This is a genomic window from Phycisphaerales bacterium (assembly GCA_016716475.1).
In the GTDB taxonomy this organism is placed as follows: Bacteria; Planctomycetota; Phycisphaerae; order UBA1845; family Fen-1342; genus JADJWG01.
The window spans coordinates 1-115,343 of sequence record JADJWG010000004.1 but is presented as its reverse complement, the minus strand read 5'-3'; the positions used below and the strand labels follow the sequence as shown (position 1 = coordinate 115,343).

Sequence of the window (115,343 nt, the reverse complement as noted above, 5' to 3'; positions counted from 1 at the left end):
CCACGAAAGGGCTGGGCCATCAACTCGACGGCCATCGCCAACCCGGATGGATCCGCCAGCAGCGGAGTAATGTCGCGAAAGAGGATTCCCGGCTTCGGATAATCGGGAACATCCCGAATCAGCCGCTTCAGATCCGCTGCCGCCGTAACCGCGTGCCATGTATCCGATTGGGGGCTCATACCGCTGCCACGCCTCGCTACCTACCGGCGGGGAGCCGGGCGGACGTCGGCGGCCAGTGATCTGCAAGACCACGACGCCCGGGAGCCGCCCGGTGTCCGCGAGCGGCATGGTAGTCCGGGGCTTGGGGGCTCGCAACGGCCGCGCGGGCCAGAAATGCGAACCGTCGGAAGAGCCGTCGATCACAGGCGGCGATCCACCGGCTTTCACTCGGCCCCACCGGCCGCGACTGCCGATAAGCCCTTCAGCCGACCGGTCTACCACCGCCGGCTGGAGGAGCCGCCGTGTCGCCCTGGGTGTTGATGGTTCTCTGCACGGCCGCGGGGGGGGCGCTCGTGCTGTGGAACGCAGTCAGCAAGTCCAAGCACAGCAGTGACCAGATGCTCGACAGCTACGTGGAGATGCTCGCCAAGGCGCGCGCCCAGAAGATTGAGGAACTCGCAGCGGCTGCCAGAAGGGAAGAGGCCCAGCGCCAGAAGGATGCGCCGCCGCCCGGCTGATCAATCCTCCTCCACCTGGGGAATCCGCACGATGCGCGGGTCGGTAAAGATGTCCGATTCATCGCGGCTCGTGCTCGAGAATTCGGACACCACCGCGCCCTCGTCACCCGCCTGGAACCAGTGCAGCGTGTTCGGGGGGATGGTGAACTGGTCCCCGGGATTCAGCTCGATTTCCTGAAACACCGTGTAGTAGGGTTCGCTGCCTACGGGGACGCGCGCCCGGCGGTCGCGCACCGGTGTCGGCGTGCCGGCGATGTTCAGCCACACGCGCCCCCAGCGGCAGCGAAACGTCTCCATCTTGCCGGGTTGCCCGTCCACCGTGGGATGCCGATGCTCAGGGCAGGTCTGCCGCGGGAAGAGAATCAGCTCTTTCGCGCAGTAACGGTCATTGTTTTCATAGACCACCAGTTCGAGCCCGGTGCGCTCGAGGTCGTCGAGGCCGAACTCAGCGACCTCGATGTTTTCCGCCTCGGCCGGGGTGAGCACGAGTCCACACTTCTTCAGGTACTCGCGCGCCCGCGCCTGGGCCTGGCGTACGGCACTCCGCTTGATCATCGTTGTCCTCACTGTGTAGCGCGCGGCACTCCCACGCGTACTTACGACCTCCGGTGACGGCGCACCCCGATCAACGGGGCGGCCCCTGCGTATCGCCGGCAGCCGTGCGCTCACTCGGCACCAGCGAGAAATACACGCGGAACTCCGCCCCCCCATCGGGCGGATCGACCAGTTCGATCCGTCCACCGTGCTCTTCCATGATTTTACGCGCTACCGCCAGCCCCAGCCCGGTACCGCCATGTCCCTTCGAGGAGTGGAAGGCCTCGAAGATGTGACCGCGGTGCTCGGCCGGCACCCCGGGACCGTTATCCGCAATCGCCAGCAGCACCATGCGCCGGTCCGCCTCGTACCGCGTCCGCACGTTGATGATGCCCGTGTCCCGGGCGACGGCATCGATCGCGTTCGTCACGATGTTCAGCGCCACTTGGTGTACACCGTCGTAATCCGCCGGGATCGCGGGCACGTGCTCATCCAGGTCGGACAGCAACACTACCTGCTTCACGTCCGCCTGCTTCTGCACCAGTGCGATGACCTCCTCGATGATGCGGTTGATCTGTAGCATCTCCAGGCGCGGCTCGCGTTGCTTGCTGAACGCCAGCATGTTCAACATCAGGTTATACGAGCGGTCCAGATTACGCTCCACGATGCCCCAGCCCTGCGAAGCCGTGCCCAGATCCCGCCGCTCGAGTCCGCGCGTCACAATGTCCGCACCGCTGCGCATCCCTTGCAGAATGTTCTTAATGTAATGTGAGAGGTACGCGACCGTCTCCCCCGTCGCCGCCAGCCGCTCGCGCTGCAATGCCTGTTGTACAAGCCGAGCATTCTCGATCGCCAGTCCGGTCTGGTACCCCATGGCGGTGATCAGCCGCAACTCCTGCTCGTTGTACATGTGCCGCGTCACCGGGCAGTCGAGATGCATGACCCCCAGCACACGCTCCCGGGCCATGATGGGCGCACAAATCACCGAACGCATGCCCATGCTTTGCACACTGCGACCACTGCGAAAACGCTCATCTCCCACCACGTTTGAACACAGTACACCTTCGCGCGAACTGGTCACGTGATTGAGAATGGTGCGCGACGCGATGATGCCACCCGCATCACGGCCGGCCGAACCACTCCGGAACCGCACCACCTCGGGCAGGAGTTCTCCCGTGCTCTCATCGCATACGAAAATCACCCCGCGCTCGACTTCGACTTCCTCGAAGACAATATCGAGCACGCGGGCGAGCAACTGGTCCGTGGGCAGCAGACTGCCGATGACGTCCGACAGCTCGCGCATCACGTTCCACGCCTTCACCGCCGCCGCGGTTTCCGGCGCCGCCATGACGATGCTGTCGTCGTTCGACGGCACGCTCGCGACGACGGCCGCATCCGTCCCAAGACTACCCGCGTCGAGGGTGACGAGGTCGGTGGGGATACCGGCCCCGGCGAACTGCTGTACCGTTTCATCCCCGGCATACACCAGCAGAGTGCTGCCCACCCGCACCTGGTCGCCATGCCGCAGCCGCATCGGCTTCTGCAGCCGTACACCATTCAGATAAGTGCCATTTGCGCTGTTCAAATCCTTCAGAATCCAGCCGCCCTCCACCGCGTGCAGTTCGGCATGCCGACGACTCACCGTCTGATCCGAAAGCGGGATCTGCGGGCTCCCCCGACCGACGACTACCACGTCATCCACGGCCCGTAACGTACGGCCCTTATCGGGCCCCTGTAAGACGATCAGCGTTGCCACGCGGTTATCCTGTGAAAGGCACTTACACCGCTCTGCCTCGAACGGGTGCTGCCAGCAGCATAACCCGCCCGTGCTGGCCACAGACGGCGGCCAACCGCCTGTATGCAAACCGAAAGTGGGCGGAGAATCAACGGGTGCGCTCGGTTACAGCGCCCGGGACCCTCCCGTCAGGGGGGCGCGCGATAACCCCTCGGGCCACAGGACTACGTGCCCGGTTTCGATCACCTGTTCCGACGCACTCAGACCCGTCGGCTTCGGCCACTACACAGTGCGCTGCGCCATGACCTTGACGTGGCCGGCCTGCAGCCCCTTGTCGGTCCGCAGAAGTTCGTACTCGACCTGCTCTCCCTCGCGCAGCGAGCGAAAGCCGTCGCCGTCAATGCTCGTGTAGTGCACGAACACATCCTCGCCTTCAGGACCGATAATGAAGCCGTAACCCTTTTTGGAGTCGAACCACTTCACGTTGCCGTCGATCATGGCACAACCTCCGGGGGCTGCCCAGAAGTGCAAAAAGACAGCCCACTTTACGATCGTCCGCCTGCCACGGACTGTACAAACCCGGTGCGTTCCGTGATGGCCCTCCACACGGTTCGCAGAGCTTCCCATGGCATGCCGGCGCGGGGGCAGGTCCTGAGATGTGACCGACCCACGGGAAGCTCCCGGCTACTACTCACTCCATGTTCCTGAGCGGCTGCGCTCGACGCGCTCGAACTCAGGATTCAACCGTCGCTGCGCCCGCGGCTTCCGCCTCGGCTCGCATGGCCGCCTTCCGGGACAATTTTACCCGGCCCTGATCATCGATTGCAATAACCTTGACTTTGACCCGGTCGCCGATCTTCACCACGTCTGCGACTTGCTTGACGTAGTTCTCGTCCAGCTCACTGACATGGCAGAGGCCGTCCTGGCCCTCCTGGATCTCGATAAAGGCCCCGAAATCCTTGATGCTCATGACCCGGCCTTCGTAAATGCGACCGACCTGCACGTCTTCGGTGATGCGCTGTACGGCTGCCAGCGCGGCCTCCGCTCCGGCCGAGTTGAGACAGGAAATCACGACCGTGCCGTCGTCCTCGATGTCGATCTGGGCGCCGGTTTCGGCCTGGATCGCCTTGATCATCTTGCCGCCCGGGCCGATGACTTTGCCGATCTTCTCGGGGTTGATCTGGATGGTCAGCATGCGCGGGGCGTACTTGCTGACTTCCGGGCGCGGCTTGGCGAGGGCTTTGTCCATCTGGTCGAGGATCTGCATCCGCAGATCCTTGGCCAGCTTCAGGGCTTCCACCAGGATGGGATGCGGCAGGCCTTTCGACTTGATGTCGAGCTGCACACCGGTGATGCCGGTGCGTGTCCCCGCGACCTTGAAATCCATGTCACCGAAGTGGTCTTCCTCGCCGATGATGTCGGCCAGCAGCTTGTAGCGCCCGTCATCCTCCAGCACCATGCCGACCGATATGCCCGCAACCGCCGCCGAAATCGGCACGCCCGCGTCCATCAGTGCCAGCGAACCGCCGCAGACGGACGCCATCGAACTCGACCCATTGGACTCGAGGATGTCACTGGTCAGCCGGATCGTGTACGGGAAATCCTCCGGCCCCGGCAGCACCGCCTCCAGACTGCGCTCGGCCAGCGTACCGTGACCGATCTCACGCCGCCCCGGCCCCATCAGGCGTTTCACTTCACCCACCGAAAACGGCGGGAAGTTGTAATGGAGCAGGAACTTCTTGCTGTATTCTCCCATCATGTCGTCGATGATCTGCTCGTCGCGCGACGTGCCGAGCGTACAGACCGCCAGTGCCTGGGTCTCGCCCCGCTGAAACAGGGATGAGCCGTGCACGCGTGGCAGAATGCCGACCTCCGCCGAAATCGACCGCAGCACGTCGAGTTTCCGCCCGTCGGATCGCTTGCTGTCCTTGAGAATCAACTCGCGGACGATCGCTTCCTCTACCTGGTGGAGAATCGCCTTGACTTCGTCGGCCGGGTGCTCCGGCTCCACGGCCACCTTCTCTCCAAGCACGCGCGGGTCGTACTCGGCCATGATCTTCTCATAGACCGCCTTCACGGCCTCCTTGCGCTCGAGCTTGCCTTCCACGAGCCGGGCCGCCTTCATCGGGGCGAGTGCCTTCTTCCGCACCTCGTTGTAGAACTTCTCGTCCTTCTCCGGCGCCTCCCACGACTTGTCCGGTGCAACCTGACGCTCCAACTCGCGCAGCATTTCGCAGATCGGCTTGATCCCGCTGTCGTGCCCGAACTTCACCGCGTCCGCGATGACTTTTTCCGAAACCTCGCGCGATCCCACCTCGATCATCGTCACCGCTTCGAAGTGCCCCGCCACCACCATGTCGATGTCTGAATATTCCAGGTCCGCCTGGGTCGGGTTGATGATGAACTTGCCGTCCACCCGCCCAACCCGCACACCTGCGAACGGCCCGTGAAACGGAATCGGAGCTACCGCCAGCGCCGCGGCCGCCGATACGAGCCCGATCACGTCCGGGTCGTTCTCCATATCACTTGCCAGCACTTGCACCTGGATCTGCACTTCGTCCCGGAAACCCTCCGGAAACAGCGGCCGCATCGGCCGGTCGATCATCCGGCACGACAGCACTTCCTTGGTCGTCGGGCGTCCCTCACGCTTGAAGAACCCACCCGGAAACTTGCCCGCCGCCGACATCTTCTCCCGGTAGTCCACCGAGAGCGGGAAAAAATCGATCCCCGGCCGCGCCGGACCAGTCACTACCGTCCCCAGCACCACCGTCTCCCCGTAGCGCACCAGCGCCGACCCCGCGGCCTGCTTGGCCAGTTTCCCAGTTTCGATGGAGAGGACATTGCCCCCGATGGCGCGCTCTACCTTGAAGATCATTTCGTTCTTTCTGGTCTCTTTTACACTCTTGCCTGCCAACGACAACCTCTTTTCCGCCGACCGCAGTTCACCATATGCAGAAACACGCTCCGGTCGGCGCCAGCGCGCCCACCACGGGCACGCGCAGTCACTCGAGCGTCCACTGCCTTTCCCCCACAACAATCTCTGCCAATCGCAGCGTCACCGGCCCGTGCGGAGCTCCGGAACGCGGGCTCACCCCACCAGCTCTGCCACACTTATTTCCGCAAGCCCAGCTTCGCGATCGTCGCGAGGTACGAATCGCGCTCGGTTCGCATCAGGAATTTCAGCAATGCCGATCGCCGACCCACCATCTTGAGCAGCCCGCGCCGCGAGGAATGATCCTTCTTGTGCAGCTTGAGATGCTCAGTGAGTTGCTGAATGCGGGTAGTCAGCAGCGCGATCTGCACTTCCGCCGACCCCGTGTCACCCTCGTGCCGACGATGCGCGCCAACAACTTCCGTTTTCTTTTCTGCCGTCAATGCCATGCCCGTCATCCTTTCCACTGGGGTTCACGCCAGCCGCACGCCCTGGGCGGGACGCCGCCGTTGGTGACCTGCCGGAAATCCAATTCGGGAAGTATAAACACCCCGCCCACTCCTACGCAACCCGCCCGGCCCACCCCACCCGAACCGGGTCGGCGGCGCCCTCGGAGCCCCAGGATCCTGGCCGGATCACGAAAAACTGCCGGTCCGGGTACACTACACCGGTGCCGAACGATACGCGGGTAATGTCGCAAACCCGCAAGCAGCATAGATTCATAGATTCTCAGGCGCCCGACGCGGCGACCACAGGAGTACGACCCATGGCGGAGAACATCCGAAAGCTCCTAGGTGACCAAGCCGACCATCTGCTCAACCACAAGTGCAAGACCATTCCGGCTGAGTCGCTCCATCCGCCCGGACCGGATTTTCTCGACCGCGTCTTCGTGTCCTCGGACCGCAACAATCGCGTGCTCAACCGACTCGCATGGCTCTACCACCACGGCCGGCTGAGCGGCACGGGCTACCTTTCGATCCTGCCCGTGGACCAGGGTATCGAACACACCGCCGGATCTTCGTTTGCCCCCAATCCCGCCTACTTCGACCCCGAGAATATCGTGAAGCTGGCCATCGAGGGCGGCTGTAACGCTGTGGCGAGCACCTTCGGCGTGCTGGGCCTCGTCTCGCGGAAGTACGCCCACAAGATCCCCTTCCTCGTCAAGATCAACCACAACGAGCTGCTTACATTCCCCAACAAGTTTGACCAGCGTATGTTCGGCACCGTCCAGCAGGCCTGGGATATGGGGGCGGCTGGTATCGGCGCGACCATCTACTTCGGCTCGGAAGAGTCCTCCCGCCAGATCGAGGAAGTCTCCGAGGCCTTCGCCTACGCCCACGAACTCGGCATGTTCACCGTGCTGTGGTGCTACCTCCGGAACAACGGCTTTAAGAAGGACGGGACGGATTATCACACCGCCGCCGATATGAGTGCACAAGCCAATCACCTCGGCGTGACCATTCAGGCGGACATCATCAAGCAGAAACTCGCCACCAACAACGGCGGATTCAACGCACTCAACTTCTCCAAGACCCACAAGCTGGTCTACGAGAAACTCAGCAGTGATCACCCGATCGACCTGAACCGCCTGCAAGTCGCCGGCTGCTACCTCGGCCGCATCGGCCTCATCAACTCAGGCGGTGAGAGCAAGGGCGCCGGAGACCTGCAGGACGCGGTCGCTACCGCCGTCATCAACAAGCGCGCCGGCGGCCAGGGCCTGATTTCAGGCCGCAAGGCGTTTCAGCGACCCATGAACGAGGGCGTTGCACTGCTGCATGCGATCCAGGATGTCTACTTGTCCAAGGAAGTCACCCTCGCGTAATACCATGCCACCACATGGAATTACGGCGCGAACGCGATCCCGCCCGCACAGGGCATCCGTGTTCGTTGACCGTCGTAGCGGGCCTGGAAACCCCCTTGAGCCGGACCGAGCGCTCGGGTACACTCCCCGATTCCGGTTGCGGCCGTGGACCGGCCACGACTGCGACCCCGAAGGATAGGAGTGCAGCGTCGTGAAGCAGGGCATTCACCCCCAGTATCGCGAGGTCGTGTTCTACGACGCCTCAGCGGATTTCAAGTTCCTGACCCGCTCGACGATCGAGACGAAGGACAAAATCGTTTTTGAAGGCAAGGAATATCCCCTGGCCAAGGTGGATATCTCCAGTGCATCGCACCCGTTCTACACGGGCAAGCAGAAATTCGTCGATGCGGCCGGTCGAGTCGAGAAGTTCCAGAAGAAGTTCCAGGGCAACTACTTCGCGCGGGGTAACAAGAAGTAACTTCTGAGCTGAACCCGCCGGTTCGCTCTTCGCAGACGCCCGCAGCCCCTCGAGCCCCGCTCAGTTGGTTGCGGGCGTCTTCGCGCGCTGCGCACTCGCCCAATCGGGAGCGGTCACGGGCGACCACTCATCGCTCATGCTGCGGTTATGACTAAGATGATCTCGCGGAGAGGTCCCCACTTATGGGGCCGATCGGACCTCGCGGGCTGAAGGCCGCCTCCCCGTCGGACCGATCGGTTTGACGGGAACCGGGCGGCCGGAGAAGCTACGCGGCCCCATCCGGCGCTCGGCGGTGGCCCCCCGTTCCGCCGTGGTGTTCACGGGCGATGGTTTCGCAGAGAAGTGACAGCGGTGGCCAATGGCCGGATTGCTACCGGCCCCAGCCCCAGGAAGACGCAGGCACCCCTCATGGCCAAGGCATCCGGACAACAGAAGATCCTCGTGATCGTGGAGTCGCCGGCCAAAGCGCGGACGATCGGTAAGTACCTCGGCACTGGTTTCGAGGTCGAATCGTCGATCGGTCACATTCGTGACCTGCCCTCGACCGCGGCCGAGATCCCAGCCGAGTACAAGGACCAGCCGTGGGCACGCCTGGGGGTCAACGTCGATGAGCAGTTCCGCCCCATCTACATCGTGCCGGCCGACAAGAAGGCCCAGGTCGCCAAGCTCCGCAGCAAGCTCAAGGACTCATCCGAACTGTACCTCGCCACCGACGAGGACCGCGAAGGCGAAGCCATCGCCTGGCACCTCGCCGAAGTGCTCAAGCCGAAGTGTCCAGTCAAGCGCATGGTCTTCGACGAGATAACCCGCTCTGCCATCACGCGGGCCGTAGAGCAGACCCGCGCGATTGACGCCCGGCTCGTCAACGCGCAGGAAACGCGCCGAATTCTGGACCGGCTCTACGGCTACGAAGTTTCGCCCGTCCTGTGGCGCAAGGTGCGGCCGAAGTTGTCCGCCGGACGCGTCCAATCGGTCGCCACCCGCCTGGTCGTCGACCGCGAGCGGGCCCGCATGCGCTTCGTCTCGGCCGAGTACTGGGATCTCGTCGCCCAGTTGCTCGCGGAAGGGCCCGGCAAGCCGTTCGAGGCCCGCCTGCTCGAACTCGCCGGGCAGCGCATCGCCTCTGGAAAGGACTTCGACGAGACCACTGGCCGGCTCAAGGAAGGCGCCTCCGTACGTTGGCTCGCGGCCGACGTCGCCGAGGCCGTCACCGCGGCCCTCCACGGGGCCGACTTCCGTGTCACCGATGTCACCGAGAAGCCATTCACGAACCGCCCCTATGCGCCGTTCATCACCTCGACGCTCCAGCAGGAGGCCGGCCGAAAGCTCCGCTTCAGCGCTCAGCGCACCATGCGCCTCGCGCAACACCTGTATGAGAACGGCTACATCACCTACATGCGTACCGATTCCACGACGCTCTCGTCGCAGGCCATCAGCGCCGCCCGCAGCCAGGTGCGCGAACTCTATGGCAATGATTACCTGCCGGCCGAACCGCGCGTTTACAAAGGGAAGACGAAGAACGCCCAGGAAGCGCACGAAGCCATTCGGCCCGCTGGTGAGACGTTCCGCACGCCCCAGAGCGTCGCGCATGAACTCAACCAGGACGAGCTGCGCCTGTACGAGCTGATCTGGAAACGAACCGTCGCCTCCCAGATGAAGGACGCTCAAGGCCGGCGCACGATCGTGCGGATCGAAGCCGAAGCCGATACTCACGGCACGGCCACTTTTAGCACCTCGGGCCAGGTCATCACCTTCCCCGGCTACCTGCGGGCGTACGTGGAGGGTTCGGACGACCCGACCGCGGAACTGGAAGACCGCGAGCGCGTGCTGCCGGCACTCCAGACCGGCCAGGTGCTGCGAGCCGAAAAGCTCGAGCCACAACAGCATGTCACACAGCCGCCGGCGCGCTACACCGAAGCCAGTCTGATCAAAGAGCTCGAGGAGCGTGGCATCGGCCGCCCCTCGACCTATGCCACGATCCTGCAAACCATCCAGGATCGCGGTTACGTGTGGCGCAAGGGCACCGCGCTTGTGCCGACGTTCACCGCTTTCGCCGTCGTCAATCTTCTGGAGCAGCACCTGCGTGAACTGGTCGACTACGAGTTCACCGCCCGTATGGAGGACGAACTCGACGCCATCGCGAGTGGCCAGCGGGAATCCGGTCCATGGCTCAACGCGTTCTACTTCGGCGAAGAGGCCGGCCGAGCCAACGGCGCGCCACTGTCGGGCACCGGGCTGAAGCAGCTTGTAAACAGCAGCGGTGAGAGCATCGATGCCCGCGAGGTGTCGTGCATCCCGATCGGTCGCACAGCATCCGATGAGACCGTCGTCGTGCGGGTCGGGCGCTATGGTCCTTACGTGCAGATCGGTGACCGCGAGCAGCGCGCCACCGTGCCTGAAGATGTCGCACCCGACGAGCTGACCGTGGCTCGCTGCGAGGATCTCCTGCACCAGGCCGCCCAGGGTGATCGCGTGCTGGGGCATGATCCGGCCACCGGCAAGCCCATCTACCTGAAATCCGGACGATTCGGTCCGTACGTGCAACTCGGCGAGCCGGAATTGACCGAGAAAGGCACCGTCAAGCGTGGCAGCAAGCCGCGGATGGCAAGTTTGTGGCCATCGATGTCGCTGGACACGCTGACGATCGAACAAGCGCTGCTGCTGCTCTCCTTCCCACGCGAGGTGGGACAGCACCCCGAGACGGGTGAAGTCATCACCGCCCAGGATGGCCGCTTCGGACCGTATCTCAAGATGGGCACGGAGACGCGCAGTCTGGCCAACCATGAGCAACTGGCCGAGCTGACGCTCGCGCAGGCCGTGGAGATACTGAAACAGCCGAAGGGACGGCGAGGCACTTCGGGAGGCGGAGTGTTGGCGGATCTGGGGGCTCACCCGCAAACCGGAGCAGCGATTCAGGCCAAGAGCGGGCGGTACGGGGCGTACGTGACCGACGGTGTAGTCAACGCCACGATCCCGAAGGACCGCACCCCGGCTGAGGTCACGCTTGAAGAGGCCCTGGCACTGCTCGCAGCGCGTGAGCAGAAGATGCGGGACGCGGGGCAGGACCCCCGGGCGCCCAAACCGGCGCGGCGGGGGCGCAGTGGTCGCTCCGGTGGAGCCAAGCCGGCCAGCGGTGGCGCAAAACGCAAGACGGTACGCAAACGCGCTACGGCCGCCTCCCGCTAAACCGTGGGAACAGAACTCCGCAGCCGAAAGTCCGGGTCAACTCAAGCGGACGTGGTCTAGCAGACTCAGCACCCGGCGCTGTAGTACACGTCCGAGGGTGACGCCGGGAGCAGCAAACCGCACCGTGCCGGTCAACCCGTAGGGCACCGCCGGCAGTGCGTTTTCTTCCGCGCCGGCCACCATCGGAGTTGCCAGCCGGATCAAGACCTCGACATACGGTTCGGCTGCGTGCCCGGTGGTCGCATCAACCGTCACCGTACCCCCCGCAAGTTGCGTGAGGGCACGGTGCTCAATCGTGCGCGAGGCAGCCGGTCCGACCCGCGTGATCACTCCAGCGAGTACCGCGTGGGGTGCACACCGCGGACGAAACTCGACTGCAGCACCCACCGCCGGCTGCGCCGCGACGAACTCTGCGGTAGTCAGCAGCACATGCACCGACCAGCCCCCGTGCGCAATCAGCGCCACCGGCTCCCCGGGTTGGAGATAGCGGCCCAGATCACGGGCGGACACACCCGTCACGATCGCACCGGAGACCGGCGCCGCGATCGCGAGCTCCGCGAGGCGTGCCTGCGCCACCGTCAGGGCGGCTTCCGCGGCGCCCACCCGGGCGGCCTCCTGCTGCGCTTGGGCTGCATCCACCGCAGCGGCGGCCGAAGCACGCAAGTGCGCTGCGCGCAGCACGGCCTCCGCCTGGAGCACGGCTTCCACCCGGGTCGTATCCTGGAGCACGGCCAGTGGCGCCGCCGCGGCCACGGTCGTTCCGCTCACAAAGTGCAGGTCCTCCAGAAATCCGCCGCCGGCCACGCGTACCACGGCTTCCTCGGTGCCCCGCACCATGCCCGCAGCGCAGACTGTCCAGGGAATGGGAACGGTCAGGAGACCGGCGGGAACACCCACCAACAGCAGCACGCTGAGCGCCACAGCGCGCCCACGTACCGCCTGGGTCTGCGGATCCCACCACAAGTAAGCACACAACCGCCAGCCGGTCCCGTACAGCATCATGCCGATGAAGGCAGCCCCGATGGCAACACCCAGCAGCAGGAAACGCTGTGCGACGATGTAGCTGAGCCCGAGCACCACGGTGACACGATACAGTGTGGCCGCAACCCCGAAAGTGAACAGCGTCCCGGCCAGGCGCGGTCCGGGCGGTGGGTCCGTGCCGCGGAGGCCCAGGAAGATTCGGCGGAGCACACCGGTCACGTATTGCATCGCACGGCGGCGCAGATTCGGAATCTCCAGCAGGTCGCTTGCGATGTAGTAGCCGTCGTAGCGCATCAGAGGGTTGATGTTGAAGAGCAGCGTGGTCGCACTGGCGAGAAAGATCACGTTGCAGGCAATCGCGTTCAGCAGCGACGGTTCCGTCGCCGCCCAGACGAACACGGCGAGAGCGGCGATCGTCAGTTCGACGTAGACACCCGCCAGCGAGACGATCAGGCGGTCGCGCCGCCGTGTGAAGCCCCAGGCCGCCGTGGCATCGACATAGGCACACGGTGTCAACAGGATCAGGTAAACGCCCATCTCCGGGACGTGCCCCCCGAAATGCTTGCAGGCGTAGCCGTGCCCGAGTTCGTGTGCCACCTTCAACCCGATCAGGACCAGCCACAGCAATGGCAGGTTCTGCGTGAGCAGCAAGCCCTGCACGGGCTCAACAAGCGCGTTCCATGAGCGGAATGCGACGAAACCCGCCGCCCCAAGCAACAACAACCAGCACACGAAGAACCAGCGCGTGAACAGCCACCGGGCATACGGCAGCGTACGCGTGAGCATGGCATCCGGATTGCAAACCGGGATCTGCAGGGAAAAGAGGGCCATCCACCGCGACCGTACGCGCGCCTGCCGGCGCGACTGGTAGCGCCGGAACAGCAGCTTGTCATCCGAGACCGGCAGATTCAGGAAGCCCAGCCGGTGCAGCGTAAATACAAACCGATAAAACGTCTCTTCCTGGTCGGTCGCCAGTTCGCCGCGTTCCTGCAGCCGCGCACAAATCTCCCCGAGTGTATGGCGCGCGTCGATTGCCACAAACAGACGGTAATCTTCGGGGGTAAGCTGGTGGCTCTGAAAAGTGATCGGGTCGTGGACAATATACGCAGGTTCGCCGCGAAACACGTGCCGAGTCACATCAAGATCGGCGCGCAGCGCAACGTGGACATTGCGCAGGCGCTCGGCCAGTTCCGGAGGCGTAGTTGGATTCGGGGGCTTCATAACCAGTATGACAACCTCAGCCACTCGATGCCCCGGTGCAGCGCGACCCACCAGACAGGGCGGTGACCGACTTCGATACGGGCCGTGCCCTCGAGCCCGGGGCGCAGCCAACGTGCGGCATCGTGCAGTTCCGCCTCCGCGATCTGCACATTGGCCTGGTCGCCAATCATCGGGCGACCGGCGATCCGGCGCAGGGTGAAGGACTCGGGCTGGTCCGGCCGCGCCCGGGTCACGAAGGTGCCCCTCTGCCCGGCTGCCAGGTCCAGGACCCGCGCCTCGGGACTGCGCAGTTCAAGGGTCCAGTCGGTCAGCGGTGCGATTTCGAGCAGCACCGTGCCGCGAGCGATGACGTTGCCCCCCAGTGGCCGCAGATCCCCGCGCATCACGATACCGTCGAAAGGTGCCCGCAACTCCGCCTGGACAATGCGCTGCTCGACGATATCGAGTTCGGCCTGGGCGAGTGTCCACTGAGCTTCCGCGAGGCGCGCCTCGGCGCGGGCCCCGGCCGCCAGCGCGCGGAGTTGCTCCTGCGCGTAGATCGTGCGCTGGGCCGCCCAGCGCGCCCGTTCAAGCTCCAGGTCGCGCACATCGAACCGACCCAGAAGTTGACCGGCCTGCACCCGTTCTCCGGCGGCAATTGCGGCCATACCAAGCACCCCATCGAATGGCGCGGCAATGTGGCGCTGCTGGGTGGGCACAATGGTCGCAGGCACAATCACGGAATAGGGCAGCGTCCCGAACAGGAACCAGCCCAGCCCGGCCAGGAACGCCAGTGCCGCGGCCTTGCGCCCCCAGCAACCCGGCCGCAGCGCAGTGCGTGCCGCGCCAACGAACAACTCGCGGCCGTGCTGCCACCAGCCACGCCGGGCTTGCTGCAAAAGCAGCAGGGCCGGTGCGAAGGGGGCGACGAGCTTCTCTATTTCGGCCAGTGCCTCCGGCTTGAGCGCTTCCGCGTCCTGGTGGCGCAGACTCAGCACGGCGACGACGCGCTCCCCCGCGCGCAAGGGCAACGAGGCAACCGTCGCCCGGCCCACCGTGGCCTGCCATTGACGGTGCAGGCGGTGGCCGTGGCCGGGGCCGGACTGCGACCATTCCCCAGCGGCCGCGGCGATCAACACTTCGCCGGCATCGAGGCATTCTTCCATCGCAGCCACCACGTGACGAACACCTGGGCTGCGGCGTGGCACGTCGTCGTAGCCGGAGAGCGAAACGAGCCGGATGTGCTGGTTCGTCACCAGCCCAAGGGCCACCTGCTCACAGCCGTACTTGTTCCGCAGATTGTTGGTGAGCGCGAAGGCCAGTTCTTCAACCGAACCCATCGTCGCGGCCCGTGCCAGCGCCTGCGAAGGCAACTCCGGACGGGGGGAAGCCGCGGGGCGTCCAACCGTCGTTGCCGCGGCGGCGGCCACCGCCGCGAGCGTCTCGAGACGCTGCAGGGCCTGTGCCGCGCGCCGCTCGTCTGCCCGCATGACCAGCGCGACGGCACCACTGAGGCCCGTGTGCTCATCCACGAGCGGCGCGGACAGCAGCGCGATGCGCAGGCGGGCGGTGCGGGCCGTGAGCAGTTTGGCGCGCGGTTCCCCCTGTGCAAGGGAATCCGTCAGGAACTGCTGCAATGCAGGTCGCCAGAAGCGCGGATCACTGCGGCCGCTGTGATGCTCTTCCTCAATCACCGTCGAGCCGGTGCGGGCGTAGATCATGGCGCAGGGGCTGTGAAACTCCACCCCGATCCGCTGCAAGACCTGCGGCACGTATTCCGCGACCGAGTGCGCCGCACGCGCCAACGCCAGCACGTCACCGAAGGACAGCGCCTGCGGCCGTTCGGTGGGAGTCGGATTGGCTCGTGGCAGCGCAGCCGTGGCTTGCAGTGTCATGGCACATCCATCTCATGCCCCCCCACAAGTGACCCAGCGTCGCCTAGCCGTGCGGCGCAGACCCCGCGGCGGTCGTGGCCGGCAGCGCCAGCGGCGCGAAGAACATGAAACCGGCTTCGTAGGCATCTTCGCGCAGCAGCAGGCAGCGCACACAACGGGCGAACGTCAGGGGCAGATTGAGCTGCTTGCGCTCGAATTGCAGGCGGTAGATATCACCGACCGCAACCGGCAGCGGAAACAGGACGCGGCACCCGCCCTCGGAGATGTCCCCGGTCGTACCCTGCAACTTGAGCTTGAGCAGGTCGCTGGCGTTACCCGGCTGCAGTATCACCTGCGCACGCACCTCGAGCCGGAAGTGCACACGCTGTTGCCGCACCTGGTCCGGCGTGTTGCGCTCCAGCTCCTCCAGGAGCGCGACCGCTTCCTGCGAGGAATTCGCCGCACCGTTTTGAAAAAGGTCATCCAGCAGACTCATGGTTGTGACTCCCGAGCGCGGGTGACGGGCCGGGTGGCGGCATCATCCCCGAAGTGAACGTAGACCTTGAGCCCCGCGCGCCAAGCACCGGCTTCATTGGGTACATGCAGCTTCACCCGACAGGTCTGGCTGCCGGCGTCGATCACCGGGCTGATGAATGCGACGACGCCCACGGTCCCGGGCTGCGCATCGTGCTCCCACAGCACCTGCGCACTTTGCCCGAGCCGGAGACCGGCCGCGATGTTGATCGGGCAATCCACGATCACCAGTAACGGGTCGAGTTGCACAAGCTGGAGGATGCCCTCGCGTTCGGCCACCGTATCACCGATCTCGCGGAGATGGGCCGCCACGACACCGTCAAAGGGTGCCCGCAAGTTCAGTTCCGCCAGCAGGGCGCGCTGCAACTCGAGCTCGCGCTGCGCCTGGGCGTGCCGGAACTGCGCCTGCTGCAGACTGAGCTCCGCCGTGCGCAGCGCGTTGCGCACGTCGGCCAATTCCTTCGTCGTAGCGGCGCTGCCCCGCAGGGCCTCAAGTCGTTCGACCTCTTCCAGGACATGCGCCAAGGCGGTCTCCGCCAGCGCGATCTCATGGGTGCTCTCGGCCGCCGCCAGCGCGATCGATACGCGGCGCTCCTGCACGGTTTGGTGGAGCTGAACGAGCACATCCCCGGCGCGTACCTGCGCCCCTTCCTCCGCCGGCAGATCCGTAATGCGACCGACCGTCAGTGCGCCGAGTGTGGCCATACGGGCCGGCGCTGTGAAGCCCAGCACCGGGCCAGGTTCAATCGTTCCGGGTTTGCCAGGTGCTGCGCCCTGCCCGACCCCCACCAGCAGCAGGCCGCCAAACACGCCGGCGAGCAGGCCTGCCCGCCGGAGGCCCAGCCGGGTCCTGAATTGCTGTCGCAACAACTCGTACTCGGTCATCATCCCACCTCAATCACGCCGTCCCCGTTGCTGCGCTTCCGTCGAAGTCAGCTCCGCATCACGCTTGTTCGCTCCGCCCTGCCCACGCACCAGCGCCCAGAGCGCTGCCCAGAGGCCCTCGCGCCGTACTGCCGTGTCAACGGCCTCGGATTCGGCAGGTGGTCGCGCTGCTTCTGTTTCCGCCCGCGCACGTTCTGGGGACAGCGGGACGAAGCCGGACTCGACCGCCGGTGACTCGCCGTTCCGGCGAGCGGTCTCAGGTCCTGAGACCGCCGTTTCGGGTGTCAGACCGGCTGCGGTGTCCGCGAGTGTCAGTTCGCGCTCCAAAACGAACAGGTCCTCGAACCGCTGGCCCTGATCGAACGCCGTCAACTCCAGATCCGCTTCGGCCGCGGCTTCCGCTTGGCGCCCGGCTTCGGCCGCGGCGGCACGATCGTCCGCCTGCATGCTTTCCAATACGTGCGGTGCGAGCGTGACGACCGGTTGCGCCGCACCCGTGCCCGCGTCCGTATGCAACGCACTCATCGGATCCAGCACCGCCAAGCGCTCGTTGCCATCCCAACCTCCGGGACTCGTGGCGGACTGCGGTGAAACCGCAGCATCAACCGCTTGAACATGGGCAACGTCTGGCACCCGAGTCTGACCCCCTTCGGACGGCGCGACCGGAGCGACGGGCGACATGGCGGGTGGGTCTGTCGCCGGGACCGTGGGCGGGCCGGACGAAGGTGCGCCTGGCGGCACCTCTGCCGGCGCGACTGCATCGCGCGGGGGCGTGAGTGGCTCGATAGGAGTCTCATGCGCCGGCGGCACGGCCGGCTCATGGTCTTCATTTTCCGTAGCGGGCTCCACCTCCGTCGGCGGCATTGGATTGTCCGTCGGCAGTTCATCCACGGCCGGCGGAGTTACAGGCAAAGCGCGCACCGTCACCCTCACCGTGTCGATGCTCAGGTTGGTGCCATCGCTGACGCGCAATTCGAAGGTCAGCGCCGCATCCGGATAACCCTCCGGAGCAATGAAAGTCGGTTGCGCGGCGTGCGGGTCGCTGAGCTGCACATTCGGACCGCCGGTCTGAATCCACTCATACGTCAGCTCCACACCTTCGGGATCGCTGCCGTGGCCCAAGAGCTGCACAGGTTCCCGTTCGTGGACTACCAGATCGGGACCGGCATGCGCCGTGGGCGCATCGTTCTCGGCATGCACGGTAATGGTGACCGTGTCGCTGCTGACATGGGTGCCGTCGCTGATGCGCAGCTCGAAGGTGATCTCCGTGTTGGTGAGGCCCTCGGGCGCGGTGAATGTCGGATCGGGCGCGTGCGGATCACTGAGAGTCACTTCCGGTCCGCCGGTCTGCACCCACTCGTAGGTGAGCTCCTGCCCTTCGGGATCGTTACCCTGGCCATGAAGCCGAACGAGTTCACGCTCGTTGACCACGAGATCGGGGCCGGCATCGGCCGTCGGAGCGTCATTGTCGGCATGGATGAGGACGGTCACCGTATCGGTGAGGGTTTCCGAGCCATACGAGACGCGCACTTCGAATGTCACCGTGCTGTTGCTCAGTCCCTCGGGCGCCTGGAAGGTTGGATGAGCGGCGTGTGGATCGCTTAACTCGACGCGCGGACCACCGGTCTGCACCCATTCATAGGTAAGTTCCGCAGCATCGAATGGACCCGTGTTCGAGAAACCGACACCCGTAACCGAGACTCCCAGAGTGACTTCTTCCAGTTCCTCGGCTGCGAGGTCCTGGCCGGCATCGATGGACCAGCCGGGGGCCACCGGCTGCGTTTCGCCAGGCCCTGTGCCGGTGAACTCGTCGCCGTCGCTGCTCACGAGGGAGACGACCTGCCCATTCGCGAGCGTGACGGTCTGCACGTTCGTATAGTGAATCGTGAACGCTTCGCCGCCGGGGAGCTGCACGCGCAAAGTACCGGTGGCTCGATCGATCTCGACATCCGTCCGGGTGAACTGCGGCAGAGCGATGGTATTCACGCCACCGTTCCCATCGACATAATACTCCGCGTCAATGGTCGGTTCCGCAAAAGAGAAGGTGTCATCGTATGCGCTGCCGATGACCCGCTCGATGTCCAGCAGGGTATCGACACCCGCACTGATGGTGTCTTGCGGTCCAAGCAGCGTGAGATCAATCACGACACCGCCTGTAGCTTTGCTGTAGTCGGCCGTGTCGAAACCCGCACCGCCGTCGAGCAGATCATCTCCCGCACCGCCTCGCAGCAGGTCGTCGCCGTCGCCACCGACCAGCACATTCTTCCACGTGCCACCGAACAGCACATCGTTACCGGCGCCACCCTGAATGTTGTTGATGTTGGTATTGCCGGTCAGCACATCGTCTGCACCGCTGCCGATGAATGTGACCCCGGTGAGTTGCGAGCCCAGGGCCCTGATCTGGTCGTGCGTGAGCGCATCACGTTGCGCTACCGACAGGCGCGAGAACTCGTAGGAATTCGGGATCGTCGCGACCTGGGCTGGGGTCAGTTCCGGAATTCGGGCGGGGGTGACAAAACGGAAGTCACTCCAGCGTAGACTCTGAATCTGGTCCGTCGTCAGGTGCTCCACCTGTTCGCTCGTCAGGTACCCGATACTGACCTTGTCCACCTGCAACGCCTGCACCTGCTCCGGCGACAACGCCGCCCGCGCTTCCGCCGACATCCGGCTGAACTCGTAGGAGTTCGGGATCGTCGCGATCTGCTCCGGCGTGAGATCGTCAACCTCGTTCACGCTCAGAAAGCGGAAGTCGCTCCAGCGCAGGTCCTCGATCTGGTCCGTCGTCAGGTGCCCCACCTGCGCGCCCGTCAGGTACCCGATACTGACCTTGTCCACCTGCAACGCCTGCACCTGCTCCGGCGACAACGCCGCCCGCGCTTCCACCGACATCCGGCTGAACTCGTAGGAGTTCGGAATCGTCGCGATCTGCTCCGGCGTGAGATCGTCAACCTCGTTCACGCTCAGAAAGCGGAAGTCGCTCCAGCGCAGGTCCTCGATCTGGTCCGTCGTCAGGTGCCCCACCTGTTCGCTCGTCAGGTACCCGATGCTGACCTTGTCCACCTGCAACGCCTGCACCTGCTCCGGCGCCCAACGCCGCCCGCGCTCCACCGACATCCGGCTGAACTCGTAGGAGTTCGGAATCGTCGCGATCTGCTCCGGCGTGAGATCGTCAACCTCGTTCACGCTCAGAAAGCGGAAGTCGCTCCAGCGCGGGTCCTCGATCTGGTCCGTCGTCAGGTGCCCCCACCTGCGCCCGTCAGGTACCCGATACTGACCTTGTCCACCTGCAACGCCTGCACCTGCTCCGGCGACAACGCCGCCCGCGCTCCACCGACATCCGGCTGAACTCGTAGGAGTTCGGAATCGTCGCGATCTGCTCCGGCGTGAGATCGTCAACCTCGTTCACGCTCAGAAAGCGGAAGTCGCTCCAGCGCGCAGGTCCTCGATCTGGTCCGTCGTCAGGTGCCCCACCTGCGCCCGTCAGGTACCCGATGCTGACCTTGTCCACCTGCAACGCCTGCACCTGCTCCGGCGCCAACGCCGCCCGCGCTTCCACCGACATCCGGCTGAACTCGTAGGAGTTCGGAATCGTCGCGATCTGCTCCGGCGTGAGATCGTCAACCTCGTTCACGCTCAGAAAGCGGAAGTCGCTCCAGCGCAGGTCCTCGATCTGGTCCGTCGTCAGGTGCCCCACCTGCGCGCCCGTCAGGTACCCGATGCTGACCTTGTCCACCTGCAACGCCTGCACCTGCTCCGGCGCCAACGCCGCCCGCGCTTCCACCGACATCCGGCTGAACTCGTAGGAGTTCGGAATCGAGCCCACCTGCTGCGTTGTGAGGTACGGCGACTCCTCTGCCGTGAGTTGATTGAACTGCGAGTAGTTCAGCGAGTGAATCCATTCCACGCGCTCCGGCGGTAGGCCGGCGTCACTCCCGGCATCGTCCGGATCATCCGCATCCCCCTCGGCACCTTCCCCCTGTCCCGCTTCGTCAACGCCGTCATCGAAAAGCGGCGCCGAACCATCGTCGCCCAACACGGGCAGCTCGCCATCTGGTAAGTCGCTCCCCGTATCCCCATCATCGGTGGTGTCGTCGGCATCCGTTCCGATCCATGTCGCCGAAAGCAGAATCCGCGGCTCCAGAGCGTCGACCTGGCCACGCGGCTGGCTGGGTCTCGGTGAGCGCGGGGCATCCGGAGTCGGGGGCGGATTCTGAGAAACACTCGGTTCGGGCAGATCGGACTTCGGCATCGTACACTCGATCGGAAATGGCGGGCCGCCTGCAAGCAGCGCTGCCGCCGGCGCGAGTCGCGGCGCGTACTGCTGCCCTTGAGGCCTCCTGGTCACGTACGGCCAATCGGCACTGTGTCGCCCGGTGTTCAGTAGCCGTTTCGAGCCCTTCCTGCTCGGCAGCGGTTAGGCGTAGCTACTTACCCGCCGATTTCGCAGGACAAAGTATTATCGGGTTGAGCGGCGCGGCCGTTCCTGTGAGAGAGTCCGCGTCGGTGACTCGACGAAGCCCCTTCACAGGAGGTAAAAGGGTCGTGGTTGTCAGGTGCCCGGAGCGAGCATCCTCACGGGTTCCGCCAGCGTGTCGTGTCGCCAGACCCCCTTGTGGTGCGGGTATGTCCCCTGGAGCGGTTCAGGACTCCTATCCCGACGATCTCGCCCATTGCTACGGCTGCGGGCGGCTCAACGAGCACGGACTGCACGTTCGCAGCACCTGGGACGGCGACGAGACCGTCGCCTACCTGACGCCACGGCCAGATCACACGGCAGTTCCGGGCTACGTGTACGGCGGCCTGATCGCTTCGCTGGTGGATTGTCACGGTACCGGCAGCGCTGCACTGGCGGCGTATCGTGCCGCCGGACGCGAACCAGGCACGGCTCCACCGCTCCGTTACGTCACGGCAGCACTGCGGGTCGACTTTCTGCACCCGACTCCCATGGGCGTACCTTTGGAGGCCCGTGGGCACATCATCGAGATCAAGCCCCGCAAGGTGACCGTCGAGATCACCGTACTGGCCAGGACGGAGGTCTGTGCGCGCGGCCGCGTTGTCGCCGTACTGATGCCCACCCGCATGCTGCCACCGGGGGCGGACGCGCAGGGGGTGTGAGCACGTGGTGGTCCACGGGGTCCGCGCATGAAATGGAGCGGGCACATGACCCGCTCCATTCACACTGCCAGCACTTCACGACCCGCCGTTACGGGGTACGTTTGCGCACGGTATCAAGCGACTCCTTGACCGGCGGACGCGCGTCGTCCATCACCGGCGCGTCGAGCGCAGCCGGCGCGCTGGGGCGGCGCGGGGCCGGTGACGGCGGTGGCGGGGGGGGCGGCGGCGGGGGCGGCGCGCAGTTGGTGCAGTCGTGAGCCACCACCGTGCCGGTGATCTGCCAGAAAGTACCCGGAATCGACCAGCCGAGCGTGAAGAAGCGCGCGTCGAACCGGTCGAGCACAATATCACCGCAGAGCGGCAAAGCGTCGCGCGGCGCCAGGCCAGCCAGCGTCCAGGCCACACCCGTCGGATCCTCCAGCAGCAGCGTGAACGTCGGCGGCGGGCCCGCGGCCGACACGGGCAATAGCACGTTGTACACGTCGGCGGAGCCCGGGAAACTCAGATTCTCGATCATGGTGGCCCCCGGGGGCACCATCCCTCCGGCGGCACCCGGTCCGATTTGGAGCTGATAACCCACGATGGCCGGATAGTTGCCAAAGGAAGTGCTGGGATTCTGATCCGGGGTATTCCGGGCAAACCAATAGGTGATGGTCCAGGGGTCGCCAACCTGAACCGCATCCCACGGTGGCGGGATGAAGCTGTCCGTGTTGACCGACGTCACCTCACCGCTGAACCGGAAGCGTGCGAGCTCGGTCGGGCACGGCGGCTGGATGGCGCACTCGCAACGGAACAGATCGCCCTCCTGAACCAGCTCACACGGGAAGACCCCACCTCCGCCGATGCACTGTCCGGCGCACTGCGGCCCCGTCGCGGGGTCGAGCACGATGTAGCAGGTGGGATTGCACGCGCACTCCTCGACCGCCCAGGACGGGACGCAGTCGCTGCACGGGCAGTCGTCCGCCTCGTTACAGATGGCGCCAGTCTCCGGGCAGCGCAGCACGCGCCGCACCACGATCGGCTGGCAGCCGGGCTGGGCCGGATCGCAGCCGCCACCGAGGCAGCTCCAGGCATCCGGTGCCACGTAGCAGTTCGCGCGGTTGACGAAATTCCGCTGTACGAAGAGGTCGATACCCATCGCGCCGACGGTGACCGCGTAAGTCGCCGGGGCCGATACCTGCATGTAATCGTTCGGCACGGTCTGGGCCACGGTGTAACCGCCGACGGCGAGCCCGGCAATCCGGTAGTTGCCGTCCGCGTCGGTCACGGCGCTGGCCGTCCCCGCACTCACGGTGACGCCAGCGTGCGGGATGTCACCGACACCGTCGCCGTCGAGGTCGATGCGCACGGTGCCACGGATCTCGCCCCGCGCCGGCGGCGGGAGCGTCAGGCCCCCGCAGTTCTCGCGGTCCTTGCTGTCATTGCCACGCCCGCCAAAGAGCTTATCGGCATTGCTGCAGCCGAAGAGGGCATCATTGCCGCGATTGCCGAAGAGCCAGTCGCGGGTGCTGCCGTCGCTGCCACTGCGCACGGTGTCGTTGCCGCGATTGCCGAAGACATAATCACCGCCGCCTTCGCCGACGAGACTGTCGTTCCCGGCGTTGCCGAAGATGAAGTCCTTGCTGTCGCCACCGGCGATCAGGTCGTCGTGTGCGTTACCGAAGAGGAAGTCGACGACGGCACCGCCGCGGATCACGTCGTTGTCGCGATTGCCGAACGCGATGTTCATGCCGCCGCCGCCGAAGAACTGGTCGTTGCCCCGGTTGCCGAAGAGCAGGTTGACGCCCCCGCCGCCCACCAGAACATCGTCGCTGCCATTGCCGAACGCGACGAAGAGCCCGCTGCCGCCCGCCTCCAGGATGTCTTCATCGCCGTTGCCGAACAGCACGCTCACACCCGAGCCCGAACGCAGGCGATCCTGGCCGGCGTTGCCGAACTGCACCGCCAGCCCCGCACCCGCTGAAACCAGGTCGTGCCCGGAATTGCCGAATGCCACGCACAATCCGGGACCCCCGGCCACGTCATCCTCACCGGCGTTGCCGAACAGCACGGCCAGCCCGGGGCCACCCTGGACCACGTCATTGCCACGGTTGCCGAAGGCCACCGTCAGACCGATGCCGCCCAGCACGGTGTCATGACCCGTATTGCCGAACAGAATGCCGATTCCGTTTCCACCACTCACGAGGTCGTTACCGCGGTTGCCAAAAGCGACCGTCAGTCCGGTGCCGCCCGTCACGACGTCGTCACCCCGGTTGCCGAACATGACGTTGATGCCGTCACCACCGGTGAGCACGTCATCGTCCTGGTTGCCGAAAAGCACGTTCAAACTCAGTGCGGTGTCAGCCGCAATGGCGATAGTGTCCGCCCCGCGGTTGCCGAAGAGCAGGTTGATGCCATTGCCGGCCGTGATCGTGTCGTCGGCCCGGTTGCCGAAGACCAGGTTGAAGCCGTCGCCCGCGGAGATGACATCGTCGCATGGGCCGCCGAACAGGAGGTCGATTTCCATCGGTGGCACCGTGGGCAGCACCAGGCGTCCGAGACTCGTGAGGGCGTCCTCACCGTCACCCCCGAACATCAGGTTGCCGAATGCGATCGGCACCGGACCGCTGATGGGCACGATGAGAATGCCGCCGTGATCGGCACGCAGCACATCATCGCCGCTCGAGCCGAACACGAAATCGATCCCGTTGTACGCATCCACCGTATCGTCGCCGGCGCCCGCGAAGATGAGGTCGGCGGCGCCGCCGAGGTCGGTGATGCCGAGCAAATCGAGCAGATCATCCAGCTCATCATGGACCCCGGTGCAGGCCGACGTGCCGTCGGCACCCTGGATGACATCATCGCCGGGACCGCCGAACAGCAGGTTGCCGAACGCAATCACGATCGCCTGGCCGGCCGAGAGATCGCCGATGATGATCAGCGATCCGCCACCGCCCTGGAGCGTGTCGTGACCCGCGGCCCCGAAGATCAGATCGATGCCGCCCTGCGGCTCGGCCGGATCCCAGTTGCTGTAGTCACCACGGAGCAGATCGTCACCGGGACCACCGAACAGCAGATTGCCGAAGAGCAGGCAGAAGTTCTGATCCGGGAGTTCGATCTTGCCGCCCGCGCCGCCATAAATGGCGTCATCGCCCGGGCCACCGAAAATCAGGTCGATCCCGTCACCGTCTCCGTCGTCTGTCGGGGTCGCGGCGTCACCGTGCAGGGTGTCGTCACCGGCCTGCCCGAAGATCAGATCACCCAGTTCGATGGAGAAGTCATCGTCGATCTCCAGGGCGGCCCCCTGGCCGGCCGCGACCGTATCATCGTCCGCACCGGCAAAGATCAGGTCGATCCCGGCGAGCGTCTTGATGTTGTCCGCGCCCGCGCCGCCAAAGATCACGTTGCCGAGCCGCAGCTCGAAGTCGGGTTCGTCCTCAGCGCCAATGCTGAGCAGCCCGCCACCGTACCCGAAGATCGCATCATCGCCGTCGCCGCCGAAGATGACGTCGATGTCGTCGTCCGCGCGGTCGGCGCTCGGCTGATCCCCGTGCAGGGTGTCGTTGCCGTCACCACCGAAGAGCAGATCACCCAGCGCCAAGCGGAACTCGTCGTTGCCGCTGCCAATCGTCAGCAGCGCGCCCTTGCCCGCCGTGATCGTATCGTGGCCATCACCGCCGAATGCAATATCGATCCCGTCGAGTGCCACGATCGCATCATCGCCATCCCCGCCGAAGAGCAGGTTGCCAAGCCCAAGCTCGAAATTCGGATTCGTCACCGGTCCGATGCTGAGCAGCCCACCGCCGTACCCGAAGATCGCGTCGTTCCCGGCACCGCCGAACAGCAGGTCGATGTCGTCATCCGCGCGGTCGGCGTCCGGATCGTCACCGTGCAGCGTGTCGTTGCCACGGCCGCCGAACACCAGATCACCCAGCGCGAGCCGCACCGCATTGCTGCCGCTGCCAATGGTAAGCAGCGCCCCCTTCCCGGCCTTGATGACGTCGTTGCCGTTCTCACCGAAAAGCACGTCCACCCCATCGCCGGTGACGATATCGTCGTTGCCGTCGCCACCGAGCACCAGGTTCCCGAACTGGAAGCTGAACGAGCCCACCGTCAGAGTTCCGCCGTGGCTGACACGCACGCGGTCGTCGCCCGCCCCCGCAAAGACGACGTCGATCTCGGTGAGCTCGTCCTCCTCGCTGTCACCGCTCACAATCGTGTCGTTGCCGTCACCACCGAAGAACAGGTCACCCAACTCGACGGTCAACGACCCGCGCGTGATGGTCTGCCCGCCCCCGCCATACAGGCAGTCGTTTCCACCGTTGCCGATGATGAGATCGATGCCGGGGCCACCGAAGATCTCGTCATGCCCGCCGCCACCGAACAGCAGGTCGATCCCGCCCTGGCCACGGATGCGATCCGACCCGGGACCGCCGATGATCAGGTCGCTGGCACTGCCACCGATGATCAGGTCGTTGCCGGTCGTGCCGATCAGCACGTTGACACCCGGACCGCCCTGGATGGTGTGCGTCGTCGTGAACTGGCAATCTGCCGGCCCACCCCGTTCACCGCGGCCGTCCTGCAGCAGCGGTGCGGCCACGAGCATCAGTGCGTTCAAGTCCGCAAGGATCTGCTCCGCCTCCACGCGCAGCGCATCCGCGGCATCCTCGACGTTCACCTGGATCTGGGCGTGCAGGGCGTCGGCCGCGGCGAGTACCTCCGCCAGGCCGCGGTCGTGCATGAGCTCGCCGCGTCCCTCGAGGTCTGCTTCCGCCTGCGTCACCCACTGTTCCCAGTCCGCGTTGACGGCGTCGGCCGCAGCGCTGAAGGCGTCGGCCGTCAGATTCAGCGTCTCGGCTTCGGCCTCAATCTGCGCCGCAGATGAGTTGGAATTCTCATCATCCCCCAGCAGTTCGCCATCCTGCTCGAAGGCGTTGCCGTCGGCTTCGAAGAGGTCCCCCTGTGCCTCGACCTGGTCCACGCGGGTCTCGACCCCGTCCGTAATCGCCTCGAGCGCCTCGATGCGGCGCTCCAGTTCGGCGCACCAGAACGACAACCCGCTAGGGTCCTGAAGGTTCTCGTCGAATTCCGTTTCCGTCGGTTCCGGGTCCTCGGCGCAGAGCTCCGCCAGCTCGGTGATCGTCAGGATATGGCTCTCGATTGTCTGCGTGAAAACATTGATCGCGTCGCCACTCTGCGTAAACAGGCCCATGTTCGCGGCCTGGGCGTACAGCAGCTCGGCCCGCGCGAGCAGGTCGTAGGCCACCGGCAGCAGCAGCTCGAACTCATCGACCATCACCTCGACGTTCGCCGAAAAGGCCTGCGCATCCGCGGCCAGCCCGACCGCATCTCCCGCCATGAAGGTCTGCAGGTGGGTGGCAATACGCTCGTGGGCCTCACGCACCAGTGCGGCCGTGGGTTGCACGAGTTCACCCTCAATGTCGCGCACGTACTCCGCCGTTGGCCGCACGAGATTGTTGACGGCATCCTCCAGCGCCATCGCCGTGTTCGTGACCACACAGGGTACGGTGTTGCAACCGGACTGCGGCGTGTCGAGCAAGTCAAGGACCCGCTCGATTAGATCCTGCGCCTGCTGCAACGTGTCGATCATGTCCAGCGCATCGTTCAGCGGCACGACGCTCAGGTCGAGACCGCCGAAGACGATGTCGGCGCCATCCCCACCGTCGATCTCGATCGTCCATGTGTCGGATAGCGCGCCGTACGAGTCGTCGAAAACCACGAGATCATCGCCGTCCCCCGCCAGCAGACGAATCGTACTGAACGGAGTCACGCTCGAATCAAAGGTACAACCTGGTAACGCCGCCCCGACCGGGGTATAGATTTCCACTACCCCCGGGTCGCTGCTACTCACCACGACGCGCACGCTGTCCGCCCCGGCGGTACCGACAATCTCGAGCACTCCACTCACCACGTCGGCTTCCACCAAACCGCAGGGCGTCCCCGCCCGTGCCACGCCCGGCAGTGCCACCAGCAGGCCCACCGCCGCCAGCGTGCCGTGGATCGCGCTGGACACCCGGCGTCCGGCCGCGCGCGGCCGGCGGTTCAGCGACGCACCTCGCCACGCCCGCAGGCCGCACGCCCCCACCAGCAGCAGCAAGAGCCCGCCTGTGGGCTCCGGCACCAACCGGAACGCCACCGTGCCGTCCGGGAACGGGTTGCCATCCTCGTCAAGCGGGATATGGATGTTGCGCAGCGTCAGAGTGTGCGTGCCCGCCGGCAGCGAAAAAGATTGCTTGCTGAACTCCGGTCGCAACCAGGCCACATCCGGATCGTCGGTGTAGGGCGGATCGTCCAGCGGGCCGACGGCCGGAACCAGGGCCGACCAGTCCGGCATTGCCGGGGTGGCTCCGAGCAGGACACCGTTGAGGTAAACCTCGTTCTGGTCCGATACGACGAAAAGGTCGGTGATGTCCATTTGCACGGGCGTGGCGGAGGTATACGAGAAAATCGGGGCGTAAAAACTCCCCTCACTCATCAACTCGTCGAGGACGAACCAGGTGCCATCGACCGGCACGACGACACGGGCCGCCCCTGAGAACATTCCGGGGCCTTGGGTGAGGCCGATCGGATCAGCGAACACACCGAGCGGGCAGGCGCAAAGCGCCAGCAGGGTCGTCACGCGCGCCATCATCTCCAACCTCCTTATGTGTAGTCGTTTACATTCAATGACGAAATGCACAGCCCGGCGGCGGGCCAGCCGCGGTCAGGGGAACTGGGCCCGGTGATCCGCCCAGAAGTGGGCGCACCCGCGCTCCTTTCCCGAATTACTTCCGTAAGCTGTGGCCCAAATCTATAAGTTGCGTCGACCTGATCCGACAGTATTTCCTGCCGTACATACCCCCCCGTACACTATAGCACCTCAAAGGCGGCGGATGTGCTTCCCGCTTACGCTAGCGCTGGGCGACCCGCGCCGAACCCGGACGCTCTTCCGGCACCTGCGAGGCACAACCCGACATACCGCCCGCCCCACAGCGCTCTTGATCCACTTCGCGCGGGTACACCAGCGGGGTCACATAATCCTCGTGCGCCCGCCTTAGGGCCGCGTGCACCAGGCCCACGAAAAACGGCTGCGGTCGCAACGGCCGACTCGTCAATTCCGGATGTGCCTGCGTCCCGACATAGTACGGATGCAGGTCCGGCCGCAGTTCAAGGATGTTCATGATCTCCGCCCGCGGCGATTTTCCGGAGAAGATCATCCCGCCGGCCTCGAGCTGAGGCACGTAGCGTGGATCAACCTCGTAGCGGTGACGGAAACGCAGCCGCGTCCGGTCACCGAACATGCGCGCCGCCAGGGTATCCGGCCGCACGGCGATGTCGTGGCCACCGAGTCGCATCGTGCCGCCGAGGCCCTCGATCGCCTTCTGCTCGGGCAGGAGATTGATGACCGGGTAGCGGCACTCGGTATCGATCTCGGTTGTGTCGGCGTCGCCAAGGCCACAGACGTTGCGGGCGAACTCAATGACGGCCATCTGGAAGCCATAGCAGATTCCCAGCACCGGCACGCGCTGCTCGCGGGCGTGCTTCAGGCAGGCGATTTTTCCCTCGGCCCCGCGCGTCCCGAACGCACCCGGCACGATGATCCCATGGACTTCGCGCAGGGCCTCCGGCGCCGTCGCATCGGTCAGCTCTGACGTTTCCACCCAACGGACGTTGACCTTGGCCCCGACGTATGCGCCGGCGTGTTCCAGCGCCTTCAGGATGCTCGCGTAGGCGTCGCGAACGGCGGTGTACTTGCCGGTGATGCCGATCGAAACTTCGCGCGTGGCGGTTCGCATCCGGTTGAGGTAGCCGACCCACTGTTCGCGGTTGGCGCGCTCGGTGGCCTCATCGACGCGCGGCTCAAGCTGGAGCCACTCCATGACGGCCTTGTCGTAGCCGGCGCCTCGGAGCAGTTCGGGAATCAGGTACACGCTCTCACAGTCGTGCATGCTGAAGACCCGCTCGGGGGGGACATTGGAGAACAGCGCAATTTTCTCGCGCACCTTCCTGGTCACGGGGGAGTGCGCCCGGCAGGCGATGATGTGGGGTTGTACGCCGCATTCAAGCAGGCGACGGATGCCAAGCTGGGCGGCCTTGCTCTTCTGCTCGCCGAGGATGGCCGGTTCCAGGACATAGGTCAGAGCGACGAAGCAAACGCTGCGCTGGCCCTCCTCGAAGGCGAGCTGGCGCATGGCCTCGATGTAATGGGCATTTTCCACGTCGCCAACCGTGCCGCCGATTTCTACAAAGACGACATCGGCCTGGGTGGCAACGGCCAGTTCACGCAGGCGGTTCTTCACCTCGCCGGTGACATGGGGGATCATCTGAACATCGCGACCGAGATAGGCGCCGGTGCGTTCACGTTCGAGCACGCGGCGGTATAACTGGCCGTTGGTGGCGAAGTTGAGACGCGAAAGATCGATGTTGAGGGCGCGTTCGTAGGTTCCAAGATCCATATCGCACTCGGTTCCGTCGTCGAGTACGAACACTTCACCGTGGCGGAAGGGGTTCAGGGTGCCGGAGTCGATGTTGAGGTAACCTTCGAGCTTGATCGGAGTGACCTTGAGCCCCTTGTCCTGCACGCAACGGGCCAGGGAGGAGTTGAAAATGCCTTTGCCAAGTCCGCTCATGACGGTGCCGAAGACGACGACGTAGCGCGTGGAGCCGAGCTTGTAACCCGCCGGCAACGGCAGGTAGAACTCGGTGTCCCCGGATTGATCGCGGACCGATTCCAGCAGCCGATCGCCGTCTGTCATGATCTACACACCTGCGGATACCTTGGGTCGCATGGGACTAAGCACTCCTGTCGACACCGTGGCGCGCGGGAAGCCAGCGCTCCCCCGCGGTCAATCCGACACGCCGACGCGGGCGACGAAACGGGCGTAATCTTCCGGCGTATCGATTCCGGGGGTCGCCCGCGGCACAACTTCCACCGCCAGGCCCACGCCTTTCTCGAGCACGCGCAACTGTTCGAGTTTTTCGATTTGCTCGAGCACGCCCGGTTCCCAGGCGGCGAGCCGGAGCAGGAAACCGCGACGGTACGCATAGACCCCCAAGTGCAGAAGCCATGGCCCGGGGGCCGGCATACCACCGCCGTCTCGTGGATATGGTATCAGACTTCGTGAGAAATACAGCGCTTGTCCCCGCGAATTCCTGACAACTTTCACACAGTTGGGGTCACGCGGATCATGGTCGGGTGGAAACGGACACGCGAGCGTGGCGATCGGGCAGCCGCCGGCAGACTCGGACGGCTCCGCCGCCAACCGGCGCACCAACTGGTCGAGGTAGGCGGGCTCGACTTCAGGTTCATCGCCCTGCACGTTGAGAATGACCTGATCGTCCGGACCGGGGCGGGCTGCCAGCACTTCAGCAATACGATCCGTACCGCTGGGGTGGTCCGGGCGGGTGAGCACGGCCTCGCCGCCGAAGGACCGCACAGCGGCGGCGATACGATCGTCATCGGTAGCCACCAGCACCTGGGCGATCTCGCAGGCGGCGGCGGTGCGCTCGTAGACGTGCTGGATCAGGAATTTGCCGGTTTCTCGGAGAAGTGGCTTGCCGGGGTAGCGCGTGGAGCCGAAACGGGCGGGGATGACGGCGATGGCGGACATCGCGGGATGATCATGCCCGCGATCGGCCCCGGCGCCAAGCGCGCGGACCACAGCGCGCGGTCTTGACGGGTTTCGGGGCGCGGCGTACGATCCGTGATTCCCGAGTTCGGCTAGGCCGGACTGCGCCCGGGTGGCGGAATTGGCAGACGCGCCAGGTTGAGGGCCTGGTGAGGGTTAACCTCGTGCTGGTTCGAATCCAGTCCCGGGCACTGCGGCGGGCTACCCGTCCCGCCACGCCTGTTTTTGTCCGCGAGCGCCGCTAGCTCAACTGGATAGAGCATCGGTCTACGGAACCGAAGGTTTCAGGTTCGAATCCTGAGCGGCGCGATTCCCCCCCTGAAAGACAAGATCGGGTGCCGGAACGCAGTTCGTGCGCTGCCCGCCGTTCGCAGGTCGCACCCAGACGGTTGTACCGCTACACTGCCACCCAGCGCGTCCGACAGGACGGACGCCGCTTCACTGGCTGCGGGAGCTCGGTGCGCACCGGATGCGAATCAACCTCGCGAATCAACTCACGCTTACCCGCCTTGTACTGGCGCTCGTGCTGTTCGCCCTGCTCTCTTGGTTCGACGCCCGGCACCTCGACACCCAACGCTGGTTGCTGCACGTCTGCTTCTGGATTTTCCTCGTTGCGGTGCTGACCGACATCCTCGACGGTCTCGTGGCACGGCTGACACGCACCGTGACGACTTTCGGGCGGATCGTCGATCCAGTGGTCGATAAAGTGATCATCTGTGGGGTGTTCATCCTGTTCGCGAGCCACTCCTTTTGGGACGGCACGCGCAATATCACGGATGTGGCCCCGTGGATGGTCGTGGTCATTCTCACACGCGAGTTGCTGGTCTCGGCAGTCAGAGCGCACGCCGAGAGCGGTGGCGTCGAGTTCGCAGCCACCTGGAGCGGCAAGTTCAAGATGTTCGTTCAATCGGCAACGATCGCCATCATCCTTGGGCAACTGGCTTGGAACCTCGAAGGACTAAGCCCGCTGCGAACTGCAGCCGTATGGCTCACGGTAGCCATAACATTATTTTCTGCAATAACTTACGTTCATCGTGCCCGGGCCTTCCTGCTGACCGGCGCGGCCCTGTCCGGGGAGCAAAGGGGCAGTGAGCCGGGGGAACCATCATGACGGCAGGCCCGGGTGGCCGTGATACCCTACGCACTCTTTGTATTACGGTGCTTGGGAGCGGCTTTGCACCGATCGCCTCGGGGACTTGGGGCTCAGCGGTGGCGGTGGTCCTGTTCGCGCCGCTGTGGTTCATCTTCGCGGCGGGGAGCGTGTCACGGGCGGTCCTGGAGCTGTTCACACTCGGAGGGATCGCGGTCGCGTGTGTGCTGTCGATCCGATGGGGGGCCTGGGCGGTGGCACGGTTCGGACGCTCCGATCCGAAACCCTTCGTCCTGGACGAGTTCGCTGGCCAATGGGTAGCGCTGTTGGTTCTGCCCCTCGCGGCTGGCGCGGACGTGTACGCGTTGGCGGCAGTCGTGGGCGGTCAGTTTCTGCTGTTCCGAATATTCGATGTCCTCAAGCCGCCCCCGGCGCGCCAACTCGAAAGTCTGCCGCTTGGATGGGGCATCCTGTTGGATGATCTGGCCGCGGGGGTGTACGCCAATCTCGTCGGACAGGCACTCTGGCGACTGACACCGGCGGCGGGCTGGTTCGGGCTGCAGCAGATCGGCTGATAGGCGGGTTACCAGCGCGCAAGGAGCGTATTAGGTGCGCGATATCTTCAACGCGATCGTGCTCGGCATCATCGAAGGACTGACGGAGTTCGTGCCGGTGTCCAGCACCGGGCACCTTGTCATCGCCATGCCGCTGCTGGGAGTTGATGCCACGGCGAGACCGTGGAACGTGCTGCTCTGGGTGAGTCAGTTCGCGGCGATCATGGCGGTGATCGTGTACTTCTGGCGCGACCTCTGGCAGCGCACCTTCAGGCCGCTGACAACACGCTGGCAGGCCACGCCGGGATTGCAGGCGGGACCGCGCGCCTGGCACGTCATCCGGACCGAGTGGAAAAATCACATCCTGGTGAAGCTATTGGTCGCGATGGTGCCGACCACGATTCTCGCGCTGGCCTTCAAGGACTACCTCGATCCGCTCGAATCGCAGCCGGCGGCGGTGGCCGCGGCCCTGATCCTCGGTGCCGGTGTCATGGAATGGATCGACCGGCGGTGCCGCAAGGAGGTACCGCAGGAGTTAGAGCATATCACGCTCAAACAGGCCTTCTGGATCGGCGTGATCCAGTGCCTCAGCATGGTGCCAGGGGTCTCTCGCTCGGGCGCCACCATCATGGGGGGTATGACGCTGGGACTGACGCCGCGCGTCGCAACCGAGTTCTCATTCTACCTGGCAATTCCGGTGATGGTCGGCGCCGCGGCCAAGAAGTTGCTGGCACACGGAGCTGAACTGCGCGGGGACGATGTCCTCATTCTGCTGCTCGGGTGCGCCGTGTCCTTCCTGGTCGCACTGCTCGTCATTGCGGGTTTCATCGGATTCGTAAAGCGCTATCGCTTCACCGCGTTCGCGGTGTACCGCGTCGTGCTGGGGTTGATCGTGCTCGGCATGTGGTACGGCGGCTGGTTCGGCGGGCAAGGGTAACCGCGCCTCACAGCCACACGACTCAGTTCGGCCGAGGTGGTCCCGCGCCGTCTGCGGCAGTGATGCTCGGAGCAAAGGATGGGGACCGGATGGTGGTGAGCGTATCCAGGGGGTTCGGCGCCGGTCGGGCCCGGCGGCACAGGTGCAGCACACTGCGAATGGCCGCGCGGATTTCTTCCGCGGGGCGCTCAGCCGCGAGGGCCGCTTCGAGAAACGCGGCCTCTTCGCTGATGACTCCAAAACCGTATGAACCCGCCGTACCGCGCAGCTTCTGGGCCAGCGCAGCGGCGGCCACATGGTCGTCCTGGTCGTGTGCGAGGGCCAACTCGCGCACCCAGCCACGCAGTTGCACGATATAGTTATCCACGAGCGCCGCCATGGCCTGATCGTGTGCCACGGTGCTGACCACCGGTGCGGCGCGCAATGAACCCAGCAGCAACCGGAGGTCCTCCGCGACGATTGGTTTCGCGAGGTAGCCCGTCACCCCGGCCTCGGCACAACGCAAGGGGGTCTGCTCGCCGGCCTGGGCCGTCAATCCAACGATCGGTCCGAGGTAGCCATCCACCCGCAGGTGCTCGGCGACCGCGAGGGCATCCCGGTCCACATCATCCAGCTCGAGCAGTACGAGGTCCGGATCTCCCCCGAATGCCTCGAGCGCCTCGGAAACTGTGGTCGCGAAGTGCAGTTCAACATGTTCCCCGTCGAGGAGCCCTGCAAGAAGCCGCCGACCATCCGACGTGCTGTCCATGACCACCACCTTCAACCGCACGGCCTCATGCGTGAAGATGCTCACATCGATCGGGCGGGCGAAGCGTACGCCGACTTCGTGCAGACAGCCGGAACCCAGGATATATCGACAGCGGATCACGCGACCAGAGATCCGCTCCGTGTGTCCATGGGGGCCGCAAAGCCAGACTGCACAACTCGTGCCGGGGTACACGAAGTACTCGACGAGCAGTGCGATCCCGAACTTGCTGAGGTTGCGCGGCGTGGCCGTGACCAGTTGCGAACCCTCCGAATCTCGGAGTGTGCTCGACCCGGAAGGCGGCAATTCGATCGTGATCGCGGCTGCCCGGTAGCGAAAGCGGTCACCGCGGCGCTTCTCACCCAGCAGACCTTCACCGGACTCCCGGTCTAGCTGGTCGAGCCACTGACCGAGGCGCTTGGCGTCAATGCGCTGCGGTGGCCGGGGAGAGGATGCCGGAGTCATACCGTGTTCTCAAGCCAAGCACGGCGCGACCGCCGCGCCCCGTTCCGTGACTATCGGCAGGGAATCGGTCCCGTGTTTACCACGGGCACTCGGGCGCATCTGAGGCCGGCAGCCGGTGGGCGATCTCGCGCGAGGCGGGCTCGAGCGGTACCCCCGCCAACTGCTCCACGAACCACCACGCCAGATTGCCGCCGGCGAGCGGGAGTGCCGTGTCCGCCGCGACCTTCGCCACACACACAAGAATGACCCGGCGCCCCGCCGCGGTATCGCAGCGGAAACTACCTTCCTCAATCCATTCAGTGGGTGCCAGCCCGAGGGATTCCCGGCAGAGCCGGCTGGCGGCGTCAACCGGCAACAGTAATGGCTCAACCGGCCCACCGGGAAACTGCCAACCCCCCGTCTCCTGCTGAGCCGTGAGCAGTACCGCTCCGTCGCATCGGCGGAGTACGAGGCGCAGCTCGTGCGCGTGGGATGTGCGTTGACGGTTCACAAGCGCCCACGGTACAACCCGGCCGACGGTCGGTGCAAGGACCGGTTTCGGGCCGCCGCGGGCTGCCTGCCAGTCCCTGCCCACCTCGGCACTGGGAGTCAGCATGCGCGTTCTCATCACCGGTTCGAGTGGCCAGATCGGCACCAACCTCGGGCTGAAGCTTCAGGAGCGCGGTGACGAGGTGGTCGGGATCGACATTCGGCCGAACACGTGGACGGATCGCATTCCGACCGTGTTGGCCGATCTCCAGGCGCACCCGAAGGAGCCGCTGCCAGTCACGGGACCGTTTGACATCGTCGTGCACCTGGCAGCGCACGCCAAGGTGTTTGAGCTGGTCGAACAGCCCGATCGCGCCATGGAAAACGTGACGATGTGCTTCCGCGCACTGGAGTTCTGTCGTCGGAACAAAGTGCCGATCATCTTCGGCAGCTCGCGCGAAGTGTATGGCGACATCACCCGGCACGTAACCGAAGAGTCGCATGCCGATTTCGTCGTCGCCGAAAGTCCCTACAGTGCCTCGAAGATCGCGGGCGAGGCCTTCATCTACTCCTATGCGCAGTGCTATCAACTACCGTACCTCGTCTTCCGTTTCAGCAACGTTTACGGACGCTATGACTGCGACATCGATCGCATGGAACGCGTCATTCCACTCTTCATCCGGCGGATCGCGGCCGGCGAGCCGATCGTTGTCTTCGGCCGGAACAAAGTGCTCGACTTCACCTATGTTGATGACTGTGCCGCCGGCGTGATCAGCGGGATCGACGCGGTTGTGGCGGGTCGCGTGAACGAGGAGACGATCAACCTCGCCTGCGGACAGGGCGCGACGCTGGTCGATCTCGTCAATCTGATTGCGTTGGCGCTGCGCATCGAACCGAATGTGCGCTACGAGCCGGCCCGGGCCGGCGAAGTCACGCGCTACGTGGCTGACATCAGCAAGGCCCGCAACCTGCTCGGCTACGAACCGCAGACGCCGCTCTCCGCCGGCGTACCCCGGTCGATTGAATGGCAGCGCGAGCACGGCTACCTGAAGCTGGGTTGACCGGCCGCAGGTGTGGGCCGGCGGGAGGCGGGCTCTCTGCCGGCGGCACCCACCGAGGACTGAGTGCTGGACGACCGACCGTATCTCGGAGCGCCGGCGCTGGCGCCACTCGCGTGGGCCTACGGGCTGGCGGTCCGGTTGCGCAACCGCTGGTACGACGACCCGCGGCACGTGCACCGCGCCGGAGTACCGGTGATCAGCGTCGGCAACCTCACGACGGGCGGAACCGGCAAAACGCCTTTCGTAATCCTGCTTGTCCAGCAGCTCCGCGCACTTGGTCACCGGCCCGCGATCCTGACCCGCGGCTATGGCCGCACGACGTCCACGGAGGCCGACGAAGTGCTCGAGTTCCGCGCGGCGCTGCCGGAGATCCCCGTGGTGGTCAACGCAGACCGCGTGGTTGGCGCGCGGCAGGCGGTGATGAAATTCGCGGCCGACGTGCTGGTGCTTGACGATGGTTTCCAGCACCGCCGCCTCGCACGTGACCTGGACATCGTGCTGTGCGACGCATTGCGGCCCTTCGGCGGCGGCCGGCTGCTCCCCGCCGGGCGCCTGCGTGAACCACTGCCGGCCCTGCGCCGGGCGCAACTCCTCGTGCTCACGCGTGCGAACCAGCAGGATGCGACGGTCATCGAGACGCACATTCTCCCACTTCTGCGACGCCACACGGACGCCTTACTGCTCGTCGCGGAGGTCGCACCCGGCGCACTGGTAGCGCGGAACGGTCAGCGCCATCCGCTGGAGACGCTGCGTCGCCAGCCGGTGCTGGGGGTCTGCGGCGTCGGGAACCCGACGAGTTTTCGGGCCATGCTGGCGGAGCAGGCCGGCCAGCCGGTCGAAGTCCGCACCTTCGCGGATCATCATCCTTACACGGCCATGGATGTGCGCCACCTGCGCACGGCGGCGCAGCGCATAGCCGCCGGCGCCGTGATCACGACGCGCAAAGACTGGGGCAAGCTGGAGGCGCTTTGGCCTGTGGACGCGCCGCCGCTGTACTACCTGGAGGCGCACACCGTCTTGCGCGCGGGGAGCGATGCACTCAAGGTGCGCCTTTCCGCTGTCTGCGCCACCCAACTCAAGCCATAACGGCTACGGCTCGGCCACGGCATGCCCCGCCACCCAGCCACTCGACCAAGCCCATTGGAAGTTGAACCCCCCGATCCGGCCATCCACGTCGAGAAGCTCGCCCACGAGGTACAACCCCGGGCAGAGTCGCGAAGCCATCGTCGCCGCGTCGATCTCGGTCAGCGGGACCCCGCCGGCCGTAACTTCGGCATACTTGTAACCACGCGACCCAATGACCGGCAGCGGCCAGGCCGTCAGCGCGTGCGCCAAACGCCGCCGCATGTCGCGCGTGACCTGTGCCAGCGGAGACTGGCCGGGAAGCTGGAGTGCGGTGGGCAAAGCCGCCGCCAGGCGCGCCGGCAACCACTGCGCGAGGACGTTATGCAGGGCGGTCCGCGGCTGACCGCGACTACATTCCAGCAGGCGTTGTTCGGCCGCCTGGAAATCCGCGGTATCAAGAAAGCTCGCAGTCAGCGTAAATGGGTGGTCCGCGCTCCGGGCTCGATTGCAGAAGCGGGAGACGTTGAGTGCGGCCGGACCGCTGATGCCGAAGTGCGTCCAGAGCAGCGGACCGGCGATGCGCGTGGGTTTGCCATCCGCAGGCCGAAAGGTGAGTTCCACCTCATGGGCAATGCCGGAGAGTTCAGCGTGCAGGTCGCCCGCCAGCAGCAGGGGGTCGAGGGCCGGGGTGGTCGGTGTCACACTATGCCCCAGCGTGCGGGCGAAGCCGTAGCCGGCTCCGTCGCTGCCGGTCTTCGGCAGCGAGAGGCCGCCGGTTGCGAGTACAACCCGGCGGGCACTCAGCGTCTGTCGCTGCCACGCGGATGGACCGCCCACGTCAACCTCCAGCGCGAAACCCCGTGCCGCCGGCCGAACGCTGCGCACCCGGTGCCGCGTGAGAAGGATGACACCCAGGCGCTGCGCTTCGCGCAACAGGGCGTCGAGCACGGTGCGGGCGCGGTTGGAATGGGGGAAGAGCTTGCCGTATTCCTCCTCATGCAGACCCACCCCGAGTTCCTCGAAGAACGCGCGCGTGCGGTCCGCCGGAAACGCCGCAAGCACCCGCCGCAGCAGGTGGGGATTGCCGCCGTAGTAATCCTGCGGCGTCACGCACACGTTTGTGACATTGCACCGCCCGCCACCGGCGACGAGGATCTTCGCGCCGAGTTGTGCCGCACCATCGAGTGCCACGATGCGCAACCCGCGGCGCGCCCGCCCCGCGAAGATCGCAGTCGCGAGACCGGCGGCCCCAGCGCCTACGATGGCCACGTCGGCGGGTGTGGTGTGCGGGTCAAAGAACGGTGTCACGGGGCTGCTCAGGCCACGCCCAGGACCTTGCGAGCCAGGTCGTCCGGCATGCGCTCGTACCGCAGGGGTTCCATGGCATACGACGCGCGGCCCTGCGAGAGCGAACGGACCTGCGTCGCGTAGCCGAACATGCTCGACAGCGGCGCTTCCGCCGTCACGACGTGGTTCGGGCCGCGCATGCTGGTGGCCGTGATCACGGCGCGCCGCGCCATGAGGTCGCCATTGATCGCGCCGTAGTAGTCTTCGGGGGTGACGACTTCAACCTTCATGATCGGTTCGAGCAGGACAGGACCGGCCTTCTCGACGGCGTGCTGAAACGCAAGCGCAGCGGCGCTCTCGAAAGCGATCTCGGAGGAGTCGGTCGGATGCTCCTGCCCGTCGACGAGCGTCGCCTTCACATTGATGAGCGGGTAGCCGCCGAGGTTGCCGCTGCGCCCGGCGGCCCGCACACTCTGCTCAATCGCCGGCAGGTAGTGCGGCGCGATGCGCCCCTCCGGCAGTGCATTCACAAAGCGGAAGTGCTCCTCCCCCGGCCCGGGCTCGAACGGCTCAACCCGCAGCACCACGACGGCGAACTGCGCCCGCCCGCCGGCCTGGTGTACGAACCGCCCCTCACCCTGTGAGGCCAGCGTGATGGCCTCGCGATAGGCGACCCGCGGCCGGCCGACCCGGACTGCGATCTTGAAATCGCGCTCCAACCGGTGACACATCACCTCGAGGTGCAGTTCACCCATGCCGGAGATGAGCGTCTGCCCGGTTTCCTCGTTGTTGCGGTATTCGAAGGTGGGGTCGCTGCGGCAGAGCATGCCCAGGGCGTGCACAAGCTTGTCACGGTCGGCGGTCGACTGGGCCTCGATGGCCATGCTGATGACCGTTTCCGGAAACTCGATCCGCTCCAGGAGCACGGGCTCGCGATTCTCACAGAGCGTGTCCCCCGTCTGCGTCTCCCGCAGTCCGACAGCCGCCACAATGTCACCGCAGTGCGCCTCGGTCACTTTTTCGCGGCGCTTCGCGAAGACGCGAAAGAGCTGCGGGAGGTTCTCTTTCTTGCGGCGGCCGACGTTGAGAACACGCGAGCCGGCCTTGAGCACGCCGGAGTACACCCGGATGAAGTGCAGGTCGCTATGGCTCTCAGCAACAACCTTGAAGACCAGCGCGGCGAGCGGTTCCTTGGGATCGCACTTCCGTCGGATGATCCTCTCCGGCTTGTCGGGATCGTGCGCCTCGATCGGCGGCACATCGAGCGGCGCTGGCAGAAAATCGCAGACCGCGTCGAGAATCGCCTGCACCCCCATGTACTTCAGCGAGGAGCCGCACAGCACCGGCTGGCACTGCCGCGTGATCGTGCCACGGCGCAGGGCCGCCCGGAGCTCCGCCTCCGTCAACGGCTCGTTCTCGATGTACTTGAGCATCAGGGCTTCGTCGAGTTCGGCCACCTTCTCTTCCAGCAGGTGCCGAGCCGCTTCGGCCGCCGGTCGCAGGTCCGCCGGAATCGCACTCACCTGGTAGCGCCGGCCGTCTTCGCTGTCGGTGTAGTCACACACTTCCATGCGAAGCAGATCGATGTAGCCCCGGAAGGTGTTTTCCTGCCCGAGCGGCAGTTGAATGGGGATCGGGCGGCCGGCCAGTCGCCGCTCGATCGAGGCGACGGCGTGGGCGAAATCGGCCCCGACCTTGTCCATCTTGTTGATGAAGCAGATGCGCGGCACTTTGTACTTGTCGGCCTGGCGCCAGACGGTTTCCGACTGGGCCTCGACCCCTTCCTTCGCATCGAAGACCACCACGGCTCCATCCAGCACGCGCAGACTGCGCTCGACTTCGGCCGTGAAATCGACGTGGCCGGGGGTGTCGATCAGGTTGATGCGACAGTCCCGCCATTGCAGCGAGACCGCGGCACTGTAAATCGTAATGCCGCGCTGCTGCTCCTCGACGTCAAAATCGGTGATGGTCGTGCCGTCGTCCACGTCACCCATCTTGTGAATGACGCCGCTGTAATACAGCACCCGTTCCGTGGTGGTCGTCTTCCCCGCGTCGATATGAGCGGCGATACCGATATTCCGTATGTGGGCGAGTTCGTCCATCGGGGCACCACGACGGTTGCAGCCGCGGCGCACCCCGGCGGGCGGACGGCTGGAAAGACGGCGATTATATCCGCCGGACCACCGGCCGGAAACGCCACACCGAACCTTCGAACGATGCGCCGCTTAGCCCTTTTTACCGTGGCATTGTTTGAACTTCTTGCCCGAGCCACACGGACAGGGGTCGTTCCGGCCCACCTTCGGCGCCTCGCGGCGGATGGTCTGCGGCTGGGCGCCCTCGCCCTGCTGACGCATGGCGGCCTGCTGATCGGCCGACGCTCCCGCGAAGCCCGCGCCGGTCGCGTCCGCCTTGCTCGTGGTCAGCCCGCTCGGAGTCGGACCGGCCAGGGCCGCTGCGCCGGCATCACCATCGTCCCCGCCGTAGGCATCGCCACTCCAGCCCGAGATGCCGACCTTGAAGATCAGGTCGGTAACCCGTTCGCGCACGTTCTCGAGCATCTCGTTGAACATGCGCGTCCCCTCGCGCTTGTAGGCGATCTTGGGATCCTGCTCGGCGTACCCGCGCAACCCGATCGAGTGGCGCAGCAGGTCCATGCCGTACATGTGGTCCTTCCACGACTGGTCGAGGGTCTGCAAGAGCACGTAGCGCTCAATCTGCGTCAACTCGTAGCGCAGCATCTCGTAACCGCACTGTCGGAGTTGCTCCGCCAGGTCACCGGACAAGTCAAGCGGATGCGATTCGAGCACCGCGCCGAACCGCTTGACCGCCCACTCCTGTACGGCCGGCCCGCTGAAGTCGGCCAAAGCCCGGTTGATCTCCGCGTCGAGACGCCCATTTTTGAGGTAGTCCTCCTGCACGCTGCGCAGCTCGCGGAAGATGTCCTCCGGTCGCTTGCCTGCGAAGTGCTCGAAGTTCCACGCCAGGCCGTACTTGCGGTTCGCCCAGGTCGCGATGCGCTCGTACACCTCGTGCACGTTCTGTCCGCCGCGCTGCAGGGCGTAGTCAATCACCGCACCGACCGGGTACTCGATCTCCCGTTGCTGGTAGGCCGACCGCATCCGTGTACCGATGTGCTCACGGGCTTCATCGCGGTTCAGCAGGCGCAGCGCGTCGAGCGGGATCTCGACTGCGAACTTCTCCGCCGCCCAGCGTACGAGCCGTTCCTTGCCGAGCAGCGGGTTGCAGAACTGCTCCAGAGGGGCCAGGTCCGCCGTCTCGACGCGCTGCTGGGCGGCCGTCGCGATCTGGTCTTCGAGGTCGCCGGGATCGGCCTTGCGAATCTGGTTCTGCGTGAGACTCAGCCCGTACTGGGCTGCCCACGAGGCCAGGCCGCGGACGTCCCACTCTTCCGGATCGGTGGACGGGTCGACATACTCACCGAAGATGCGGCGGGCATGCTGCTGCACCTCGTTCACGACCTGATCGCGCGCCTGGTCCTGAAGCACCTTAGGGTCCAGGGCCTCGAGCTTGGTCGCCTCGATCTGCACGCCGAACTGCTGGTTCAGCCATTCCGCGGCACAGAGCGCCCCGTAACGCGCGTCAAAATAGCGCTCGATCGCATCGTCGAGCGTGGTGTCGATCATCTCCCAGACGAGGTCGCTCAGGGCGCGCCCCTCGACCACCCGCTGCCGCAGGCCGTAGAAGGTTTTGCGCTGGTAGTCCATGACTTCGTCGTACTCAAGCAGGTTCTTGCGAATGTCGAAGTTCCGCTGCTCGACACGCTTCTGGGCCCGCTCGATTCCCCGGCTGACGCGCTTGTCCTCGATCGACATGCCCTCTTCAAAGCCCAGCATCTGCAGCATCTTCAGGACCCACTCGCCCATGAAGAGCCGCAACAGATCATCGTCGAACGACAGGAAGAAGCGCGAACTGCCGGGATCACCCTGGCGACCGCAGCGACCGCGGAGCTGATTGTCGATCCGGCGGCTCTCGTGCCGCTCGGTGCCGACCACGTGCAGCCCGCCCATGGCGGCGACCCCGGGGCCGAGGCGGATGTCGGTGCCACGGCCGGCCATGTTGGTCGCGATGGTGACGTTGCCGACGACCATCTTCTTCTTGCCGCGCACGACCTCGTGCTGCTGTCCGGCCTTGGCGACGATCTCGGCCTCGCGCGCGTGGTTCTTGGCGTTGAGCACTTCGTGCTCGACACCGAAACGGCGGGTCAGGGCCTCGGACAACTCCTCGGAACTCTCGACGCTGACCGTGCCGACCAGAACCGGTCGCCCGGCGAGATCCGCACCCATCACCTCCGTGTAGGCCGCCACCAGGGGGGCCTTGTCGCCGTCGCCGCTCTTGAAGGCGGCCAGCGCGGTCTGGATGCGGCTGCGCTGCGCGGGCACGTCCGCGTCCGCCCGGCCCGCCTCCTCCGCCTCGGCGAGGAACCGGGTGGCCCGCTTGAGAATATCCTCCAGCGAGAACTCGTCGGCCGGATAGCCCTCGTGGCTGTAGGAGCGGATCTCTTCGACAATCGCGTCGAACTTGCTGGACTTCGTCTTGTAGATCTTGTCGTTGAAATCGACGCGGCGCACCGGCTTGTTCGTCGGGATGGCGATGACATCAAGTTTGTAAATCTTCATGAACTCTTCGGATTCGGTCATGGCCGTACCGGTCATGCCCGCGATCTGCTGGTAGAGTTTGAAGAAGTTCTGCAGCGTAATCGTCGCGAGGGTCTGGTTCTCCTGCTTGATGGTGACCCGTTCCTTGGCCTCGACCGCCTGGTGCAAGCCGTCCGACCATTGGCGGCCGTGCATCAATCGGCCGGTAAACTCGTCCACGATGATGATCGTGTCTTCCTGGACGACATATTCCTTGTCGCGCTGGTACACCATGTGAGCCCGCAGGGCATTGTCGATGTGGTGCGGCCAGTTCATGTTCTTGCTGTCGTAGAACGTGCCGATCGACAATTCCTGCTGGGCGGCCTTGGCGCCGTGCTCGGTCATATGGACGCTCTTGCGGTCCATCTCGACCACGAAATACTGTTTGTGACCAAGGGCCTCGGCCTCGTCGCTGGACAACCACAGCGGGTCGGCCTTGAACTTCTTGATGGCGTCCCGGTACTTCGCGTCGTTCGGGTCGAGACCGAAAGCCAGCGGGTCTCGCTCGATGTCCGCGAGACGACCGCGGGTCTCGGAGATGGCCTGTTCCTGCCGGCGGACCAGGGAGCGTGCCACATTGTCGGCGACGCGGTACTTGTTCACGTCATCGTGAGCCGGCCCCGAGATGATCAGCGGCGTGCGGGCCTCGTCGATCAGGATGCTGTCGACTTCGTCGACGACTACAAAGTGCAGCGGACCCTGCACCTGGTCGCGCGGCGAAAGCTTCATGTTGTCGCGCAGGTAGTCGAAGCCGAATTCACTGTTGGTGCCGTAGGTGATGTCGCAGCCGTAGGCCTGGCGGCGAACCTCGGCTTCGGGCCCCCAGGTCTGCATATCGGCGGTAATGAAGCCTACCGAAACCCCCAGCAGCTCGAAGATCGGACGGGCGAACTCCGCGTCGCGGCGCACGAGGTAGTCGTTCACCGTGACCATGTGGACGTGCAGCCCCTGCAGGATTTTCAGATAGTTGGCCGCGTAGCAAACGATTGTTTTGCCCTCGCCGGTCCGCATTTCCGCGACGTTGCAGTCCTCCAGCACCTTGCCGCCGATGAGCTGACATTCGAATTGGCGGTGATCCCGCGCCCGGCGCGACGCTTCACGCACGCAGGCATAGGCCTCCGGCCGGATTTCGTCGAGCGCGGCGCCGTCCGCCAGCCGCTGCCGGAACTCAGTCGTTTTGCCCTTCAGTTCGGCTTCCGAATACGCCCGCACGCGCTCTTCCAGCGGGTCAACGGTGCCGCGCACGAACGAACGCAGCCGGAGCACGACACGGTCGTTGCTGGAAGGCATGAAGTCATGGATCAGCCAGCCCGTGATGCCACCCCAGCAGACGAACACGAACGCCACCACGATCGAGAGCCACTCGCGCGAAAGCCACGAGACCCCGGTACCTTCCGGTCCGAGTACCAGCAAGGTCACGACGGCCGCGAGCAGCAGGGTCAACCCCAGCGAAAGCCAGACTCGCAGGCCGCCCCGCCGCGCCCGGTACCAGAAAACGGCGCCCGGCCGGGTCGCGTCGCGCAGAATGTCCGTATCCCCGATACTCAGCAGCCAGTTCATGGTTTGCGTGCCTCACGGCGGTGGATCCGCCGACCGGTAAATGGATCGCCCAGCCCGCCCGGGCACAATTGCTGTGACCCCGCCGGATTCCCGCTTGCCTGTCTCATCGCTGCTCGCTGTCCTGGCCGTACCCCCTGGGTACCGGCGACGCCGGATGCGCCCGCTTCTCAGCTCTTGGCGCGCTCCAGATACTCGCCGGTGCGCGTGTCGACCCGCACAAGCTCGCCATTCTCGATGAAGGGTGGCACCTTCACGACCAGGCCGGTCTCGAGCTGGGCATCCTTGTTCTGATTCGTAGCTGTTGCGCCCTTGATCGCGGGTGTCGTGTCGACGACCTGGAGTTCGACGACGTTCGGTAGCTCGACCGACACGATCTTGCCGTCGATGAACGAGACCGTCAGGATCTCCTGGCCGCGAAGGAAGTTCTCGCCGCCGGACATCAGCTCGAGATCAACCTCGATCTGGTCGTACGACTCCTGGTCCATCAGCACGAAGTTGTTGCCCTCCCGGTAAAGGAATTGGAACGGCTTCGTGTCCACGTACAGGATGTCGACCCGGTCATCGGGCGAATAACGTGCGTCCAGCACCCGGCCGTCCTTGAGCGACTTGAGCTTGACCTGCAGGTAGCTTCGCCAGTTACCCTTGGACACCCGCGTCACATCCGTGACCGTATAGTTGCCCCCCTCGTGCTGGACCACCTTGCCGCGTTTCAACTCGTTTGCCTTGGCCATGGGCCGTGCTCTCCTGTGGCGGACGCCGCGCCGGCAGCCGGCCGCATGCCGGGGGCGCTGTCGGGATTCTGCCTGCAAGCCGCGTAGTATACCCGCCAAGCCGGGATTGGCGACCGGGGGCGTTGCTCAGCGCCGGTATGCCACACACCATCGAGAACGCTCCCGGTCGTCACCCCCCCCACTGGTTTCACAGCGGCATTCCTCCCCCCCCCCGGCGAGTGGGCCAGCCCGCCCCTCTCATCCGGTTCACCAGCCCCACCCCCGGCAGAACTCAGCCACGCCCGTGCGCTGTCGATGAACCTCGACAAACAGACCGATATGCCCTGCTAGCGGTGCTCCGTGGAGCCGTGTGCGGCCGACTGCTTTCCGGCGGTCCGGGCATCGTTGTGCTGCGCTCCACATCGGAGCGGTCCGCACGTGGGAAGCTGCGCGGTTCTTTTCCGCCCATGACATGAAAGGGTGTCGTATGCAAAGGACAGGTATCAGAGGTTGGACGGGCATGCTCGGGCTGGGACTTCTGCTCGCCATCTCAACCGGTTGTACAATCCTGCATCCGATCACACCACAGCAGGTGTTGGCGGCCCAGGAAACCTGGGGACGCGGCGTTATCGCCATCGGCGCTGCATACCTCGCGGGTGATGACTACGCGCGGACTGCGGCCGACCACGTGGACAACCTCTATGCCTTCGAGCAGGGCGACGTGCTTTTCAAGCCGACCAAGGCCTCGACAGCCCAGTTCCGACTCACGCGCGACAGCGCCTTGTCCTACTTCGTCGGTGGCGACCAGGCCTACCCGGAGGACAAGGGTTTTGCGCTGCACCCGTGGATAAACGTGCGCTTCGAGAATGCTGGCATGTTCATTCACGGTAACTACGCCCTAGCGATGGGCAACTACTATTTTCAACAGCGCGACGGCACGGAGATCAAGGTCGAATATACCTTCGGCTACCTCCAACAGGCAGATGGCACCCTGCGCATCAACCTCCACCATTCTTCGCTGCCGTACGAACCACACTGAACCCAGGCACGTCGAAGCCGTACAGCCAGATGCAATTCCGGGCTGAGATCCGCCGTGGTCGAACGGCAGCCGGTCCGGAGAGCGGTGGGCGATCGCAACCGGCGCAGAGTTACGGCCGGATAGTTAAATTCACTGCGCCGCGCGTCCGGTCTCCGTCACCTACGGCACCTCGGGCTGCCACTTCCGGACAACCGTTTCGAACTTCCCCCCTTGGGTGCGCGGAATCGCATTCACGCGGGTCACCTCGATACGCATCTCACCACAGCGCTCGCGCAGTCGCGCCACGATCGTCGTCGCCGCGGCCGGCACAAAGTCGTGTGCTGGCACAATCAACACGCGCACCAGGTCGCGCTCCTCCTGTACGAACTGGCACTCCCGAATGCCCGCCAGGCCACTGAGCACCGGCCCCAGCCGCGCCACCTCGCGTCCGTCCGGCGTCAGGATGGCCTGGCCGATGCGCCCCTCCAGCCGGGCCAACCGCGGGAACGGTGGTCCGCCCGGCAGCGGTGGGAGAATCGCGCCACGATCCCCGAGCCGGTATCGCAAGAATAACTGCGCATCGTTGCACAAACTCGTACAGACCAGCTCGCCCGTCTCCCCCGGCGCGACCGGCTGCCCGGCTTCATCGAGCACTTCCAGAATCCCGTAGTCGGGGCTGATGTAGTACACCCCGTCCGCCTCCTGCGAGGCGAAGCACGCCTTCTCAGCGCAACCGTACTGATCAAAGACGCGCCCCTCGAAAGCCCGTTCGATATCCGCCCGCTGATGTTCGTAGAGCATTTCCGAACTGGTGCTGATGATCGGGATTCGCACGCGTTCGTCATGGGCAAGCATGTATTGAGCGAGGGCGTGCAAGCTGGAAGGAAAGCCCATCAGCGCATGGTAGGGCCGTTGCCGCAGGGCTTTGACATAGTGGCCAAGGTAGCGTTCCGCCAGGTGATAGCTCGATAGATAAAGCTGCTTGGAGGCGTAGTTGTATACCCAGAACGGTGGACGGGTGCGCGTCGCCGCGGTCACCGGCTGTGCTCCCAGCATGGCGTACGGCCGGCGGCCGAACTCCATCCCGATCACGCGGCGATGGCGGGCCTCAAAGAATGCATAGTTCCACTGGGCCACTTCGGACGTGTAGTACAAAGCGACCGGAGTTCCGGTCGTTCCACTGGTGCTGCTGCGGTGCAGCCGCGCGCGTGGCAGAGCCGTGTTGAGCAAGCGCTCGGGCGCGGCCCGCACGGTTTCCTTGGCGAGGAGCGGCAACCGCGCCAGATCGATCGCACCGCGGACATCCTCCGGACGTACGCCATGAGTGGCAAAGGCCTCCCGGTAGTGCGGGACGTGTTCCGCCGCGATCGCGACCATCGCCCGCAGACGCTCATCCACGTAGCGCTGCATCTGCTCCGGCGACCACGCGCGCCGGGCGCTGATTTCTTCGACCAGGGCCGCATACTGCGGACCGTAGCGGATGCGCTTGAGCTGCCAGCCGCGATAGGTGGCCGCCGCGTCGCCCAGAACCGGAAAACGCCACACCAGGCGCTGTACCCAGGTAGCCAATGCCCTGCTCCCATGCATTCAGTGGCGCCGTGACCAACCGAGGCGACGTGCCAGGGACTGTCGAATCAGTTGGAAGTGGTAGGGGCGGAGATTGCGCAGCTTCCGCCAGAGTACCCGCGGCCCGCCGCGCCGCAGTTCCTGCCACCAACTGCTGAGATACTGCGAGGCAAAGCGCTGGCTCGCGGTCGCGAAATGCAGTTCGTCGCTCCGCCCGTCCGTGAGGGTGGCGTCCAGTGCCGCGAGATGGGCGGCGATTTCGCTGCGCAGGGGTTCGCCGGGCAGTGTCGTCCGGTATTCCTCGGTGATGAAGCACGGCACGGCCTCGTGCGCAAGCACTTCGGAACCGGCCAGTCGGACGCGCAGAAAGAAGGTTCGACGACGCATTTCCTGCGGGGCCGGCGCCACGAAATCTCCGAGACTGTAGGCCGCCAGCCCCGTCCCGATGCGTTCACAACCCTGTGGCACATGCGGATGATGACCAAGAAACACGCTCGCCCCTGCCGCAAGCACCGCACGCGCCAGGGCCCGCGTTTCCGGGGCCGGATATGGGTTGAACTGTGCCCCGGTGTGACATGAGACCACGACGGCGGTCACTTCCGGGCGAATCCGCCGCACATCCGCAACCACCCGCTCGACGGCCGGAAAGCATGCCACATATTGGTTTGCCGGACGGACCGCATTGTGGGCGGTCGCGTAGCCGAGAAACGCCACGGGGCCGGCCGGCGACGAAACCACGACCGGCGTGGCCGCCTCGTCCGCATCGCAGCCGATTCCGATGGCAGGCAATCCCGCGGCTTGCAGTTCCGCCCGCGTAATCTCGACTCCTTCGGCACCGAAATCGTAGATGTGGTTGTGCGCCAGGTTCACCACGTCGAAGCCATACTCGGCCAGGGCCTGGCCCGTTCCCACGGGGCTGTAGTAGCGGTCGGGGGCGCCCGGCTCCGCCCGCCGGGCCTTCGTAATCGGCGTCTCGAAATTCCCGAAGAGCACGTCCCCCTGCAGGAGAACTTCACCGAGCGGACGCAGAGCCCAAAGCCAATCTGCGGCCGCGCGGCTCCGCTCCCCCACCGCGCCATGAAACATCAGGTCGCCGACGGCTGTCAGCGTCCAGGCCCCGCTCAAGGCCGATCCTCCGGCCGCGCTGCATCGGCACAGTCCCGCTCGTCCGGTGCCACTTCCTTGATGACGCGGGCAGGGACGCCACCGGCGATGACGAAGTCGGGCAGATCTTTCGTCACCACCGCGTTCGCGGCGACAAGCGTACCCCGTCCGACCGACACACCGGCGGTCACGGTTACATGAGCCGCCAGCCAACTGCCGCGACCGATCCGAATCGGCGCGCGCTGACCCTTCCCGTAGCGATAAGACCCGTTCGCGAGCCGGTGGTTGCCCGTGATGAGAACCACGTAGGGTGCGAGCTGCACCTCGTCTTCGAGCGTGACACCGCCGGCACAATGCAGCCAACTCCCGGGACCGAGGTAAACATGCGAGCCAAAACTCAGCATATTCGGGAAGTTGATCGTGACATTGTGGGCAATCTGGAGATCCCTTCCACAACGGGCGAACGCAGGTCGCGCCAGCCAACCGCGCAACTTGAGAATCGGCCGCACATCGGACATCCACGCCGTACAAGTCATGACCAGATGGAACCAGAGGTATTTCAGCAGTCTCATACCATGGCCCTCGCGTTTGTCGCGCCCGGCGCGGGCAGCTGATCGCCACGGGCCGCCTGCCGCAGCGCCAGCACCATCCGGTCGACGAAACGGTCCATGGTCAACTCACGCATGCGCTCGCGACCGGTGGCAATCAGGCGCCGTCGCAACTCACCGTCACGAATGATGCGTTCCAGCGCGGCGGCGATGGCTCCGGCATCGCGCGGTGGCACCAGCAAACCGTCCTCTCCATCGCGCACGCTGCTCGGAATGCCGCCAACGCGCGTACTGATCACGGGCAAACTTCGTGCCCGGGCCTCCACCAGGACGCGCGGCGTGCCTTCCGACAAGCTGGGCAACACCATGACGTCTGACCGGTCAAGCTGCGCGAACAGCTCCGGTCCGAACGGGGCATAGCCGGCCCATTCCACCCGGGCCGTGAGTCCGAGCTGCTCGACGAGCCCCGCGAGCCGATTTCGCTCCTCCTCAAACTGACCCCACGAACCCACGATCGTGAGCTGCACTGGAGGTGTCGCTCCCAGGGATGGCAAAGCCCGTATCAGGTACTCAAGACCCTTCTCGGGTCGTACAAAGCCGACAAAGATGACGCGCACCTCCGATCCCTGGCAGGTATCGGAACGTTCGAGGAAATCGGATGCACTCAGGGTCGTGCTCACCACCGACTGCGTGCGCGGCGTTGCAAAAAGCTGAGCTAATTCGTCCCCATTCGCCAGCACCGCTGCACCCGATCGGCGAATCGCCCAGCGCGTGAACTTCTGTTCAGCGCACGCAAACGCAATCGCAACCTGTTTCATGACACCACGAAAGCCGCGCTGCTCACCACGGAGAATCGCGACGGAATTCCCGACCACCCAGTGCACCACCGGGATGCCGGACTGCCGGGCATAACCGTGCGCCGCCCAGATCAGTGGCGGATTGCCCCTCAGGATCAGGGCATCCACCTCGCCAGCCATGGCGCGATAGGCCCGGAGCAGGGCACGCGGATTCCGCATCGCCCGAACGGTTGCGCGGGGCACATCCCAGGGCACGACCTCGAGATTGGCGGCCTCAAAGGCGTGATCGATCGAGTCCAGCCCTTCTGCGGATGCACGTGGGCCGTAGAACCGCAGCGTCCTGAAGCGCCCCGCCAGCACGTCTGCAACCCGGCCCATCGAGTGATGGGTATACCACCGGCCATTCCGCTGCACGACGGTCGTTCCGCACACACCCACACGAATCGGCAGCACTTCCGGCAGCGTTTCCAAACCCTTGCTCCTCGGCACCGGTGCTCCCCAACGAAGCTCGTGCGGCGCCGCGACACCCCGCGGCACATTATCGACCACTTCGCCAGGCGGGGAAAGCGCCCGGCAGCGCCACGCCTGTGCCGACCTTATCCCGGGCCCCGCCGCCCGGTAACATATCACGCGCAGCGGCCGTGCCCGCTGGGCAGACCCTGGCAAAGCCCCGACCCGATGATCCGACCACCGCTCCAGCCGTTGGCCCTCACGATCCTCTTCCCGTGCTACAACGAAGAGGCCCACCTGGAACGCGTCACGCACTCCGCACTCGCCGTCGGCCGATCCGTGGCGGCCGATCTTGAAATCCTGATCGTCGACGACGGCAGCCGCGACCGCACGGGCGCCATCGCCGACGCGCTCGCGGCCGAGCACCCGTCCGTGCGGGTCTTGCACCTCCGGCCCAACCGCGGGTACGGCGCCGCCCTGGCCGCCGGCTTCCGGGCGGCGACGAAAAACTGGGTTTTTTACACGGATGGTGACGGACAATTCGACTTGGGGGAGTTGCCCCGGCTGCTGCCGCTGCTGGAAGTACACGACATCGTGTCGGCCTATCGCCTCGACCGGCAGGATACCCCCCTGCGACGACTCAATGCTGCCTTGTGGTCGGGCCTGGTGAACTGGCTCTTCGGTCTGCGGCTGCGTGATATCGACTGCGCGTTCAAGATCTACCCGCGCCCCTTCCTGGAGCAGATCTCGATCCGCAGCACCGGTGCACTGATTGATACCGAGATGCTCGCCAAGGCGCGGCGGCTGGGCTGCACCATCGCCCAACTCGGCGTCCGTCACTATCCCCGTACGGCCGGCCGCTCGACCGGGGCCAATCCGCGCGTCATCCTGCGGGCTTTCGGCGAGCTGGCGCAGCTTTATCGGCACATCCGCACCGGCACACCGTAGGTGCTGCTCACTTCACGGGGCGGCTGCACAGCACGTGGCCGCGCGGGAGCAGGTTGACTTGACGCCTTTCCCTCGCCCGACCGATACTCGCACAAACTGGCGCGATCCGCACCCGATACCGTCCTGGATGCAGCATGCAACTCACGATCCTGATCCCGATGCGCAACGAAGAGCGATTTGTTGCCCGCTGCCTCGATTCGATTCTCGCACAACTTGCCGGCCGGGAGGACGTCGAAATCTTCTGCATCGACGGGGCCAGTACGGATCGTACGGCAGAGATCGTGCGGACCTATGCAGCCCGGGACGGGCGCGTGCGCTATTTTGCGAACCCGGCCCGCATCGTACCCGTGGGTCTGAACCGGGCCATCGCTTCCGCCCGCGGCCAGGTCATCATGCGGCTGGACTGCCATTCCGAGTACGCCCCGGATTACGTCGCGAGCTGCCTGGAGGTGCTGGAGCGGACCGGGGCCGATGTCGTCGGCGGCTACATTACGACGCGCCCGACCGAGGAGACCCCGGTGGGACGAGCGATCGCCGCGGCCCTCTCGAGCAGCTTTGGCGTGGGCGGCGCGACCTTCCGTACCGGCGGTGTCGAGCGTGAGGCCGACACGGTCCCCTTCGGAACATTTCGGCGCAGCGTGTTCGAGCGCTTCGGCCGTTTCGACGAACGGCTCGTCCGCAACCAGGACATCGAGTATTGCAGCCGCATCCGGCGCCAGGGCGGGCGAATCGTCCTCTCGCCGCAGATTCAATTGACCTACTTCATGCGCTCGACCTATGGCGGCATGTGCCGACAGGCCTTTGAGAACGGGCAGTGGAACCCCTACACCCTCTGGCTCACGGGCGGCGGGTTGCGGTTGCGACATTTCGTTCCGCTGGCGTTCGTTCTGAGCGTGCTGTCGCTCGCCGTGGCGAGTGTGCTGTGGTGGCCGATAGCCGTGCTGCTGGCCCTCGTGCTGCTGTTGTACACGGCCGTCGGAGCCGGCATGGCCCTGCGCCAGGCACGGGCCGGCGGGGCCTCGGCCCTGTTGATCCTGCTGGCGTATTTCCAGTTGCACTGGAGCTATGGACTGGGCTCGCTGTACGGCGTGGTGACCGCCCCGCTGCGATTCGGCTGGCGCCCGGCACACCCGGCACCGTAAAGGTGTGCGGCCGCACAGCGGTCACCGATAGACGACGGCATCCCCCGGTTGCAGGCGCTTGAGGATCTCCTCGGGCGTCAGTCGTCGCGGTCGGTCCGGCTCGACACCCGCCAGTTGGTCGCGGCGGGCCTGCTCGGCGAGGAGTGCGCAGATCGTCAGGGGGATCCAGAACCACTTTGAAAAGTGAATCGTGTGAGTCAGGGAGGACAGCATGGTGAACATGAACAACATCGTCGCGGGCAGACCGTAGAGTCCGAAGCGGATCGACCAGATGGCCCGCCACAGCAAGTACAGACCGACCACGAACAAGCCGAATGATGCCACTCCACCGTCCACGAGGGCGCTCAGCATCGTGCTGTGAATGTCGATGAACACGCCGGTACGGGCCTCAAGTGCGAACGCGGTGTTCCCATAGCCGAAGCCCCACGGCTTGCTCAGGAACGTCCGGAAGGCGGTCATCCAGATTTCGTAGCGCGACTCTTCGCGGGCAGCGACTCCGCGCTCGAGCAGCGCGTTGATGCGCTCCTGCGGACGCTCGCCCAGCACACCCGAGCCGAGCACGAAGTAGGTCGTGGCCGCAATGACAACCGCCGCCGTTACCGGGATCAGGATGCGCTGCGCTGCGGATGCCCGCCGCGTGAAGGCGAGACCGAGCAGGGCGGAGCCGAAGACCGCGATCAGGGCCGACCGCGAACCGGTCATCATCATCCCCGTAAGAATGATCGGTCCGGCAGCGATGATCGCAATCCGGAGGAAGCGATTGCGTGTCATGGCCCAGGCCGCCGGCACGACCGCCAGCGGTACGGACAGCGCGAGCGCCGTGGAGTTCGGATTCGCCGCCGGACCGAGGGTCGCACCACTGAAGGCCATCGAGCGGGAGCCGAATACGACCAGGATCAGCCCCCCGATCAGGCCCCCGGCTACGCAGAATTGCAGCGCCCGGGCAATCATATCACGGTCGCTGAGCCGGTGAATCGCCACGATGATGATCAACACCTGGACACTGATCTGGCCGGCGTAGCGAACAGAAGCGAGCCAGGCAATCGAGAACATGGCCGTCACAATCCCGTAGATTCCGAAAGCCAGCATGACGAACAGGAAGGGCTTGCTCGCGAGAATCGGGATCCGTGTACGGCCCGGATGCGCCACGTAGGCGAGGAGTACGAAGGGACCCAGGATTTTGGCCGGGGTAAGAATCGAGCCCTCTTCCTCCAGCAGCAACTGGTCGAGCGCCGCACTCGCAAGATAGACGTAGATGCCGATCTCCGGCGCGATGAGCGTCGTGAGCAGGACCGTGACTCCGGCCACAACCGCAGCCGGTTGCGTTGCTCCACCGGCATAAAGCAGTCCCGCCACGAATAACCCCGGGAGGAACAGCATACTGAGGATCTGGTCATCATGCCGTCTGGGGGTTGCCGGCAATCGCAGTTCTGCGGCATACGGCAGAGGTCGATCCATCGGTTACATCTCCACGTGGAGCCGCACTCCGGGTACGGTCCTATGTCCGGACGTCCAACGTCGCATTATCGAGCGGGGCCGCCGCATCGGCTACAACCGCGGGGACTGCGACCGGCGGTTCCGGCGACGATCTACTCGCGTCAGTGACCGCCGCGATCTCCGCAGCACGGACCCGCAGCGCCCGGGCCAACCCGAGGAAGTACACCGTAACGGTCGCCAGGTGGCCCAGCACCAGCGCAATCGCAGCCCCCCGGACGCCCAGTGTCGGAACCAGCCCAAATGACGCAATGGTCGTCACGACGAGCGTAGCCAGCCCCGCGACGGCCGACACGACGAACCGCCGCGCTGCCGCGAGACCGACACCCCCGAAGAAGTTCAGCGACAAGAGCGCGACGGCCACCGACATGATCATGAATTCTGTGTGGTACTCGGCGTAGTCGGCCGTGTACAGCAGGCGTAACACTTGCTTGCCCAGGATCGCAGCGCCGCCGACCATCAGACCACCCAGCACGAGTGCCAGCCCCATCATCCGCCAGAAAAGCCGTCGGAACGCCACGAGGTTGGTTGCGAAATAGTGCGCCAGACGGGGCGCAGCCGATTGTCCCAGCGGTGAGATCAGCATCATGGCCGCGAGCACGGCATAAGCCGCCGCATCGTAATACCCGAGTTGTTTGAGTCCCTGCTGCGCGAGGAAATAGCGCGGGATGGCCACGGCGAGCGTCAGCAGGAACATGCCGACCCCCAGGGGCAGCGCCCGCCAGAACAGGCCCCGGAGCACACGCGGGGCGAAGTTCGGCCAGAGCGCCAGCTTCTGGCCCGCATCGGCGGATTCCACCCGCAGCAACCGCGCCGCGAAGGGCAAATCGTAGCAAAGTACGACGAGCAACCAGGCGATGACCAGGGCCGCGGCGGCGGCGATCTGATTACCCGTCACCACGAACGTGCCTGCCAGCACCGCAACACCGAGCGGCCCGCGGATCACCAGACTGAGGCCGCTGATGTTCATTTGCTCGTAGCGCTGAAACAGGCCCCGAATGATCTCGCTAACGGCGTCAACACCTTTGGCGAGGCCGACCAGGAGAATGACGCCCCGCGCCGTAGTAGTCTCAAAGTGTCCCCAGATCGCGATCCCCGCGATCAGAAGCACGGCAAGCAGACTCAGGGCCGTGCGTAACCCGAAATAGTGTTCAAATCGATATTCGTTCCGCACGTCCGTCACCTGCACCTGCCGCAGGTGCAGCATGGCCGCAACCGTGATGGGATTCGCAATCGCCAGGCCGAGCCCCCACGTACCGACGGCTTCCGGACTGCCGAACTTCGCAAAGACACTCAGAATCAGCCACTGTGACAATGCATGGGCGACGTTGCCGAAAAAGGTCCAACTGAAATTTCGGCGCAGTGAAAGTCGCCGGCTCCTGGGAGCATACGCCAGAACAGGGGGCGTGGGGTCGATTCCGCTCAACGCGGTACCTCTGCGCGGGCGGCCAGCACGCGCCCGCCGACCTCTTCCGCCGAGAGCAACCAGTTGCGTTGGCCCGGGTAGATGATGACCTCGCGTCCGGCCACGGAGTCCAACATGTCACGGGTCTGGCTTACGTCCCAGTAGCGCCCCCGTGCATAGAAGTACACGATTGGAATCGGAGGGCGCGATGCAATTTGATCCCGCAAGGCGGTCAGCTCCAAATCCCACCAGTTGTTTTGACCGGGTGGCTTGGCCAGCGAGTAGTCAATGAAACGAACGCGACAACTCGCTTCCAGCAGCCGCGCCAGCCGCGCCGACTGAGCATGCCGGACTTCCCGGTTGCGGCCGGTCACGAAGCCAGGGTACCACCAGATTTCGATGTCACGCGGCAACAGGCCAAAACCCGCCCGCAGCTTGTCATCCGAGAGGGTCACGCGCGCATCCCAGTAGCTGTTTCGGCCACCACCTTCCTCGTGATACAGCGCGGTCTCGTTTTCCAGCACTGCAATCGGCACACCCGCCGCATCGGTCATGGCGGCCACCTCGGACGCGATGCGCCGCCAACCGGCGATGTCGTCGAACGGATCACAAATACCCGCCGTCTTCAAGCCGGGAATGATCGTCATGCCGGGCACCCGTCGGCGCAGTTCCGTGTACAGTCCGGCCCGCCCGGCAACCGTGGTGACAATCGCCCGATCGGTAACGGACTGCCAGGCGATCAGGCCCGCCACAACGTCATCTACGCCCTGACGGGTTACACTGTTCAGTTCCACCCAGGGGATGACCTGCACCTGAGCAACTGCGGGGGAACCACGCAACGCCTGCTGCACCTGCCCGGCGGGCTGTGTTTCTGCTTTCTGCCCGCGTGCAGAAGCGGGTCCGGATGGATTGGCGTTCTCCCGGGCACACCCCCCGCCCGCCAAGCCCAGCATCATCAGGAAGGCGACCCAACGCATCATGCCACCATGGACGTACGGACAGCCAGCGGATCCAGCCGGATCACGAGCCGTCACCGCGATTGATTACGAATCACGAGACTCGATTATATCGGCCATGTGCCCGCGCACACCGCACGCGGTCCGCGGAAGGGGACACGCCGTCCGCTACCCATCCGGCGGGGGTCGCCCCCAGGCGCAATTCCTGCCACCGCACAGCAGCTCAATCCAGTTTCCGTGTGACCGTGATTGCGGCCTGCGACACCGCCGGCACACTAAGACCCCAGCAGGCCTGGGGGGCCTGCGGTTCGCCGCGCAGCACGGTCACACGTGGCCCCCAGGGTGCCCAGATGTCAGGTTCGGTGGGGCCGAAGATCGCAACCGTAGGCGTCCCGAGATAGGCCGCGAGATGGGTCGGCCCGGCATCGTTGCCGACGTAGCCCCGCGCACAACACAGGAGCCGGGTGAGTTCCGCCGGACTTGGCTCGCAGTGGCTGACAAACTTCTGAGTGAGCACAGCACACGTTTCCGAACCCCAACGCTCCACTTCAGCCGGGCCTAGCAGGAAAACCACGGGGATCCGCTGCGCATCCAGGTGTGTGGCCGTCTCCACAAAGCACGACAGTGGCCAGCATTTGGCTCGACCGCCACTGCCGGGGTGCAACAGGATCGGACCCTCAGCCGCGGCAGCGGAGCGCTGTCGTACCGACAACGCATCGGCCTGCGGAAGGCACACCGGCCATGGGAATTCTCCAGCGAGCGCCTGTTCTGTGAGTTGATCCCACCACTGTGCCACAATGTGCCGTCGTTCCCCCAACTTCGGGCGCGGATCGACGGCCCACAGGGTCGCCGGCGACAACAAACGCAAGCGCGCGCTGACATCGGTCCGCGGCCCCCCCAGCATGCTAAGCACCCGCCGACCGGCAATCTGCGCGACCAAGGCGCCCGGAGGCGCACCCGCATCCGTCCGGTAAAGCCATTCGCTACCGAGTGTTTCGAGCGGACGTCGCCGTACGCCGGGCAATACGGTTGCCAGGTCGCCGGGATCCACGCGGGATACCACATCCCATGTCAGGTGCGGAGCAAACTGGGCCCCCACGCATTCGACGAGGTGCAGCGCCAGTACGAGGTCGCCGAGCGCGCCGGCATGGAGCAGCACCCCGGCATGGTTCGCATGGATCGCAGACATGTGCGAGAAGGTAGCGGGGATCGTGCCACCGTGGCGTACGAGGACGTTCAGCGATCCTGCCGGCGGCGGAGCAGCGCGCCCAGCAACAGCAGCGGCCAGAGCGCGGCGGGTTCGGGAATAAGCGTGGCCCGCACGATCACTTCGCGCCCATCGGCCAGTGTCGCGATGAAGGCGAGCTCGCCGGAGCTATTCAGGCCGGCCTGCGACAGGACCAACTCGGTGACCGTGGAACCGAAGAACGGATCGCCGAGTCCGATGACTGGCTGGATGCCGTCGCCGCCGAGGAAGATCCCGCGGTAACCGTCCGCGCGCTCAGCCAGGAAGGCAAACGCGCCCGCGGCATTCAACAATACGGTGTGTGAGCCGTCGCGCCAGTGCCCGAACGTCGTGAAACCGGCGTTGGTATCCACAAGGACCTGCAGCGCACCACCGTCACCGCGGAACAGGCCTTCCGAGCCGTCGAGACGCTCTCCCCAAAACGCGACCTGACCCGTGTCAGTCAGCGCCAAGGTCTCACGCCGCGCACTATCCACTCCACTGCTGTGCAAAGCTGCAAAACGGGTGAAGCCATCGCTGAGGAGTGCAATGGGTGTCACACCTGCGACATCTGCACGATAAATGCCATAGCGGCCGGAGTCCTCCTGCCGCTCGCCGAAAAACGCAACCTGACCTGTCTCATTGGAGGCGCGCAGCCGGGTTCGGACAAACGCATCGGGACTCTCACCACCTTCGGGCGCGAGCAGCAGTTCCCCGCCAGTGTGCAGATCGAGATAAACACCTCCGGCCGCGCGCGCCGCGCTGCGCGCGGTGTAGGCGAGATCCTGGCTTGTACTGAGCGAGACCCAATCCCATAGTGCCGTGCTCTGCGCACTGCCACCATCCACTCGCAAGGTGTGGTTCACACCATCGCTGACCCATAGGCCATAGGGCTCGCCCGTGCCGATCAGGCCACCCCCGAGAAAGGCCACCTCGCCGATCTGGTTGAGCGCGACATTGCCTCGAAAACCATACGCAACCCACGCGCTGAAGCCCTCAGAAACGCGCGCCACGGGTGCCAACGTGACGCCATCCCCGCGGTAAATGCCGGCCCAACCGGCGTAGAACGCCACCTGGCCTTGATCGTTCAGCGCGAGGGTGCGGCCAGGGTGTTCACCTCCGAAAAAAGACAGGGGCGGCAGGAAGCCGGGGTGCGTAGACTCGGCAATCAGGGTGTAGGTGAAGGGCGCAGCTACAGCGTGAGCCGCGGTGAGCACCGCGACGGCCAGCAGAAACGGGGCACATCGCCGACGGCCCATCAGACGCTCCGTGAAGGGGCAGGATGCGAAAATGGACGCGCCCACGTTGAGTATATCCACCGGTGGGTGTGCTCGGGAAGCGTGGATTTTGCGATTCGGACTTTCAGAGGCGAGTTTTATAATCGTTTCCGCAAGCCCTTGAGCACTTGGAGCTGCCCGGCATGATAGACATCGTGCAGGGCGACCCCCTGAATCAGGCGCCAGGCCGCCGGCTTGTCCGGGGCCACAGGCGCTGCGAGACGGGCTGCCGACAGCCCGGCCACCACTTCCCGTAGGGCGACGTGCTGTGCGACCAGCAGGGTGAGACATGCCCGCCAATCGTCCGCCGTGAGCGGGCCCGGCAGCGCAAACCAGTTGCTACCCTTCCATGGAAAGGAACCGCGCTTTTCGCCTGTCAATCGCCGCCGTACGGCGTACTTCCAGTAGGCACAATGCACGGTGACCTCGGCAATCGAGTGAGCCCCGTTTCGCCAAGCCGCTTCTTCGGCGGTCAGACGCCGCACTGCGCCCCGCAGGTTGGGACCGTGCCACGCTTTCCGGTCGAAGGCCTCATCCAGCAAGCCCAGCAACGCTTCAGAACTGGGTGCATCCTGATTCATGGCGCCATCGTACCGCTCCCCCCCTGGTCTGGCACAGCCAATTTGCCGAAACCCACTACCTGACCGGCGGCTCAATCCATCCGCCCCCCAGCACAATTCCATCCGGACGATAGAACACGACTGCCTGCCCGGGGGTCACCGCGATCTGGGGTTGTGAGAATGTCACGCCAACACTGCCGTTCGCATTGTGGAGGAGTGTGGCGGCAGCCGGCACGTGGGTGTGCCGGATCTTGACTTCGCAGTCAAGCGGCTCAGCAACCACCGGGGGGTCCACCAGCCAGTTGACCCCCCGAGCGGTGAGCGCGGGTGTTTCCAGGGCGGCGCGCGGCCCGACTTCGACCGTGTTCGTGGCGGCGTCGAGGCGGGTCACATAGAGCGGTTCCCCGGTGGCGAGGCCCAGGCCGCGACGCTGCCCGATCGTGAAGTTGACCACCCCCGAGTGCCGGCCGAGCATTTCGCCCGTGGACCCCCGAATCTCGCCCGCTCGCTGCGTTTCCGGCCTTCGGAGCTGCACCAAACGCTTGTAGTCCTGGTCGGGGACGAAGCAGATTTCCTGGCTCTCCGGCTTATCCGCCACGCGCAGGCCGAGTTTGCCCGCCAATTGCCGGACCATCGCCTTATCCGCGATCTCCCCTAGTGGAAACAGGCACCGGCCCAGCGCCGCGCGCTGCATGCCGAACAACACGTAAGTCTGGTCCTTGGCCGCATTGTGCGACCGCGCCAGCGCCGGCCGGTCACCGTCTGCGACGATCCGGGCATAGTGGCCAGTGGCGACGAAGGCCGCTTCAACAAGGTCGGCATAGCGCAGCAGCTTGCCGAATTTCAGTTGGATGTTGCACTGCACACAGGGATTCGGGGTGCGCGCCTGGGCATATTCGTCCACGAAGTAGTCGATGATGCGGGCGAAATCCGCCTCGAAGTTCAGGGCGTAGAACGGGATACCCAGCCGGCCGGCGATCGCGCGGGCGTCGGCGGCATCTTCGGCGGAACAGCAGCCGTGCTTCAGCGTGCGCCGCGCGGCCAAGGGCAAGGGGGCGCGGCAGAACTCACCGTCCGCGGTCGCGTCCACGTGAGTTGCAGTCTCGCCAGGCGCACCCACCCGCATGAATACTCCGATGCAGTCATACCCCTGCTCCTTGAGCAGACATGCGGCGACCGCACTATCGACGCCGCCGGAGAGTGCCACAATGGCTTTACCGTTCCGAGACATACCCGCATTCTAGGAGTCGACCGGGACACGCGGCCACGGTGCGTGCGCACTTTGCTGGTCGGCGGCGACGACGACCTTCACAGCGCTGTGCTGCCCACGCGGTGATCGGCGCACCATGGTTCGGACCCCTCAGGTGTACTCCGGCGCCGGGGGCGGCAGCGGCTGGAAGTGTGCCGCGCAACGCGGCTCGTAATCTCCCGGGCCACCGACCATGTAACCATCCGTGACCGGGTGCAGGCGTTGAGAGTAGCGGGCGGGCGCGCGGCACACCGTGCAGGGTATCTGCAGTACTTCCACCTCGTCCGCGATCGTCTTCAGCTCCGGAAACGGTGGAAACGGCTGGCCCCACGCGTCGTGGTCGATACCCGCCACCCACACCTCACAGCCGCGCGCCACGAGGTTCTCACAAACGCCCACGAGCTTGCGGCCGAAGAAATGTCCCTCGTCAATCCCGATGACCTCGGCCGTGGCCGCCTCGGCGAGCACCTCGGTCGCCGTCTCCAGGGCCACCGCCTGAAACCGTCGCCGGTCATGCGTCGCCAACTGCGCCGGGTCGTACCGGTCATCAAAGTGGTGCTTGCACGCCAGCACCCGCCGCCCGGCCAGGTGTGCCGCCACAAGCTGATCGATCAATCGCGTCGTCTTGCCCGCGAACATGCAGCCGCAGACGACGATCAGCCGTCCTGGGTTCGACCCCGCTGTGGCTTCACTCATCGCTTCCCTGCTCTCGGCGCTCAGGACCCGCGCAGCCGCCCGACCGCTGCCATCAACATAGCCACGCGCCGGGGATCCACCGCCTGCGCCCAGTGCCCAGACTCCTTGAAGAACGAGCCGACCACGAAGACATCCGCCAACGGCCACAAGCCCGGTAGCGTTTCCGGTGTAACACCCGAACCGATCCAGACAGGAATCTCAACGGCCGTCCGTACCGCCCGGACATCCGCCTCAGCAGTCGGTGTCGCCGTGGCGGCACCGGTCACGATGATGCCCGCGGCGCCGAAGAACTCCGTCGTACGGGCCGCCTCCGCCAGATCGACATCCGCTGTCAAGGCATGACTGGAGTGCTTCTTCTTCACATCGGCAATGACGGCGATCGATTCCGCCCCGATGGCCCGCCGGTAGCGCAGCAGCGGGCCGGCCTCCGCCTCCGCCATCAAACCCTCATCTGCGACATGGGCGTACGCGAAGTTTTCTACCCGTACATACTCCGCCCCGCAGGCCTGCGCCACCGCGAGCGCCTCGCGATTCGCGGCGGCCAGAATCTGGACTCCGAGCGGAAGCGTCGTCACCCCGCGCACGGCAACACCCACCGCGGTCATGCCGGCCACGATCTCCGGACCGACAGCGCCGCGGAGATACGGCACGTCGTGCATGTTCTCGATCAGCAGCGCATCGAGCCCGTGTTCGAGGTAGATCCGGGCCTCTGCCACCGCCTGCGTGATGTTGGCAGGGAGGGAGCGCTCCGCCCGCGGTGTGCCGGGCAACGCGCCGACGTGGATCATGCCGACGATCATCTTCCGCGGGTTACGCGCGCATACCTGAGCCACACCGACTTCCTTCCTCAAGGCCGCGAACAACCTGGTCACAGCACCGTTGCTTCGCGATCTACGCACCTATCCTTCAGGGCGTATGTGTGTCTAAGCGTCCGCGCGGACAGTATACTCGCCGCACGAAATCGTTCACCCTCGAGGAGGTCGGCCCATGAAGTTGCGTCTCGCCGGTATCGCCCTTGCCACACTCGTCCTTCCCACACTGTTGGGCTGCGCCCGGCAGTTCACACGCGACAACTTCGAATTGATCACGGTCGGCGTCGATGACCGCACGGACGTCCGCATGATCCTGGGAGATCCGACGAAGGAAATGGGCGGCGAGTGGCTCTACGACGACACCCAGCGCCACTACACGGCGCGGATCTTCTTCGACCCGGAGGGTCGCGTGCGGGGCAAGCAATGGATCGATGCCCGCACCGGCGAGTGGTCCGGACAGAATCCCGACGGCAACCCGCCCCCGGAAGGCGAGGTGCGCGAGGAACGCACGCAGACACGCCGCATCCGCTGAAAACGTCGGCGGCAGCGCCTCCGCAGGCGCCGTGACCACGCACCAGCCCCGCCCTTACGCGGCCGGAATGTCGCGCCGGCAGAAATGCCACAGCCCGATGCTCCAGGCCGTCCCGGCGATCACGAGCAGGGTGGTGATGTCCTCGATCGGTAGTACGCCGTCACGCACGATCGGCAACGGGCGGTAATAATGCAATACTCCGAGGAACGAGAAGTGCCTCGCAGGGGACCAGAACTGCTCGAGCACGTTGATCAGGAACGAGACCACCAGCCCCCCCAGCACCCAGCCGACCGCGTGGTTCCGCCGTGACAGGAAGGCGCCGACCAGCATCGTGAGCGCGCCGACCGAGACGTTCACCGCAAACAGGTTCACGCACAGGCGCCAGAGCTTCGCGAACTCCGGCGCCTCGTACAGCGGGAAGACCCACGTGCCGAGCCAGATACCGGGCAGCGGCACGATGCTCACGAGCAGGGCCGCCCCGAGCCAGACGGTGGAGGTGGTCACATACACCGCAGCGCGCGAAATCGGCAGCGCGAGCAGGAGATCTGAGGTGCCGCGGTCGACTTCCGCACAAATGGCGCGCGTTCCCAGCGTGACCAGCAGCGTCCATGACAGTGTGTACAACAGCGGGTGCGCCAGCCCGACACTGACCACCGAGGTCGCGGTCAGGTACGCGAGCAGGTTCTCGCCCAGCAGCACTTGCATGAAACGCTGCGCCAGCGGCCTCTCCAGTAGCATGCGCAACTGAACCATGTCCGCGGTCGCTTCGCGCAGGGCCCCGACGAAAAGGAACTCGAACAGGAGGATCGCGAGCACCAGCAGGCCGATGAGCAGGCCCGCATCACGCAAAGTTTTGGCCAGCAATGCGCCACTCATGCCGCGTGCACCTGTCCGTCGCCGTAGTAGGCTAGGAACAGATCCTCCAGGTCGGGCGGTGCGATCACGACATCGACGACGCCCGCACCCGCCAGCCAGCCCAACAGCGGCGCCACCGGCCCGCGCCAGACGCCTCGCAGTAACGTACCACCCTGCTCGCGAGCTTCGAACCCCGGCGGGGGCGTCCCCATGACGCCCGGCGGCCAGCGTACTTCCACGTGTCGCAGGGCCCGCGTGCGCAGGACCGTAATCCGCTCCTGTTCCACCAATTCCCCGCCGCGCAGGATGGCCACCTCGTCGCACAGGGCTTCGACCTCGGCGAGCGTGTGGCTCGAAAACAGGACCGTCCGTCCCTCCGCGGCCACGGCCCGCAGTTCTTCGTACAGCACCTGCCGCACCAGCGGATCGAGCGCGGTCGTCGGCTCGTCCAGAACGAGCAGTTGTGGCCGATGCAGCATGGCCGCGATGAGACCGAGCTTTTGCTTCATGCCGCGTGAATAGTCACGCACCCGTTTTCTCAGGTTCAAATCGAAGCGTTCTGCCAGTCGTGCAAGCTCGGCGCGCCCCCGCCGCCCACGGGCGGCATCCAGAAACTGCAGCGTAGCCGCGCCGGTGAGGTCCTCATAAAAACGCACATCTCCCGGCAGGTAGCCCACCGCACGGCGCAGGCGCGGACCCGCCCGCCAGACATCCAGCCCGAGCACCCGTGCATGACCGGCGCTTGCCCGCAACAATCCCATCAACAGTCGCAGAAACGTTGTCTTCCCGGCCCCATTCGGGCCAAGGAAGCCAAAGAGCGTCCCGGCCGGCACGCGCAGGTCAAGCGGCCGGAGCGCACAGAACTGGCCGTAATATTTCGCCAGACCCTCCGTCACGATGGCTGCTTCCGACACACACCACTCCGCAAGTACTCCGGAGAGTACCACGCACGCTCTCCGCGGCCCCCGGCACATTCCTGGATCGTAGTCCGAAAGACCTACTCGTCGCCGCCCCCACTGCCGGGGGAGGGATCGGGCAGATTGAGCCGTTCGATCGTCCGCGCCTGGCCGGTCTGCTCGTCGACTTCCAGAATCACCCCACACAGGCGCGCGTCATCGGTGGCGACGTTGTACGGTCGCGGAATACCAGTCACCAGACTCTGCACCACGGCATGCTTGTCGCGGCCCAGTACCGAATCGTACGGTCCGGTCATCCCAAGGTCGCTGATGTAGGCGGTGCCACCCGGCAGAATGCGCTCATCGGCAGTCTGTACGTGGGTGTGCGTACCGAGCACGGCGGTGACCCGGCCGTCGAGGAACCAACCCATCGCGACTTTCTCGCTGGTTGCTTCCGCATGCACTTCGACGAGGATCACGCGGACCTCGGCCGGCAGCTTCGCGAGAATGCGCTGCACGGCGTGGTACGGGCAATCGGAGCGCACATTCATGAAGGTGCGCCCGAGCACCGAGATCACGGCCACCGACACGCCGTTCCGTGCGGAAATGACGCTGTACTCCCGGCCAATCGCCTCCGGGGGCAGGTTGGCCGGGCGCACGATGCGGTCGGTCGACTCGAGCACCGCGAGCAATTCATGCCGCCGGTAGATGTGATCCCCCATCGTGCAGACGTCGATGCCGTAGTGCCGCAGCTTGTTGAACATGGGCGGCGTGAGACCGCTGCCGGCGGCGGCGTTCTCCGCGTTGGCGACGACGCAGTCGAGCTGGCGCTCGTTGATGAGGCGGGGGATCAACTGGGAACAGGCGTGTTTGCCGGGCTTGCCGACGATGTCACCGATTGCGAGAATCCGCATGCGTGACTTTCTAGCGCCCTGCCCGGCGCGCTACGAAGCAATAAAGCCGTTCCGCGTGGAGAGTATAGGGCCGTCCGGCGAAACGTGCAGCGGCGAAACCGGGGAGGCGCCGTCGGGGCGGTCCGCTTACACCGGCGGATTGCATGCACTGCAAGGCGCGTAGCCCTGTTCACGGGCCTCCTTGAGAGTCATCCGCACGCCGCCCGTCTTCACGTAGCGGCACTCCGGCCGGTGGTACTTGCGCCCGCTGCGGGTCACGAGTACTTCGATCCGAGCCGCATCGGCCGTCGCCCCCCCGCCCGCCGGAGCAACGGTCGGCGGCTGGGCCGCCGGTGGGGGTGGCGCGGGTTGTGAGGTCGGCTCCTCCGGGGGCGGTGCCCAGAGTCCCTTCCGGTGGCGCCGGGCATGGGCCTCGTAGGTTCGGAAGAGCGCCTGATGCTCGAAAGGTGCCGCCGCCGAGAGGCGCGCGTAACCGAGCCGCAGCAATTCGAGGTTGACGAGGAGCCCGTCCGGAGCCCGATACACATAGGCCCAGTAGCGCTCCTCACGATCCAGCAGCGGCCAATCCGGTTCATATACGAGAAAGACCCGTTCCCCTTGCAGCAGCCGCTGCGTGAAAGGCCGGGCCGCATCCGACTCGCTGCCTGCGAGCGGCACGTAGGTGCCCAGCAGTCGCACGATCCGCTGCTCCCCGGCCAACTGCACAACCAGCACGTTCCCGGCACGGACATCGAGCACCTCAAAGCTCGACTCAGCGGAAAAATCGCGCGGCGGCAAAGCCGGCAGGGTCGGCTCTGCCGCCCGGGCGGGTGGCTCAGACGCCGGAGTTCCATTTCCATCGGCCCAGGAAAGCAGCCCGCCCAGCAACACGCCGGCCACAACCAACCTGCGTACTCGCCAGCGCAGAGCGCCGGAGCGCTCCAACGAACCGCTCATACGTCCCTCCCCGCCGCGGCGGCATCCGGCGCGGCGTTACCAGGCGTACGCTTCCGGGGCCTGACCACCGGGGCCCGGGAAGATCTCATCGAGCTGCTTCATGGTCTCATCAGACAATTTCAATTCGAGCGCGCGCAGCGCGCCGTCCAACTGGTCGAGCGTGCGCGGGCCGATGATCGGGGCCGTGATGGTCGGGTTCGCAAGCATCCACGCCAGGGCCACGTCCGCCGGCTGTGCACCCAGTGCCGCGCAGAGTTTCTCATACGCCGCCAGCTTGTCTTTGACTGGCGGATACAGCTTCTTGACCCAGTCCCCGGCGCGCCGGCCGTCTTTCGCCGTGGCGGTACCCCCCGCGAGCATGCCGCCGGCCAGTGGGCTCCAGGGGATCACGCCCACGCCGTAGGCCTTGCAGGCCGGCAGCACTTCCAGCTCGATCTGGCGCGTCAGCAAACTGTATTTGCTCTGCTCGCTGACGAGACCGAGGAAGTTTCGCTGCCGCGCGACCTCGTTGGCCTGCACGATGTTCCAGGCCGCGAAGTTGCTGGAACCGACATACAGGATCTTGCCTTCCCGGGTAAGCTGCTCCAGCGCCTGCCAGATCTCCTCCCATGTGACTTCGCGGCAGACATGGTGCATCTGGTACAGGTCGATGTAATCGGTCTGCATGCGCTTCAGACTGGCCTCGCACGCCCGCTTGATCCACACGGCCGACAAGCGCCCGTGGTTCGGCCAGTCGGCCTGCTTGCCGAACAGCTTGGTGGCAAGAATCGTCTTTTCACGGCGGCCGCCGCCCTGCGCAAACCAGCGGCCGATGATCTGCTCGGTGATGCCTTCGCCCTGCTTCCAGCCGTAGATGTCGGCCGTGTCGAAGAAATTGATGCCCAGCGCGTGCGCCCGGTCCATGATCTTGTAGCTGTCGGGTTCGGTGGTTTCCGGTCCGAAGTTCATCGTCCCGAGACAAAGACGGCTGACCTGGCATCCGGTCCTTCCGAGCTGCACATACTGCATCGCAAGACTCCTCCAACCGACCCCGTGGCATGCCGGAATAGCGGCATTGTAGCTCGGCCACCGGACGGGGCAATCGGGCGCGCCGGGGGGGCTCAGTTCGCGGGCCGGGTGGCGGGTAGCGGCAGCGGATCACGAATGCGGTGGAGCACGCCGAGGTACTCGCGGGCATAGGGTACGTCGGGCGTCGCCAGCTCCAGCCCCAGCGAAAATGCCTCCGCATGCACCGCGTCATAGCGCGACGCGCACAGCACCAGCAGGCGCGCGATCTCGCGGGCGCGCGGCGTATCTTCGGCCAGCTCCCGCCGTGCCGCCACGAGCATGCGCTGCCCGGGGTCGGGCACGTCGTGGCGGCGCAGCGAGGCCGCAATCTCCGCCCATGCCGCGCGCAGCGGTCCTGCATCCGCTTCCCAATGCGGCATGCAACGAAAGACCAGCCGCAGGATCGCCGAGCCGTGGTCATACAGGTCGAGCGTGGCCCGGCCGGGCGCCGCCGGCGCGCCGAACAGCAGGCCGTCGAAGTGTGGCGTCCGTACGAGCCGCACACCGTCGGAGTATTCCGCCGGAGCAATGATCGACCGCATCTGTGACAGTGCCACGGCGGAGTAGAGCTCGGAGATCGTGAGATGCTCCACGCGCAGGGCACGAAAATCCGTCGTATAGACCGCGCGCAGCACTTCGAACTCGTTCGCGAAGTCGAGCCGCGCACGAATCGCGGTGGTGACCTCCGCGAGACGCGGTAGCGTAGCGATGCCGTCACCGGCCGAACCGAGCAAGGAGAGATCGAGCGGCATGGCCTGCTCACGCAGGATCTCTGGCAGACCAAGCTCACGATCGATCTGCAGGCCCAGAGCACACCCCCCGGCCAGAAACCACTCGCCGCCGCGCCGGAACTGGCCGGGGCTACGCAGATGATCGAAGAGCGCTCGCGGCAGCTCCAGCACATACGGGCCGAGGTACAGGATCAGCCGGGAGTCGTCGGCCGCGCACAGCGGGATTTCCAGCACTTCAGCCGGCGCCGCTCGGGCGTGCGCCGCATCCTGCCGCAGACGCTCGAACTGGGTGGCGAGCGCCAAGCGCAGCACCCGCAGAGCGGTCTCCTCGGCGGGGGTCGGCACAACCGGCTCGGCGAAGCGGGGTACCCCGGTGCCGGGCACAGGGGCGCTGGCGGTGGGTTGCGGAGCCGCGCTCGCACTGCGGTCGCCACAGCCGGTCGCCAGTGCCGCAACCATGCCCAGACCGCCGAGAGTCATGGCGCCGACAGCGCACAGGGCGCGCCTCCGGGCCACAACCGCACCGGTCGCCGGCGGCGAACATCGCTGGGAGGCCACCATACCAACTCCGCGTCGAATCCCCCTGGGAAGATAGCGCGCGCGGCGTCCACGAACAAGCGGGGGCCGTGGGGGCTACATGCGCTGCGGGGCGAACACCTCGGCGAGGTTCCGCGCGAGGGCCACGCGCCGCAGGAAGTACAGCGCCGTCACCAGGTGCCCGAGAAAAACCAGGCCCAGCACCCAGCCGAGCCACACGAGGCGATTGCGCTCCCACACCCACATCCAAAGCGCGACGATCACCGCACCCACATAGATATCGATCAGCGTCACCACGCCCCACCGTTCGGCCAGCAGGTACCGCATGCCGTGGTCAATGCCGCTCTCCATGGCCGCCCAGACGATGCCCACCAGCAGGGTCAGGAATGCCAGCAGACCGAAAACCACCGCCACCCGCAATTCGCGTTTTCGATCCCGGTGTCTCGCAACCATACGGCCTGCTCCACTCGTATGACTTCAGGGTGCGATTTGCCCGGCCAGCGCTGCGCGCGGCGCGAACAGATAATGAGCAACCCACCACTCATTGCCCCCGTCATAGCCGAAGAGCTCCGCGCACGCCATGAAAAACACGCGCCAGCGCTGCAGCCAGACCGACGCATCCCGGGCGCCGTACACCTGCTTCAGGAGTGCCAGCGCCGCAGTGCGCCGCGCGTCAAGGTTCTCCAGCCAGGCATTGGCGGTGGCCTCGTAGTGCCGACCGCTCTGCCGCCACTGGTCGACCAGCAGCAGGTCGCGCTGGAAACTGCTCAACAGGTCGTCCGCCGGCATGATGCCGCCGGTGAAGAAGTACCGCCCAAGCCAGTTGGCGGGCCCCTCGGTTTCGTAGAAGTACGTGCCGCGCCGATGCGCGAAGATGTGCACGAACAGGCGGCCCTCCGGTCGCAGCCAATCCGCGATCCGTGCCAGCAGCGCTTCGTAGTTGCGCATGTGCTCAAACATCTCGACCGACACGACGCGGTCGAAGCGCGTTGCCGGCGAGTAATCGTTCATATCCGCCGTATGAACGGTCAGGTTGCGCAATCCCCGGGCCGCACACTGCCCTTCGATGTAGTGCCGCTGCGGGACGGAGTTGGAAACCGCCGTGATGCGGCTGCGCGGGTAGTGCTCGGCAATCCACAGCGCGAGCGAACCCCACCCACAGCCAAGCTCAAGAATGTCCTGCCCGTCTGCGAGGCCCGCATGCTCACAGGTGACCGTAAGCGCCGCTTCCTCGGCCGCATCAAGCGTGTCCACTCCCACGGGCCAGAGGCACCCGCTGTACTTGCGGTGCCGCCCGAGGCACAGGGCGAAGAACTCGGGCGGCAACTCGTAGTGTTGCTCGTTCGCGGTGTCCATGTGGACCGCGATCGGGCTCGCGCGGAGCGCCGCAAGCAACGCGCGGCGCTGCTCCTGCTCCGCCTCGGAATCCAGCGCGCTGCGCGCGCGCAACCCCTCCGCGCACAACCGCCGAATGCCCCAGCGCACGAGGACATCGGGGATGTAACCACACTCCACCCAGCGCAGCAGCGCTGCCAGTCCCGGCAGTCCCCTCATGCGGGCTCCTTCTGCGGCGGCCACGGGAAGAACACGCTGGTCGTCCGCTGATACGCACGGTAGTCGTCGCCACGCGAGCGCAGCGCCTGCCGTTCTGTGGGTGGCACCCCCGTGACCTTGAGCAGCAGGAAAAGCATCGCAGCCGGGCCGACCAGCGTCAGCCAGCCCCACGGCACGCTGATGGCAAGCACACAGTAGGCCCACCAATGCAGCCACTCAAAGAAATAATTCGGATGCCGCGAGTAGCGCCACAAGCCGACCCGGCAGGTGCGGCCACGATGGGCGGAATTTCGGCGAAACGCCGCAAGCTGGCGATCCGCAACGACTTCGCCCACCACGGACACGAGGAAGATCAGCACCGCGAGGGCTTCGCGCCAACCGAGCGGGCGCGCCGCCTGCATGACGATGAGCTGCGGCAGCGCAAAGAGCACGATCCAACTCGCCTGGATCTGGTAGAAGACGAATAACCACGCCTGCACGCGCTCCCCCGCCCATTCACGCAATTCCCGGTAGCGGCCATCCTCCGGCTCGCGCGTGATGCGCCGCCACAGGTAAAGTCCCAGCCGTAGCGACCAGAAGCCGGTCAGCGTGGCCACCAGGATGCGCAATCCCGCTGCCCCCGGCGCGCACCATGCGGCGATCCCCACGGCCACCCCGATTCCGAGTGCCCAGCCGACATCGACGATGCCCGCATTGCCCCGGGCCCGCTGTACGAACCAGAGTACAAGCATCCACGCCGCACTCGCTCCCCACAGGATCAGCACGAGCAGCCAGGGATTCATGCTGTGCCTCCATGGACCACGGCCGACGGTGACGCGAACGACCGTGGAGAAGCCGCGTAGCGGGCCGCAACCGCCAGCAAGGGCAACATCACGCCCCACGCCAGTGCGAGCGCCATGAAAGCCGGCAACGGCTGCGGCAGTCGCACGGCACCGAGCTGCACCCCGAGGTAATAGGCGAGCGGCCCCGCGCAGGCCCCCAGCAACACGGCGATGACAAGCCGATGTTGTACGATCCGCAGACTCGTCGTCAGCGTCGTCGCAAAGGCCAGCCACAAGCCGGCAATCCAAGGAGGCGCCAGCCATGCCGACCACGCCGGGAACGCGAGCAGCCCCAGCGCGGTCAGGCCGGAATCAACGGCCCAGCCCGCGAGTGTCGCAAATAGCACGAACACCAGCTCGCGCGCCCGCGCGGTGGCAAGAGCTACATGTACCAGTAAAGCCACCAGCGCCGCCCAGGCGCCGAGCCACGCCGACCCGGCCGCGGCCCCGAGAACCGCGAACCACCATACCGCCGTGTACAGCACAAGATTCACAGCGGTACGCCTCATCCGGCCACGATCTCCGTCTCCGCCCGGCCGTCCCACACCCCGCGCAGGTGCGTGTTCTGTGCCAGTACCGGCGTCACGGTACAACCCGGACGCAGGAGCAGCAGTTGCATGCTCCCGATCGAGCGCTCGTGGAAGCCGGCCTCACAGTAGCAGAGGTAGAACTCCCAGCGACGGATGAACGCCTCCGAATAGCCCAGCGCCCGCACGGCCTCGAGCCGGGTCCGGAAGCGGTCATACCAGCAACGAAGCGTGCGGGCGTAGTGCGGTGTCAGGTCCTCCACATGCCACACCTGCAGGTCGCCGCCGCGCGTCGCCGCCTGGAGCAGCGCACCGAGTGAAGGAATACAGCTTCCGGGGAAGATGTGCTTCTTGATGAAATCGACGCGGTGGCGATTTACCGCGTAGTACCGGTCGGCCATGTTGATGAACTGGAGCAGCGCTGCGCCACCCGGCTTCAGCAGGTGCGCGCAGTGGCGAAAGAACGTCTCGTAGTACTGGTGCCCGACCGCCTCGATCATTTCGATCGACACAAGCTTGTCATACCGTCCGCGCAGGTCGCGGTAGTCCGAGCGCAGCAGCGTGATCCGCTCCTGCAAACCCGCCGCGGCGATTCGCTCCGCCGCAAGTGCGTACTGCGCTTCCGAGATCGTGGTCGTCGTGACTCGACAGCCGTAATGGCCGGCCGCGTGCAGCGCGAAACTACCCCACCCGGTGCCGATTTCGAGCACATGATCCAGCGGCCGAAGCTGCAGCTTGCGGCAGATGCGGTCGAGCTTTGCGACGGACGCCTCGGCCAGCGTCGCCTCCGGACGCTCGAACACGCCGCCGGAGTAGGTCAGCGTCTCGTCGAGCCAGAGGCGATAGAAGTCGTTGCTGAGATCATAGTGCGCGTGAATGTTCCGCCGGCTCCCGGCGCGGGTGTTCCGGCGCAGCGCATGTCCGAGCCAGCGGAGCGGAGCAGCCAGCCGCGCGACGCCCCGGTTGAGTTCCGCAAACACAGTCTCCGCGCGGATCAGGATGCGCATCAGGGCAGTCAGGTCGTCGCAGCGCCACAAGCCCTCCATGTACGCTTCACCAGCGCCGAGTGTGCCGCCGAGCACGACTCGGCGGTAGAAGGCCGGTGCCAGAACGGTGACAACTGCGCGGAGCGGCGCATCCGCGGGACCGAATCCGTCCGCACTGCGACCATCGCGCAACACGATTCGCCCCATGTCGAGTGACGCGAGCGCGCGGCGCACCTGGCCCCGCGCCCAGCCGTCGAGCCACGTCGACCGGGCTTCCCCGGCAGGCCGGTCCCCCGGCTCCCACGACTTGCTCAGCTCCGGCATCATTCCTGCGCACCTCCGTGGTTCGACGCAACGGTACGTGGATGGGGATGGTAGGGACAGCGTTTCCACCACAGCCGCAGGGCCTGCCAGTGGATCGCCATGATGACCTTCAGCGTCATCCCCGGATACTGCGCGAGCACGCGCGCCAGCGACGCCCCCGTGATTTCGGTCCGGCGCAGGGTCATGGTGGCATCGAAGACCTTGTCGCCGGCTTCAAAATTGTCCATGTGAATGGCCAGTTGCCGTCCGGGGGGCGTGAAGTGCCACCCGTACGCCATGTTCATACCCATGAAGGGCGAAACGTGGAAGTCCTTCGCGAATTCAAAGTGATGCTGGCCCGTCGCCGACACGCCGCGCCGGGCATCCAGCACGTAGCAGTGCTGCTCACCCCACGGGGTATTGTTGATCTCGGCGACAATCGCATCGACTCCATCGGCGGCAGCATCAAAGCAGTAGTAGAAGCTCACCGGGTTGAATCGGTAGCGAAAGTACTCAAGGTGCGTGAGCAGGCGAACCGGACCGGACGGCCTGCGCCCCAGGCGCTCCCGTACCAGCGTACGCACGGCTTCACCGAGCGGCACGTCCGGATGCCCCGGCAGCGCCTTCAGGTGATCCCGGCGCCGGAAACGGGCCAAAGCCCGCCCCTCGTTCGACCAGCACCAGCGGCCGGTGAATACCCGCGGCAACTCGTCCAGGTCGAGATACAGCATGAACAGCGCGTACGAGAAGTGGTTCGCAACCGGTGCGAATCGGCGGTGGCGGACCCGACCTTCGTAGATGCAGCTCATCATGCCGCCTGGCTCCGCGTCAGCGCCGCGCAGACGGTCAGCGCACTCTTGACCCCATCCTCGTGAAAGCCATAACCCCAGTATGCCCCGCAGTAATACGTTCGATTCACCCCATTGATCTCCGCGTGGCGGCGCTGGGCTGCCAATGCGGCCACCGTGTACTGCGGATGGTGGTAGGTGTAGCGGCCCAGAATCGTGGCCGGATCGATCGAATCTGTCTCGTTCAATGTCACGCAGTAGGTCGTCGGACCCGGCAGGGCTTGCAGCATGTTCATGTTGTAGGTGAGGGTCGGGGTCCGCTGCGGCACAGACGGCACATGGTAATTCCAACTGGCCCAGGCCCGACGGCGGCGCGGCAGCAGCCGCGTGTCGGTGTGCAGCACCGTATCATTGGCCTGGTAGGGCAGCGCGCCCAGGATGGCACACTCTGCGTCGCTCGCGTCCGCCAGCAGCTCCAGGGCCTGATCGCTATGCGTGGCCAACACGACGGCATCAAAGAGCTCCGGCGGGGCACCGCGCGGCGTGACTGCAACATGGTCAGGGAAACGCTGCACGCGGGCAACCGGTGTCCGCAGCCGAATGGCATCACGGTAGGGCGCCGTGAGACGTTCCACGTAGCGCCAGGAGCCCCCCTGCACCACGCGCCAGCACGGCCGGCGCCAGAGATTGAGCATGCCGTGGTTCTGGCAGAACTGGACGAAGTAGCGCGCCGGGAACTCCTCAAACTGCTCCGGATCCGCCGACCAGATGGCGGCCCCCACGGGTACGAGGTGCTGCTCGATGAACACCCGCGAGTAGCGCCGGCTCCGCAGGTAGCTTCCCAGCGTGATCGTGTCATCCGGCGACGCCAGCAGTTCGCGGGCCTCGCGATAAAAGCGCACGATGTCGACCAGCATCCGCCAGTGTGCGGGGCGCAGCAGGTTGCGTCGCTGGGCGAAGAGGGTGTTCAGATTGTTGCCGCTGTACTCCACGCCCGTACGGTCGCAGCGCACACTGAAGCTCATGTCGCTCGGCTGAGTCGCCACGCCGAGCTCATCCAGGAGCGCGCAGAAGTTCGGGTAGGTCCGGTGGTTGAAGACAATGAAGCCGGTATCAACCGCCAGCATTGGGCCATCCCGCACGGGAATCGGGATGGTGTGCGTGTGCCCACCGATCCAATCGGCCGCTTCATAAACGCTCAGCGTGTGCACCCGGCACAACTTGTAGGCCGCCACCATCCCCGCGATTCCCGTACCGATCACCGCGATCCGCATAGGTCAACGCTCCGGCGCCACCGCTGGAACCCGCAGATCAACGCCCGCCACACCCGGGGACGCGGAATCGCCATGCCGGTGCAGCACCTTGGCGGGCACCGGTCGCAGATCCCAAATCAGGCCCAGGCGCTCCATGCCGCGAAGGAGGTAGTAAGTGATGTCAATCTCCCACCAGTAGAAGCCCTGGCGCGCCGCGGAAGGATAACGGTGGTGGTTGTTGTGCCAGCCCTCCCCCATCGTGACCAGCGCGAGCAACAGACTGTTCCGGCTGTCATCCGGGGTGTCATAGCGCCGTGTCCCCATGCGGTGCGCCAGTGAATTGATCAGGCATGTCCCGTGGAATAAAACAACGGTCGAGACAAAGAAGCCCCACACCAGCATCTGCCAGCCACTTGTCCCCAGCCCGGGAATCCCAACCCGCAGCAGCTCGCCGGCTCCGAACAGCGCGCCGGCAAACAGGACCGGCACGAGCAGTTCGAAGCGGTCGAGGAAGCGCAGCTCCGGGTAGCGCGCCAGGTCACGGACAAATCGCTTGTTGGTCACGAGGTTGTCCGAGGCGGTCAACCAGCCCATGTGCGCCCAGGTGAATCCGTACTGTACCGGCGAGTGCGCATCCGGCGGCCGGTCCGAATGGGCATGATGCTGGCGGTGATGGGATGCCCACCAGAGCGGCCCGCGCTGTACCGCCGTATTGCCCCACACCGCGATGATGAACTGCATGAGCCGGGAAGTCTGAAACGCCCGGTGCGAGAAGTAACGGTGGTAGAACCCCGTGATGGCGAACATGCGCAGCCAGTAGAGCGCCAAGGCGACACCGCTCGCCGTCCAACTGAAGCCCACCAGCGGAAGGGCGAAACAGCCCGCATGCAGCAGCAGCAGCGGGAGACAGTGCACCGAGTTCATTCGTTGCACCCGCTCCGACTGGTCGTCGGCCATGAGAGCCGTCGTGTCAAACCAGCTCACCAGGAAATCAAGCGGGCCTCGAGTGCGTTCATGGGCCAAGCGGACACTCCTTGTTCCCGCCACCCGCTGGCGCGGGAGCGGGAATTGCGTATTGAGTTCAAGACTTCATGCGGGCAGCTTCACAGCGTACGGCGGCATCTCGTACTCCGAGCGGCCCGAGTCTTTTCACGAGCAGCCCTACCCGAGCGGTCAGCCCGTGGCGGTACGGATCCGCGACTGCGATCGGGCAGCCCACTTTGTACCCCCGCACGATCATACCGACGCACTGCCGGAGCGGTGGGTAAGCCGGTGGCACCAAACCCGCGAGACCAAACCATTCGGCCGGCCGGAGTAAAGCCCGCCGGCACCACGCCAATTTGGAGATCGCCACCAGCAGAAACACCTGCCACAGCCACGGTGGCGCGCAGGGGCGGAGTTCGACGGAGGTCGTCACCACCGGAGATGACGCCGCCGGCGTACCAGTGCTGCCCAGACACGATGGAGGACGCGAACACGCTACGCTCATACCTGCCTCAAAGAAGCCAGAGGGAACAGCCGCGCGCGGGCGTGGAAACGCCTGGGGCGCGCAGGGTTCCGGCGGCGGCAGTGCCACCACCCGAGGGCTCCTTCGGGCGATGAGCCAGGCCGAGGGATCGGGGCCGCCGTCCAAGCCGTGGCCGACAGCACCGATGCGAGCGATGATAGCGCGCGGATTCCGCGACGTCGTGGAAGCTGGCCGCGCCGTGTGGCAGTCGTCCGCGGGCCGGCGTGACGCTCTCAAGGGGGCTCGGTATCATGCCGCCACCCGACGGGGTAACGCCGGGTGCAATTCCGGTCCGCAGAACGAGGAAACCCGCCGATGGCCGCATCGCCCGCGTCCGCCCAACCCGGTACAACCTCGGGCTTCGTGCTGTTCCGACTCTCCGTCATGATGTTCCTGCAATACGCAATCTGGGGCGCCTGGCTCCCCATCCTGTATCCCTACCTGTTGGGGCATGTGCGTTTTTCGCTCGACCAGGTCGGGGCCATCCTGGCGGCCGGCGCGGTAGGGGCGATTTTCGGGCCCTTCATTGCAGGCCAGATTGCCGACCGCCACTTCGCGACGGAAAAGTTCCTCGGGTTCAGCCACCTCGTGGGAGCGGCGCTCGTTTTCATTCTGGCGAAGACGGATACCTTCTGGCCCTTTCTCGCTATTTCGCTGATCTACGGCCTGGTCTACGCGCCCACGATTGCACTCACCAACTCCCTCTGCTTTCACCATCTCAGCGATCGTGACAAGCAGTTTGGACCGGTCCGACTCTGGGGGACCATTGGTTGGATCATTGCCGGTGTAGCGGTCGGGCATTGGCTGCTCGTCTACTACACCCCTGCGGGCGCGATCGAATCCGTCGTTGCAGACGCACAGAACGCCGGGCGTGCGGACGCCTTTCGTCTCAGTGCGCTGCTCGGCCTGATCATGGGCATCTACTGCTTCACGCTGCCGAACACCCCCCCCAGCCGCGGCGCGCGCGAGTCCAACGCCGCGTTTGCCGCCGTCCGCGAAATCCGCTTCCAGCCGCTGCTTACGCTGTTCCTGCTGGCCGTGCCGATCAGCATCATTCACCAGTTCTACTTCGTGCACACCAGTGAGTTCCTGAGCATCATGCAACGGCAAAGTGATACCGCCGACGCCTTCGCCCGTACGATCAATTCCGTCCTGGGTGCCGGGGGCGGGGGCTTGATGACCATCGGCCAGATGTCGGAAATCCTCGTCCTTGCACTCATCCCGCTCGTGGCCAAGAAGCTGTCTCGCAAGGCGCTGCTCGCCATCGGGATCGGTGCCTATGCCGCCCGCATGTTCATCTTTGCCCACCTCTCGACGAGCATGCCGGCCGTACTGCTGGGCGTCGCGATGCACGGGTTATGCTTCGGCTGCTTCATCTTCGTGGCCTTCATGGTCGTGGACGAGGAGACGCGAGCGGACATCCGGGCCAGTGCGCAAAACCTCTTCAATCTCGTGATCGTCGGTGTCGGCATCATCGTCGGTTCATGGTTTGCCACGAGCGTCGTAGGCCGTTGGGCAACGGTCGACGACCGTATGGATTACACGCGGTTGTTCAGCGTCCCCATGTGGATCGCGGTGGTTTGCCTGGTCGTTCTGCTGGTGCTCTACCCCGGACGGCGGCTCCGCCAGCCCGCAGCGCCGCAGGCCGTGAATGCCGTGTAGACCTGCGCGGCGGCCCGACCACGAGACGCGCGCCGCTATTCCGGCTCGCGCACGATGCCCAGATCAGCCGACGTAAACAGCGCCGCGAAACGCAGCCCTGCGGCCTCGATCGCTGCACGCCCGCCTTCCTGCCGGTCGATCGTCACCACCACGGCCGTCACCACGGCGCCCGCCTCCTGCAGCGTGCGGCACGCCTCGATCGCCTGCCCCCCCGACGTCGCGATATCCTCCACGAGCAGAACCCGATCCCCCGGCTCCAACCGCCCCTCGATCAGCTTGCCGGTGCCATAGCCCGCCTTCTTCGAGTTTCGCACGATGACAAAGGGCTTGTCCGTTTGCAGTGACGTGGCGGCGGCGAGTGCAATCCCCCCCAGTTCCGCGCCGGCGATGCGGTCCACGCCTTCACCGGCATACGCCGCAAACCGCTCGGCCAGCGCCCGCAACAGAGCCGGCTGCGTCTCGAACAGGTATTTGTCGAGGTAGTACTTGCTCTTGCGCCCGCTGCGCAGCGTGAAGTCGCCTTCGAGCAGCGCCGCCGCACGCAGCGCCCGAGCCAGTTCGCCAGTGTTCATCGCTTACTCTCTCTCTTTCACACTGAGACCGCGGACCTCGCCATCAGCCCCGCGGACCGCTCCGCGACGGGCGTCGGTTGCGCGCAACGGACTTGGCCGTCCGGACGGCCTTCTCCGCGGCAGGCGCCGGGTGCTCGTGCCCGTTTGAGCCGCTCCCGACCGCAGCGCGCAGTTCCGGGGGCGCCGCCAGCCCCGCGCTCTTATCTCCGGCCGCACCCGTCTCCGCAAGCGCTCCGGCCGTGTTCTCCACCAGGTCCGCGAGTTGTCCGACGCCGTCGCGCCCAAACCGCAGCACAAGGTCAAACAACCAGCTCATCGTTTTCAGAAATGTCTGCAACTCGTCCATCCGGCGACGGAATTCGGCGGCCTCCTCCTCGGCCGCAGCCACCTCCGACACCATGTCCCGGCAGCGGTCGATCGTGGCAATAATCGGCTCAACCTCGCGCCGCCGCCGCTCGCGCATGATCGTTTCGAACATGTGCCAGACGTCGGTGTCCGCCTGGAAGTATTCCTTCCGGTCGCCCAGCTTGTGGACCCGATGAATGAGACCCCAGTCGACCAGGGCCCGGAGATTCATGCTCGCGTTACCGCGTGAAACGTGCAGTTGCTGCATGATGTCGTCCGTGCAGAGCGGCGGGCTGGTCACGAAGAGCAGCGCGTGAATTTCCGCCATCGTACGGTTAATCCCCCAGTAGCCGCCCATCTCGCCCCAGCGACGGACAAGCAGCGCCTTCGATTCGCTCAGCTTGGTGCCCATTCCGGTCTCCATGAAAGTTTCAGAATGTACCGAAATATAGCGCGGAATGGTGCGATTTCAAGGGCGCGGACCCCGCAGGCCATTCCACCCGGACCGGCGCTCTCCGCCGAAGCCGCGATCACCGCAAACCCCCCTTCACCCCTACGGCCGCTTCGCGAGGAAGAAATCCTGGTCCAGCCCGGCGTCATACAGCCGATCGCCGGCACGCAGACTGTTGATCCGGACCGCCGGCGGTGACGCATGCAGGAAGTGTGTGGCGGAGAGGGCGATGCCGGTGTGATAAATCCGGCCGCTGGCGTTTGTGAAGTAGACGAGATCACCAGCTCGCAGCCCCGCCCGCGCTGTAGCCGTCGCGACAAGCGTTCCGCCGAGGGCCTGCTGCCAGGCATCGCGGGCGGGCCGGTCACCGGCCTGTGCAGCGATGTTCGTCACCAGCCCACTGCAATCCAGCCCCCACGGTGAGCGGCCGCCGAAGACATAGGGGATATGCAGCAGGTCGAGGGCGGCTGCGAGGCGGAGTTCCGTGCGACCGTTCGGTCCCACGGGTCTCAGGTGTGCAGAGGCGACCGGGAGAGGCGCATGGCCGGGAATCCAAACCTGCTCACGACCCTCGGTGTCAGTCTGCCACGCCACCCGCGCTCCGCGTGGTACGCGCAGCCCACCCAGGTCGAATTCCTCCAACACCACCGCAACCGGCGCGTCCAGGTAGCGCCAGAATTCATCCTCTGCAACCGGCTGGATAGCGGTCTCCGGCACCCAGCCCCAGTAGCCGTCGCTCGCGTGCAGGAGGTAGTGCCCGTCACGCCGGTCCAGCAGGAATACGGGCTCCCCCAACAGCAACTGCGTCTGCAGCCCGCCCCCGTCCCCGGGTCGGTCATAGCTCAGCATGTGGGGCACACAGCAGATGCCAAAACGCTGACCGCCGAGTGCAACCTCATCGGGCAAAGTGCGAATCTCGTTGCGGACATCACGAAGGCCGACGGATGCAAGCGCCCGCTCGACACCCAGCGCCAAGGCGGGGACATTGGTCGAGCCGCGCAGCGTGACGGTTTCACCGTCGGTCTCGGCCGCGAGTACGAAGAGTGTCAGACTGCGATCCCGAACCCCGAGGCGTACGAACTTCTCACAAAACCAACCGGCCCGCTCCGGCGGCAGTGCGCCCTCCGGAAAGATCGATCTGGCAAGCCGCTCCGCCTCGCGGAAACGCCGCGTCTCCGCCTCTGCCCGCGTGGGGGTGGCTGCCGGTCGCTGTAAAACCTGCCGGTGGTAGCTTGCCAGACCCTCGTACACTCCGCGTCCCAACCCCCGGTAGACGCGCCAGCCGGCGGGCGATTCCGCGGTCGGCGCGGGCCACTGCACACGGAGGCGCAGTCCAAGCTCCGCCGCCGCATCAGCCCCGCTTGCCGGGCGCCAATCCACCATGAAGGGAAGGTCGGCGAGCCGCGTACGCAGCGCATTCTGGACATGTGCCGCCAGCGTGTCCGCTTCAGCGGCCGGACCCCGTGCTTCGACAACAACGCGCGGGGCCGCGGCGGATTCACCCTGCCAAGTGATCGTGATCCGCTGCCGGTTGACGGGTAATGGTGGGCCTGCGGCCTCGTCCTCCTCCACGGGGAGCCACGTACCGCCGCGCAGCAGCCGGGGCCGCGCACCGCCCTGTTTGACCAAATGATAGAGATACTCGGCCGCGAAGAGCGGCACGCTGTCCCACGAACCGCCGCCGGGCGGATCGCTGGCCACGTCGAGTACCAGGTCGGTTCCGCGCAGCGGACGCTCGGTTGGCAACCAGGGGGGCTCGAAGGCGGCAATCACCTGTTCGATTCGATCCACAAGGGCAAGTGGTAACGGGTCGTGCATCGCGAGCGACATGGCAAACACCATCAGGAGGAGGGGCGGGCAGAACATGAGCGCTCTTTTGTTCATGCGAACTGCAATGACCGGCGGTCCCTGTTTCGTCAGCGTACCCGCGCCCGCGCTCCCGTGAAAGCGAGCGGGCTGTTGGACCGCGGCCCACTGACCCGTGTGCGCAGCATTACTCCCGCCGCTGCGACGGCCCATTCCGACGGCGATCACGGGCACGCGGTACGATCGGAATCTCCGAGCAACGCAGCACCATGAGCGACCGATCCACCAACTCCAGCTCCGCCCCCAGATCCCAGACCTCTTCGCCGGCGTCAATCCACGGCCGCGCGGTATCGAACAATGTTTCCCAGCAGAGGCCCGGCGCCTTTGGCAGGTGGAAACGGACCGCCTGGTGGTCGGCGTTGAGCAGGATCAGATGTGTGTCATCCGTCACCGGCACCCCCGCTTCGTCCTGCAGCTCGAGATCCTGGCCGCTGAGAAGCATTCCGAGTGTGCGGATATGGGCGGCACTCCATTGCTCATCCGTCATCTCGGCGCCTTCGGGCTGGAGCCAGCTCACATCCTTGACTTCCAGCCCACGGAGTTGCCGCCCCTGGAAGAAGTTGCGGCGCCGCAGCGTCGGGTGGTGGCGGCGAAAGGCGATCAGGCGCCGGGTGAATTCCAGGAACGCCCGGCGCGGCTCATCCAGTTCCCAGTCGAACCAGCTCAATTCGTTGTCCTGGCAGTAGGCATTGTTATTGCCCTGCTGAGAGCGACCCAGCTCATCGCCACCGCAGATCATCGGCACCCCCTGCGAGAGCAGAAGAAACGCCATCAGGTTGCGCTTCTGCCGTTCCCGCAGCGCCCTGATCTGCGGATCATCCGTGGGCCCCTCCGTACCGTGGTTCCAGGAAAGGTTGTAGTCTGTGCCGTCGCGGTTGTCCTCGCCGTTAGCGAGGTTGTGCTTCTCGTTGAAGCTGACAAGATCGTGCAGCGTGAAGCCGTCGTGCGCGGTAATGAAGTTGATGCTTGCATGCGGGCGGCGGCCGCTGCGCTCGTACAGGTCGCTGCTGCCGCACAACCGCGTTGCAAGCTCTGACGTCGTACCCTCATCGCCTTTCCAGAACCGCCGCACCGAATCGCGGTACTTGCCGTTCCACTCGGTCCAGCCGACGGGAAAATTACCGACCTGGTAGCCACCCTCACCGAGATCCCACGGCTCCGCGATCAGCTTGATCTGCGACAGCACCGGGTCCTGCGCGATGATGTCGAAGAAGGCGCCCAGCCGATCGACCTCGTGCAGCTCACGCGCCAAGGCGGAAGCCAGGTCAAAGCGAAAGCCGTCCACCCGCATCTCCAGCACCCAGTAACGCAGACTGTCCATGATGAGCTGCAGGGCGCGCGGGTGGGTCATGTTCAGCGTGTTGCCGCAGCCGGTGAAGTCCTGGTAATAGCGCCGGGCGGCCGGCATCAGCCGATAGTACGAGGTGTTGTCGATCCCGCGCAGACTGAGCGTCGGCCCCAGGTGATTGCCCTCGGCGGTGTGGTTGTACACCACGTCGAGAATCACCTCGATCCCGGCCGCATGCAGCGCCGCCACCATCGATTTGAACTCGCGGACTGCGTCGCGCGCGTGGCCGGCAGCGGCGTAACGCAGCTCCGGCGCGAAGTATGCGAGCGTGTCGTAGCCCCAGTAGTTCGACAGTCCGCGGTCCACCAGCTCGCGTGCATCCACGTGATGATGCACGGGCAGCAATTCGACGGCCGTCACGCCCAGTTCCCGGAGATAGCGCAGCGGTTCGCTCGAGGCGAGCCCGGCGTAGGTGCCGCGCAGCCGCGGCAGCACCCCGGGGTGCTTCTGCGTGAAGCCCTTGACATGCACTTCGTAGATGATCGTCTCGTGCCACGGTGTGCGCGGTGGCCGATCGTCGCCCCAGGTGAAGGCCGTGTCGATCACGATGCCCAGGGGGGCGTGCGCGGCATTGTCACGGTGGTCGCAGGAAAGATCGGCTTGCGGGTCACCAAGCCGGTAGCCGAACATCTCGTCGCACCAGCGCAGGTCCCGGCCGAGCGCTTTGACGTACGGATCGAGCACGATCTTGTGCGGGTTGAAACGCAGCCCGTTCGCCGGATCGTAGGGCCCATGCACGCGGTAGCCATAGAGCTGGCCGGGAATAATGTCGCGCAGATAGCCGTGCCAGACGAAATCGGTCTGTTCGCGCAGCTCGATCCGCTCACTCTCCTGCGAGGCGGCGGGATCCGAAAACAGGCACAACTCCACCCGCTCCGCGTGCTCCGCGAAGATGGCAAAATTCGCACCCTTGCCGTCAAACGTGGCTCCGAGCGGATAGGGGGAGCCGGGCAGGACGATACGGGACATTGGGGCGTCTTCGCTGGTCTGAATGGTCTGCGGTTGGCCGGCCACTTCCGTGCGGCCGCGCTGGGGCGGACGATAACCGCTTTCACCGACAGCGACCAGCGGAACAATCTGCCTGGCGCGCCCGCTCAGGCGGGCCGCCAAGACATAAAACGTAGACCACCGGAACGCCAGCGGAGCGCCCCGGTGGCTTGGAGCGCTCCGCAGAAGGGCTGAAAATCCAGGCGACCTGCAACCTTACAGGCCGATGAAGGTCTCAAGGAACTCGAAGAAGTCAACCGAGTTGACCACGCCATCGTCGTTCAGGTCATGGTCCTCGGCACAGGCCGGATCGACCGGGGTACCCGGCGCGTAACAGGCCTGGAAATTGGCGAGATCACTCATGTTGTAATAGAGACCGACCTGCGCGTAATAGCAGGAGGGATTGCGGCCGGCACCGGTGTACGGGCCACCGCTGACCACCAGCAGGTAGGTCTTGCCGCCGGCCTCGTAGGTGACCGACGTCAGGCGACTCAGCGACAACGGATAGTTGGGGGCCTGCACCCACGGGGTCAACTCGCCCGTCGCGCGGTTCACGCGCGTGTAGTGGACGGTATTCTGCGTGGTCGCACCGAACAGGCCGCCCACCACGAAGATCCAACGGTTGCGAACGACTGCGCAGGCGTGCTCGTAGCGGCCGACCGGGAACAGATTCGGATCAGCTTCCCACGTACCGAGCGCACCGCCGGGCAGAATTTCGGCCCGCAGCATGTCACGCTCGTTGGTGCCGCGATAGTTGCCCGCGACGCGGTATTTCCAGGCCTTGGTGTTGCCTTGAATGACGGCCACGCCGTGGAACCACGAACCGGTCGCCGTCGCCGTCGAAGTGGTCTGCTGCCACGGGCCGTAGTCGCCGTTGGGCTGGAGAACGCTGAAGTAACAGGAGTTCGTGTTGCCGAAGGCGGCGCCGCTGTCCCATTCACCGTTGATCGTGTACAGCACGCCATTGTGCGCCATCACGCCACGACCGAACGCATCCATCTGCGTACCCTGCGGCGACACATCCGTGTTGTTCGGAAGAACCTGGGCTGAGAGCGTCCAGGCGCCCAGTGATCCGTTCGGATTCTGGGGGGCGTAGTACCCCGTGTTTCGCGTCGCAAAGCCGGCGGTCCAGCCGCCCCAGGCATACACACGGCCGTTGTGTGCCGCGACACCGTGCGTGGCAAGGGGTACGGGCAGACTGGTCGTGGTCGTCCACACACCAAGACTGCCGTTCTCGTTCACCGGGGCATAGTACACCGGCGTCGCCGCCGTGCCGGAAGCATCGGAACGCCCGCCGATGACGTAAACGTAACCGTTGAGGTAGACCGCGCCATGGTCGGTCAGTCCCGCCGGAAGCGAGGTCGTCTGGATCCAGCCACGGATCGCGCCCGGATCACGTACCTCCACTCCCGCCGAGGCCGGGCTTTCCACGCCGCCGATTGTCTGGGTCGCCACAAGGATCCAACCCTGCTCAATCGGAATGGTTACGACCGTCACCGGGTCCGTCGTGGGATTCAACGCCTGGCCCAGCGGCTGGCGTTCCCCTTCGCCCAGATCGCGATAGACGGTCACCTCCGAAGCAAGGTTTTCCTCGATATTGCTGACCTGCACGGTCGCCTGGCCCGGCAACAGTGTCGCCTGCACGGCCGGCGCCGGCACAGAAACCGTCAACGCAGACGACAGGCAACTTTCCGTGCCGCCCTGCGTCTGGGTCGCGTTCACCAGTGCAGCGTTCGTGAGGGCTGTCACCGGCACCGCGGCAGTGCCGCCAACAAAGGGCCCGTTCGCCGTACCCACCAGGACACCATTGGCAAACACAGAAACTGTGTCGGCCGTGTCCAGGACACCGTCAGCCGTCACCGTCGTCTGGCCCGGGAAGAGCGGGCCGACCGGCGTCGGTGACGGGACAGGATTGGGCGGGCCAAAAGGCACCGGCGCGCCGCCCAGCGTCACCGACAGATTGTCATACATGAAGGCCGAGCCGTTCGTGGAGAAGCCGGTCCCGATGATGATGTACTGGAAAGCATCGTTGTTGACGCGTGGCACACCGCCCGGCCACACCGGCTCGAGCGTCACGGGGTCGAGCGGGTTCGCGAGCTGGTCGTTGATGTAGAAGTTCACGACCGCACTCTTGACCTCGATCTGCATCTTCTGCCAGACATCGGCCTCGCGCGCCACGCCGGTCAGGGCGTAGTCGTAGTTGAAATAGTCGGAAACGTAACCCGCGATCACCGGGGTTGGTGAACTTGTCATGGAAGTGTACTGCTGGCCGTGCAGGCCGCCGACACCGTTGGTGAACGCGAAGCCCAAAGCACCGAACACGCGTGTGAGGGACGGCGTCAGCTCGAACCGGTCGCGCGCGTTCGCGTTGTTCGAGGAGTGCTTGTACCAGTACGTTACGAGCAGCGGCTCCGCGTCGGTGCCATTGACCTGCCCGAGGTTGTAGTACAGGCGCGAGGTCTCGCCGGCGGTCTCGACGAAGATCATGTTCTCGCAGCTCGCCGCCCCGCCCTGCGCGAGCAACGGCCGCCGCGGGTTCGCCGGCGCGGTCTGCTGCCAGACCGCCTCCAGCTCCGCTTGCGAAGCATAGCTGTCGAAGTTGTCCGCCAGGGCCGTGCCGGCCGCAAAGACAATCACCGGCGCTGAGAACGGACTGACCATCCCATTGGCGGTCTGGGTGGCCGTCAGTACGTCGCCCACGTTCAGGACCAGCGGTCCGAACGTGGCCAGGCCGTCGAACGGCACCACCGTACCGGCAAGATTGCCGTTGCGGTAGAGCGCAGCGCTGGTCGCGCCGGCCACACAGTTCACCTGGACGAACGTGTTCGTATTCACCACCGGCGCCACAATCGCGGGCGCGGGGGTCGGATCGGGCGCCAGGGCCTCGAACTGCAACTCATCAATCGCGAAGTCGATCAGAATCGCCGCATCGGTGTCAATGTTCGTGATGGCGATGTGTTCCAGCGTACCGCGATCATTCGGCGCACTCAGCACGTTGTCGCCCGTGAAGCCGACGATGCCACCACCCTGCGGTACGCCATTCAGCGAAACCTGCCCGGTCGCAAGGTTCCACTCGACCGTGTAGGCAAACGGCGCCGGCGGCAAGGTGAGCGCCGGGATCGGCGTCCGCGTGCCGTTCGCCGCGATGAAATAGCCGTACCGCGTCTGGTCGTCGCCCGCCGGGAGCGTGTCGATCACACCATTCGGACCCGGACCGATGACGGCCGTACCAAGTGGCAGGGCCGCCACGTTCGCGCCGACCGCATGGATCTGCACGTCGTCGCCGGCCGCGGCCGTGTCCACGATGCCGTTGGCCCCGGCGATGATGGCGTTGATGGTGGTATCCACGCCGACCCACTCGATCGGACCCGCCGTGCCGCCATTCGCAAGCTGCGCGACGAGATTGCCCGACTCGCGAATGCCGAGACACATGCCGACCGTACCGCGGAAAAGTTCACTCTTGTTCGTCACCTTGAAACGCACTTTGCCGCGCACATCCAGCGCCGGGTTCGGCCGCACCGGCCCGTCGAAAGTGGTGAGCCGCACCCACGCATCGGGATCCGCCGGATCCAACCAACGGAAGAAGACCTGCAACGCCGCAGCGCCCTCGGTTTGCAGACCGGAGGCCCGGAACGCCGCGTTGTTCCCAAAGGCGGTCGTATTCGCCAACAGGTACGGGCTGGTCGTCCCGGAGAACTGGGGAATTCGGAACATCTCCTGGGCCGTCGCCGGATCATCAATGGGTGGACTGTTGAACCCCACCAGTTCCGACGGAAATTGCCCCAGCAGCGTGGCCGGACTGACCATGGCCATACATAGAACCATGGCTGCAAGGCGCATAAGGCGTGCCATTTTGGTCTTCTCCTCCGAACAGGTTGTGCTAACGGCCTGCAAAAGACGGGCTATTTCGCAGTGTACTGCCAGCGACCAGGGCGAACAAGCAAAAGTAGATGTCGAGGAACCAGGCGAGCGCGCGCCCATTCGCACAGAATTCGAGCAACTGCTTGTGTTATCAGACGTTTTCACATCTCCCGAACACGTATTTCACACTTTACTGGTGCTCTAGTGCGGACCGGCCGTCTTTGAGCCGATGTGCGCCACAGCGCGGAACTGTGCGGCCCCAGGGGTCGGACCACAGGACCTCCGCAGCAGCAGGGAGAAGGAAGCCATGCGCCCCCATGCCCAAGTCGCACTGCGCGCCAACCGTACTTCGAGCGGGATGGCTCTCGCTGTTCTCCTCTGTGGCGGTGCGCTCGCGGCAGCCCAGTTGGGACCGGATGAGCTCGCCGACCTGGAACGGCGAAGAGCCCAGGAGGGCTGGACCTTCGACGTGGGTCCGAACGCCGCCACGGCGCAACCGCGCGCAGCACTAGCCGCGCTCGCTCCACCGCCGAATTGGCAGCTCGGGGCCCGCTTCGTCGACCCCGGCGGGCAGCTCCGGGGAGTGCTGCCCGAGACGTTCGACTGGCGCGCCGTCACGGGTCTGCCGCCGATCCGCGACCAGCTCTGGTGCGGAAGCTGCTGGGCCTTCGCCACCACCGGACCGCTTGAATGTGCCATCCGCATCCACGACGGAATCAATGTCGACCTCTCCGAGCAGTGGCTCGTAAGCTGTAACCCGTATGGCTACAACTGCAACGGCGGCTGGTTCGTACACCAGTTGCACGCCGGTTCCGCCGACGCCTGTGGCGCCTCCGGCGCGGTGCTCGAAAGCGCGTTCCCCTACGTGGCTGCGAACGCCCCCTGCAACGGTTGTCCCTACGAGCGTGCGTACACGATCGACAACTGGGCCTACGTCGGCAACTGGTCGACAGTCCCCACGGTTGAACAGATCAAGCAGGCCATTCACCAGTACGGCCCCATCGCGGCCGCGGTCTACGCCGGCGACGCATTCACGGCATACTCGGGTGGCATCTTCAACATCGACGAGCAGGGCACCGTCAACCATGCGATCGTGATCGTCGGCTGGGACGACGAGCAGGGCTCGTCAGGGGTCTGGATCGTCCGCAATTCGTGGGGTACGAACTGGGGCGAGGGCGGCTACATGCGCATCGAGTACGGCCGCTCGCAGATCGGCTATGCCGCCAACTTCATCGAATACACGCCGGCGACCGCGCTCGAAGCGACGCCCGCGACGCTCGAAAGTGGTAACGTGGCTGTCGGCAGTTTCAACGATACCATCCTCCAACTCCGGAATCTCGGCGGACACACGCTCAACCTCACCGCCGGCGGACTCGCGCCGCCCTTCACCCTGGTCGGCAACAGCCAGTTCACGCTTGGCGCCGGCCAAACGGCGTACCTGACCGTGCGTTATGCGCCGACGCTGGTCGGACTTGCGACCAGTACACTGCGATTCACTGGGGACACCAACTTGGACCTACCACTGCGCGGTACGGGTACGGGCAGCAGCGCTCCGGGCGACCGCTGCGGGGATGCACCGTTCGTCGCCCCGGGCACGTTCGATGCTGCTCTCATCGGCGCCACGAACGACGGCACCGCCACGTGCGGTGGCGGTGGAACGGCGGACGTCTGGTGGCGCTTCTCCGCACCCTACGACGGCACCGCGACATTCGACACGGCCGGCAGCGCCGTAACTACGGTGCTCAGTGTATACACCGACTGCGCCGGAACTGAACTTGGCTGCGCAACGAGTGTCACCGCGTCGGATGGTATTGCACGGGTCACTGTCGATATGACGCAGGGCGCGACTTACGCCGTGCGCGTGGCGGCCCAGGGTGACATCGTGGGAGCCGTGCGACTCAACATCACCGCGCAGCATGGAGCGGTGACACTCGGCGGAGCCATCCACGCTGCCGGTGGCGTACCCTTGAGCGGCGTCGTGCTCGCCGGCCTGCCGGGAGCCCCGGTCACGAACGCGGCCGGCGAGTACCGCGCGGCGCTGCCGTGGGGCTTCTCCGGCACCCTGACACCCACCAAGACCGGCTGGACTTTCGATCCGCCGCAGCGGTCGTTCAGCGGTCTCGCCGGTGACCACCTGGCGGCAGACTTCACCGCACTCCCGGTGCCACTCGTGATCGCCGGCCAGGTCTTGCACGCGGGTGGTGCCGGGCTCGGCAACGTGGTCATCGACGGCTTCGCGACCAGCGTGCGAACCAGTGCGGACGGCCGGTTCACTGCGAACCTGCCCTACGGCTTCACAGGCGAACTCGTGCCGCAACGTTACGGTTACCGCTTCGACCCGCCGCGCCTCACACTGCACGCCCTGGCGACGAGTCAGACGGAAGTTGTGTTTACCGCCGAACCCCTGAAGGGCGCCCTGCGCATCGACCTCGCGCCGGAGCCGGTCCTTGACGGTACCGGTTTGTGGCGGATCGAACACGGCGCGTGGCAGCCGAGCGGAGCCCTCCTGAGTGACCTGCCAGTGGGGGTATACGTCGTCGAGTACGCCCCGCGCGGGGGCTGGGTCGCGCCCGCGCGAGAACTCGTGCAGGTGTCCGCCGACCAGACACTCAGTCTGCTGCGCAGCTACCAGCCCGCAACCGGCACACTCCGCATCATCACCTTTCCGAGCGGAGCAGGGCGCGTGTCCGCAACGCCGGCCACAGCCAGCAACGGAACCTACAACGCGGGAACCACCGTGGAACTGTCCGCCCAACCAGCCGTCGGCTACCGCTTCGAGCGCTGGCAATCATCCGAAGGCGCGCTGGTGTATGTGAACCCCTGGGCCTTTACGCTGGAGTCGGACCTCACCGTCACAGCGTACTTTGCCACCCTCGCAGGCGCGGAAACCACCTTGGATTCAGTCGTCGCTGGAGTGACCGAGAATGCGCCACCCTCCCAGGCCTTCAATCCGCAGCCCATCGCGTGCGGTGGCTTTGGCGCGGGCTTGGCGCCAGCGTTACTGCTCACAATTGCGGGATTGTGCGGTTGGCGACTCGGCCGCCAACCACCCTGGGAGTGGCCCCGCGGGTCGTGACGAATCACGGAGCCCCCAAGGGCGGTTCGGCCTTGTCCACCGGAGCACGGATCGCAAGCAACCGTGCGACGTCCGCAGCGTAGTCGCGCTCGAACTTCTCGAAACGCTTTGGCATGAGTTCAAGTACGGCCCGCCCGGTCAGCCGAGCGCCATCCTCCGTATACAGATCGAACTCGATCTCACGGTAACGGCCGCCCAGCAGCCCGCGCCGCAGCTTCAATTCTCCGATGGTAAAGCTCGCCCGTCCCGCCAGCCGCCCTACCGATTGGATCAGGAAGCCACGATAGGCCTCCAGTGGCGGCCGATCGTCCGCTCTATCATTCGCTTCGTCGTGGCCGGCGTCGGGCTGCTCGGGGTCAGCCGCCTCGGGCGGCTCCTCAGCGACGGGCTCGTCCGGGTCCGCCGAGTCATCGGCTTCCTCCTCCGCATCCGCCTTTACCGGAAGCTCAAGCGGCGCTCCCATGACCCCGGGAAAGAAGCCCCCTTCGAGCTGGTACTCCACCGACAGTGGATCGATCCCCGGCGCCATCATGCGCCACGCCCCGGGCTCGGCGGGACCGATCACGTAGCAAAAAAACGCCGGCGGACCATCTCGCTCCGACGGCAAGGGAAACTCCAGCAGAGCCCGCAGTCTGTCGCCTTCTTCGACGAAATACCCCCAGGGGCTCTCGAGTGTCAGGCGCTGCTGTGAGGGGGGTGCAAACGGCTGTTGGAGTGTCAACCGGGCATGCGAGCCACAACCGCAGACCAGTGCCGCAACCACCCCGAGGCCGCCCAGCACTCGTACCCGTTCACACCGTGTCCGTCCAAACCGCCGATAAGGGTGGAACATGCGTTTGCCCATGATTCCACCAGAATACGGTCGGTACGCCCTCCTCGCCACCAATCCGCGCCGCTTGGCAGCGGTCGCCGGCGCCGGTACCATCATCGGGATGCTGTCCACTCGGCTGGATCACTGGCTGCGCCTGGGCTCCGGACTGGGCGTGCTCCTGCTGGTCGCGGCGCAGGAACGTGTGCTGCCGCGCTGGGCGAGCGAACCGGCGCAACCTGCACACCCCGTGCAGCAGATCCCCTTCGAAAACGATCTACCTGGCGGGGAACCTCCACCCTCTGAGCACTCGAACGATCTTGGTTTCCCGCAGATCATGCCCGACTGTACGGTGCCGCGCGCCGCGGCGGGTGGTCTGCATGCCGCCTGGCGCATGACGCTGGGCGACCGCGCCGGCGTGGTCGTCAGCGGGCCGCGCGATGGTTACAGCGGTTGTGCTGCACTTGAAGCTGTCACCGCGGCGTCCTGGCGCGCGCTCCAGGTAGCCATCGTCTGGCAGGCGCCGACTGCCCCTGTCCAGGGACCCATCCGCGATCCGGCGATCCTCCGCACCATCACGCGGACCGGTCCGCCGGCCGAAGTGCACCGTACGGCGTAACTCCGGCGCCCTGACCGTGGCGACACGCGGGCTCCGGCGTGATCCTCCGACCACGACTCCCCCCCACACGGCGCCACCTCGGCTGCCGGTATCTTGATGCAGGAGCAGGAATCCAATGGATGTCCAGAATCTGAACCGAAGACTGGTCATTATAGGACTGGTCGCTTTGGTCGGCGTGTACCTCGTCTTCCCACCGGAGCAACGCCTCCGGCCGGGCAACGATATCGCCGGCGGCACTTCCCTGATCTACGAAATTGACCGCACCGACGCAGGCGACGATCGCGACCTTGCCGAACGGGTGAAAACCCAGTTGCAGCGGCGCGTCGATCCGCGCGGCGTCTACGACCTCGCATGGCGCGTCCTGGGCAGCGACCGGATCGAAGTGCAGATGCCCCTCCCGCCGCGCGATGCGCGGCAGCGCTTCGAGAGCTATCAGCAGTCGCTCCGGGCGCTCTACAGTCACGAGATCACGCGCGGTCGCATCCTCGAAGCCGTCCGGCTGTCGAGCCCGCAGCGCGAAGCCGCTCTCCAGCAGCTTGCGCGGCGCAATGCCGATGCGATTCTCGCGAATCCAGGGGCCCTGACACCCGAAGAGCAGACCGCACTCGAACGCTTGATCTCCCAACGGCTGGCGGCGCTGCAGGAAGTGGCGCTTCGCTACGACGCGCTCCGCGCGGCCGAAGCCGCCCGCGACGCCGCCGCGGCCACGCCCCCGGCGGAGGATGAAAGCCCGGAGGCGATTTCAGCGGCCGATCGGCTCCGGCTGGATCTCCAGTTCCGCGACGCGCGCGAGATCTTCGAGGACGCGCTGCTGGAAGTGATGGCGTTCAACCTGAACCGCCGCCATTTCGAAGAGGTGCTGGGACTCGAAGAGAAATCGGGTGTCCGCAAATCGAGTCTCGACTCCTTCCGCCTGCGCCAACTCGACATCGCCACGGAGTTTGACGCCGTGGTGACCGCCCACACCGCCTGGCGCGGGCAGGGGCGTCAGTTCCTCGACAGTCCGGCCGACCTGAAGCGGCTGCTGCGCGGCTCCGGGCGGCTGGAATTCCGGATTCTCGCCGAGCCGGATCTGACCAATCCAATGCGGTACAACGCCCTGCGCGAGGCGCTAAAGCGTGAGGGGCGCTCACGTCTGCCCACGGAAGAGTTGCAGTGGTTCAAGATCGACGACCCCTTCCAGTTCTTCAACTGGCAGTCCCCCGACGAGCGTGAGCGCTTCGTGCCCGAAGCCAACACGACAATGGTCGTGGAGCGCGCCGGCACCGACTTCTACGTGCTGGGCAAGACCAATCCGAACGATGGACTCCTCCAGCGGGGGACGGCCGACTGGAAGCTGGTGAGTGCCCGGCCGGACCGCGACGAACGCTCGGGCGGCCTCTGTGTGGCATTCGCCCTGGATGAGCGCGGCGCGCAGCGCTTCGGGCGCCTCACCGAGCAGAACATCGGCCGGCAACTGTGCATCCTGGTGGACGACATCGCCTACTCCGCCCCGACGATTCAGAGCCGGATCGCGGGACGTGGGCAGATCACGGGTGACTTCTCGCTCGAAAAGATCGACTATCTCGTGCGCTCGATGGAAGCGGGGGCCTTGCCGGCCCGCCTGAAGGACACACCGCTGTCCGAGCGCACGATCGGCTCGAGCCTGGGCGAATCCAACCGGGCGAACGCCGTCCGCGCGGGCATCATGGCGTTCGTCGCGATCCTGATCGTCATGCTGGTGTACTACCAGGCGGCCGGCGCGGTGGCGAACGTCGCGCTCGTCTTGAACATCCTGTTGATTCTGGCGGCCATGTCTTTCCTCGGCGCCCGCATCACGCTGGTGGGCATCGCAGGCATCGTGCTCTCGGTCGGCATGGCCATCGATGCGAACGTGCTCATCTACGAGCGCATGCGGGAGGAACGCGAACGCGGCGCCACGCTGCGGATGATGATCAAGAACGGCTATGACAAGGCCTTTTCGACCATCTTCGACTCGAACATCACCACCCTGCTCACCTGCGTGATCATCTATTACGCCGGCAGCGAAGAGGTGAAGGGTTTCGGCCTGACCCTCGGCTGCGGCATCGTCCTCAACCTGTTCACCTCCATCTTCGTCACCCGCACTTTCTTCACCCTCCTCGTGCGACTCGGCTGGATCAAGGACCTGCGCATGCTGAGCATCATCGGCGTGCCCAACATCGACTGGGTGTCGAAGCGGAAGTACTTCATCCCGCTGTCGGCCGGGTTCATGCTGATCGGCCTCTCGCTGCTCTTCATGCGCGGCAAGGACGCACTCGACGTGGAGTTCCGCGGCGGCATGTCGGCCGAGTACGGCGTCCGCGTTAGCGCCGGCGAAACCTACAACGACTCGCAGATGCGCGCTGCCCTGAGCAATGTGCGGACGGAGCTCGACACCGCCGTGGCCGCCCTCGACCGCGTGCAAGTCACCCAGGTTCCGGGCGCACTTGGCGTCTTCGATGTCAGCGTGCCGGGCATCACGAGTACCCGACTGGCCGCGATGCTCACCGAGCCCCTGGAAGAGGCGGGCCTGCTTGCCCGCGGCGGCGCCGATGCCACGGCGGGCAGCGAGATCGTCCGCATGACGATCCGGGCGGATGTCCCCGCGGACAAACTGGCCGAAACGATCCGCACACAGGCCGGCCCGCTGCGCAGCGGTGTTGCGGCCCTCGGCGGTGATTCGGTCAGCATTAACCGCGTCCTCGACACCGGTGATGAAACCAGCCAGGTGTGGAACCTGACCACCACCGCGACCAACCGCGCACTCGTGCAGCACGCCCTTGAAACCGGCCTGCGCGACCGCCTCGAAATCCAACCGTCCATCGAGTACGAGTTCGTCGGCGTCGGCGAGCAGCCCTTCCCCGTCACGGGCGAGCTGCCTTCCGTCATCGCCGCGGACCTGCCGGCCGAAACCGTGCTCGATCTCACGGATTACTACGACGGTGCGCTGCTGTACTTCCGGAAACTGGACCCGCCGCAAACCGTGGCCGCCCTGCAGGAACGGCTCGACAACATGCACTTCCAGCCCGACTTCATCGACCTGCCGAAACGGCGCTTTGAGGTCTTCGGGGTCGTCCCGGCCGCGGGCTTCGCCCCGTCGGGTGAAGTGGCCTATACCGCGATCGCCGTCGCCGTCGTGGACCCCGAGTACCGCTTCAGCGATGACACCGAGCAATGGTTCAACCAGTTCGCGGCCGACGAGTTGCGACTGGCCCGGGCGGCCCTGGATGATGAGCAGGCACTCCGCAAAGTCATGCAATTCAAGCCGCAGATCGCGGCCGCCGCGGTGCAGCAGGCCTCGCTGGCGCTGATTCTTTCGTGGGCCGCCATCATCGGGTACCTGTGGTTTCGCTTTGGCAAGCCGCGTTACGGCCTGGCAGGCGTGGTCGCGCTGGTGCACGACGTGCTGATTGCGATGGCCTTCATTGGCATCAGCGGCTGGCTGGGCGGTCAGTCCCATCCGATTGGAAACGCCCTGCTGATCGGTGATTTCAAGATCAACATGACGGTGATTGCAGCCCTGTTGACGATCATCGGTTACTCGATCAACGACACCATCGTGGTGTTTGATCGCATCCGTGAAACACGTGGACGCCTGGGTCAACTGACGCCGGAGATCATCAACCAGAGCATCAATCAGACACTCAGCCGGACGTTGATGACCTCGCTAACGACCATCATCGTCCTCTTGATCATGTACGTCTGGGGCGGTTCAAGCATTCGGCCGTTCAACGCCTGCATGATCCTGGGCATCATCACCGGGTCGTACTCGTCGATCGCGGTGGCCGCCCCATTGCTGCTGGCGCGGAGCGGCCCGCGCCGGTCCCCCGCCACAGCGCCGGTTCCGGCCCGGTAGTCTGGCGTCCGTTCCACGGGCGTGATATCCTGCGACTGCCCGCCACGCACCCAGGACGGCGCGCGGCGGGCAGTCCGCTTGGAGCGAGGGTTGACCGATGCGCACGGAAGTGAAGATCGGGATCATCGCGGCTGTCATTCTTGCAGTGGTGGCCATCTATTTTCTCACGCGGAAGCCCGGAACGACCGGTGATTTCCCGATGAACGCAGCGGTCGTGGAGGAGGGACCGGCCACTCCTGTGGGTCCACGCACCGGCCCGGCGACACCGGGGCCTTCCACGCCGACCCGTACGCCGGTCGCCCCCGATCGCGTCACACCGACACTCCCGTCGCGCGACACCCCGACCGCGACGACACCCCCCCCGGTGCGCCCCCCGGTGGATCGCGCCACGCCGCCGCTTACCGACGGTCCCGGCCCGCGTATTACCCCTGCGACGCAGCCGGCCCGCACCGATCTGCCGCCGCTCGTGTCACCGCCGCCGCCGCGACCCACCGGCGATGAGCCCGCCACGACCCGGCCGTCTCGCGACACGACCACGCCATCCGCGGATGCTCCGGTCGCCGACCCCGGCCCCCGGCCCGGAGTCACACCTCCGCCGGCTGGTGAACCCGTGCGGCCCGGCGTCACGCCCACGCCGCCACCGTCACCGGTCCGCCCCACCACCCCGACTGCGGGTACCCCGGCCGCTGCCACCTACGAAGTGCAGCGTGGCGACAGTCTCTGGTCCATCGCGCAAGAGCACCTCGGAGACGGAAACCTGTGGCCACGCATCCAGGCCGCGAATCCCGGGTTGAATCCCCAGACCTTGAAGGTTGGTCAACGCATCAAACTGCCCCCGAAGGAAGCCACCGCCACCCCTGAGCCCGCGCCAACCCCTGCGCCGCGCCCGGCGGATCGGCCGTCAGAACGCCCCACGCCGCCGCCCGCGGAGCGGGTCTACACCTACATCGTGGAAGAGAACGACACGCTTTACGGACTTGCAGCGCGTTTCCTCGGCGACGGCAATCGCTGGCGGGAGATCTACGAACTGAATCGCGCCACCATCGCCAACCCGAACATCCTGCCGGCCGGTATCGAGATCCGCATCCCGCCGCGCAGCCCGTAGTGTTCGTACGCTCTGTCTATGGCACGATCAGTCGAAATCGATGCGCGCCGGCTTCGTGACCCGCTCGCGGTGGCGCTCCTGCTCCACCGCCGTCCACATCCGCTCTGCCAGCTCGCGCAAACCCGAACCCAGCACGCCGGAGATCCCAAGGATCGGCCGGCCCAGATCCTGCTCCAGCGCAGTGCGCGCCTCGGCCGCATCCGTGAGGTCGAGCTTGCTGCCGACCACCAGCTCGACACGCGCCGCGAGCGCTGTGCTGTACTTCTCAAGTTCGCCGCGGATGATGCGATATGCCTCGGCCGGCGCAGGCGCACCTGCGGGGGGACACAGATCGACGAGGTGCACGATCACACGCGTACGCTCCACATGCCGCAGGAAGGCATCGCCCAGACCCACACCTTCGTGGGCCCCCTCGATCAACCCCGGCAAATCAGCCAGCACCAGCCGCCGGAATCCCGGCAATTCCATAATGCCCAGATGCGGCCTGGTCGTGGTAAAGGGGTAGCTGGCAATCTTCGGACGCGCCTGCGTCAGGCGGGAAAGCAGCGTGCTCTTGCCGGCGTTCGGAAGACCCACAAAACCCACGTCCGCGATCAGCTTTAACTCGAGCCGCAGCGTGCGCTCCTGCCCCGGCAGTCCTGTCTCGAACTCGCGCGGGGCCTGGTGCGCCGAGGACGCGAAACGGGCATTGCCCCGGCCGCGGCGGCCACCCTGCGCCACGACGACTTCCTGGCCATCCGCCGTCAGATCCTTCAACAGCCGGCCGGTCAGCGCATCGTACACCAGCGTGCCTGTGGGCACTTCCACCCGCAGATCCGCGCCGGTCTTGCCGGTGCAGTTCGCGCCGCGGCCGGATTGGCCGTTCTCGGCGAAGTAGTGATGCCGCCCCGCCAGGTCGAGCAGCGTGTCGATTCCGTCACGCGCCACGAGCGTCACCGAACCACCGTCCCCGCCGTCCCCACCGTCGGGGCCACCCTTCGGGACGTACTTCTCCCGCCGAAAGCTGACGCACCCATCTCCACCGCGCCCACCACGGACCTGGATGCGCACTTCGTCGACGAACAGCCGGAGAGTGCCAGTGACGTTCTGCATGATCCGTCCAGAATTCTCTTGCCTCGTGCGGCTTGGGCGCAATCAGGCAACTCGGAGACAGGGCACCGGGCCCGGGGAACATCGCAGAGCGGGGTGCCGGATCGGCAGGTGCTTATTCGGCTGCCAGACGGGCCGCATCGGCCGCCGACAGCTCGAAGTTGCTATACACGGCCTCGGTATCGTCGTATTCCTCCAGCGCGTCGATGAGTTTCATCATGCGCTCGGCCTCAGCCCCGGCGAGCGGGACCGTGGTCGTCGCCACCATCGTAACTTCCGCGCTGGCCGGCTTGATGTTCGCGGCCTCCAAGGCCCGCAGCACCTCGCCGAAAACACTTGGCTCACAAGACAGCTCGAATCCGTCGGCCGAGGCCTGCACATCGTCGGCGCCCGATTCGAGCGCGATGCTCGTGAGCGTGTCCTCATCCGCAAGATCAGCGGGAATCAGGAACACGCCACGCGACTGGAACATCCGTGCCACCGAGTTCGACGCCCCCAGATTTCCCCCGCGCAGCTCGAACAGTTTCTTGATTTCACCGGCCGTCCGATTGCGGTTGTCCGTCAACACCTTGCACATCACCGCGGCGCCCGCCGGTCCGAACCCTTCGTACACGAGTTCCTCGAGCGCGGCGCCGCCCAGCTCGCCCGTCCCTTTCTTGATCGCCCGCTCGATCGTATCCTTCGGCATGTTCGCTTCTTTGGCCGCATCGATGGCGTAGCGCAGTGAAAGATTCATCCCCGGATCCCCCCCGCCGCTGCGGGCAGCCATGATGATGCCGCGTGAGAGGCGGCTCCACTCCCGACCGCGGCGCGCATCGTTCGCGCCCTTCGCCCGCTTAATGCGGGCCCAATGCGAATGTCCTGCCATAGCCCTTCCATCCTTCCGGCAGCACTGCCCTCCGCAGCGCACCTGCAATCCGCGATTTTAGCCGGGTCCCCGACGAGTCGCCATGCGCTGCCGCGGCGGCGCGTACCGCCATCGGCCGGCTACCCCGGGTCCGCGATCCGGGCCTCGAACTCCGCCTTCAGGTCCGGGTCCGCGAGGATCGTCAGCACGCGCAGTTGCAGGGCTTGCAGGTAGGCCAGTCCGAGTTGACGCTCCTCGTCGGTCGTCTTGCGCATGAGCAGATCGAGCATCTGCTGCGGATTCGGCGCAGTCTGTCCAAGCGCATCTTTGCTGATGCCGGCCCCACCGGCCACCCGGGCCAGCCGGTTGTAGGCGACGATCCGTTCGTCGAGCAGGTTCAGCCGCTCGGCCGGCAGCAGCGCATGGAAGGCACGAATATCCGCCATGACGGTCGGCTTGATGGCATCGAAGAGGTGGCTGCGGAAGGCCTCCTGGTCCTCGATGCTCGCGGTGCGCACCTCACGAAGAAAACCATCGCGGTATGCCTCGTCCCGCAGTAACCGCTGGATCTGCCCCTCAAGGAAGCGCTCGACCTCCGGGGGCTTGAGCCGCGGCAGCCCCTGCTTGTGCGCAATAAATTGCACCACTTGCTCCGGTTCCGCTTCCGGACCCGGGAGCCCCGGTCTCAGGAGCACGAGTGTGACCAGCAGATACAACCCCAACAGGAGTAACAGCGGCGACCCCCAGAGGAGCAACTGGCCCACTCGCCGCAAACGATACAATGTCTTGATCGAACCCGGATGCACGTTCAGCCACTCTTCGACCCAGGAGCCCCTGTGCCACCAGACGCCACGGCGAGCGTAGCCGACCCGGACCCCGGCGCGAAGTGCCCGCCGCGGTTCGCTCTGCTGGAACATGACCAATCCACCGCGGCCGCCGTACCACCCGCCGCACGGGGAGTGCACTGGGACTTTCTATTGGCGCGCACCAGCGATGGTCCGCTCGACGCGTGGCGACTGGCCGCAAATCCGCTGGCAGCTCAGGCGCCGATCGCCGCGACGCCGTTGCCTCCCCATCGACCGCTGTACCTGGATTACGAAGGGCCGATCGGCGGCGACCGCGGACACGTGCGTCGACTCGACCGTGGACACGCCACGATCCTGGCCTGGAGTGCACGCCACACGCGTTTCGAACTCGCCGGTTCGACCTTGTGTGGCATTTTCACCTTGGCAAGCGACGCCGTAGGTACGTGGTGGTGGCAACCGTAGGCCGCGCGCCGTATCAGGACCGCAACACCAGCCCCTCGACCGGCGTGGCGACGGGCTCTATAAATCACATACGACTCCGGGGACGCGACCGCGTGCGCCCAACGGTCCCAGCGCGCAGGAGGATGACACAGTGCCCAGCGAAACCTATCAAGCGTTCATCGCCAAGGTGCGGGAGCTTCATCTCGCGACCTCGATCGAGAGCATCCTGTCGTGGGATCAGGAAACGTACATGCCAAAGCGCGGGGGCACGCACCGCGCCGCTCAACTGGCCTTTATCGCGGGCGTGGGGCACCGGAAGCTGATCGATTCCGAGTTTTCCGCCCTGCTGGAAAAGGTCGAAGCCGAGGGCGACGAGGATCCCGTCGTCGCAACCAACGTGCGCGAAACACGGCGCATCTTCGACCGCAAAGTGAAGCTGCCGACGGACCTGGTCGAAGAACTCGCCCGGACCTCCTCGCTGGCGCGCACCATCTGGGTGGAAGCCCGGCGCACCTCCGACTTCCGCAACTTCGCACCCATCCTCAAGAAGCTGTTCGAGCTCAAACGCGCCGAAGCCGACCACATCGGCTACACCACCGAGCCCTACGACGCGCTCATGGATGAGTACGAGCCCGGGGCGCAGGCGGCTGAGGTCGCGGCCGTGTTCGATGGCGTGCGCAACGAGCTCGTACCGATCGTCAAGGCGATCGCCACGGCGCCACGCAAGCCGAACTCCGCCGTGCTGAAGCTCATGGCACCCCTTGCACAGCAGGAGCAGTTGTGCCGACACCTCGCCGAAGCCATAGGTTTTGACTTCGACGCCGGCCGCATCGACACGACCACCCATCCTTTCTGCTCCGGCACCTGTCCGGACGACGTCCGGCTCACCACGCGCTATGACGAGCATTACCTGCCGATGTCCCTGTTCGGCATTCTGCATGAGGCCGGGCACGGCCTGTACGAGCAGGGGCTCGACAGCACCCATACCGGCACCCCCATGGGGCAAAGTGTTTCACTCGGCATCCACGAGTCGCAGTCGCGACTGTGGGAAAACCAGGTCGGCCGCAGCCGCCCCTTCTGGAATCATCAGTTCGCCGAACTGCAGAAGTGCTTCCCGGCATATGCACAGGTTTCGCTCGAGGATTGGTATTTTGCAATCAACAAGGTCGAACCATCCCTGATCAGGGTCGAAGCGGACGAAGTTACCTATAACCTGCACATCATGCTGCGCTTCGATCTCGAGCGGCGATTGCTGGCGGGCAAACTCGCGGTCGATGACATCCCCGGGGCGTGGAACGACGGCATGCAGAAGCTGCTCGGCATCACCCCCCCTGATGACGCCCACGGCTGCCTGCAGGACATTCACTGGAGTCTCGGAGCCATGGGCTACTTCCCGACCTACGCCCTGGGCAACCTCTACGCCGCGCAGTTCTTCGCAGCCGCATCCCAGGCGATTCCCGAACTCGACGTGAAGATCGCGCGCGCGAATTTCAAGCCCCTGCTCGAATGGTTGCGCGAGCACATTCACCAGCACGGTCAGCGTTACCGCGCTGCGGAGCTGTGCGAAGTGGTCACCGGCCAGCCGCTGAGCCCCGAACCGTATCTGAACTACCTGCGCCGCAAGTTCAAGCCACTGTACGGCTTCTAGGCGCGCCTGGGGCGGAAAGTGCAACCCGCCCGCGGGGTGTGACATGGAGGGTCGTCGGGGGATTTCGGCTCCCGTCCCACGGCCCAGCGGCCGCGCCGGCAGCTTGTTGCCACACGAGTTAGCCCGGCAAGGTGCGGCCACACCGCGCACAGAAAACCGCGCCGGTCGGATTCCGGTGTCCGCAATCCGGGCAGGCCGGTGGCAACGCACCCCCGCCGGCCGCCGACGGCCGCCACCACAGCGCGAACAGGATGAGCGTCACGCCGCAACTCAGCAGCACCAGCGTAGGCAGAAAATCGCGCATTCCAACAGCATCCTCACGGCTGCGGTGCAGACCGGGCATACGAGTCGCGCACCGGCACCCGTTCTACCACTGTGCCCACGCTTGGAGACTACCACATTCCACCACGCCCCGCGCGGCACCCACTGCCACCACTCTCCTTGCTACCTGCAACCCTTTGGGAGGAAGCTCGATGTCCCCGCATACTCGATCCATCGCCACAACAACCCTGGCTTGTTGCCGCCTGGCGGCCGCAATGTTCCTGCCAGCCCCTGCGCTGGCCCAATTCCGCGACCCCGGTGACGACTGCTCCAACCCGATCATCGTTACACTGCCAGCGGACCTGCCTTTTCAGGATCTCGGCCAGACCACCTGTGGTCGCGGCAACCTGTTCGCGGGCTCGACGATCTGCGGTGGGGCTCTTTATGCCGGCGGCGAGGAGATCCTGTACCGCCTCGTCATTACACAGGAGGTCTACGTGGACTTCCTGATCGAGCCGCACGGCACCCCCGGCGTACTGGTGCTGCTCGATACCTTCTGCTGGCCGGGATTCGACTGCCGCGCCTATCGGGCGGATGCGACAGCGGCGCCGCGGTACCTACGCGGCCTGCGGCTGCTGCCGGGAGCTTATAACCTCGTCATTGATGTGGCGCCTTCCATCGCGGGCCTGGGCTGCGTGCCGCACTTCGACCTCACGCTCAGTGAAACGCGCGGCGCGTGCTGCGTCGGCGAGCAATGCGTCGGGGATCTCGCACCAAACACGTGCTGGGCGCAGGGTGGCCGCTGGTACAACTACGACCACTGCGAAACCTTTCTGTGCCCGGAGGCACTTCAGCCCGCGCCCGCAACCTGCGCCACCGCGTTTGATCTGGGCGGCGCGCCGCGGGGAGTGCGCTTCTTCACCTCGATGAATGCGGCCGGTGGCCCCCCGGGTTCATGCAACGCGAGCAGCGCCGCCATCATGCAGAACCCGGCCTGGCTGCGCTTCACGGCCACCCAGGACGGGCCGGTCGAGGTTGCATTACGCTACGAGTATGACGGCGTAACGGTCCTATACGAGGGAAACTCCTGCGGCGAACTGACGGAAGTGGCGTGCCTGAACTCGAGTTCAAATTTATCGGATGCAGACCAGTACACCCTGGCCGCAACCACCGGTTCGACCTACTGGTTGCAGGTGGGCGACTTCGGCGTGTACCCCATGGGCGGCGAGACGCACCTGTGGTTACGCGGCGCCGGCGGATCCGCCATTCGGCGCGGTGATGCGAACTGTGATGGCATCGTCTCGTTCGCCGATATCAGTCCCTTCATCGCCGCATTGAAGAGCATCCCCAACTGGCAGGCCGCCTATCCGGGCTGCCCACCCGCCAATGTGGACGTCAGCGCCGACGGCGCCGTCGATTTCGGCGACATCAGCCCATTCATTGCGGTACTCAAGGGTGGCGGCTGATCCCGCGCGGTGGTTGACCGGCAGGCCACCGGCTTCAGCCGCTCGTCCCGTTCGCCGCACCGCTTTTGTGGTTGTTGCCGTTGTGCAGCACTGCAAGTGCCTCAGTCACTGTGGGAACAATGGTCAGCACCTGATCCACCGCGCGCAGGCCGAGGACATAGCGGACGTCGGCGCTGAGCCCGGTCAGCACGATGTCGCCACCGCGAGTACGCAAGCCACGCGCAATCTCGAGCAACGCGTTGATGGCCGGGGTGATGAAGAAGGTCACGTTGCCGAAATCGATCACCCAGCGGATCTCGGCGCGTTCGCCGGCACAATGCCGCAACTGGCGTTCCAGACTGGCCACGGCGGCAATATCCGATATTTCATGGGTCGCCACGGTGAGCACGAGTGTGCCGTTATTGCGCTCCGTTGCGATGAGTCTTGTACAGTCGTCTGGCATCTTCTGTCTTATCGTTTCCTGCGGGCGGCAGTTGAGCAGCATGGCTCGTGGACACCGCGCCATCTTCGCGCTCTCCCGAACACGGCGTGCGAGGCCACCCTCTATACGCGGTTCGCACCCGCACAGCAAGTGCGACACTCGTGCGGTCGTCTAGTAAAGCGGTGCCCGTCCAAGTTTCCGCCGGATGGGCACGAATTGCCCCGCGTGCATCAGCCAATGCGTGCCCAGCAGCGACAGCACCGCTGCCACGGTCGGCGCATACGTCCGCATCGACTCCGGTCCGGGAGCCGCAAGCTGATCTTCCGGAGTGGCCTCGATCGCGGCGCGCGTCGCGGCCTGGCACACTTCTTTCAGCCGCAGGTACTCCGCCTTGGAGAAGAAGCCCCCTGGGTCGTCGGCCGCCGCGGTCGCGGTGGTGTGCGCCACTTCGAAGCGCGGCGGCAACTCGGGAGCCGCGTGCCCCAGCGCCTGCAGCATCTGCCGGGTACTGATGATCAGGTGCCCAAGCTGCCAGGCGATGTGGTTGCTGCCCGGTACAGATCGTACCAGCAGATCCGCGTCATTGAGATCATCCAGGTAATCTTGTGTAACGTGGTGACAGAACTCGACCACCTGCACAAGAACTTCGCGCGGGGTCATGCGGAGCGCCTCCACTCTCATCAGGATCCGGCCGCCGAACGGTCGCGCCGCAGCGCAGACCTTGTGACCGTGCACACGGCGCAGGACAATACGGCCCGAAACATGCGGTACCGGTTGCACCCGGCACCCGAACGTCGATCATCATACCGCGCGGCTGGTCAACATGCAGATCCTGGGTATCGTGAATCTCACTCGCGATTCGTTCTCAGACGGCGGACAGTACCTGGCGCCCGAGGTGGCTCTGGCACACGCCCGGCGGCTGGTAGCGGAGGGGGCCGCCATCGTGGACGTCGGTGCGGAATCCACGCACCCCGATTCCGAGGATGTGCCGGCCGAGGTGGAAATTGCACGGCTCACCCCGGTGGTTACGGCCCTGCGGGCGGAGGGCGTACGCGTTTCAGTCGATACCTGGAAGCCGGATGTCATGCGAGCCATGCTCGCCCTGGGTGTCGATTGGATCAACGACGTAACCGGTCTCGCCAACCCCGCAGCAGCCCCGATCCTGCGCTCCGGAAATGCCCGCATCATCGTGATGCATGCGATCGCCGACACGGCGCGCGCCGCGCGCACCTTCACCTCCCCCGAACACATCGTCTCGCGGATCATGACCTTCTTCGAGCAGCGCATCGCCACCCTCACCGCAGCCGGCATCGCGCGCGAGCGCCTGGTGCTCGATCCCGGACTCGGCTTGTTCCTGGGGCACAATCCCGCCACCAGCATGGCCGTGCTGCGCGCGCTGTCCACGCTGCACACGTTCGGCTTGCCACTGTGCTTGTCGCCGACGCGGAAGTCATTCCTCGGCGCGTTGCTCGGCACCGACGAGACCCCGCGGCCGATTGCGGAGCGCGGCGCCGCCACCCTCGCGGCCGAACTGTGGGCGGCACACCACGGCGTGCAGTTCCTCCGCACGCACGATGTCCGTGCGCTGCACGACGGTTGGACGCTTTGGCGACAATTGCGCGACCCGCCCGCCACAACCCCGTAATCCCCAGCTAGGGCCCGCCGCAGCCGCGCGGTAGCGTGATGAGCACCGTCAACAGTGCTCCCACGGCTGCGATGGCCGCGATGAACGTCCGCCAACGCTCAAGCCGCACCTTCGCTTCCGCCGCCTGTGCACTGCGCTCGGCCGGGGAGAGTGGTTCGGTACCCGACCGGCGGGCAGCATCCTGTTCGACCGGGTCGAGATCCCTCCGTGTCACGTATCCGTCCGCGGCGGCCTGCGCGGCCCGGGCCGCTTTCTCCGCGCGTTTTCGAGCTTTGAGCGCATCTTTTTCGGCTTTCTTTATTGTTTTGTCGTGCGCATCCGAGCCCGACATCGGTACTCCTCGTCACAATCCCCGGTGATCGCCGTTGGCGTGCGGCACCAAGCTGCGTCGCAGCTGCTGCCACCGCAGATACGTCCATGTCCGCCAACCCCATTCCAGCGGGCCGAGTTGGAAGTAGCGCAGCCAAAGCACGCTCCACGCCAACTGTAACACAAAAATCACTACCGCAAGCGGGATCCACAGCACGGGACGAACGTATCCGTACCAGCCGAACCCCCACCCGTAGAACAGTGTCGTGCAGATGGCCGTCTGCATCAGGTAGTTGGTCAGCGCCATGCGTCCAGCCGCCGCAAACGGAGCCAGCCGTGCCCGGCCCCACTCCGTCGCAACCAGCAGCATCAGCACCCCGACGTAACCCCCGGTCAGCAACGGTACCCCCAAGGATTGCAGGAGCATGACTTCGGCCAGCCGCCATCCAAACAGCAGGCCGCGGTCCACAATGAGCACCGCGAAGAAGGCGTTGAAGACCAGGCCCGCAGGCAGCGCGACGACCGCGAGGGTCAGCCACAATGGGCGATGGCGCTCCGGCTGGTTGAACAGCGACGTTCGGCCGAGCAGCACGCCCAGGAGAAAGAGCGCCATGACAACCGGAGCCATGACGATCAGGCCCAGGATTGCATAGGAATAGTCTCGCAGGCGCTGTTGCAGCAACTCGGTAAACCCGCCACTGCGATAGGCGTCCTGTGCGGCGGCCCCTTCGATGGCAAGGGCCTGCAGATAAGCGCCCTCCTCATTACCCTGCCACAGATCTGCTGGTATGAACATGGCGAGTGCGGTGAAAAACGCGAGCGGCGCCAGATAGACGAGCCCTGCAACCGTCCACACCGTCCGCCCACGCCACTGCGCCACCCACAACAAGCCGAAACCCAGCACTGCATACAGCGCGAGGATGTCGCCGAACCAGAGCAGCGTGGCATGCGTGAGTCCCAGCAGCAGCAGTACGACCAGGCGGCGGATGTAAGGTACAGCGAAGTCCGCCCCCAGCGACCGCGCTCGCTCCAGTTGCAGCGAGAACCCGACCCCGAAGAGCAGCGCGAACAGAGCATAGAACTTGCCTTCACCGAACAGCGCGATCAGCAGCAAGGCCCACTGGTCGATTCGCTCCGGCCAGAAGTCAGATGGCGCGAGCATATACACCATGGGTGCTGCGAAGAGTTGCAGGTTCACGACGAGAATGCCGAACAGGGCAAAGCCGCGCAGCACGTCGAGGGCTGGAGCCCGCGCACTGGCCGCGACGGGGGTGAGCCGAACGCCGACCGGCGGAGACGTCTCGGGAGCTGGGTTCGTGACCACCTCCGACCCTGCTCCATCCTGCGCTGCGGGCTCAACACTCACACGTAACTCCACGCCGCCGTGACGCACATTGCTCTGCCCACCCGTGCTTCGATATCATGAACTCTCTCTGGAGGAGGAAAAAGATGCAAACCGCGCCTTCGTGCCGCGGCCGGCGGGTCCTCGGGGTCCTGGCTGTGCTGGCGCACGTCACCATTGTGTTCGCAGCGCTGCCCTACGATTTCACCATCCGCCCTGCCGCAAGCGGCCTCGCTGTGAATCTCGCACTGACCCTGAATACCGCGGGCACGCTGAGCGGCGATTACAGCGCCGATAATCCTACCGGGACACGCACTAAACCCGGGATTTTCGGCTCGTTCGGCAGCACAGAGAACGTGCCGGTGCCGGTGACCCTCGCGGCCGGAGTCGGCGGTCCGGTTGACACCGCGCCGGCCGGAACCTTCGCGCTGCAAATCGACCCCGCTGCGGGTTCCGCCAGTGTCTCCGGCTTCAGTGCCAACCTCCTGGCGGGCGGACCGATCATCCTGCCGGCCACGATCACGCTCGAATTCAGCTCGTTCCGGACGCGCAGCCCGGATTCGACCTACATCGGCGGCTTCCCGCTCACACTGCCCATCGGCAGTATCGTGGTGACCACCCTGTCGTTGCAGCAGATCGGGACCGGTGCACCCGGGCTGCTGACTGCCACAAGTCCCGGCCATTACGACCTGGTCGTGGCCCCCCTCGTTGAGCTGACACTCACGCTCAGTCTGCTGGGCACGGAGTTCTCACCACCACCGATTCCCATTCCGTTTCCCCTCGGCGGCACCCTGGCGCTCGACGGCGACCTCGCCACCCTGTCATCCCTGCAGCCACTCGCGTTCACAAATACACAAAACCCTGACGTGGATCTGCCGGAGTTCCCCCTCGACCTGCCGACGATCCTGCCCCCCGGGGGCACCGCCCACCTGCTGATGACGCTGACGCTCGATGAAATCGTCGCGCAACTTGTCGGTACCAGCACCCTGGTAGCGGACGGCGTGCTCATCCCGGAACCCGCAACCGGCCTGTTACTGTTGTGGGCGACCACGCTTCTCCGGCGACGCTGACGCCGGGAAATGCGATCAGGCGGCCCGCGTCCGGCGCACAAGGTCGGATGAGTAGATCGCCAACGCCACCCAGATACATGCGAATGCGAACAGGTGCGCTCCAGAAAACGGCTCGCGAAAAACCACGACCGCAATGAGGAAGTGCCCGGTCGGCGCGATGTATTGCAACAGCCCGAGCGTTGCCAGTCGGAGTCTTCGCGCTGCCATGGCGAAGAGCAATAGCGGCGTGGCCGTGACCACTCCTGCCGCCATCAGCACCATGCTGATCCCCCAGCCGGTGCTGAAAACAGCCGCTTGCTGGCTCAGCAACCAGAGCAGGTAGCCCGCGGCAAATGGCAGGAGCAGCGCAGTCTCGACCGTGAGCCCAACCACGGCATCCACCTGGGCGATCTTCCGCAGCAGTGCGTACACCCCGAACGTCGCCGCCAGGATGAGCGCCACGGTCGGCGGCTCGCTGCCGGCGAAGGTGAGGTAACCGACCCCCACCGCCGCGAGCAGGACGCTGGCGGTCTGAATCCGGCGCAGGCGCTCGCGCAGAAAAACCGCACCCAACAGGACATTCACCAGCGGGTTGATGAAGTATCCCAAGCTCGCCTGCAGAATGTGATCGTGGGTCACCGCCCAGATGAACAGCAGCCAATTGCAGGCGATCAGAAGCGACGTCACCGCGAGCGTCACCACGACCCGCCGGGTGCGCAACGCGATTCCGAGCGGGCGCCACGACCGCCGCAGCGCTAGCAGCACCAGCAAAAATACGACCGACCAGACGATGCGGTGCGCTAGTACTTCCAACCCCGGAACCCGTTCCACCAGCTTGAAGTACAGCGGAAAGATGCCCCACAGCGCGTACGCCCCGATCCCATACAGCGCTCCCACCCGCAGGGCACGGCCGTCGGCCGCGGCGCTGGGGGCGTAGCGTAGCACTTCGGACGGTACATCGGCAGGCGTTGCCACGGGTTTCATGAAGTCCGATTGTAGTCCCCGCCCGCGTCCCGGCAGCCCTGCCCGCCTGGAGGACTGGCGCTACGATTCAGCGTAGCTCGCGGCCGCCGCCACGGGAATTCCGCGGCCCTGGTTGACGTTCCTCAAACAGGTGACCGTGCGGGCTGCCACCATGGATAGGTGTTGAATGTTGATATCACGAACCACTTTGCTCGGCCTGGGCGTCACAGTGTGGCTTGCCTTGGCGATCACAGGGTGCAACATGGCGACAAACGAGCGCAAGAACGGGGAAGATACTGCCGGGCCGGCCACCACACAGGGCGAGGACAGCGGCCGCCAAAACCCACAGCGCGCCACAGCCGATCCGCCTACCTGCGAGCTGTTCCCCGAAGTGCGCGTCGCCACTGACGGTGGCTCCACCGCCATGGCGCTGTCCGATGAGGAATGGCGGGCCAAGCTGACGCCTGAGCAGTACCGCGTGGCGCGGCAGGGCGGCACGGAGCGGGCCTTCACCGGAAAGTACTGGAACCACAAGGACGACGGGGTGTTCCGTTGCGTCTGCTGCGAGGCCGTGCTGTTCGACTCGGCGACGAAGTTCGACTCCGGTACGGGCTGGCCCAGCTACTGGAAACCAGCGGCTGAGGGTGCGATCACCGAGCGGCGCGACACGAGCTACGGCATGGTGCGCGTCGAAGTGGTCTGCACCCGTTGCGACGCGCACCTGGGGCATGTGTTCGAGGATGGGCCACGACCCACCGGCCTGCGGTACTGCATCAATTCCGCTTCGTTGCTTTTCTCGCCCCGCTCGACCGGCACTCAAGCTTCACAGCCGTAGTTCCGGGGGCAGCGCGCGGTTTCCGGCGCCCGGGCCAGCCGCTACGATACCACCCGCGTGCCATCTGGTGCCTGGCACGCGGGGGCGCGTATGAAGGCGCACATCGTCTACGAAGCGGCATTCGAGCATTACCTGCGTGGGCGACAAATCCCCTACGTCGCCGTGGACGAAGCCCGCCGCGCGGCTTTTCATGATGCGCCCCTCAAGAGCTTCGACTTCATCGTCTACGCGGAACACGGCACGAACTGGTTGGTCGATGTCAAGGGGCGGCGTTGGGGCCGGCGAAACGGTCATGCCACCACCGGCTGGGAAAACTGGGTGACCCGGGCCGACCTCGACGGGTTATCGCAGTGGGAGACGGTATTTGGGGCGGGCTTCGCAGCGCTGCTCGTGTTTGCGTATCGGCTCGACGCGGCCGAGGCGCCGCTGCCGGAATTGGTGCACGATTTCCGTGCCGCCCGCTATGTCTTCGCGGGCATACCGGTCGGTGAGTATCGGCTGCACTCACGCGTGCGGAGCCAGAAGTGGGACACGGTGTACATGCCTCGCATACACTTTGCTGAGCGGGTGCGCCCGATCGCAGACTGGTTGTAGACCGCAGGCGCAACACACACCGACACCTCTATCTTCATCACCTGCATCTGGGCGGCAGAATTTGCGCGTGCAGCCGAGAATTCCGGCCGATAACAATACATCTGGGAAGCACTCCACGGGCGATGACGCCCGAAAATGGAAATCCCGATATTTCCTTTCAATCCCGGCGGGGAGCCCGGTCGATATCGCCCATTGAGCGAGTGGGTGGACGTCCGTACATTGCTGCGCCGATGGAGCGGCGAGAGCGGCGTCCGAGCTTTCCTGCCAACTTGGATGGCGACGACATGTGGTTCCAGGCCCGTTGCGGGCCGGTCGCTGGAGGTTGTGTGTAACCATGACACAGGTGCTAGGATCTCTCCTCGGACGGAGCGCGGGATTGCCCGCCCAACCCGAACGCGTCGTCACCGAACGAACCGGCGAACGCCCGGCCGCCGACACGGCCGTCCGGTCCGCGCCGGCGACGGCGCCTGCCACCGATCAGGTGGTGCTATCCCCCGCGGCGCTGGCTTACGACCCCGAGGCGGCGGCCACACAGGCCAACGCGCAGCGCATTGCGGCCATCCGCGCGCAAATCGCGAATGGGACCTATCTCACTGAGGACAAGCTGGAGATCGCGCTCGAGCGCCTCTTCGAGGAAGTGCGGCCGCGCTAGCACTGCGCCCGCACCAACTTATGCGCACCCTCGGCGGTTGTGGGCTGATAGGCCCGTGGCCGCCTATTTCTTTCATGTATTCGGCGGTCGGATCAGCTTCCGAGCCCGTCTTCTTCCCGAAAACGTTCGCGCAGGACGCGTACCCGCTCGGGATCGCGCGGTCCAATTTTGATGCTCCACTCCAGGGGCAGCGCACCGCGCCGTCCCACAACCGGCACCGACGCGCCGACCGACCTGCCCCCCACCTGCGCTGCAAGCTGAGCCGGTCCAGATATCGGCGTCGTGTCGAAATGCAGCAGGATGTCTCCGGCCTGCACGCCGGCCGCAGCCGCCGGACCCTCGGGCTCAACATATCTGACGACCACGCCATAGCGCGTACCGAGTTCCGACCGCTCGAAACTGTCCGGCTGTCGCACGACGAGACCCAGGTAGCCGTACTCGATGGCTTCACCCGCGACAAGCCGCGAAATATTGCGACGCGTCGCCGCATGCAGCGGAATCGCAAAGCCGATGCCGTCGTCCGCGGAAGAACGCGTGTGCATCGCGGTGATGATGCCGATGAGCTCCCCGCGCAGGTTGACCAGCGGACCGCCGGAGTTCCCCGGGTTGATCGGCGCCGTGACCTGGATCATGTCGTAGTAGAGGCGATCGTCGGTTTGACCGAGTCCCGGCAACTGCCGGCCAAGATTCGCCACCACGCCAACGGAGACCGAGAGCTGGCCATCGTTGCCGAGACCAAAGGGGTTACCCACCACGAGCGCCCACTGGCCACGTCGCACGCCGTGCCAGTCGCCGAAAGGCAGCGTCACCAGTTCCTGTGCCGCAATCCGCAGGACCGCCAGATCGCTGCGCACATCCGCGGCAACGAGTACGGCGGGAAGCTGCCTTCCGTCGTGCAGGAAGACGAGTATTTCCGCCGCTCCACGAATGACGTGCTCGTTGGTGAGCACCAGACCGTCCGAGGCGATCACCGTGCCGCTGCCGTTGACGGTCACCGCGTAGCGCGATCCACCGCTCTCTCCGTCCGCGCGCTCGCGCTGCCGATCGCCACCCCCCTCGAACCGCTGCGCGCGAATCCCGACCACCCCGGGGCCGACCGTCGCAATGACACGCTCGAAAGCGCGCTCCAGCGCCGCGGCCTCCGCGGTGTCTTCCGAGTCTGCACCGCGCAGCACGGAAGCATGAGAAGCCGGCCACGAAACCACGCCCGCCTGCCCGCCCGCCGCCGGTTGCGCCGCGTGGGCCGGGTCGCCAGGAGCGGCGCCCCGTGCCGCCACGACGGCCAGCGCGAGAAACAACGCCATGGCCGCCCACAAAGCGCGCTGATCGCCGCGCCGACTCGAAGCATCGCTGGGTGGCGCGCTCACGCGCATCGAACGCGGCTCCGGAAAGGGGACGGGAGCACTCCGTGCGATACGCACGGGGAACACTCCCCTCCTGCTCTTTCGTCGGCCAAGTTCAGCGTACACATCACCCCGACCTGCCACACTGGTGCAACGCGGCAGATCACGAGCTGCGTGTTCACCGTTTACGGGACGCGGCCGCGGCGACTTTGCGGACCGGGGGCGCCGCAACAGTCGCGCGACCGCGCTTCTTCTCCTCTCCGGCATCGTCGGACGAAGTATCGGACACAGGAACTGTCCCGGTGGCGGGCGCGGCCCCGGCAGCGTCACCGGTGCCGGGGCGGGGGGGCACCTTGAGGGCCAGGACCTTGGCGCGCACCTCGGCCATGATGTCGGGGTTGTCGCGGAGAAACTGGCGGGCGTTGTCGCGCCCCTGTCCCATGCGCGCCTCCCCATAGCTGAACCATGTGCCAGCGCGGGTAATGACGCCGGCCTCGGCGGCCAGATCGAGCACGTCGCCCTCGCGACTCATGCCGCTTTCGAACAGGATATCGAACTCCGCCTGGCGAAATGGTGGCGCAACCTTGTTCTTGACCACCTTGGCCCGCACGCGCGTTCCGATCGCCTGGTCCCCATCCTGCAGCATGCCGATCTTGCGGATATCAATGCGCACGGACGAGTAGAACTTCAGCGCGCGGCCGCCCGGAGTCGTCTCCGGACTGCCGTACATCACGCCAATCTTCTCGCGAATCTGGTTGATGAAAAGCACGCTCGTCCGGCTCTTGGCGGAGATGCCCGTGAGTTTCCGCATGGCCTGGCTCATCAGCCGGGCTTGAATCCCGACGTGTGTGTCGCCCATCTGCCCCTCGAGCTCCGCTCGCGGCACAAGGGCCGCCACCGAGTCCACCACGATGACATCGAGCGCGTTGGATCGGACGAGATACTCGCAAATCTCCAGCGCCTCTTCCCCGCACGAGGGCTGGTTGATCATCAGATCTTCGAGATTCACACCCAGACGCTTCGCCCACACCGGGTCGAACGCGTGCTCCACATCGATGAACGCTGCCAAACCACCCGCCCGTTGCGCTTCCGCGATGATGTGCAGTGTCAGCGTCGTCTTGCCGGAGGACTCGGGTCCGTAAATCTCGACTACCCGACCACGCGGGATACCCGCTCCGCCGAGCGCGAGGTCCAGTGAAATGCTGCCCGTCGAGACACCATCAACCGTGGCCCCCTGCTGCTCGGAAAGGTACATGATCGCACCTTTACCGAAGGACTTCTCGATCTGCTGCACAGCCCGACCGAGGGCCTCCTTCCGGTTCTCCTCGCGCTCGACCTCGGTGCTTTCCAAACGACCGTTGGACTTGGCTGACATGCCCATCTCCTCGCCGTGCGGTGGTGCCGCCGCGGCCCCGGTGGCATCCATCCGCCGCCGACCGGTCCACCCCAGTCGACAGCCGATGCCACGAACCTCCCCGAGTGTACAAACAAAAACCTAACTGTCA

Annotated in this window: 92 protein-coding genes and 2 tRNA genes (1 of these 94 running past the window's edge); 29 read left to right on the top strand and 65 right to left on the bottom strand. The window is 65.5% G+C overall.

Features of this window, described 5'->3' with window-relative positions:
- Positions 1-179, bottom strand: the 5' portion of a protein-coding gene (locus tag IPM18_14555) for an adenine phosphoribosyltransferase (GenBank protein MBK9120797.1). Its footprint begins 376 nt before the window's first position; 179 of the gene's 555 nt are visible here — the first part of the coding sequence; it begins with the start codon at positions 177-179; its stop codon lies off the left edge, out of view.
- Positions 180-461: 282 nt separating this feature from the next.
- Here IPM18_14555 and IPM18_14550 point away from each other — a divergent pair, with 282 nt between their 5' ends.
- Positions 462-677 (top strand): hypothetical protein, encoded by a 216-nt coding sequence (locus tag IPM18_14550; protein ID MBK9120796.1) that lies wholly within the window; start codon positions 462-464, stop codon positions 675-677.
- Here IPM18_14550 and IPM18_14545 read toward each other — a convergent pair whose 3' ends face one another.
- The 5 genes from IPM18_14545 to rpsO all read right to left on the bottom strand — a co-directional run bounded on the left by IPM18_14545 (position 678) and on the right by rpsO (position 6,327).
- Positions 678-1,232: a D-lyxose/D-mannose family sugar isomerase gene (locus IPM18_14545; protein MBK9120795.1), complete on the bottom strand. Its 555-nt coding sequence runs from the start codon at positions 1,230-1,232 to the stop codon at positions 678-680.
- 70 nt (positions 1,233-1,302) lie between these two features.
- Positions 1,303-2,967, bottom strand: coding sequence for an FHA domain-containing protein (locus tag IPM18_14540; GenBank protein MBK9120794.1), 1,665 nt, complete (start codon positions 2,965-2,967; stop codon positions 1,303-1,305).
- 261 nt (positions 2,968-3,228) lie between these two features.
- Positions 3,229-3,444, bottom strand: a complete 216-nt coding sequence (locus IPM18_14535) for a cold shock domain-containing protein (GenBank protein ID MBK9120793.1) — start codon at positions 3,442-3,444, stop codon at positions 3,229-3,231.
- Positions 3,445-3,679: 235 nt separating this feature from the next.
- Positions 3,680-5,821, bottom strand: a complete 2,142-nt coding sequence (pnp, locus tag IPM18_14530) for a polyribonucleotide nucleotidyltransferase (protein MBK9120792.1) — start codon at positions 5,819-5,821, stop codon at positions 3,680-3,682.
- Positions 5,822-6,057: 236 nt separating this feature from the next.
- Entirely contained in the window at positions 6,058-6,327 is a 270-nt protein-coding gene (gene rpsO, locus IPM18_14525; protein MBK9120791.1) for a 30S ribosomal protein S15, read from the bottom strand.
- Positions 6,328-6,644: 317 nt separating this feature from the next.
- Between rpsO and IPM18_14520 the strand changes: the two genes are divergently transcribed.
- The 3 genes from IPM18_14520 (at position 6,645) to topA (ending at position 11,343) form a co-directional block, all read left to right on the top strand.
- On the top strand, positions 6,645-7,700 hold the full coding sequence (locus IPM18_14520) for a class I fructose-bisphosphate aldolase (GenBank protein MBK9120790.1): 1,056 nt from the start codon (positions 6,645-6,647) through the stop codon (positions 7,698-7,700).
- 190 nt (positions 7,701-7,890) lie between these two features.
- Positions 7,891-8,157, top strand: coding sequence for a type B 50S ribosomal protein L31 (locus tag IPM18_14515; GenBank protein MBK9120789.1), 267 nt, complete (start codon positions 7,891-7,893; stop codon positions 8,155-8,157).
- A gap of 408 nt (positions 8,158-8,565) precedes the next feature.
- Entirely contained in the window at positions 8,566-11,343 is a 2,778-nt protein-coding gene (gene topA / locus IPM18_14510; protein MBK9120788.1) for a type I DNA topoisomerase, read from the top strand.
- Between the two features lie 36 nt (positions 11,344-11,379).
- On the opposite strand, the gene IPM18_14505 is transcribed toward topA, so the two are convergent.
- The 6 genes from IPM18_14505 to IPM18_14480 all read right to left on the bottom strand — a co-directional run bounded on the left by IPM18_14505 (position 11,380) and on the right by IPM18_14480 (position 21,066).
- Complete coding sequence (locus tag IPM18_14505; protein MBK9120787.1) at positions 11,380-13,545, bottom strand: M50 family metallopeptidase; 2,166 nt, start codon at positions 13,543-13,545, stop codon at positions 11,380-11,382.
- Entirely contained in the window at positions 13,542-15,419 is a 1,878-nt protein-coding gene (locus IPM18_14500) for an HlyD family efflux transporter periplasmic adaptor subunit (protein ID MBK9120786.1), read from the bottom strand. The genes IPM18_14505 and IPM18_14500 overlap by 4 nt, the downstream gene beginning before the upstream one ends.
- A 43-nt stretch (positions 15,420-15,462) precedes the next feature.
- Positions 15,463-15,894, bottom strand: coding sequence for a PilZ domain-containing protein (locus IPM18_14495; GenBank protein MBK9120785.1), 432 nt, complete (start codon positions 15,892-15,894; stop codon positions 15,463-15,465).
- Positions 15,891-16,820, bottom strand: coding sequence for an efflux RND transporter periplasmic adaptor subunit (locus tag IPM18_14490; protein ID MBK9120784.1), 930 nt, complete (start codon positions 16,818-16,820; stop codon positions 15,891-15,893). Before IPM18_14490 ends, IPM18_14495 begins: the two co-directional genes overlap by 4 nt.
- A 6-nt stretch (positions 16,821-16,826) precedes the next feature.
- On the bottom strand, positions 16,827-20,000 hold the full coding sequence (locus IPM18_14485) for a hypothetical protein (GenBank protein MBK9120783.1): 3,174 nt from the start codon (positions 19,998-20,000) through the stop codon (positions 16,827-16,829).
- A 73-nt stretch (positions 20,001-20,073) separates the two neighbouring features.
- Positions 20,074-21,066, bottom strand: coding sequence for an LEPR-XLL domain-containing protein (locus IPM18_14480; protein ID MBK9120782.1), 993 nt, complete (start codon positions 21,064-21,066; stop codon positions 20,074-20,076).
- Positions 21,067-21,440: 374 nt separating this feature from the next.
- On the opposite strand from IPM18_14480, the gene IPM18_14475 reads away from it, so the two are divergent.
- Positions 21,441-21,932 (top strand): PaaI family thioesterase, encoded by a 492-nt coding sequence (locus tag IPM18_14475; protein ID MBK9120781.1) that lies wholly within the window; start codon positions 21,441-21,443, stop codon positions 21,930-21,932.
- 88 nt (positions 21,933-22,020) lie between these two features.
- On the opposite strand, the gene IPM18_14470 is transcribed toward IPM18_14475, so the two are convergent.
- The 3 genes from IPM18_14470 to kdsB form a co-directional block, all read right to left on the bottom strand.
- Positions 22,021-28,563 (bottom strand): hypothetical protein, encoded by a 6,543-nt coding sequence (locus tag IPM18_14470; GenBank protein ID MBK9120780.1) that lies wholly within the window; start codon positions 28,561-28,563, stop codon positions 22,021-22,023.
- A 259-nt stretch (positions 28,564-28,822) separates the two neighbouring features.
- On the bottom strand, positions 28,823-30,667 hold the full coding sequence (locus IPM18_14465) for a CTP synthase (GenBank protein ID MBK9120779.1): 1,845 nt from the start codon (positions 30,665-30,667) through the stop codon (positions 28,823-28,825).
- A 90-nt stretch (positions 30,668-30,757) separates the two neighbouring features.
- The gene (gene kdsB, locus IPM18_14460; protein MBK9120778.1) at positions 30,758-31,522 is read right to left on the bottom strand and encodes a 3-deoxy-manno-octulosonate cytidylyltransferase; all 765 of its coding nucleotides are present in this window, start codon (positions 31,520-31,522) and stop codon (positions 30,758-30,760) included.
- Between the two features lie 124 nt (positions 31,523-31,646).
- On the opposite strand from kdsB, the gene IPM18_14455 reads away from it, so the two are divergent.
- From IPM18_14455 to IPM18_14435, 5 genes are all read left to right on the top strand, one after another.
- Positions 31,647-31,731, top strand: a tRNA-Leu gene (locus IPM18_14455).
- A gap of 44 nt (positions 31,732-31,775) precedes the next feature.
- Positions 31,776-31,849: transfer RNA gene (locus tag IPM18_14450), tRNA-Arg, on the top strand.
- A gap of 160 nt (positions 31,850-32,009) precedes the next feature.
- Positions 32,010-32,651: a CDP-alcohol phosphatidyltransferase family protein gene (locus IPM18_14445; protein MBK9120777.1), complete on the top strand. Its 642-nt coding sequence runs from the start codon at positions 32,010-32,012 to the stop codon at positions 32,649-32,651.
- Positions 32,648-33,205 (top strand): phosphatidylglycerophosphatase A, encoded by a 558-nt coding sequence (locus tag IPM18_14440; protein MBK9120776.1) that lies wholly within the window; start codon positions 32,648-32,650, stop codon positions 33,203-33,205. Before IPM18_14445 ends, IPM18_14440 begins: the two co-directional genes overlap by 4 nt.
- A gap of 34 nt (positions 33,206-33,239) precedes the next feature.
- On the top strand, positions 33,240-34,121 hold the full coding sequence (locus IPM18_14435) for an undecaprenyl-diphosphate phosphatase (GenBank protein MBK9120775.1): 882 nt from the start codon (positions 33,240-33,242) through the stop codon (positions 34,119-34,121).
- A gap of 22 nt (positions 34,122-34,143) precedes the next feature.
- On the opposite strand, the gene IPM18_14430 is transcribed toward IPM18_14435, so the two are convergent.
- Together IPM18_14430 and IPM18_14425 are read right to left on the bottom strand one after the other, a co-directional pair.
- Entirely contained in the window at positions 34,144-35,331 is a 1,188-nt protein-coding gene (locus tag IPM18_14430) for a response regulator (GenBank protein MBK9120774.1), read from the bottom strand.
- A 76-nt stretch (positions 35,332-35,407) separates the two neighbouring features.
- Positions 35,408-35,926 (bottom strand): NUDIX domain-containing protein, encoded by a 519-nt coding sequence (locus IPM18_14425; GenBank protein MBK9120773.1) that lies wholly within the window; start codon positions 35,924-35,926, stop codon positions 35,408-35,410.
- Here IPM18_14425 and IPM18_14420 point away from each other — a divergent pair.
- Together IPM18_14420 and lpxK are read left to right on the top strand one after the other, a co-directional pair.
- The gene (locus IPM18_14420) at positions 35,925-36,860 is read left to right on the top strand and encodes an NAD-dependent epimerase/dehydratase family protein (GenBank protein ID MBK9120772.1); all 936 of its coding nucleotides are present in this window, start codon (positions 35,925-35,927) and stop codon (positions 36,858-36,860) included. The genes IPM18_14425 and IPM18_14420 overlap by 2 nt on opposite strands.
- A 63-nt stretch (positions 36,861-36,923) precedes the next feature.
- The gene (lpxK, locus tag IPM18_14415) at positions 36,924-37,946 is read left to right on the top strand and encodes a tetraacyldisaccharide 4'-kinase (GenBank protein MBK9120771.1); all 1,023 of its coding nucleotides are present in this window, start codon (positions 36,924-36,926) and stop codon (positions 37,944-37,946) included.
- Between the two features lie 3 nt (positions 37,947-37,949).
- On the opposite strand, the gene IPM18_14410 is transcribed toward lpxK, so the two are convergent.
- The 4 genes from IPM18_14410 to efp all read right to left on the bottom strand — a co-directional run bounded on the left by IPM18_14410 (position 37,950) and on the right by efp (position 46,158).
- A complete protein-coding gene (locus IPM18_14410; GenBank protein MBK9120770.1) occupies positions 37,950-39,233 on the bottom strand; it encodes an NAD(P)/FAD-dependent oxidoreductase in 1,284 nt (427 codons plus the stop codon).
- Between the two features lie 8 nt (positions 39,234-39,241).
- A complete protein-coding gene (gene fusA / locus IPM18_14405) occupies positions 39,242-41,314 on the bottom strand; it encodes an elongation factor G (GenBank protein MBK9120769.1) in 2,073 nt (690 codons plus the stop codon).
- Between the two features lie 123 nt (positions 41,315-41,437).
- Positions 41,438-45,427, bottom strand: coding sequence for an SEC-C domain-containing protein (locus IPM18_14400; protein ID MBK9120768.1), 3,990 nt, complete (start codon positions 45,425-45,427; stop codon positions 41,438-41,440).
- A 167-nt stretch (positions 45,428-45,594) separates the two neighbouring features.
- On the bottom strand, positions 45,595-46,158 hold the full coding sequence (efp, locus tag IPM18_14395; protein MBK9120767.1) for an elongation factor P: 564 nt from the start codon (positions 46,156-46,158) through the stop codon (positions 45,595-45,597).
- A 499-nt stretch (positions 46,159-46,657) separates the two neighbouring features.
- Here efp and IPM18_14390 point away from each other — a divergent pair, with 499 nt between their 5' ends.
- Positions 46,658-47,176 carry a hypothetical protein gene (locus IPM18_14390; GenBank protein ID MBK9120766.1) on the top strand — a complete coding sequence of 173 codons (519 nt, stop codon included), beginning with the start codon at positions 46,658-46,660 and terminating at the stop codon, positions 47,174-47,176.
- 159 nt (positions 47,177-47,335) lie between these two features.
- Here IPM18_14390 and IPM18_14385 read toward each other — a convergent pair whose 3' ends face one another.
- From IPM18_14385 to IPM18_14370, 4 genes are read right to left on the bottom strand one after another with little or no spacing between them, the layout of a single operon-like run.
- Positions 47,336-48,724 (bottom strand): phenylacetate--CoA ligase family protein, encoded by a 1,389-nt coding sequence (locus tag IPM18_14385; GenBank protein ID MBK9120765.1) that lies wholly within the window; start codon positions 48,722-48,724, stop codon positions 47,336-47,338.
- Between the two features lie 18 nt (positions 48,725-48,742).
- Positions 48,743-49,846: a CapA family protein gene (locus IPM18_14380; GenBank protein ID MBK9120764.1), complete on the bottom strand. Its 1,104-nt coding sequence runs from the start codon at positions 49,844-49,846 to the stop codon at positions 48,743-48,745.
- The gene (locus IPM18_14375) at positions 49,843-50,397 is read right to left on the bottom strand and encodes an acyltransferase (GenBank protein ID MBK9120763.1); all 555 of its coding nucleotides are present in this window, start codon (positions 50,395-50,397) and stop codon (positions 49,843-49,845) included. Before IPM18_14375 ends, IPM18_14380 begins: the two co-directional genes overlap by 4 nt.
- Positions 50,394-51,641: a glycosyltransferase family 4 protein gene (locus tag IPM18_14370; GenBank protein MBK9120762.1), complete on the bottom strand. Its 1,248-nt coding sequence runs from the start codon at positions 51,639-51,641 to the stop codon at positions 50,394-50,396. The genes IPM18_14375 and IPM18_14370 overlap by 4 nt, the downstream gene beginning before the upstream one ends.
- A gap of 207 nt (positions 51,642-51,848) precedes the next feature.
- Here IPM18_14370 and IPM18_14365 point away from each other — a divergent pair, with 207 nt between their 5' ends.
- Positions 51,849-52,568: a glycosyltransferase family 2 protein gene (locus tag IPM18_14365; protein ID MBK9120761.1), complete on the top strand. Its 720-nt coding sequence runs from the start codon at positions 51,849-51,851 to the stop codon at positions 52,566-52,568.
- Positions 52,569-52,702: 134 nt separating this feature from the next.
- Entirely contained in the window at positions 52,703-53,710 is a 1,008-nt protein-coding gene (locus IPM18_14360; GenBank protein MBK9120760.1) for a glycosyltransferase family 2 protein, read from the top strand.
- A 21-nt stretch (positions 53,711-53,731) separates the two neighbouring features.
- Here IPM18_14360 and IPM18_14355 read toward each other — a convergent pair whose 3' ends face one another.
- From IPM18_14355 to IPM18_14315, 9 genes are all read right to left on the bottom strand, one after another.
- Positions 53,732-55,168: an O-antigen ligase family protein gene (locus IPM18_14355; GenBank protein ID MBK9120759.1), complete on the bottom strand. Its 1,437-nt coding sequence runs from the start codon at positions 55,166-55,168 to the stop codon at positions 53,732-53,734.
- Positions 55,169-55,208: 40 nt separating this feature from the next.
- Positions 55,209-56,630: a lipopolysaccharide biosynthesis protein gene (locus IPM18_14350; GenBank protein ID MBK9120758.1), complete on the bottom strand. Its 1,422-nt coding sequence runs from the start codon at positions 56,628-56,630 to the stop codon at positions 55,209-55,211.
- Complete coding sequence (locus IPM18_14345) at positions 56,627-57,589, bottom strand: hypothetical protein (protein MBK9120757.1); 963 nt, start codon at positions 57,587-57,589, stop codon at positions 56,627-56,629. Before IPM18_14345 ends, IPM18_14350 begins: the two co-directional genes overlap by 4 nt.
- A 199-nt stretch (positions 57,590-57,788) precedes the next feature.
- Positions 57,789-58,754 carry a hypothetical protein gene (locus tag IPM18_14340; protein MBK9120756.1) on the bottom strand — a complete coding sequence of 322 codons (966 nt, stop codon included), beginning with the start codon at positions 58,752-58,754 and terminating at the stop codon, positions 57,789-57,791.
- Positions 58,755-58,801: 47 nt separating this feature from the next.
- Positions 58,802-60,049, bottom strand: a complete 1,248-nt coding sequence (locus IPM18_14335; GenBank protein ID MBK9120755.1) for a hypothetical protein — start codon at positions 60,047-60,049, stop codon at positions 58,802-58,804.
- A gap of 116 nt (positions 60,050-60,165) precedes the next feature.
- Positions 60,166-60,648, bottom strand: a complete 483-nt coding sequence (locus IPM18_14330) for a DinB family protein (protein MBK9120754.1) — start codon at positions 60,646-60,648, stop codon at positions 60,166-60,168.
- 55 nt (positions 60,649-60,703) lie between these two features.
- Complete coding sequence (mnmA, locus tag IPM18_14325; protein MBK9120753.1) at positions 60,704-61,858, bottom strand: tRNA 2-thiouridine(34) synthase MnmA; 1,155 nt, start codon at positions 61,856-61,858, stop codon at positions 60,704-60,706.
- Between the two features lie 129 nt (positions 61,859-61,987).
- Positions 61,988-62,572 carry a thymidine kinase gene (locus IPM18_14320; GenBank protein ID MBK9120752.1) on the bottom strand — a complete coding sequence of 195 codons (585 nt, stop codon included), beginning with the start codon at positions 62,570-62,572 and terminating at the stop codon, positions 61,988-61,990.
- Positions 62,573-62,592: 20 nt separating this feature from the next.
- A complete protein-coding gene (locus IPM18_14315) occupies positions 62,593-63,405 on the bottom strand; it encodes a BtpA/SgcQ family protein (GenBank protein MBK9120751.1) in 813 nt (270 codons plus the stop codon).
- Between the two features lie 154 nt (positions 63,406-63,559).
- Here IPM18_14315 and IPM18_14310 point away from each other — a divergent pair, with 154 nt between their 5' ends.
- The gene (locus IPM18_14310) at positions 63,560-63,916 is read left to right on the top strand and encodes a hypothetical protein (protein ID MBK9120750.1); all 357 of its coding nucleotides are present in this window, start codon (positions 63,560-63,562) and stop codon (positions 63,914-63,916) included.
- Between the two features lie 54 nt (positions 63,917-63,970).
- Here IPM18_14310 and IPM18_14305 read toward each other — a convergent pair whose 3' ends face one another.
- The 14 genes from IPM18_14305 to IPM18_14240 form a co-directional block, all read right to left on the bottom strand.
- Positions 63,971-64,792, bottom strand: a complete 822-nt coding sequence (locus tag IPM18_14305; protein MBK9120749.1) for a hypothetical protein — start codon at positions 64,790-64,792, stop codon at positions 63,971-63,973.
- Positions 64,789-65,745: an ABC transporter ATP-binding protein gene (locus tag IPM18_14300; GenBank protein MBK9120748.1), complete on the bottom strand. Its 957-nt coding sequence runs from the start codon at positions 65,743-65,745 to the stop codon at positions 64,789-64,791. The genes IPM18_14305 and IPM18_14300 overlap by 4 nt, the downstream gene beginning before the upstream one ends.
- 23 nt (positions 65,746-65,768) lie before the next feature.
- The gene (locus IPM18_14295; protein ID MBK9120747.1) at positions 65,769-66,581 is read right to left on the bottom strand and encodes a TIGR00282 family metallophosphoesterase; all 813 of its coding nucleotides are present in this window, start codon (positions 66,579-66,581) and stop codon (positions 65,769-65,771) included.
- A gap of 126 nt (positions 66,582-66,707) precedes the next feature.
- The gene (locus IPM18_14290) at positions 66,708-67,517 is read right to left on the bottom strand and encodes a thermonuclease family protein (protein MBK9120746.1); all 810 of its coding nucleotides are present in this window, start codon (positions 67,515-67,517) and stop codon (positions 66,708-66,710) included.
- A 36-nt stretch (positions 67,518-67,553) separates the two neighbouring features.
- A complete protein-coding gene (locus IPM18_14285; protein MBK9120745.1) occupies positions 67,554-68,525 on the bottom strand; it encodes an aldo/keto reductase in 972 nt (323 codons plus the stop codon).
- 92 nt (positions 68,526-68,617) lie between these two features.
- Positions 68,618-69,775, bottom strand: coding sequence for a hypothetical protein (locus IPM18_14280; protein MBK9120744.1), 1,158 nt, complete (start codon positions 69,773-69,775; stop codon positions 68,618-68,620).
- Between the two features lie 153 nt (positions 69,776-69,928).
- Positions 69,929-70,285 carry a hypothetical protein gene (locus IPM18_14275; GenBank protein ID MBK9120743.1) on the bottom strand — a complete coding sequence of 119 codons (357 nt, stop codon included), beginning with the start codon at positions 70,283-70,285 and terminating at the stop codon, positions 69,929-69,931.
- 24 nt (positions 70,286-70,309) lie between these two features.
- Positions 70,310-71,368 carry a class I SAM-dependent methyltransferase gene (locus IPM18_14270; GenBank protein MBK9120742.1) on the bottom strand — a complete coding sequence of 353 codons (1,059 nt, stop codon included), beginning with the start codon at positions 71,366-71,368 and terminating at the stop codon, positions 70,310-70,312.
- 14 nt (positions 71,369-71,382) lie between these two features.
- Positions 71,383-72,168, bottom strand: coding sequence for a DUF1295 domain-containing protein (locus tag IPM18_14265; protein MBK9120741.1), 786 nt, complete (start codon positions 72,166-72,168; stop codon positions 71,383-71,385).
- Positions 72,165-72,716, bottom strand: a complete 552-nt coding sequence (locus IPM18_14260) for a DUF2878 domain-containing protein (GenBank protein ID MBK9120740.1) — start codon at positions 72,714-72,716, stop codon at positions 72,165-72,167. Before IPM18_14260 ends, IPM18_14265 begins: the two co-directional genes overlap by 4 nt.
- Positions 72,713-74,044, bottom strand: a complete 1,332-nt coding sequence (locus IPM18_14255; protein ID MBK9120739.1) for a class I SAM-dependent methyltransferase — start codon at positions 74,042-74,044, stop codon at positions 72,713-72,715. The genes IPM18_14260 and IPM18_14255 overlap by 4 nt, the downstream gene beginning before the upstream one ends.
- Positions 74,044-74,835: a DUF1365 domain-containing protein gene (locus IPM18_14250; protein ID MBK9120738.1), complete on the bottom strand. Its 792-nt coding sequence runs from the start codon at positions 74,833-74,835 to the stop codon at positions 74,044-74,046. The genes IPM18_14255 and IPM18_14250 overlap by 1 nt, the downstream gene beginning before the upstream one ends.
- Positions 74,832-76,085 (bottom strand): FAD-dependent oxidoreductase, encoded by a 1,254-nt coding sequence (locus tag IPM18_14245; protein MBK9120737.1) that lies wholly within the window; start codon positions 76,083-76,085, stop codon positions 74,832-74,834. The genes IPM18_14250 and IPM18_14245 overlap by 4 nt, the downstream gene beginning before the upstream one ends.
- 3 nt (positions 76,086-76,088) lie before the next feature.
- On the bottom strand, positions 76,089-77,021 hold the full coding sequence (locus IPM18_14240) for an acyl-CoA desaturase (GenBank protein ID MBK9120736.1): 933 nt from the start codon (positions 77,019-77,021) through the stop codon (positions 76,089-76,091).
- An 865-nt stretch (positions 77,022-77,886) separates the two neighbouring features.
- Here IPM18_14240 and IPM18_14235 point away from each other — a divergent pair.
- Positions 77,887-79,233, top strand: a complete 1,347-nt coding sequence (locus IPM18_14235; protein ID MBK9120735.1) for an MFS transporter — start codon at positions 77,887-77,889, stop codon at positions 79,231-79,233.
- A 35-nt stretch (positions 79,234-79,268) separates the two neighbouring features.
- On the opposite strand, the gene pyrE is transcribed toward IPM18_14235, so the two are convergent.
- The 5 genes from pyrE to IPM18_14210 all read right to left on the bottom strand — a co-directional run bounded on the left by pyrE (position 79,269) and on the right by IPM18_14210 (position 88,654).
- Positions 79,269-79,805, bottom strand: a complete 537-nt coding sequence (pyrE, locus tag IPM18_14230; protein ID MBK9120734.1) for an orotate phosphoribosyltransferase — start codon at positions 79,803-79,805, stop codon at positions 79,269-79,271.
- Positions 79,806-79,848: 43 nt separating this feature from the next.
- Complete coding sequence (locus IPM18_14225) at positions 79,849-80,562, bottom strand: hypothetical protein (protein MBK9120733.1); 714 nt, start codon at positions 80,560-80,562, stop codon at positions 79,849-79,851.
- A gap of 141 nt (positions 80,563-80,703) precedes the next feature.
- Positions 80,704-82,485 (bottom strand): C40 family peptidase, encoded by a 1,782-nt coding sequence (locus IPM18_14220; GenBank protein ID MBK9120732.1) that lies wholly within the window; start codon positions 82,483-82,485, stop codon positions 80,704-80,706.
- Between the two features lie 109 nt (positions 82,486-82,594).
- On the bottom strand, positions 82,595-84,784 hold the full coding sequence (gene glgX / locus IPM18_14215) for a glycogen debranching protein GlgX (protein ID MBK9120731.1): 2,190 nt from the start codon (positions 84,782-84,784) through the stop codon (positions 82,595-82,597).
- A 234-nt stretch (positions 84,785-85,018) separates the two neighbouring features.
- Positions 85,019-88,654, bottom strand: a complete 3,636-nt coding sequence (locus IPM18_14210) for a hypothetical protein (protein MBK9120730.1) — start codon at positions 88,652-88,654, stop codon at positions 85,019-85,021.
- Between the two features lie 316 nt (positions 88,655-88,970).
- Here IPM18_14210 and IPM18_14205 point away from each other — a divergent pair, with 316 nt between their 5' ends.
- Positions 88,971-91,739 carry a hypothetical protein gene (locus IPM18_14205; GenBank protein ID MBK9120729.1) on the top strand — a complete coding sequence of 923 codons (2,769 nt, stop codon included), beginning with the start codon at positions 88,971-88,973 and terminating at the stop codon, positions 91,737-91,739.
- 4 nt (positions 91,740-91,743) lie between these two features.
- Here the strand turns inward: IPM18_14205 and IPM18_14200 are convergent, their stop codons facing one another.
- Positions 91,744-92,583, bottom strand: coding sequence for a hypothetical protein (locus tag IPM18_14200; GenBank protein ID MBK9120728.1), 840 nt, complete (start codon positions 92,581-92,583; stop codon positions 91,744-91,746).
- Between IPM18_14200 and IPM18_14195 the strand changes: the two genes are divergently transcribed.
- The 3 genes from IPM18_14195 to IPM18_14185 all read left to right on the top strand — a co-directional run bounded on the left by IPM18_14195 (position 92,582) and on the right by IPM18_14185 (position 98,127).
- A complete protein-coding gene (locus tag IPM18_14195; GenBank protein MBK9120727.1) occupies positions 92,582-93,166 on the top strand; it encodes a hypothetical protein in 585 nt (194 codons plus the stop codon). The genes IPM18_14200 and IPM18_14195 overlap by 2 nt on opposite strands.
- Positions 93,167-93,281: 115 nt before the next feature.
- Complete coding sequence (gene secD, locus IPM18_14190; GenBank protein ID MBK9120726.1) at positions 93,282-97,022, top strand: protein translocase subunit SecD; 3,741 nt, start codon at positions 93,282-93,284, stop codon at positions 97,020-97,022.
- Between the two features lie 97 nt (positions 97,023-97,119).
- Entirely contained in the window at positions 97,120-98,127 is a 1,008-nt protein-coding gene (locus IPM18_14185; GenBank protein MBK9120725.1) for a LysM peptidoglycan-binding domain-containing protein, read from the top strand.
- Positions 98,128-98,154: 27 nt separating this feature from the next.
- Here IPM18_14185 and obgE read toward each other — a convergent pair whose 3' ends face one another.
- The 3 genes from obgE to IPM18_14170 form a co-directional block, all read right to left on the bottom strand.
- The gene (obgE, locus tag IPM18_14180; GenBank protein MBK9120724.1) at positions 98,155-99,219 is read right to left on the bottom strand and encodes a GTPase ObgE; all 1,065 of its coding nucleotides are present in this window, start codon (positions 99,217-99,219) and stop codon (positions 98,155-98,157) included.
- 112 nt (positions 99,220-99,331) lie between these two features.
- The gene (locus IPM18_14175; protein MBK9120723.1) at positions 99,332-100,084 is read right to left on the bottom strand and encodes a YebC/PmpR family DNA-binding transcriptional regulator; all 753 of its coding nucleotides are present in this window, start codon (positions 100,082-100,084) and stop codon (positions 99,332-99,334) included.
- A gap of 119 nt (positions 100,085-100,203) precedes the next feature.
- On the bottom strand, positions 100,204-100,869 hold the full coding sequence (locus tag IPM18_14170; GenBank protein MBK9120722.1) for a hypothetical protein: 666 nt from the start codon (positions 100,867-100,869) through the stop codon (positions 100,204-100,206).
- 30 nt (positions 100,870-100,899) lie between these two features.
- Here IPM18_14170 and IPM18_14165 point away from each other — a divergent pair, with 30 nt between their 5' ends.
- Positions 100,900-101,331 carry a hypothetical protein gene (locus IPM18_14165; GenBank protein ID MBK9120721.1) on the top strand — a complete coding sequence of 144 codons (432 nt, stop codon included), beginning with the start codon at positions 100,900-100,902 and terminating at the stop codon, positions 101,329-101,331.
- A gap of 157 nt (positions 101,332-101,488) precedes the next feature.
- The gene (locus IPM18_14160; protein ID MBK9120720.1) at positions 101,489-102,958 is read left to right on the top strand and encodes a carboxypeptidase M32; all 1,470 of its coding nucleotides are present in this window, start codon (positions 101,489-101,491) and stop codon (positions 102,956-102,958) included.
- A 118-nt stretch (positions 102,959-103,076) separates the two neighbouring features.
- Here the strand turns inward: IPM18_14160 and IPM18_14155 are convergent, their stop codons facing one another.
- A complete protein-coding gene (locus tag IPM18_14155; GenBank protein ID MBK9120719.1) occupies positions 103,077-103,262 on the bottom strand; it encodes a zinc ribbon domain-containing protein in 186 nt (61 codons plus the stop codon).
- A 169-nt stretch (positions 103,263-103,431) separates the two neighbouring features.
- On the opposite strand from IPM18_14155, the gene IPM18_14150 reads away from it, so the two are divergent.
- Positions 103,432-104,685: a hypothetical protein gene (locus IPM18_14150; protein MBK9120718.1), complete on the top strand. Its 1,254-nt coding sequence runs from the start codon at positions 103,432-103,434 to the stop codon at positions 104,683-104,685.
- Between the two features lie 34 nt (positions 104,686-104,719).
- Here the strand turns inward: IPM18_14150 and IPM18_14145 are convergent, their stop codons facing one another.
- Together IPM18_14145 and IPM18_14140 are read right to left on the bottom strand one after the other, a co-directional pair.
- Positions 104,720-105,169 (bottom strand): STAS domain-containing protein, encoded by a 450-nt coding sequence (locus IPM18_14145; protein ID MBK9120717.1) that lies wholly within the window; start codon positions 105,167-105,169, stop codon positions 104,720-104,722.
- A gap of 108 nt (positions 105,170-105,277) precedes the next feature.
- Positions 105,278-105,766, bottom strand: a complete 489-nt coding sequence (locus tag IPM18_14140) for a DinB family protein (GenBank protein ID MBK9120716.1) — start codon at positions 105,764-105,766, stop codon at positions 105,278-105,280.
- Between the two features lie 163 nt (positions 105,767-105,929).
- Between IPM18_14140 and folP the strand changes: the two genes are divergently transcribed.
- Positions 105,930-106,751: a dihydropteroate synthase gene (gene folP, locus IPM18_14135; protein MBK9120715.1), complete on the top strand. Its 822-nt coding sequence runs from the start codon at positions 105,930-105,932 to the stop codon at positions 106,749-106,751.
- A gap of 7 nt (positions 106,752-106,758) precedes the next feature.
- Here the strand turns inward: folP and IPM18_14130 are convergent, their stop codons facing one another.
- Positions 106,759-107,082 (bottom strand): hypothetical protein, encoded by a 324-nt coding sequence (locus tag IPM18_14130; GenBank protein MBK9120714.1) that lies wholly within the window; start codon positions 107,080-107,082, stop codon positions 106,759-106,761.
- Between the two features lie 12 nt (positions 107,083-107,094).
- Complete coding sequence (locus IPM18_14125; GenBank protein ID MBK9120713.1) at positions 107,095-108,426, bottom strand: DUF418 domain-containing protein; 1,332 nt, start codon at positions 108,424-108,426, stop codon at positions 107,095-107,097.
- Positions 108,427-108,509: 83 nt separating this feature from the next.
- On the opposite strand from IPM18_14125, the gene IPM18_14120 reads away from it, so the two are divergent.
- Positions 108,510-109,472: a hypothetical protein gene (locus IPM18_14120; protein MBK9120712.1), complete on the top strand. Its 963-nt coding sequence runs from the start codon at positions 108,510-108,512 to the stop codon at positions 109,470-109,472.
- Between the two features lie 15 nt (positions 109,473-109,487).
- Here IPM18_14120 and rarD read toward each other — a convergent pair whose 3' ends face one another.
- Positions 109,488-110,435 carry an EamA family transporter RarD gene (rarD, locus tag IPM18_14115; protein MBK9120711.1) on the bottom strand — a complete coding sequence of 316 codons (948 nt, stop codon included), beginning with the start codon at positions 110,433-110,435 and terminating at the stop codon, positions 109,488-109,490.
- A gap of 403 nt (positions 110,436-110,838) precedes the next feature.
- On the opposite strand from rarD, the gene msrB reads away from it, so the two are divergent.
- The 3 genes from msrB to IPM18_14100 all read left to right on the top strand — a co-directional run bounded on the left by msrB (position 110,839) and on the right by IPM18_14100 (position 112,495).
- Entirely contained in the window at positions 110,839-111,249 is a 411-nt protein-coding gene (gene msrB / locus IPM18_14110) for a peptide-methionine (R)-S-oxide reductase MsrB (GenBank protein MBK9120710.1), read from the top strand.
- Between the two features lie 90 nt (positions 111,250-111,339).
- Positions 111,340-111,843 (top strand): HYExAFE family protein, encoded by a 504-nt coding sequence (locus IPM18_14105; protein ID MBK9120709.1) that lies wholly within the window; start codon positions 111,340-111,342, stop codon positions 111,841-111,843.
- Between the two features lie 376 nt (positions 111,844-112,219).
- Positions 112,220-112,495, top strand: a complete 276-nt coding sequence (locus IPM18_14100) for a flagellar biosynthesis anti-sigma factor FlgM (protein MBK9120708.1) — start codon at positions 112,220-112,222, stop codon at positions 112,493-112,495.
- Positions 112,496-112,587: 92 nt separating this feature from the next.
- On the opposite strand, the gene IPM18_14095 is transcribed toward IPM18_14100, so the two are convergent.
- Both IPM18_14095 and recA read right to left on the bottom strand, forming a co-directional pair.
- The gene (locus IPM18_14095; protein ID MBK9120707.1) at positions 112,588-113,868 is read right to left on the bottom strand and encodes a trypsin-like peptidase domain-containing protein; all 1,281 of its coding nucleotides are present in this window, start codon (positions 113,866-113,868) and stop codon (positions 112,588-112,590) included.
- A gap of 148 nt (positions 113,869-114,016) precedes the next feature.
- Complete coding sequence (gene recA, locus IPM18_14090) at positions 114,017-115,213, bottom strand: recombinase RecA (protein ID MBK9120706.1); 1,197 nt, start codon at positions 115,211-115,213, stop codon at positions 114,017-114,019.
- Positions 115,214-115,343 lie beyond the last annotated feature (130 nt).

Coding starts and splice junctions, on each gene's coding strand:
- IPM18_14545 (MBK9120795.1), bottom strand. CDS start 1,232: ATGATCAAGCGGAGTGCCGTACGCCAGGCCCAGGCGCGGGCGCGCGAG.
- IPM18_14535 (MBK9120793.1), bottom strand. CDS start 3,444: ATGATCGACGGCAACGTGAAGTGGTTCGACTCCAAAAAGGGTTACGGC.
- pnp (MBK9120792.1), bottom strand. CDS start 5,821: ATGATCTTCAAGGTAGAGCGCGCCATCGGGGGCAATGTCCTCTCCATC.
- rpsO (MBK9120791.1), bottom strand. CDS start 6,327: ATGGCATTGACGGCAGAAAAGAAAACGGAAGTTGTTGGCGCGCATCGT.
- IPM18_14520 (MBK9120790.1), top strand. CDS start 6,645: ATGGCGGAGAACATCCGAAAGCTCCTAGGTGACCAAGCCGACCATCTG.
- topA (MBK9120788.1), top strand. CDS start 8,566: ATGGCCAAGGCATCCGGACAACAGAAGATCCTCGTGATCGTGGAGTCG.
- IPM18_14505 (MBK9120787.1), bottom strand. CDS start 13,545: ATGAAGCCCCCGAATCCAACTACGCCTCCGGAACTGGCCGAGCGCCTG.
- IPM18_14500 (MBK9120786.1), bottom strand. CDS start 15,419: ATGACACTGCAAGCCACGGCTGCGCTGCCACGAGCCAATCCGACTCCC.
- IPM18_14495 (MBK9120785.1), bottom strand. CDS start 15,894: ATGAGTCTGCTGGATGACCTTTTTCAAAACGGTGCGGCGAATTCCTCG.
- IPM18_14490 (MBK9120784.1), bottom strand. CDS start 16,820: ATGATGACCGAGTACGAGTTGTTGCGACAGCAATTCAGGACCCGGCTG.
- IPM18_14480 (MBK9120782.1), bottom strand. CDS start 21,066: ATGCCGAAGTCCGATCTGCCCGAACCGAGTGTTTCTCAGAATCCGCCC.
- IPM18_14475 (MBK9120781.1), top strand. CDS start 21,441: ATGTCCCCTGGAGCGGTTCAGGACTCCTATCCCGACGATCTCGCCCAT.
- IPM18_14470 (MBK9120780.1), bottom strand. CDS start 28,563: ATGATGGCGCGCGTGACGACCCTGCTGGCGCTTTGCGCCTGCCCGCTC.
- IPM18_14465 (MBK9120779.1), bottom strand. CDS start 30,667: ATGACAGACGGCGATCGGCTGCTGGAATCGGTCCGCGATCAATCCGGG.
- kdsB (MBK9120778.1), bottom strand. CDS start 31,522: ATGTCCGCCATCGCCGTCATCCCCGCCCGTTTCGGCTCCACGCGCTAC.
- IPM18_14445 (MBK9120777.1), top strand. CDS start 32,010: ATGCGAATCAACCTCGCGAATCAACTCACGCTTACCCGCCTTGTACTG.
- IPM18_14440 (MBK9120776.1), top strand. CDS start 32,648: ATGACGGCAGGCCCGGGTGGCCGTGATACCCTACGCACTCTTTGTATT.
- IPM18_14430 (MBK9120774.1), bottom strand. CDS start 35,331: ATGACTCCGGCATCCTCTCCCCGGCCACCGCAGCGCATTGACGCCAAG.
- IPM18_14420 (MBK9120772.1), top strand. CDS start 35,925: ATGCGCGTTCTCATCACCGGTTCGAGTGGCCAGATCGGCACCAACCTC.
- IPM18_14425 (MBK9120773.1), bottom strand. CDS start 35,926: ATGCTGACTCCCAGTGCCGAGGTGGGCAGGGACTGGCAGGCAGCCCGC.
- fusA (MBK9120769.1), bottom strand. CDS start 41,314: ATGGACGAACTCGCCCACATACGGAATATCGGTATCGCCGCTCATATC.
- IPM18_14400 (MBK9120768.1), bottom strand. CDS start 45,427: ATGAACTGGCTGCTGAGTATCGGGGATACGGACATTCTGCGCGACGCG.
- efp (MBK9120767.1), bottom strand. CDS start 46,158: ATGGCCAAGGCAAACGAGTTGAAACGCGGCAAGGTGGTCCAGCACGAG.
- IPM18_14390 (MBK9120766.1), top strand. CDS start 46,658: ATGCTCGGGCTGGGACTTCTGCTCGCCATCTCAACCGGTTGTACAATC.
- IPM18_14375 (MBK9120763.1), bottom strand. CDS start 50,397: ATGAGACTGCTGAAATACCTCTGGTTCCATCTGGTCATGACTTGTACG.
- IPM18_14365 (MBK9120761.1), top strand. CDS start 51,849: ATGATCCGACCACCGCTCCAGCCGTTGGCCCTCACGATCCTCTTCCCG.
- IPM18_14360 (MBK9120760.1), top strand. CDS start 52,703: ATGCAACTCACGATCCTGATCCCGATGCGCAACGAAGAGCGATTTGTT.
- IPM18_14355 (MBK9120759.1), bottom strand. CDS start 55,168: ATGGATCGACCTCTGCCGTATGCCGCAGAACTGCGATTGCCGGCAACC.
- IPM18_14345 (MBK9120757.1), bottom strand. CDS start 57,589: ATGATGCGTTGGGTCGCCTTCCTGATGATGCTGGGCTTGGCGGGCGGG.
- IPM18_14340 (MBK9120756.1), bottom strand. CDS start 58,754: ATGTCTGCGATCCATGCGAACCATGCCGGGGTGCTGCTCCATGCCGGC.
- IPM18_14335 (MBK9120755.1), bottom strand. CDS start 60,049: ATGGGCCGTCGGCGATGTGCCCCGTTTCTGCTGGCCGTCGCGGTGCTC.
- IPM18_14330 (MBK9120754.1), bottom strand. CDS start 60,648: ATGAATCAGGATGCACCCAGTTCTGAAGCGTTGCTGGGCTTGCTGGAT.
- mnmA (MBK9120753.1), bottom strand. CDS start 61,858: ATGTCTCGGAACGGTAAAGCCATTGTGGCACTCTCCGGCGGCGTCGAT.
- IPM18_14320 (MBK9120752.1), bottom strand. CDS start 62,572: ATGAGTGAAGCCACAGCGGGGTCGAACCCAGGACGGCTGATCGTCGTC.
- IPM18_14310 (MBK9120750.1), top strand. CDS start 63,560: ATGAAGTTGCGTCTCGCCGGTATCGCCCTTGCCACACTCGTCCTTCCC.
- IPM18_14305 (MBK9120749.1), bottom strand. CDS start 64,792: ATGAGTGGCGCATTGCTGGCCAAAACTTTGCGTGATGCGGGCCTGCTC.
- IPM18_14300 (MBK9120748.1), bottom strand. CDS start 65,745: ATGTGCCGGGGGCCGCGGAGAGCGTGCGTGGTACTCTCCGGAGTACTT.
- IPM18_14295 (MBK9120747.1), bottom strand. CDS start 66,581: ATGCGGATTCTCGCAATCGGTGACATCGTCGGCAAGCCCGGCAAACAC.
- IPM18_14290 (MBK9120746.1), bottom strand. CDS start 67,517: ATGAGCGGTTCGTTGGAGCGCTCCGGCGCTCTGCGCTGGCGAGTACGC.
- IPM18_14285 (MBK9120745.1), bottom strand. CDS start 68,525: ATGCAGTATGTGCAGCTCGGAAGGACCGGATGCCAGGTCAGCCGTCTT.
- IPM18_14280 (MBK9120744.1), bottom strand. CDS start 69,775: ATGACTCTCGGCGGTCTGGGCATGGTTGCGGCACTGGCGACCGGCTGT.
- IPM18_14275 (MBK9120743.1), bottom strand. CDS start 70,285: ATGGTTGCGAGACACCGGGATCGAAAACGCGAATTGCGGGTGGCGGTG.
- IPM18_14265 (MBK9120741.1), bottom strand. CDS start 72,168: ATGAATCCCTGGCTGCTCGTGCTGATCCTGTGGGGAGCGAGTGCGGCG.
- IPM18_14260 (MBK9120740.1), bottom strand. CDS start 72,716: ATGAGGCGTACCGCTGTGAATCTTGTGCTGTACACGGCGGTATGGTGG.
- IPM18_14255 (MBK9120739.1), bottom strand. CDS start 74,044: ATGCCGGAGCTGAGCAAGTCGTGGGAGCCGGGGGACCGGCCTGCCGGG.
- IPM18_14250 (MBK9120738.1), bottom strand. CDS start 74,835: ATGATGAGCTGCATCTACGAAGGTCGGGTCCGCCACCGCCGATTCGCA.
- IPM18_14245 (MBK9120737.1), bottom strand. CDS start 76,085: ATGCGGATCGCGGTGATCGGTACGGGAATCGCGGGGATGGTGGCGGCC.
- IPM18_14240 (MBK9120736.1), bottom strand. CDS start 77,021: ATGGCCGACGACCAGTCGGAGCGGGTGCAACGAATGAACTCGGTGCAC.
- IPM18_14235 (MBK9120735.1), top strand. CDS start 77,887: ATGGCCGCATCGCCCGCGTCCGCCCAACCCGGTACAACCTCGGGCTTC.
- pyrE (MBK9120734.1), bottom strand. CDS start 79,805: ATGAACACTGGCGAACTGGCTCGGGCGCTGCGTGCGGCGGCGCTGCTC.
- IPM18_14225 (MBK9120733.1), bottom strand. CDS start 80,562: ATGGGCACCAAGCTGAGCGAATCGAAGGCGCTGCTTGTCCGTCGCTGG.
- IPM18_14220 (MBK9120732.1), bottom strand. CDS start 82,485: ATGAACAAAAGAGCGCTCATGTTCTGCCCGCCCCTCCTCCTGATGGTG.
- glgX (MBK9120731.1), bottom strand. CDS start 84,784: ATGTCCCGTATCGTCCTGCCCGGCTCCCCCTATCCGCTCGGAGCCACG.
- IPM18_14210 (MBK9120730.1), bottom strand. CDS start 88,654: ATGGCACGCCTTATGCGCCTTGCAGCCATGGTTCTATGTATGGCCATG.
- IPM18_14205 (MBK9120729.1), top strand. CDS start 88,971: ATGCGCCCCCATGCCCAAGTCGCACTGCGCGCCAACCGTACTTCGAGC.
- IPM18_14195 (MBK9120727.1), top strand. CDS start 92,582: ATGATTCCACCAGAATACGGTCGGTACGCCCTCCTCGCCACCAATCCG.
- IPM18_14200 (MBK9120728.1), bottom strand. CDS start 92,583: ATGGGCAAACGCATGTTCCACCCTTATCGGCGGTTTGGACGGACACGG.
- secD (MBK9120726.1), top strand. CDS start 93,282: ATGGATGTCCAGAATCTGAACCGAAGACTGGTCATTATAGGACTGGTC.
- IPM18_14185 (MBK9120725.1), top strand. CDS start 97,120: ATGCGCACGGAAGTGAAGATCGGGATCATCGCGGCTGTCATTCTTGCA.
- obgE (MBK9120724.1), bottom strand. CDS start 99,219: ATGCAGAACGTCACTGGCACTCTCCGGCTGTTCGTCGACGAAGTGCGC.
- IPM18_14175 (MBK9120723.1), bottom strand. CDS start 100,084: ATGGCAGGACATTCGCATTGGGCCCGCATTAAGCGGGCGAAGGGCGCG.
- IPM18_14155 (MBK9120719.1), bottom strand. CDS start 103,262: ATGCGCGATTTTCTGCCTACGCTGGTGCTGCTGAGTTGCGGCGTGACG.
- IPM18_14150 (MBK9120718.1), top strand. CDS start 103,432: ATGTCCCCGCATACTCGATCCATCGCCACAACAACCCTGGCTTGTTGC.
- IPM18_14145 (MBK9120717.1), bottom strand. CDS start 105,169: ATGCTGCTCAACTGCCGCCCGCAGGAAACGATAAGACAGAAGATGCCA.
- IPM18_14140 (MBK9120716.1), bottom strand. CDS start 105,766: ATGACCCCGCGCGAAGTTCTTGTGCAGGTGGTCGAGTTCTGTCACCAC.
- folP (MBK9120715.1), top strand. CDS start 105,930: ATGCAGATCCTGGGTATCGTGAATCTCACTCGCGATTCGTTCTCAGAC.
- IPM18_14130 (MBK9120714.1), bottom strand. CDS start 107,082: ATGTCGGGCTCGGATGCGCACGACAAAACAATAAAGAAAGCCGAAAAA.
- IPM18_14120 (MBK9120712.1), top strand. CDS start 108,510: ATGCAAACCGCGCCTTCGTGCCGCGGCCGGCGGGTCCTCGGGGTCCTG.
- rarD (MBK9120711.1), bottom strand. CDS start 110,435: ATGAAACCCGTGGCAACGCCTGCCGATGTACCGTCCGAAGTGCTACGC.
- msrB (MBK9120710.1), top strand. CDS start 110,839: ATGGCGCTGTCCGATGAGGAATGGCGGGCCAAGCTGACGCCTGAGCAG.
- IPM18_14105 (MBK9120709.1), top strand. CDS start 111,340: ATGAAGGCGCACATCGTCTACGAAGCGGCATTCGAGCATTACCTGCGT.
- IPM18_14095 (MBK9120707.1), bottom strand. CDS start 113,868: ATGCGCGTGAGCGCGCCACCCAGCGATGCTTCGAGTCGGCGCGGCGAT.
- recA (MBK9120706.1), bottom strand. CDS start 115,213: ATGTCAGCCAAGTCCAACGGTCGTTTGGAAAGCACCGAGGTCGAGCGC.